Annotated in this window: 92 protein-coding genes and 1 pseudogene; 51 read left to right on the forward strand and 42 right to left on the reverse strand. The window is 55.9% G+C overall.

Annotation, left to right across the window (positions count from 1 at the left end):
* Window positions 1-94 precede the first annotated feature (94 nt).
* The 7 genes from PFRI_RS13640 to PFRI_RS13670 all read right to left on the reverse strand — a co-directional run bounded on the left by PFRI_RS13640 (window position 95) and on the right by PFRI_RS13670 (window position 9,567).
* Window positions 95-1,138, reverse strand: coding sequence for a YheT family hydrolase (locus PFRI_RS13640; RefSeq protein ID WP_111445381.1), 1,044 nt, complete (start codon window positions 1,136-1,138; stop codon window positions 95-97).
* Window positions 1,139-1,186: 48 nt separating this feature from the next.
* Window positions 1,187-1,858, reverse strand: a complete 672-nt coding sequence (locus tag PFRI_RS13645) for a crotonase/enoyl-CoA hydratase family protein (protein ID WP_084649695.1) — start codon at window positions 1,856-1,858, stop codon at window positions 1,187-1,189.
* Window positions 1,859-1,954: 96 nt separating this feature from the next.
* The gene (locus tag PFRI_RS13650; RefSeq protein ID WP_072631263.1) at window positions 1,955-2,245 is read right to left on the reverse strand and encodes an SCP2 sterol-binding domain-containing protein; all 291 of its coding nucleotides are present in this window, start codon (window positions 2,243-2,245) and stop codon (window positions 1,955-1,957) included.
* Between the two features lie 19 nt (window positions 2,246-2,264).
* Complete coding sequence (locus PFRI_RS13655; protein WP_072631341.1) at window positions 2,265-4,193, reverse strand: acyl-CoA synthetase; 1,929 nt, start codon at window positions 4,191-4,193, stop codon at window positions 2,265-2,267.
* 126 nt (window positions 4,194-4,319) lie between these two features.
* A complete protein-coding gene (locus tag PFRI_RS13660; RefSeq protein ID WP_072631264.1) occupies window positions 4,320-6,527 on the reverse strand; it encodes a 3-hydroxyacyl-CoA dehydrogenase NAD-binding domain-containing protein in 2,208 nt (735 codons plus the stop codon).
* Between the two features lie 12 nt (window positions 6,528-6,539).
* Window positions 6,540-7,754, reverse strand: a complete 1,215-nt coding sequence (locus tag PFRI_RS13665; protein WP_072631265.1) for an acetyl-CoA C-acetyltransferase — start codon at window positions 7,752-7,754, stop codon at window positions 6,540-6,542.
* A gap of 34 nt (window positions 7,755-7,788) precedes the next feature.
* On the reverse strand, window positions 7,789-9,567 hold the full coding sequence (locus tag PFRI_RS13670) for an acyl-CoA dehydrogenase C-terminal domain-containing protein (RefSeq protein WP_072631266.1): 1,779 nt from the start codon (window positions 9,565-9,567) through the stop codon (window positions 7,789-7,791).
* Between the two features lie 144 nt (window positions 9,568-9,711).
* On the opposite strand from PFRI_RS13670, the gene PFRI_RS13675 reads away from it, so the two are divergent.
* From PFRI_RS13675 to PFRI_RS13730, 12 genes are all read left to right on the forward strand, one after another.
* Entirely contained in the window at window positions 9,712-10,710 is a 999-nt protein-coding gene (locus tag PFRI_RS13675; RefSeq protein WP_072631267.1) for a phosphotransferase family protein, read from the forward strand.
* Between the two features lie 3 nt (window positions 10,711-10,713).
* Entirely contained in the window at window positions 10,714-11,955 is a 1,242-nt protein-coding gene (locus tag PFRI_RS13680) for an acyl-CoA dehydrogenase family protein (protein ID WP_072631268.1), read from the forward strand.
* The gene (locus PFRI_RS13685; RefSeq protein WP_072631269.1) at window positions 11,952-12,692 is read left to right on the forward strand and encodes an SDR family NAD(P)-dependent oxidoreductase; all 741 of its coding nucleotides are present in this window, start codon (window positions 11,952-11,954) and stop codon (window positions 12,690-12,692) included. The genes PFRI_RS13680 and PFRI_RS13685 overlap by 4 nt, the downstream gene beginning before the upstream one ends.
* 4 nt (window positions 12,693-12,696) lie before the next feature.
* Window positions 12,697-14,451 (forward strand): arylsulfatase, encoded by a 1,755-nt coding sequence (locus PFRI_RS13690; RefSeq protein ID WP_084649696.1) that lies wholly within the window; start codon window positions 12,697-12,699, stop codon window positions 14,449-14,451.
* A 57-nt stretch (window positions 14,452-14,508) separates the two neighbouring features.
* Window positions 14,509-15,330, forward strand: a complete 822-nt coding sequence (locus PFRI_RS13695) for a type 1 glutamine amidotransferase domain-containing protein (protein WP_072631270.1) — start codon at window positions 14,509-14,511, stop codon at window positions 15,328-15,330.
* Window positions 15,331-15,471: 141 nt separating this feature from the next.
* The gene (locus PFRI_RS13700) at window positions 15,472-16,464 is read left to right on the forward strand and encodes an NADP-dependent oxidoreductase (protein WP_072631271.1); all 993 of its coding nucleotides are present in this window, start codon (window positions 15,472-15,474) and stop codon (window positions 16,462-16,464) included.
* 4 nt (window positions 16,465-16,468) lie between these two features.
* Window positions 16,469-17,164 (forward strand): hypothetical protein, encoded by a 696-nt coding sequence (locus tag PFRI_RS13705; protein ID WP_072631272.1) that lies wholly within the window; start codon window positions 16,469-16,471, stop codon window positions 17,162-17,164.
* Window positions 17,165-17,175: 11 nt separating this feature from the next.
* On the forward strand, window positions 17,176-18,078 hold the full coding sequence (locus tag PFRI_RS13710; protein WP_072631273.1) for a haloalkane dehalogenase: 903 nt from the start codon (window positions 17,176-17,178) through the stop codon (window positions 18,076-18,078).
* Between the two features lie 10 nt (window positions 18,079-18,088).
* On the forward strand, window positions 18,089-19,171 hold the full coding sequence (locus PFRI_RS13715; RefSeq protein WP_072631274.1) for an MBL fold metallo-hydrolase: 1,083 nt from the start codon (window positions 18,089-18,091) through the stop codon (window positions 19,169-19,171).
* A gap of 20 nt (window positions 19,172-19,191) precedes the next feature.
* Window positions 19,192-20,277: a DUF2855 family protein gene (locus PFRI_RS13720; protein ID WP_072631275.1), complete on the forward strand. Its 1,086-nt coding sequence runs from the start codon at window positions 19,192-19,194 to the stop codon at window positions 20,275-20,277.
* Between the two features lie 106 nt (window positions 20,278-20,383).
* Window positions 20,384-21,664, forward strand: coding sequence for a spinster family MFS transporter (locus tag PFRI_RS13725; RefSeq protein ID WP_072631276.1), 1,281 nt, complete (start codon window positions 20,384-20,386; stop codon window positions 21,662-21,664).
* Between the two features lie 18 nt (window positions 21,665-21,682).
* Entirely contained in the window at window positions 21,683-22,075 is a 393-nt protein-coding gene (locus PFRI_RS13730) for a hypothetical protein (RefSeq protein WP_072631277.1), read from the forward strand.
* Here the strand turns inward: PFRI_RS13730 and PFRI_RS13735 are convergent.
* The 4 genes from PFRI_RS13735 to PFRI_RS13750 are packed head-to-tail and all read right to left on the reverse strand — an operon-like array spanning window position 22,067 to window position 25,789.
* Entirely contained in the window at window positions 22,067-22,492 is a 426-nt protein-coding gene (locus PFRI_RS13735; RefSeq protein ID WP_072631278.1) for a hypothetical protein, read from the reverse strand. The genes PFRI_RS13730 and PFRI_RS13735 overlap by 9 nt on opposite strands.
* Before the next feature lie 13 nt (window positions 22,493-22,505).
* Window positions 22,506-22,967, reverse strand: a complete 462-nt coding sequence (locus tag PFRI_RS13740) for a hypothetical protein (protein WP_111445382.1) — start codon at window positions 22,965-22,967, stop codon at window positions 22,506-22,508.
* A complete protein-coding gene (locus PFRI_RS21165) occupies window positions 22,964-24,124 on the reverse strand; it encodes a glutathione S-transferase family protein (RefSeq protein WP_072631279.1) in 1,161 nt (386 codons plus the stop codon). Before PFRI_RS21165 ends, PFRI_RS13740 begins: the two co-directional genes overlap by 4 nt.
* Window positions 24,125-24,145: 21 nt before the next feature.
* Window positions 24,146-25,789 (reverse strand): sulfatase-like hydrolase/transferase, encoded by a 1,644-nt coding sequence (locus PFRI_RS13750; RefSeq protein WP_072631280.1) that lies wholly within the window; start codon window positions 25,787-25,789, stop codon window positions 24,146-24,148.
* 114 nt (window positions 25,790-25,903) lie between these two features.
* Between PFRI_RS13750 and PFRI_RS13755 the strand changes: the two genes are divergently transcribed.
* On the forward strand, window positions 25,904-27,013 hold the full coding sequence (locus tag PFRI_RS13755) for a glutathione S-transferase family protein (RefSeq protein WP_211317761.1): 1,110 nt from the start codon (window positions 25,904-25,906) through the stop codon (window positions 27,011-27,013).
* On the opposite strand, the gene PFRI_RS13760 is transcribed toward PFRI_RS13755, so the two are convergent.
* Together PFRI_RS13760 and PFRI_RS13765 are read right to left on the reverse strand one after the other, a co-directional pair.
* Window positions 27,010-27,897: an SUMF1/EgtB/PvdO family nonheme iron enzyme gene (locus PFRI_RS13760; RefSeq protein WP_084649699.1), complete on the reverse strand. Its 888-nt coding sequence runs from the start codon at window positions 27,895-27,897 to the stop codon at window positions 27,010-27,012. The genes PFRI_RS13755 and PFRI_RS13760 overlap by 4 nt on opposite strands.
* A gap of 4 nt (window positions 27,898-27,901) precedes the next feature.
* Window positions 27,902-28,507, reverse strand: a complete 606-nt coding sequence (locus PFRI_RS13765; RefSeq protein ID WP_084649700.1) for a TetR/AcrR family transcriptional regulator — start codon at window positions 28,505-28,507, stop codon at window positions 27,902-27,904.
* A 230-nt stretch (window positions 28,508-28,737) separates the two neighbouring features.
* On the opposite strand from PFRI_RS13765, the gene PFRI_RS13770 reads away from it, so the two are divergent.
* The 3 genes from PFRI_RS13770 to PFRI_RS13780 are packed head-to-tail and all read left to right on the forward strand — an operon-like array spanning window position 28,738 to window position 31,143.
* Window positions 28,738-29,019, forward strand: a complete 282-nt coding sequence (locus PFRI_RS13770; protein WP_072631281.1) for a hypothetical protein — start codon at window positions 28,738-28,740, stop codon at window positions 29,017-29,019.
* A gap of 46 nt (window positions 29,020-29,065) precedes the next feature.
* Entirely contained in the window at window positions 29,066-30,316 is a 1,251-nt protein-coding gene (locus tag PFRI_RS13775; RefSeq protein WP_072631282.1) for a DsbA family protein, read from the forward strand.
* A 41-nt stretch (window positions 30,317-30,357) separates the two neighbouring features.
* Complete coding sequence (locus PFRI_RS13780) at window positions 30,358-31,143, forward strand: enoyl-CoA hydratase/isomerase family protein (protein ID WP_072631283.1); 786 nt, start codon at window positions 30,358-30,360, stop codon at window positions 31,141-31,143.
* Between the two features lie 320 nt (window positions 31,144-31,463).
* Here PFRI_RS13780 and PFRI_RS13785 read toward each other — a convergent pair whose 3' ends face one another.
* The 8 genes from PFRI_RS13785 to PFRI_RS13825 form a co-directional block, all read right to left on the reverse strand.
* The gene (locus PFRI_RS13785; protein WP_072631284.1) at window positions 31,464-31,772 is read right to left on the reverse strand and encodes a helix-turn-helix domain-containing transcriptional regulator; all 309 of its coding nucleotides are present in this window, start codon (window positions 31,770-31,772) and stop codon (window positions 31,464-31,466) included.
* Between the two features lies 1 nt (window position 31,773).
* Window positions 31,774-31,968 carry a type II toxin-antitoxin system RelE/ParE family toxin gene (locus PFRI_RS21530; protein WP_211317762.1) on the reverse strand — a complete coding sequence of 65 codons (195 nt, stop codon included), beginning with the start codon at window positions 31,966-31,968 and terminating at the stop codon, window positions 31,774-31,776.
* A 175-nt stretch (window positions 31,969-32,143) separates the two neighbouring features.
* Complete coding sequence (locus PFRI_RS13795) at window positions 32,144-33,703, reverse strand: relaxase/mobilization nuclease domain-containing protein (RefSeq protein ID WP_072631285.1); 1,560 nt, start codon at window positions 33,701-33,703, stop codon at window positions 32,144-32,146.
* Complete coding sequence (locus PFRI_RS21695; RefSeq protein ID WP_245812391.1) at window positions 33,700-34,170, reverse strand: plasmid mobilization protein; 471 nt, start codon at window positions 34,168-34,170, stop codon at window positions 33,700-33,702. The genes PFRI_RS13795 and PFRI_RS21695 overlap by 4 nt, the downstream gene beginning before the upstream one ends.
* On the reverse strand, window positions 34,167-35,039 hold the full coding sequence (locus PFRI_RS21700; protein WP_245812394.1) for a helix-turn-helix domain-containing protein: 873 nt from the start codon (window positions 35,037-35,039) through the stop codon (window positions 34,167-34,169). Before PFRI_RS21700 ends, PFRI_RS21695 begins: the two co-directional genes overlap by 4 nt.
* Before the next feature lie 143 nt (window positions 35,040-35,182).
* Window positions 35,183-35,578: a WYL domain-containing protein gene (locus PFRI_RS13815; protein ID WP_072631286.1), complete on the reverse strand. Its 396-nt coding sequence runs from the start codon at window positions 35,576-35,578 to the stop codon at window positions 35,183-35,185.
* Window positions 35,568-36,302, reverse strand: coding sequence for an RlmE family RNA methyltransferase (locus PFRI_RS13820; protein WP_072631287.1), 735 nt, complete (start codon window positions 36,300-36,302; stop codon window positions 35,568-35,570). Before PFRI_RS13820 ends, PFRI_RS13815 begins: the two co-directional genes overlap by 11 nt.
* A 65-nt stretch (window positions 36,303-36,367) precedes the next feature.
* Window positions 36,368-37,504, reverse strand: a complete 1,137-nt coding sequence (locus tag PFRI_RS13825; RefSeq protein ID WP_072631349.1) for a Ppx/GppA phosphatase family protein — start codon at window positions 37,502-37,504, stop codon at window positions 36,368-36,370.
* 264 nt (window positions 37,505-37,768) lie between these two features.
* Between PFRI_RS13825 and PFRI_RS13830 the strand changes: the two genes are divergently transcribed.
* From PFRI_RS13830 to PFRI_RS21170, 4 genes are read left to right on the forward strand one after another with little or no spacing between them, the layout of a single operon-like run.
* Window positions 37,769-38,065, forward strand: coding sequence for a virulence factor (locus tag PFRI_RS13830; RefSeq protein ID WP_072631288.1), 297 nt, complete (start codon window positions 37,769-37,771; stop codon window positions 38,063-38,065).
* 39 nt (window positions 38,066-38,104) lie between these two features.
* Window positions 38,105-39,034, forward strand: coding sequence for a methylenetetrahydrofolate reductase (locus tag PFRI_RS13835; protein WP_072631350.1), 930 nt, complete (start codon window positions 38,105-38,107; stop codon window positions 39,032-39,034).
* A gap of 12 nt (window positions 39,035-39,046) precedes the next feature.
* Complete coding sequence (locus PFRI_RS13840; protein WP_072631289.1) at window positions 39,047-40,126, forward strand: methyltetrahydrofolate cobalamin methyltransferase; 1,080 nt, start codon at window positions 39,047-39,049, stop codon at window positions 40,124-40,126.
* A 35-nt stretch (window positions 40,127-40,161) separates the two neighbouring features.
* Window positions 40,162-40,392, forward strand: a complete 231-nt coding sequence (locus tag PFRI_RS21170; protein WP_072631290.1) for a hypothetical protein — start codon at window positions 40,162-40,164, stop codon at window positions 40,390-40,392.
* Window positions 40,393-40,446: 54 nt separating this feature from the next.
* Here the strand turns inward: PFRI_RS21170 and PFRI_RS13850 are convergent, their stop codons facing one another.
* The 5 genes from PFRI_RS13850 to PFRI_RS13870 all read right to left on the reverse strand — a co-directional run bounded on the left by PFRI_RS13850 (window position 40,447) and on the right by PFRI_RS13870 (window position 46,743).
* The gene (locus tag PFRI_RS13850) at window positions 40,447-41,535 is read right to left on the reverse strand and encodes an ABC transporter ATP-binding protein (protein WP_072631291.1); all 1,089 of its coding nucleotides are present in this window, start codon (window positions 41,533-41,535) and stop codon (window positions 40,447-40,449) included.
* A gap of 12 nt (window positions 41,536-41,547) precedes the next feature.
* The gene (locus PFRI_RS13855; protein ID WP_072631292.1) at window positions 41,548-43,200 is read right to left on the reverse strand and encodes an alpha-amylase family glycosyl hydrolase; all 1,653 of its coding nucleotides are present in this window, start codon (window positions 43,198-43,200) and stop codon (window positions 41,548-41,550) included.
* Between the two features lie 21 nt (window positions 43,201-43,221).
* Window positions 43,222-44,370: a carbohydrate ABC transporter permease gene (locus tag PFRI_RS13860; RefSeq protein ID WP_072631293.1), complete on the reverse strand. Its 1,149-nt coding sequence runs from the start codon at window positions 44,368-44,370 to the stop codon at window positions 43,222-43,224.
* Complete coding sequence (locus PFRI_RS13865; protein WP_072631294.1) at window positions 44,370-45,389, reverse strand: carbohydrate ABC transporter permease; 1,020 nt, start codon at window positions 45,387-45,389, stop codon at window positions 44,370-44,372. The genes PFRI_RS13860 and PFRI_RS13865 overlap by 1 nt, the downstream gene beginning before the upstream one ends.
* A 67-nt stretch (window positions 45,390-45,456) precedes the next feature.
* Entirely contained in the window at window positions 45,457-46,743 is a 1,287-nt protein-coding gene (locus tag PFRI_RS13870) for an ABC transporter substrate-binding protein (RefSeq protein ID WP_072631295.1), read from the reverse strand.
* 255 nt (window positions 46,744-46,998) lie between these two features.
* On the opposite strand from PFRI_RS13870, the gene PFRI_RS13875 reads away from it, so the two are divergent.
* From PFRI_RS13875 to PFRI_RS13905, 7 genes are all read left to right on the forward strand, one after another.
* The gene (locus PFRI_RS13875) at window positions 46,999-48,024 is read left to right on the forward strand and encodes a substrate-binding domain-containing protein (RefSeq protein WP_072631296.1); all 1,026 of its coding nucleotides are present in this window, start codon (window positions 46,999-47,001) and stop codon (window positions 48,022-48,024) included.
* 3 nt (window positions 48,025-48,027) lie between these two features.
* Window positions 48,028-49,359 carry a GH1 family beta-glucosidase gene (locus PFRI_RS13880; RefSeq protein ID WP_072631297.1) on the forward strand — a complete coding sequence of 444 codons (1,332 nt, stop codon included), beginning with the start codon at window positions 48,028-48,030 and terminating at the stop codon, window positions 49,357-49,359.
* Between the two features lie 23 nt (window positions 49,360-49,382).
* On the forward strand, window positions 49,383-50,336 hold the full coding sequence (locus PFRI_RS13885; protein ID WP_072631298.1) for a glucokinase: 954 nt from the start codon (window positions 49,383-49,385) through the stop codon (window positions 50,334-50,336).
* A gap of 62 nt (window positions 50,337-50,398) precedes the next feature.
* Window positions 50,399-50,893, forward strand: coding sequence for an SspB family protein (locus PFRI_RS13890; RefSeq protein ID WP_072631299.1), 495 nt, complete (start codon window positions 50,399-50,401; stop codon window positions 50,891-50,893).
* A gap of 106 nt (window positions 50,894-50,999) precedes the next feature.
* A complete protein-coding gene (gene fumC, locus PFRI_RS13895) occupies window positions 51,000-52,391 on the forward strand; it encodes a class II fumarate hydratase (RefSeq protein WP_072631300.1) in 1,392 nt (463 codons plus the stop codon).
* On the forward strand, window positions 52,391-52,570 hold the full coding sequence (locus PFRI_RS13900) for a DUF4169 family protein (RefSeq protein WP_072631301.1): 180 nt from the start codon (window positions 52,391-52,393) through the stop codon (window positions 52,568-52,570). Before fumC ends, PFRI_RS13900 begins: the two co-directional genes overlap by 1 nt.
* 238 nt (window positions 52,571-52,808) lie before the next feature.
* Window positions 52,809-53,027: a ribbon-helix-helix domain-containing protein gene (locus PFRI_RS13905; RefSeq protein ID WP_072631302.1), complete on the forward strand. Its 219-nt coding sequence runs from the start codon at window positions 52,809-52,811 to the stop codon at window positions 53,025-53,027.
* 318 nt (window positions 53,028-53,345) lie between these two features.
* Here PFRI_RS13905 and PFRI_RS13915 read toward each other — a convergent pair whose 3' ends face one another.
* From PFRI_RS13915 to PFRI_RS13925, 3 genes are read right to left on the reverse strand one after another with little or no spacing between them, the layout of a single operon-like run.
* On the reverse strand, window positions 53,346-54,653 hold the full coding sequence (locus PFRI_RS13915) for a cytochrome P450 (protein WP_072631304.1): 1,308 nt from the start codon (window positions 54,651-54,653) through the stop codon (window positions 53,346-53,348).
* A gap of 51 nt (window positions 54,654-54,704) precedes the next feature.
* On the reverse strand, window positions 54,705-55,928 hold the full coding sequence (locus tag PFRI_RS13920) for a hypothetical protein (RefSeq protein ID WP_072631305.1): 1,224 nt from the start codon (window positions 55,926-55,928) through the stop codon (window positions 54,705-54,707).
* Window positions 55,929-55,987: 59 nt separating this feature from the next.
* Window positions 55,988-56,740, reverse strand: a complete 753-nt coding sequence (locus PFRI_RS13925) for a cytochrome c biogenesis CcdA family protein (protein ID WP_072631306.1) — start codon at window positions 56,738-56,740, stop codon at window positions 55,988-55,990.
* 73 nt (window positions 56,741-56,813) lie between these two features.
* Here PFRI_RS13925 and PFRI_RS13930 point away from each other — a divergent pair, with 73 nt between their 5' ends.
* On the forward strand, window positions 56,814-57,047 hold the full coding sequence (locus PFRI_RS13930) for a sulfurtransferase TusA family protein (protein ID WP_072631307.1): 234 nt from the start codon (window positions 56,814-56,816) through the stop codon (window positions 57,045-57,047).
* A gap of 61 nt (window positions 57,048-57,108) precedes the next feature.
* Here PFRI_RS13930 and PFRI_RS13935 read toward each other — a convergent pair whose 3' ends face one another.
* Window positions 57,109-59,892 (reverse strand): Rne/Rng family ribonuclease, encoded by a 2,784-nt coding sequence (locus tag PFRI_RS13935; protein WP_072631308.1) that lies wholly within the window; start codon window positions 59,890-59,892, stop codon window positions 57,109-57,111.
* A gap of 747 nt (window positions 59,893-60,639) precedes the next feature.
* Between PFRI_RS13935 and PFRI_RS13940 the strand changes: the two genes are divergently transcribed.
* Window positions 60,640-60,978, forward strand: coding sequence for a TfoX/Sxy family DNA transformation protein (locus tag PFRI_RS13940; protein ID WP_072631309.1), 339 nt, complete (start codon window positions 60,640-60,642; stop codon window positions 60,976-60,978).
* A gap of 3 nt (window positions 60,979-60,981) precedes the next feature.
* Here the strand turns inward: PFRI_RS13940 and ndk are convergent, their stop codons facing one another.
* Window positions 60,982-61,404: a nucleoside-diphosphate kinase gene (gene ndk, locus PFRI_RS13945; protein ID WP_072631310.1), complete on the reverse strand. Its 423-nt coding sequence runs from the start codon at window positions 61,402-61,404 to the stop codon at window positions 60,982-60,984.
* 158 nt (window positions 61,405-61,562) lie between these two features.
* Here ndk and PFRI_RS13950 point away from each other — a divergent pair, with 158 nt between their 5' ends.
* From PFRI_RS13950 to PFRI_RS13965, 4 genes are read left to right on the forward strand one after another with little or no spacing between them, the layout of a single operon-like run.
* Entirely contained in the window at window positions 61,563-61,964 is a 402-nt protein-coding gene (locus PFRI_RS13950) for a DUF6157 family protein (protein WP_072631311.1), read from the forward strand.
* Window positions 61,965-62,007: 43 nt separating this feature from the next.
* Entirely contained in the window at window positions 62,008-63,873 is a 1,866-nt protein-coding gene (locus PFRI_RS13955; RefSeq protein ID WP_072631312.1) for an ABC-F family ATP-binding cassette domain-containing protein, read from the forward strand.
* The gene (locus PFRI_RS13960) at window positions 63,870-64,505 is read left to right on the forward strand and encodes a MarC family protein (RefSeq protein WP_072631313.1); all 636 of its coding nucleotides are present in this window, start codon (window positions 63,870-63,872) and stop codon (window positions 64,503-64,505) included. Before PFRI_RS13955 ends, PFRI_RS13960 begins: the two co-directional genes overlap by 4 nt.
* An 18-nt stretch (window positions 64,506-64,523) precedes the next feature.
* On the forward strand, window positions 64,524-65,114 hold the full coding sequence (locus tag PFRI_RS13965) for a retropepsin-like aspartic protease family protein (protein ID WP_072631314.1): 591 nt from the start codon (window positions 64,524-64,526) through the stop codon (window positions 65,112-65,114).
* 78 nt (window positions 65,115-65,192) lie between these two features.
* Here the strand turns inward: PFRI_RS13965 and PFRI_RS13970 are convergent, their stop codons facing one another.
* Window positions 65,193-65,654 (reverse strand): DNA polymerase III subunit chi, encoded by a 462-nt coding sequence (locus tag PFRI_RS13970; RefSeq protein ID WP_072631315.1) that lies wholly within the window; start codon window positions 65,652-65,654, stop codon window positions 65,193-65,195.
* A 1-nt stretch (window position 65,655) separates the two neighbouring features.
* Window positions 65,656-67,125: a leucyl aminopeptidase gene (locus tag PFRI_RS13975; RefSeq protein ID WP_072631316.1), complete on the reverse strand. Its 1,470-nt coding sequence runs from the start codon at window positions 67,123-67,125 to the stop codon at window positions 65,656-65,658.
* A 131-nt stretch (window positions 67,126-67,256) separates the two neighbouring features.
* Between PFRI_RS13975 and lptF the strand changes: the two genes are divergently transcribed.
* The 6 genes from lptF to rsmA are packed head-to-tail and all read left to right on the forward strand — an operon-like array spanning window position 67,257 to window position 74,670.
* Window positions 67,257-68,390, forward strand: a complete 1,134-nt coding sequence (gene lptF / locus PFRI_RS13980) for an LPS export ABC transporter permease LptF (RefSeq protein WP_072631317.1) — start codon at window positions 67,257-67,259, stop codon at window positions 68,388-68,390.
* The gene (gene lptG / locus PFRI_RS13985; RefSeq protein ID WP_072631318.1) at window positions 68,387-69,484 is read left to right on the forward strand and encodes an LPS export ABC transporter permease LptG; all 1,098 of its coding nucleotides are present in this window, start codon (window positions 68,387-68,389) and stop codon (window positions 69,482-69,484) included. Before lptF ends, lptG begins: the two co-directional genes overlap by 4 nt.
* Window positions 69,481-71,610, forward strand: coding sequence for an LPS-assembly protein LptD (locus PFRI_RS13990; protein ID WP_072631319.1), 2,130 nt, complete (start codon window positions 69,481-69,483; stop codon window positions 71,608-71,610). The genes lptG and PFRI_RS13990 overlap by 4 nt, the downstream gene beginning before the upstream one ends.
* Window positions 71,598-72,866 carry a peptidylprolyl isomerase gene (locus PFRI_RS13995; RefSeq protein WP_245812396.1) on the forward strand — a complete coding sequence of 423 codons (1,269 nt, stop codon included), beginning with the start codon at window positions 71,598-71,600 and terminating at the stop codon, window positions 72,864-72,866. The genes PFRI_RS13990 and PFRI_RS13995 overlap by 13 nt, the downstream gene beginning before the upstream one ends.
* Before the next feature lie 2 nt (window positions 72,867-72,868).
* Window positions 72,869-73,831: a 4-hydroxythreonine-4-phosphate dehydrogenase PdxA gene (gene pdxA / locus PFRI_RS14000; RefSeq protein WP_072631320.1), complete on the forward strand. Its 963-nt coding sequence runs from the start codon at window positions 72,869-72,871 to the stop codon at window positions 73,829-73,831.
* A complete protein-coding gene (gene rsmA / locus PFRI_RS14005; protein WP_072631321.1) occupies window positions 73,828-74,670 on the forward strand; it encodes a 16S rRNA (adenine(1518)-N(6)/adenine(1519)-N(6))-dimethyltransferase RsmA in 843 nt (280 codons plus the stop codon). Before pdxA ends, rsmA begins: the two co-directional genes overlap by 4 nt.
* A 10-nt stretch (window positions 74,671-74,680) precedes the next feature.
* Here rsmA and PFRI_RS14010 read toward each other — a convergent pair whose 3' ends face one another.
* From PFRI_RS14010 to PFRI_RS14045, 7 genes are all read right to left on the reverse strand, one after another.
* Window positions 74,681-75,289 (reverse strand): DUF4167 domain-containing protein, encoded by a 609-nt coding sequence (locus PFRI_RS14010; RefSeq protein ID WP_072631322.1) that lies wholly within the window; start codon window positions 75,287-75,289, stop codon window positions 74,681-74,683.
* 215 nt (window positions 75,290-75,504) lie between these two features.
* A complete protein-coding gene (gene prmC, locus PFRI_RS14015) occupies window positions 75,505-76,344 on the reverse strand; it encodes a peptide chain release factor N(5)-glutamine methyltransferase (protein WP_072631323.1) in 840 nt (279 codons plus the stop codon).
* Entirely contained in the window at window positions 76,341-77,396 is a 1,056-nt protein-coding gene (gene prfA / locus PFRI_RS14020; RefSeq protein WP_072631324.1) for a peptide chain release factor 1, read from the reverse strand. The genes prmC and prfA overlap by 4 nt, the downstream gene beginning before the upstream one ends.
* A gap of 292 nt (window positions 77,397-77,688) precedes the next feature.
* Window positions 77,689-78,069, reverse strand: a complete 381-nt coding sequence (locus tag PFRI_RS14030) for a DUF1499 domain-containing protein (RefSeq protein WP_072631325.1) — start codon at window positions 78,067-78,069, stop codon at window positions 77,689-77,691.
* A gap of 45 nt (window positions 78,070-78,114) precedes the next feature.
* On the reverse strand, window positions 78,115-79,056 hold the full coding sequence (gene speB / locus PFRI_RS14035; RefSeq protein ID WP_072631326.1) for an agmatinase: 942 nt from the start codon (window positions 79,054-79,056) through the stop codon (window positions 78,115-78,117).
* Window positions 79,053-80,024 (reverse strand): agmatinase, encoded by a 972-nt coding sequence (gene speB / locus PFRI_RS14040; protein ID WP_072631327.1) that lies wholly within the window; start codon window positions 80,022-80,024, stop codon window positions 79,053-79,055. The genes speB (PFRI_RS14035) and speB (PFRI_RS14040) overlap by 4 nt, the downstream gene beginning before the upstream one ends.
* The gene (locus tag PFRI_RS14045) at window positions 80,025-81,197 is read right to left on the reverse strand and encodes a M20 aminoacylase family protein (RefSeq protein WP_072631328.1); all 1,173 of its coding nucleotides are present in this window, start codon (window positions 81,195-81,197) and stop codon (window positions 80,025-80,027) included.
* Between the two features lie 63 nt (window positions 81,198-81,260).
* Here PFRI_RS14045 and mazG point away from each other — a divergent pair, with 63 nt between their 5' ends.
* The 5 genes from mazG (at window position 81,261) to PFRI_RS14070 (ending at window position 86,092) form a co-directional block, all read left to right on the forward strand.
* Entirely contained in the window at window positions 81,261-82,079 is an 819-nt protein-coding gene (gene mazG, locus PFRI_RS14050) for a nucleoside triphosphate pyrophosphohydrolase (protein ID WP_072631329.1), read from the forward strand.
* A 79-nt stretch (window positions 82,080-82,158) separates the two neighbouring features.
* Window positions 82,159-83,163, forward strand: coding sequence for a Fe(3+) ABC transporter substrate-binding protein (locus tag PFRI_RS14055; protein WP_072631330.1), 1,005 nt, complete (start codon window positions 82,159-82,161; stop codon window positions 83,161-83,163).
* 116 nt (window positions 83,164-83,279) lie between these two features.
* Window positions 83,280-84,221 carry a nucleoside hydrolase gene (locus tag PFRI_RS14060; RefSeq protein ID WP_072631353.1) on the forward strand — a complete coding sequence of 314 codons (942 nt, stop codon included), beginning with the start codon at window positions 83,280-83,282 and terminating at the stop codon, window positions 84,219-84,221.
* The gene (locus tag PFRI_RS14065) at window positions 84,218-84,667 is read left to right on the forward strand and encodes a GNAT family N-acetyltransferase (RefSeq protein ID WP_072631331.1); all 450 of its coding nucleotides are present in this window, start codon (window positions 84,218-84,220) and stop codon (window positions 84,665-84,667) included. Before PFRI_RS14060 ends, PFRI_RS14065 begins: the two co-directional genes overlap by 4 nt.
* A gap of 12 nt (window positions 84,668-84,679) precedes the next feature.
* Window positions 84,680-86,092, forward strand: coding sequence for a protein adenylyltransferase SelO (locus PFRI_RS14070; RefSeq protein WP_072631332.1), 1,413 nt, complete (start codon window positions 84,680-84,682; stop codon window positions 86,090-86,092).
* On the opposite strand, the gene PFRI_RS14075 is transcribed toward PFRI_RS14070, so the two are convergent.
* On the reverse strand, window positions 86,089-86,979 hold the full coding sequence (locus PFRI_RS14075) for a DMT family transporter (RefSeq protein WP_072631333.1): 891 nt from the start codon (window positions 86,977-86,979) through the stop codon (window positions 86,089-86,091). The two genes, PFRI_RS14070 and PFRI_RS14075, sit on opposite strands and share 4 nt — an antisense overlap.
* A gap of 121 nt (window positions 86,980-87,100) precedes the next feature.
* On the opposite strand from PFRI_RS14075, the pseudogene PFRI_RS14080 reads away from it, so the two are divergent.
* The 3 genes and pseudogenes from PFRI_RS14080 to PFRI_RS14090 all read left to right on the forward strand — a co-directional run bounded on the left by PFRI_RS14080 (window position 87,101) and on the right by PFRI_RS14090 (window position 89,782).
* Window positions 87,101-88,351 (forward strand): annotated as a pseudogene (locus PFRI_RS14080) (cation:proton antiporter).
* A gap of 45 nt (window positions 88,352-88,396) precedes the next feature.
* Window positions 88,397-89,227 (forward strand): tellurite resistance TerB family protein, encoded by an 831-nt coding sequence (locus PFRI_RS14085; protein ID WP_072631334.1) that lies wholly within the window; start codon window positions 88,397-88,399, stop codon window positions 89,225-89,227.
* 120 nt (window positions 89,228-89,347) lie between these two features.
* Window positions 89,348-89,782 (forward strand): BLUF domain-containing protein, encoded by a 435-nt coding sequence (locus tag PFRI_RS14090; protein ID WP_072631335.1) that lies wholly within the window; start codon window positions 89,348-89,350, stop codon window positions 89,780-89,782.
* A gap of 31 nt (window positions 89,783-89,813) precedes the next feature.
* Here the strand turns inward: PFRI_RS14090 and PFRI_RS14095 are convergent, their stop codons facing one another.
* The gene (locus tag PFRI_RS14095; RefSeq protein WP_072631354.1) at window positions 89,814-91,163 is read right to left on the reverse strand and encodes a DEAD/DEAH box helicase; all 1,350 of its coding nucleotides are present in this window, start codon (window positions 91,161-91,163) and stop codon (window positions 89,814-89,816) included.
* A 195-nt stretch (window positions 91,164-91,358) separates the two neighbouring features.
* Between PFRI_RS14095 and PFRI_RS14100 the strand changes: the two genes are divergently transcribed.
* From PFRI_RS14100 to PFRI_RS14115, 4 genes are all read left to right on the forward strand, one after another.
* Window positions 91,359-91,781: a Fur family transcriptional regulator gene (locus PFRI_RS14100; RefSeq protein WP_072631355.1), complete on the forward strand. Its 423-nt coding sequence runs from the start codon at window positions 91,359-91,361 to the stop codon at window positions 91,779-91,781.
* 3 nt (window positions 91,782-91,784) lie between these two features.
* Window positions 91,785-92,657 (forward strand): DMT family transporter, encoded by an 873-nt coding sequence (locus PFRI_RS14105; RefSeq protein WP_072631336.1) that lies wholly within the window; start codon window positions 91,785-91,787, stop codon window positions 92,655-92,657.
* Window positions 92,658-92,738: 81 nt separating this feature from the next.
* Window positions 92,739-94,016, forward strand: coding sequence for a phosphopyruvate hydratase (gene eno, locus PFRI_RS14110; RefSeq protein WP_072631337.1), 1,278 nt, complete (start codon window positions 92,739-92,741; stop codon window positions 94,014-94,016).
* Complete coding sequence (locus PFRI_RS14115) at window positions 94,013-94,432, forward strand: cupin domain-containing protein (RefSeq protein WP_072631338.1); 420 nt, start codon at window positions 94,013-94,015, stop codon at window positions 94,430-94,432. Before eno ends, PFRI_RS14115 begins: the two co-directional genes overlap by 4 nt.
* Window positions 94,433-94,710: the final 278 nt, after the last annotated feature.

The raw sequence follows: 94,710 nt of genomic DNA on the forward strand, positions 1-94,710 counted from the left end.
TCAGACAATTTCCGCGTCATAACCCATGAAAAAATTCGGGTTTTGGGGTAGCAGCGGTATACTTATAAAAAAAACCAATGTATCGAGGGTAAGTTCACCCGCCAATTTCGCCCAACGTATGGGTCAGGACATCCAGGAAGAACGGGCGTGGCCGTCCACGGAAATGAAACCCCACATGGCCTCCATATGGGGTCAGGAGTACGCGAAAATTCGAGCGGCCAAATTCGTCAAGACGGCGGTAAGGATCGCTGGTGATCCAGGGATCGTTTTCGGCGTGAAGCATCACAACCGGAACCTTGACGTGTTGTAACCTCGGGAACGGGGAAGCCCGCCGGTAATAGTCCGCAGCATTTGCGTACCCGTGACGGGGGGCGGTGAAAAGCTCATCGTATTCAAGCAATGAACGGGGGCGCGGCAGCGGGTTTTCATCGAGCAGCCTGCCAGACGCGCGCAGTTTTCGTTCTAATCCCATCAGCGTGCCAAGCAATGCCTTTTGATAAATCAGGTTACGGCGCCGATTCATCCGGGAGGACGAGGCGATCAGGTCCAGCGGGGCCGATACCGTCATGGCGCCGCAAATCCGCAGATCACGCCCAAGCTCGGCCAACATATTCAGAAGGATTGTACCGCCCATTGAAAACCCGCACAGGAAGATGCCCTGTCCGGTCAGCCCATCGGGCAGGGTATCGAGAACGTCGATGATCTCGGCGGTGCCAGCGCACTGATAAGTGACCGAGCAGCTTGCCAAAGACGACCCCGCCCCGCGGTGGTTCAGCCGCAGAACCCGCCTGCCCTGCTCTACCAGATGCCGCGCGCTTTCCTTGATGTAGATGCTATCTTCACAACCGGCGACACCATGCAGCAGGATCACCAGCGGACCGCCTTTGCCAGGATCGTGCAGGGTGCCCGTCATGATATCCCCCGAGCCATCGCGCAGTGGGAATTGCATCGGCGTCTCGATGCCCGGAATGGGCCGGTCGCGATAAGTGATACGGTGCGCCACGGTTTGCAAATCACCGCCCAGCCAGGGCGCACGTTCACGGCAGTGAAGGGTCTGGATGCGGAGATCCTCCAGCCATGCCTCGTCAAACATCAAAGGGCCGTCCTGCGAGGAATTGAAATTTACGTTCTTGATCATTTTTGTCACGCGCGGCCTGTTGTTTGCCCAACCTCAACCGCGTAGCCATTAGATATCGAAACTCGCAAGGAAATCTCGCATTTGCTGCGTGGGCGTGGCCCGGACCGCTATCTTGTTCTTGCCGAACACTGCAGGCATCGTGGCAAGCCCCCGTGCCACCTCAAGCGCCCTTGCGCGGACCTCCTCCTGCGGCAGCACTTCGTCGAGAATGCCTGCCTTGCACGCCATATCCGGGTCGAGTTCTTCCGACAGGATCGCCACCCGCGTCATGTAGCCTGGCGTGATCCTCGATTGCGCCAAAGCAATCAGAAACGGCCCCAAGTCCATGCCAAGCCGGCTCTCGGGCAAGCTAAACTTGAACTCCCCCGCCGCACAGATTCGGAAATCGCTGACCATCAGCAAAAACGCACCCATGCCAATACCATGGCCCGAACAGGCGGTGACAACAGGTCGGGGAAATTCAAACAGCCTCAGAAGCATTTCGAACCCGCTGCGCACAAGCGAAAATGTCGCCTCGGGCCCTTTCTGGAACTCTTTCAGATCGAACCCTGCCGAAAACGTGCCTGCGCGCCCTTCCAGAACGATGGCCTTGGCCTTGTCGGCGTCGGCCCGGTCCAGACAATTGTTCATTGCCGCAACGAAGGCAGGGCCAACGACGTTGCGCTTGCCATCGTCGATGGCCAATATGGCAATGCCGCCTTCGAGACTATAAGAAATCATAATTCACACATCTTTGTTCTGGTTTACGGTCGGATCCAGTCCGGCCTGGACGCACGGTCGCAAATTCCGGTTGCAAGGTGTTCACGACGGCCGGAACTACCCCAGGATACTGCCCAGCTTCATCGCCAGACCCATGTCACCATCGATGGTAATTTTACCCGTCATGAATGCCGAGGTGGAATCGAGCGAGCCATCCATGATGCCCTGAAAGGTTTCGGCGTCTGCCGTCACCGTCAGGTCGGCCTCTTCATCCGAGGCCCGCGCACCGGTTCCATCAATCACCACGGCGCCTTCACCTTCGATGCTGAATTTCACGGTTTCACTCAGGCCGGAGGCCTTTGCTTTGGCATCCAAAGCCTCGACAGCTGCTGCAATCATATCGCTCATGGTATGTTTCCTTTCAGAGTTAGTTGGTCGTTTCCCAATCCCAATGCGGGATGAAATCACCCAGAACATCATTGACCTGCGCGTCCGACACCCCATCGCGGACGCCCGACAGATAGGCGGTCATGCCTTTGTTCTTGACATCAATGACCTGCGCCACTTTTAGACCCAACCCTGCATCGGCCAGCGCATGGTCGAACACATGGTTAATCGACTGCTTGCGCAGATCGGGCTTGAAAACCTTGCCCACCGCAGTCTTGGGCAGCTCGGGCAGGATGATGATACGTTTCGGCACAGCGCCCTTTTCCGGCACATGCTTCCGGGCGAAATCCATGATCTCGGCCTCGGATGCCGTGCCACCAGGGGCCAACTCGACATAGGCCACAGGCAATTCGCCCGCCACGGCGTCGGGCTCGCCTATGGCACCGACAAACGTCACATCGGGATGATGCACCAAAGCTTCTTCGATTTCGGCTGGGTCGATATTGTGGCCGCCGCGGATAATGAGATCCTTCTTACGCCCGGTGATCCACAGATAGTCATCCTCGTCGAGATAGCCCAGGTCGCCGGTCCGCAGATAGGTTTTGCCGTTCTCAACCGCATAAAGCCCCTTGTTCCGGCTATCGTCGGTATAGGTGTGCCCCTCAACGACGCCCGGCCCATAAATGCAGATCTCGCCGATTTCATTCGGTCCACAGTGCTTTTCGATGTTCCCATCATCGTCGCATTCGAAAATACGCGCCCCGGAATAAGGTGTCGGAATGCCAACCGATCCCACCTTGCGCGGACCATTGGGTGGGTTCGAGGTGACGAGACAGGTCGCCTCGGTCATGCCATAGCCTTCAAGGATCGACACGCCCAGCTTTTGTTCGAACTCCTCAAACAACTTTTTCGGAAATGGCGAGGAACCGCTGCAAGCATATCGCAGCGAGGAAACATCGGCATTCACGGGGTAATTGAGCAGCATCGCCGCCGCCGTGGGCACCGTCACGATGATCGAGATTTTCCAGTGCTCGATCAGTTTCCAGAAATTTTCCCACACGCCATCGCCACGATACCCCGCGGGCGTTGTCTGCACCATATGCGCGCCGGACATGATCGCGCCCATCCAGATCGGATAGACCGCCATGACATGAAAGAGCGGCAGCGGGCACAGCACCACGTCATCAGGCGTGAACAAGTTTTCAGCATTGGCCCATGCATTGAACATAGCACCTGACATGCGGTGCTGTGCCAGTTTCGGCGTTCCAGTGGTTCCGCCTGTGTGGAACATCCCGCAGATCCGATCTTCGCCCGTTTCCTCGAATGTCAGCCGGTCCATGGGCTGTTCGGCCAATGCCTTGTGGAAATCCAGCACCCGCGCCTTGCGCGGCACCGTCATCTTGGGGCGGATCATCGGTACGATCAGCTTTTTCAACCCGCTCAGATGCGGCAGCATGTCGATCTCTACGATGGTTTCGACATTGGGCGCCAGCGCCGCCGCCAGCGCCGCCTTTTCTGCCAGATCGACCTTGGGGAAGCTCTTGATCGTGACCAGAACCTTGGCGCCGCTTTCGCGCAGGATCGCGGCAATGATCTCGGGCTCCAGCAGCGGGTTGATCGGGTTGGCCTTGCCGGCGGTCATGGCGCCTGTCACGGTGATCACCGCTTCGTTGAGGCCTGGCAACAGATAGGCGACCGCGTCATCCTCGCCCACACCAAGCGAGCGAAACAGGTTCGCGGCCTGCGTCACCTTTGCAAGCATTTCGCGCCAGCTCAGCGTCTGCGCCTTGCTGCCCGGTTCCGAGAACATCTGAAACGAACTTGCCGGCCGGTCAGGGTGCTTCTCGGCCGTAAGCTTCAAGAGCCCATAGACCGAGTTCGCTGGAAACCGGTCCTCGAGCGTACTTTCGTTTTCCATCCGTTGGTAGTCGGCCAAAATCTCGGCCGCGGTTTCGAATTGTTGTCTCATTTTGTCCTCCCCAGGCACTTTTGTCATAAGCTGCGCCATTTCCCGCCAGAACAAGAAATGGCGCGACCTATGCCAACAGTTTTCTCTCCGATCGCCGAACCCCGGCGTGGTTTCACTGCTTCAAGCTCAGGCCGCCGCCTTCGATTGTGAACCGAAACGCGCGTAGAACCCGTCCCCCGCTGCCGCGATATCGCGCAGCAGCTTGGGCGGCTCGAACGTTGCCCCGTGTTTCGTGGCCAGCTCTTCGCCCAAACGCACTGCTTCGCCCGCGCCAAGGATATCGAGATACGAGAATGGCCCGCCCGACCAGGGCATGAAGCCCCAGCCCAGTATGGCACCGACATCGCCCTCGCGAATGTCCAGAAGCACGTCATCTTCCAACGCGCGCACCGCCTCGAAACTCTGGCTCAACGCAAGGCGGTTGATCACCTCCTGCACATCGGGCTGATCTTCCGCCCGCGGGAATTTCTCCGACAACCCGCGCCAGATGCCCTGCCGTTTGCCGGCCTCGTCATAGTCGTAGTAGCCAGCATTGGTCTTCTTGCCATAACGCCCGGCCTCATAAAGGTATTCGACCACCTCTTCTGTGCCCGTGGGCTGATAGGCATCCGCCATCGCTGCCTGCGTGGCCTTGCCGATCCGATACGCCAGATCAATCGCGGTCTCATCGCCCAATTGCAGCGGCCCCAGCGGCATGCCCATCTGCTTCGCCGCGTTTTCGATCAGCACCGGGTTCACCCCTTCGCGCAGCATCCGCAGCCCTTCGTTCATGTAGGGCACGATGCAGCGGTTGGCGTAAAAGAAACGCGCGTCGTTCACCACGATGGGCGTCTTACGGATCTGGCGCACGAAATCGAGCGCCTTGGCCACTGCCTCGTTCCCGGTGTCGCCGCCCTTGATGATCTCGACCAGCGCCATCTTTTCGACGGGCGAAAAGAAATGGATGCCAATGAAGCGGCCTGCATCGCGGCTCGCCTTGGCAAGATCGGTGATCGGCAGGGTCGAGGTGTTGGTGGCCAATATCACACCCTCTCCCAGCTGCGCTTCGGCCAGTTTGGTCACATCTGCCTTCACGCCGACATCTTCGAACACGGCTTCGACCACCAGATCGCAGCCCTTGAGCGCGGCGTAGTCAGCGGTTGCGGTGATCCGGTCCAACACTGCGGCCTTCTTTTCATCCGTGCTGCGCCCACGGGCGACAGCCTTGTCCAGAATCGCCTCGGAATAGGCCTTGCCCTTGTCGACGGCCTCCTGGCTTTGGTCGATCAAAACCACTTCGATCCCCGCCTTGGCCGAAACATGGGCAATCCCCGCGCCCATCAGGCCTGCGCCCAGAACGCCCAGCTTTTGCACCCGCATATCCGGCACGCCAGCGGGGCGGTTCGCGCCTTTTTCCAGCGCCTGTTTGTTAATGAACAGCGATTTGATCATCGCTGCCGAGGACGGATCCATCATGACCGAGGTCATCCAGCGCGCCTCAATCTCAAGTGCTGCGTCAAACGGCACCAGCGAGGCCTCGTACATCACCGCCAGCAACGCCTTGGGAGCCGGGTAGGCGCCCTTGGTCTGGCCGTGCAGCATGGCCGCGGCGCCGACATAGTTCATCATCCCGGCAGGATGATAGGCATGTCCGCCGGGCAGCTTGAATCCCTTTTTGTCCCAAGGCTTGACGATATCGGCATCGCTCGCACCCCGCACCCAGTCCTTGGCGCGCGAAATCAGATCATCGGCAGGCACTACCTCATCAAGATAGCCCGCTTTTGCCGCCTTGTCGGCAGACAGCATCTTGCCCTGGCTCAGCAGTTGCATGGCATTCACCATGCCGACCTTATGCAGCATCCGAACGGTGCCACCACCACCGGGGAAAATGCCCACAAGGATCTCGGGCAGGCCGAATTGCGGCCCCGGGCGATCCGACGCAAAGACCCGGTGACAGGCCAGCGCCACTTCGATACCGATCCCGGCGGCTGTGCCGGGCAAGGCGGCGGCGATGGGCTTGCCGCCTTTCAGGGTTTTCGGGTCCATACCGCCGCGCTCGATCTTGCGCAGGATGCGGTGGCCATGCATCACATTGTCGAAAATCGCCTGCGCGGGGTTGTCCCGTGCGCTGACCCGCGCCGCGCCCAGTTCCTTCAGATCCATGCCCCCGGCAAAATCGGGCTTGGCCGAGGTGATCACCGCGCCCTTGATATTGTCGTCACCCAGCACCGTGTCGATATGCGCGTCCAGCTCGGCAAGCCCTTGCGACGACATCACGTTCATTGCCTTCTCGGGCACGTTCCAGGTGATGGTGGCGATGCCGTCTTCGTCTACGTTCAAATGAAATTCAGCCATTCTTCCAATCCCTTACACGCGTTCCAGAATGGTGGCCGAGCCCATGCCCGCAGCCACGCAAAGCGTTGCCAGACCCGTTTCCTTGTCGGCCCGCTCCATCTCGTCCAACAGATGCGAGATCAGCATGGCGCCGGTCGCCCCAAGCGGGTGGCCCATGGCGATGGCGCCGCCATTCACGTTGACCTTTTCGTGATCCACATCAAACGCTTGCATGAAGCGCAGCACCACGGCGGCGAAGGCCTCGTTCACCTCGAAGAGGTCGATGTCCCCGATCTCCATGGCGCTCTCGCGCAGGATCTTTTCGGTCACCGGCACCGGACCGGTCAGGTTGATGGTCGGATCGGTGCCGATCTTGGCCATGGATTTGATCCGCGCGCGCGGGGTCAAACCATTGCGCTCGCCGAACTCCTTCGAGCCGATCAGCACCGCCGCCGAACCGTCGACGATACCCGACGAATTGCCCGCATGGTGCACGTGGTTGATCCGCTCCAGATGCGGGTATTTCAGCAAGGCCACGGCATCGAAGCCCGGCATCACCTCGCCCTGCTCCTTGAAGGCAGGTTTCAACGCGCCCAGCGACTGCATGTCGGTGCCCCGGCGCAGATATTCATCGTGATCGAGAATGGTCAGCCCGTTGCGGTCCTTCACCGGCGCGACGGAGCGCTTAAAACGGTTCTCGTCCCAGGCTTGAGCCGCGCGGCGCTGGCTTTCCACTGCGTAGGCGTCGCATTCGTCACGGGTAAATCCGTATTCTGTGGCGATGATGTCGGCGGAAATGCCCTGTGGCACGAAATAGCTTTTCATCGCCAGGGTCGGGTCGGCGGCAATCGCGCCGCCGTCCGAACCCATCGGCACCCGGCCCATCATTTCGACCCCGCCCGAGATATAGGCAGACCCGACCCCGGCCTTGACCTGCGCCGCGCCCAGATTCACCGCCTCAAGCCCCGAAGCGCAGAAGCGGTTGATCGAAATGCCGGGGAGCTGTTCACCCAGATCCGAATTCAACACCGCGCTGCGCGCTAGGCAGGCGCCCTGTTCGCCCACCTGCGTGACATTGCCCCAGATCACATCCTCGACCTGGGTGGGATCAAGATCGTTGCGTTCCTTGATCGTGTTCAACATCTCAGAGGACAGGTGCAGCGCCGTCACCTGGTGCAGGCTACCATCTTTGCGCCCCTTGCCGCGCGGGCTGCGGATTGCGTCATAGATATAGGCGTCTTGGGTCATTCGTGGTCCCTTTCTTGAAATCTTTCGTGCCAGCTCAGAAAGCTGCGGCATCCGGCGCCATCACCGTTTCCGGCCCGGCCTGAATGCGTTTGAGATGCATCCGAGTCATCGGCAGATGTCGGTTGAAATAGTGACGAACGGTCAAAAGCTTCTGGGTGTAGAAACCCGCATCAGCGGTCCCGGCATCCAGCGCAGATTGCGCAGCCTCAGCGCTTTGCGCCAGCATGTAGCCCATGGTCAGATGGCCCATCAGATGCAGGAAATCTGTCGACCCGGCCAACGCGGCGTTCGGGTCTTTCATGCCGTTTTGCATCATGTATTGGGCAGCGCTTTGGAAATCTCCCAGTGCTGCCATAAGCGGTTTACCCACCATGTCGGTCAGAGCTTCATTCTGGATCAGACGGTCAGCCAGCTCCTTGATCATAATGCCATAGGCCATGGTGTGCTTGCCGCCATCAGCACCAAGTTTGCGAGCGACGAGGTCCAGTGCCTGCACGCCGTTTGCACCTTCGTACATCTTTGCGATCCGCACATCCCGCACGAACTGTGACATGCCCCATTCTTCGATGTATCCATGCCCGCCCAGAACCTGCTGTGCATCGGTGGCGGCCTCATATCCCTTGTCGCTAGAAAAGGCCTTGAACACGGGCGTCACAAGCGACAGCAGACCTTGCGCATCTGCATCATCGGTGCGCGACATCCGATCGGCCTGCATGGTGCACCAATAGGCAAAGACCCGGGCTCCTTCGATGAAGCTGCGCTGATCCATCAGGGTGCGCCGGATATCGGGGTGCACGATGATCGGGTCGGCCGGTCCATCGGGGTTCGCGGGCCCGGTAACGGCCCGCATCTGCAGACGTTCGCGGGCATAGGCCACCGCATTCTGATACGCCGCCTCGGCGATGCAATACCCCTGTGCGCCGGTGCCAATCCGCGCCTCGTTTACCAATGTGAACATCGCACTCATACCCTTGTTGGGTTGGCCCAGAAGATAGCCGGTGGCGCCTTCAAAGTTCATTTCACAAGTGGCATTGCCGTGGATGCCCATCTTGGTTTCCAACCGGCCTGCGCGCACGGCGTTGCGCTCACCAAGGCTGCCATCGTCATTCACCAGGTATTTGGGCACGATGAACAGGGACACACCCTTGATCCCCTCGGGGCCGCCGGGAATTTTCGCCAGCACAAGGTGGATGATGTTGTCGCCCATCTCGTGATCACCTGCCGAGATGAAGATCTTGGTGCCGGTAAGCTTGTAGCTGCCATCGTCCTGCGGCTCAGCGCTGGTCCGCATCAGCCCCAGATCGGTACCGCAATTGGACTCGGTCAGGTTCATGGTGCCGAACCACTCAAGGTTCGCCATCTTGGGCAGATAGGTCTGCTTTTGCGTCTCTGTCCCATGCGCAAAGATGGTGTTCCAGGCACCGTGCGTCAGCCCGCCATACATCACCATCGCGTGGCTCGCCGAGGAAAAGCATTCGCCCGCCGCCATGTGCATCAATTTGGGCAAGCCTTGCCCGCCATAGTCCACATCAAGATCAAGCGATGTCCACCCGCCTTCGCGCAAAACATTGATTGCTTCGGGAAAACCGTTTGGCACCTGCACCTTGCCGTCCACAAGGCTGGTGCCCTCCTGATCGCCCACTCGGTTCAAGGGAGCCAGCACGTTCGAAGCGATCTTGCCGGCCTCTTCGAGGACCGGACCCGTCAGGTCGGGGGTCAGGTCTTCGTAGCCCGGAATGTCTGCCTGCGAGACTTTGAGAACCTCGTGCAGAACGAAATCAATATCCCTGAGCGGCGCTGTGTAAGTCGGCATTCTTGCCATTCCTCCATGACGATTCTCAATGTTTTGTCATATCATATGTAAATAGTTCTTGAGATACATGGCAAGGCTCAATATGCTGACGGTCGAATGACGCAGCGGCAGTTTCAATGCCGATAGTAGAAGAGCAAACCGCCAATGGATGCAGAAACGGCCACCAAGGCTCTGAGGCTGGCAACAGACAGCAGCGAGACGGTTTCAGCGGTCGCTCCCCTGTCTGGTGGTGTGTCGAACCTGACATACCTTCTGACGCTGGATGCGGGCGCGCGGCTGGTCATGCGCACGCCACCGCCCGGGCAGCGGTCGGGGAATGCCCATAACATGATCCGCGAGGCCCGTGTACTCGAAGCGGTGCATCCGCTGTTCCCTGAAGCGCCCGCTATTGTCGGTTACAGCGAAGACCCCTCCGCCACCGGCGATCAGTTCATGATCATGGCCCAAATCGACGGGCGCACCCTGCCCCCGGGCAGCCTATTCGAGGTAAGCCCCGAACAGGCCCGCACCCTGTGCGAAAACTTCGTGGATGGCTTGGCCCGGCTGCACGAGGCCGGCCTTACCGACGCCGTGCAGGCAGCGTTTGGCGACCCGCAGGGTTTTGTTGCACGACAGGTGGCCGGATGGTCCCGGCGCTACGAAAAAATCGGGCTAGAAAACCCGCGCAGCGCCTTGCGTGAGTGGCTGCTGGCAAACATCCCGCTTGATCCGGACCGCGCCTCAATTCTGCATAATGACTACAAGTTCGACAATATGGTGCTGGACCGGGACGATCTGACCCGGATCATTGGAGTGCTCGACTGGGAACTCTCGGGCCTCGGAGATGCGTTCATGGATCTGGGCAATGCGCTGGCCTATTGGGTCGAGGCCGGCGATCCGCATGCATTGCAGAGCTTTAAGCGCGGCCCGACGAATCTGCCCGGCATGATGACCCGCGACGAGATCATCGATGCCTATAGCACAGCGAGAGGATTCGACCGCCCCGCAAACATGAATTTCTATCAGTCGATGGGCCTCTTCCGTCTCGCCGTCATCGCATTGCAGGTGCACGTGCGTATGGCCAGCGGTGCAGACAAGGACGGCCCATTCCTTGATGCGGCGCTGGCCCTGCTGGATCGTGCCGAAGAATTTGCAGGAGTATAGACCATGGATTTTGCGCCTTCTGCAAAAGCACAGGATTTCGCACAACGCCTGACCGCCTTCATGGAAGAAAATGTCTATCCGGCGGAACAGGTTTACCACGACCAGCACGTCCAGCTTGGTGACAGATGGGCCGTGCCGCCGATCATCGAAGAGCTCAAGGAAAAGGCCCGCTCGGCCGGGCTTTGGAACCTGTTCTTGACCGATGAACGTTTCGGCGCAGGGTTGTCTGTTCTTGAATACGCTCCTTTGGCGGAAATCACGGGCCGCTGCCATATCGCACCGGAAGTGTTCAATTGCGCTGCCCCTGACAGCGGCAACATGGAAACGTTGTCGCTTTACGGCACGCCACAACAGCAGGACCAATGGCTGCGGCCTTTACTGGATGGCAAGATTCGCTCGGCGTTCTTGATGACCGAGCCTCAGGTCGCATCGAGTGATGCCACGAATATCGAATGCCAAATTCGACGCGACGGTGACGAATACGTGATCAACGGACGCAAGTGGTGGTCTTCTGGTGCGGGCGATCCGCGCTGCGCGATCTTTATCGTTATGGGCAAGACCGACCTCGATGCCGCAGCTCACGCACAACAAAGCATGGTGCTTGTTCCCGCCGATACGCCCGGCGTGACGATCGAGCGTCACCTGCCTGTCTTTGGCTATGACGACGCGCCGCACGGACATATGGAAGTGTCCCTGAAAGATGTCCGCGTCCCGGCCACGAACATCCTGCTGGGTGAAGGCCGCGGCTTTGAGATTGCTCAGGGCCGATTGGGACCAGGGCGCATTCACCACTGCATGCGTTCGATCGGGGCCGCCGAACGGGCGCTGGAAATGATGACCGAAAGGCTGCTTAGCCGCGAGGTTTTCGGCAAGGCCATCGGCATGCATTCGGTCTGGGAAGAGCGCGTCGCCAATGCACGGCTTGATATAGAAATGACCCGGCTCATCTGCCTGAAGGCGGCCTGGATGATGGGCACGGTTGGCAACAAGGCGGCGAAGGACGAGATCGCCATGATCAAGATCGCGGCGCCGTCGATGGCGCTTCGGGTGATCGACGACGCGATCCAGTCCTTCGGCGGCGCGGGCGTGTCTGATGATACGCCACTGGCCCAGATGTGGGCTGGCCAGCGCTCGTTGCGTCTGGCCGATGGCCCGGACGAAGTGCATCGCCGCGCGGTGGCGCGATCCGAATTCAAACGCGCCGCCGGGCGTTTGGGGATCAATATCAGGGAGATCAGGAAATGAGCGCAAAGAACGTTCTCGTAACAGGGGCATCGTCAGGATTGGGCGACCAGTTCTGCCGCACACTGGCGGCAAATGGCTATACCGTCATTGCAGCCGCCCGCCGCAAGGACAGACTGGAGAGCTTGTACAATGACATCTCAGAAGCCGGCGGCGTGGCGCATCCTCTCGCGATGGATGTCTCGGATGTGGAAAACTTTGCCATCGCATTGGACGAAGCCGAAGCGATGGCCGGACCGATCACCTGCCTGATCAACAACGCCGGCACCTCGGTCAGCAAATTCGCCACCGACATGACGCCCGAGGATTTCGATGCCGTTATGGGGCTCAATCTTCGGGGCCCCTACTTCTTGTCTACCGAGCTGGCCCGACGCTGGATCGCGCGCGACACAGGCGGCCGGATCGTCAACATCGGCTCACTTTCCGACAGTCGCGCGATGCCGGGCCACACGGTCTATGGCACGTCAAAGGCGGCGATTGCACGACTGACCCAGCAGATGGCGCGGGAATGGATCAACAAGGGCATCAACGTCAATGCGCTGGCGCCGGGATACATCCGCACCGAACTGAACGCGCCCTATTTCGACAGCCCAAATGGGCAAGCCGTCATCGCGCAATTCCCGCGCCGACGGGTGGGGGAACCAGCGGATCTGGACAAGGCCATCCTGTATCTGTGTGACCCCGACCAGCGTTTCCTGACTGGTCAGGTTCTGCATCTGGACGATGGACAAGGATTGTAAACCGATGAAATTTGCGCTCGCTACTGCTCTTGCAATCGCCACGGCCATCCCTGCGATGGCACAAGACGCCGCCCGTCCAAACATCCTGCTGGTTTTGTTGGACGACGCAGGCTTCATGGATTTTGGTGCCTATGGTGGTGATGCTTCCACGCCCAATATCGACGCGCTGGCGGATCGCGGCGCGATATTTTCTAGGTTTTATACGTCGCCGCAATGCGGCCCGAGCCGGGCGATGCTGATGACCGGACGCGACAATCACGAGGTCGGGCTGGGCTCGATCCCCGAAACGCTCAGCCCGGAAATGCGCCAATACCCGGGCTATTCGATGCGTTGGGAAGACGGTTTGCCGACCATCGCCTCACGCCTGAAAGAAGAAGGGTACCAGACCTTCATTTCGGGCAAGTGGGGAATCGGCGATATCGGGCAGAACCTGCCACACCGTTTCGGCTTTAACCGCTCTTTCGTGATCGACGCCACCGGGGGCAGCAATTACGATCACACGCCTTATCTGCCACTTTCTGATACCACAAATTGGTATGAGGATGGCAAACCAATTACCCTGCCTGAGGGGTTCTATTCCTCAGAGGGCATCGTCGACCGGATGATCAATTATCTCGACGAGGCCGACCCGCAAAAACCGTTCTTCAGCTTCTTGTCTTTCCAAGCGATCCACTTCCCGATTCAGGTCGCGCCCGAGTACCGCGACCGCTATGACGGGCGTTTTGATGAAGGCTGGGACGAGATGCGTAAGCAGCGACTGGAACGTGCTGTCGACCTGGGCCTGGTGCCCGATGGCACCGAATTGGCCCCCCTGCCCGCTTCGTCGCGCGACTGGGAGAACCTGAGCCCCGCGGACCAGAGCTATTGGGCGCGGTCCATGCAGGTCAATGCCGGCATGCTGGAAGCCGCCGATCACCATTTGGGCCGCCTGTTGGCGCATCTCGAGGCGCAGGGCAAGCTCGACAACACTTTTGTTATCGTGACCTCGGACAACGGTCCGGAATCCATCGGGATCGGCAATGCACCCGGCGCAGAAGGCGTGGCGCAGCGCTGGTGGATGCGGCAGACCGGGTGGAACCGGGACTTCGAGACTTTGGGGGAGCGTAACACCATGACCTTTATCGGCGAGGAATGGGCCTCGGTCTCCGCCGCGCCGTTCGCACTGTTCAAATTCACCGCGACCGAGGGCGGGTTGCGCGTGCCGCTGGTCATTTCCGGTCCAAACCTGCCTGACAGCGACGTGATAGATGGCCGGGCCCATGTCACCGATCTGGTGCCGACCATGCTGGATTTTGCCGGCCTTGATCCTGTGACCCCCGACATACGTGGCCGCAGCCTGTTGCCAATGCTCAGTGGCGCGCGCGCGGCGGTTTACGGCGACGACGAGGCGGTTGGCTTCGAGGTCAGTGGCAACGCGGCACTCTATCGTGGCAACTGGAAAATCTCGCGGATTCCGACACCGCTGGGTGATGGCAAATGGCATATGTATGACCTCGCGACCGATCCGGGCGAGACCACGGACCTTGCGAGCGCCCGCCCCGAGCTGTTTCAGGACATGCTGAACGAATATCTCAGCTATGCCGACGAGGTTGGCGTGGTGCCGGTGTCTGCGGACTATAACCCGTTCAAGCAGGTTGGGAAAAACGTGGTCCGCAAAAAGGCGCGCGAACACTGGCCTGGACTGCTTGTTGCCGGGCTGGTCACGCTCACGTTCCTGTTCGTTTCCTTCCGCTGGTTCAGGCGCCGGTTGCGCCCTTGATCGGCCCCTACCTTTGCACTATATGACATACGAACTGCCAACTTAAGGAGGCCTTCCATGTTCTGGCTGAAAATCATCCTCATCGCTATTCCCATTCTCGCTATCGTAGTCTATTTCGGCCTGCCACGCGCCCTGTCCGCAATGGGCCTGCATCCCCACTATGACATCCCCGAGTTTGATCTGGCCGGCAAGCGCGCCCTTGTCATCACCACCAGCCATGACACGCTGGGAGAAACCGGTAAGGCGACCGGCGTCTTCGGCTCGGAAATGAGCGTACCCTACTACGCTTTCCTTGATGCCGGTATGGAGGTCGACATCGCCTCGATCAAAGGCGGCGAGATCCCGGTTGAGCCGCGCTCGATGAGTTGGCCCATGGGAACCGACGCAGATTACCGGTTCAAGAAAGACACCGTTGCGATGGCCAAACTGACGAACTCGATCTCCGTGGCCGATGTCGACATCAGCAAGTACGACGCGATCTTCCTGTCGGGCGGCTGGGGTGCTGCTTATGACTTTGCCCAATCCAAGGACCTGGCCGCGCTGGTAACAGCGGCAAATGCCGATGGCGATGTGATCGGATCGGTCTGTCACGGGGCACTGGGGCTGGTGAACGCAAAAGACACCGACGGAACGCCGCTGCTCGAAGGACGCACCGTGACCGGCGTGACCGATAACCAGATCAACCAATTGGGCATTTCGATGACCCCAAAACACCCCGAAACCGAACTGCGGGCAGCCAAGGCTAATTTCGAGGCCAACACCGCCTTTCGCGACATGTTCGCCACCCATGTGACCGTGGACGGCAACCTTGTCACCGGCCAGAACCAGAACAGCGGCGCCGAAGCCGCCCATCGGATGCTGGAGATTCTGGCCAAGTAAAATGACAGAATTGGGCGGTCAACGGATATGCTGACCGCCCTCCCCATGGGCTCGCTTTTGAATAAACGCCGCGTCGGACTTGCCACGCTCAGTTGATTATATTAGCATATTATGTGTCAATATAAATCACTGGAATCACGTATGACCAATCCTATCCAGATTCGCTTTGCCGGCCCGGCCCCAACCGACCACGAGTTGTGGCGCATTACCCGTGACCCGGCACCGCAGTTGCAGGACGGAGAGGTCCAACTGAAACTCAGCCATGTTTCGGTTGACCCGGCCATGCGCGGCTGGATCACGAACAAGCGCAGCTATATCGAGCCGGTTCAACCCGGCGAGATCATGCGCGCCTTTGGTGTGGGCGAGGTTGTCGCCTCGAAGGCAGAAGGGTTTGCGCCCGGCGATTGGGTCACCGGATTCACCGGGTTGGCGAGCGCGTGTGTTCTACCTTCGAAATTCATCCGCAAGATCGACATCTCTCTGGCCGAGCCCAAGGACTATCTTTCGGGCCTCGGCATGACCGGCTATACCGCCTATTTCGGCATCACCGATATCGGGCAGCCCAAGACAGGTGAAACCGTGGTGATCTCGGCCGCCGCCGGGGCGGTGGGCTCAATCGCCTGTCAGGTTGCCAAGAACCTAGGCGCGCGGGTCATCGGCATTGCCGGAGGCCCCGAAAAATGCGCTTGGCTTCGTGATGAGCTTAAAATCGACGGCGTGATCGACTACAAGAACGAAAGCATCCGCGAAGGGCTGGAGCGCGAAACTCCGGACGGGATCGACGTCTATTACGACAATGTCGGGGGCGAGGTTCTGGACGAGGTGCTGGCGCGCATCAACCGTCGTGCGCGGCTGGTGATCTGCGGTGCCATTTCGCAATATGGCGACATGTTCAACATGAAAGGGCCATCAAATTACATGGCATTGATCACCCATTCGGCCCGCATGCAGGGCTTTACCATGCGCGATTACATGCGCCGGGTGCCCGAGGCGTTCATGCAGCTTCTGAAATGGAAACACCAAGGCAAACTGACCTATCGCGAACACATGCTGGAGGGTCTCGAAAACTTTCCGCAAGCCTTCGAGATGCTGTTCCGCGGCGAAAACACCGGCAAATTGCTGATCAAGGTATAGAGCGATGACAAATCTTCCCCCGCAGTTCTGGATCGGCGTGCCTGCCGTTGCGATTGCTCTGGCGGCACTAGCGGTCGCCCCTTGCTGGGCCTGGCCTTGGATCGGCGCGGCGGCGCTTTATACCCTTTTCCTTAGCCACTATCAGAATTGGCGCGGCCCCCTGACACAAGCAGAGATCGACCGCTTTTTACAGGCTACTCAGCATGAAACGAACATCGAAGACTTTCGCGCCTTTCTCGAAGCCGACGACGGGCGCGAGTTCTTCATGCAGAACCTTGTAAAGTTTGCCGATAGCAAGGTGGCACATCCCGAAACCGGCGCACCCACCGCCCCACACAAGCTGGTCGAGAGCTATTCGAAACCGTTCATCAAAGGGCTGATCCTGCGCGGCGGGCACCCCGTGTTGCTGTTGCAGCGAAATGGCAGTGACCTCGACAGTTGGGGTCCAACCTCTGAGACCGGCGTGAACTGGGGAATCAGCAACGTCATGCGCTATCGCAGTCGCCGCGACCTGGTGGAATTGGCCAGCAACACTGACTTTGACGATATCCACCGGTTCAAACGCGAAGCCATTGTCGAGACCATCAGCTATCCCACCAAAATGTTGATGGCAGGCTTTGCCGGGCCGCGCGCGCTCGTGGCGCTGATCCTGTCCCTTGGCGCGGCGCTCACCAATATCGCCATTCTGGCGCTATATTGAGGAGCCCCACCATGGAGATTCTGCGATCACCCGACGACCGGTTCCGCGACCTGCCCGATTTTGCCTTTGAGCCGCATTACACCACCATCACGGATACCGATGGCATCGATATTCGCATTCATCATATCGAGGCAGGCCCAAAGGATGGCACGCCGATCCTGCTCATGCATGGCAACCCGACATGGTCCTATCTCTACCGCCATATGATCAACCCGCTGGCAGAGGCAGGGCACCGGGTCATCGCTGTCGATCTGGTGGGCTGCGGGCGCTCGGACAAGCCATCGCGCAAATCCGACTATTCGCTGGCGCGCCATTACGATTGGATGACGCGATGGCTGCAGGCGATGGATCTGCAAGGCATAACGCTCTTCTGTCAGGACTGGGGCGGGACCATCGGTCTTTACATGGTCGCGCAGATGCCCGACCGCTTTACCCGCGTCGTGGCGTCGAATACCGGTCTGCCCACCGGCTCCGGTTCCACACGGTTCTTCCGCATGTGGCGCCGCGCCATGCGCTTTGCGCCCCGGTTTCCCTGGTTCATGGTGCAAAACGGTACAGAACGCACAATGTCGAAAGCGGAAATGGCGGCTTATCGCGCGCCTTTCCCGACAAGGCGCTTTGAAGCGGGTCTCTTGAAATTCCCCTCGCTCATCGCGGTCGAGCCGGACGTGCCGGGGGTCGAATTGAACCGGGCCGCATGGGAAAAGCTGAAGACATTCGACAAACCTTTCCTGCTCCTCTTCGGCCGGCAGGACGTGGTCGCCCGCGGCTGGTTCAGGACCGGGCGCGACATTATTCCCGGAGCCAAAGGACAGGATCACGACATCCTCGACCCGGCAGGGCATTTCATCCAGGAAGACCAGCCCGACGAACTGGTCAAACGTATCCTGACCTTCATTGAGAAAACCAGCTGAGGTCGCTTGCATGTCCAGAAAACTGCAAATCCTGCTCGGCGTAATGGCCGTCGTTGTCCTTGCCGTCATCGGGCTGAAAGCCGGGCAGATACACATCTCCAAGGCGGTGATGACGCGTATTGCCAACCAGAACGCGGGTGTTGATCGCGCGGCGTCCCTGCCCGACGGGCTGCATGTCTTTATCTGCGATGCAGGCTCTCCGATGCCCGACCCGCTGCGTGCAGGCCCCTGCACCGGGATCGTCGCCGGGAGCCATGTTTTTGTCGTAGACACCGGCGCGGGCAGCATCGGAAATCTGGGGCGGATGGGCTTTCCCATGGGAAGGGTCGAGGCAGCTCTTCTGACACATCTGCATTCCGATCATGTCGACGGGCTGGGTGAGTTCCTGCTGCAAAGCTGGATCAACGGCAGCCGCAAGACCCCGACCCCGGTTTGGGGACCGGAGGGCGTTAGCGAAGTCGTGGATGGTTTCAACGCCGCCTACCGGATCGACAGCACCTACAGGCTGGCCCATCACGGTGCGGACATCGCCGACCTTGCAGGCTTTGGCGCCACTGCGCGCACCCTTACTGTGGGCGAACAACCGGTCGTCATCCATGAAGTCCCCGATCTGACCATCACCGCCGTATCGGTCGCCCATCACCCGGCCGACCCGGCGCTTGGCTTTCGCATTGACTACAAGGATCGCTTGGTCACCATTTCGGGCGATACCATCTATCATCCGGAACTTGTGCGGATGGCAAAAGGCACGGACCTGCTGTTGCACGATGCACTGAATGTCGAGATGGTCGAGATCCTGCGCGCACCGCTCAAGAAACGCGGGCTGGCGCATCTCGACAAGGTGTTGTTCGACATCCAGGACTATCACGCCAGCCCGGTCGATGCGGCCCGCGCCGCGCAGGATGCAGGTGCTGACGCCTTGGTATTGCACCACATCGTACCGCCCTTGCCGTCCCGGCAGCTTTACCCGCTGTTTCTGAAAGGCACCCGCGACGCCTACGACGGCGAGATCACCGTGGCCGAGGACGGCCAGATCATCAGCCTGCCCGCCGGGACAGATGACATCACCCATATCAACGGTTTCGGGTTCTGACCCGACAAGAGGAATTGACCATGACCGAAATAACCGAGCTTTGGACCAACCGCGCCGATCTGCGCGAGACCAAGACCGTCACCCGCTCCGCCCCCGAACTGCGAGAGGGTGAAGTTCTGATGAAAATCGAGAAAGTCGGCCTGACCGCCAATAACGTAAGCTATGCCGTGACCGGCGACTCGATTGGGTACTGGGGCTATTTTCCCGCCGATGAGACCTGGGGCAAGGTGCCGGCATGGGGATTTGCCCATGTGGTCGATAGCAACTGTGCCGAGATCGAATCCGGTGAACGGGTCTGGGGCTTCTTCCCGCTGGCCAGCCATGTGGTGCTGCGCCCAGGCAAGGTAAAGCCCGCTCGCTTTGTTGACACGGCCGAGCATCGTGCGGCGCTGCCGCCGATGTATAACGGATACATGCGTACCGGGCCGGAGCCTGAAATCCTGAGCCAATTCGAAGACGAACGTTGCATCCTCTTCCCGCTCTTCGCCACGTCCTACATTCTTTATGATTTCCTGATCGACAATGACTTTTTCGGCGCCGATCAGGTGCTGATCGGCTCGGCTTCGTCCAAGACTGGTTTTGGTCTTGCGCATTTGTTGTTCAATGACAAATCGCTGGACAAACGCGTTGTCGGGCTCACATCGACGGGCAATGCCGTTTTTTGCGAAAAGCTCGGATGTTTTGACGAGATCACGGTCTACGGCACGGAAAACGAACTGGATCCGTCTACCAAGTCGGTCTTTGTCGATATGTCCGGTGACAGGCCACTGACCGTGCGTATTCACGAGCATTTCACCGACAACCTTCTGGCCACCTGGGTGGTCGGTGCCACCCATTGGGAGGATGGAGGCAAACCGCCCGCGGGCCTGCCCGGCGCAAAACCCACTTTCTTCTTTGCCCCCACCCATATGGGCAAGCGCGACAAGGAATGGGGGCCGGGCAAGTTCTGGGAAAAGGCCTTTACCGCCAGTATCGAGGTGACGCAGGACACTGCCTCGACACTGGTTATCGTAGCGCAGAGTGGCGCGGACGCGGCCGCCGCGTCCTGGCTTGGGCTTTTGGACAACAAGGTGCCCGGCAGCACCGGCCTGATTGTCAGCATCTGAAAGGTCCACAGAGGCAGTGACGGCGGCATCGCTTCTGAATTATTTTGACATATAATATGTCACTTAATACATTCTCTGAAACCACACAGGGTTCAGGGAGGGACAAATGACAACAGTCGAACCATCGGCACCAGGCGGCGTCCGGCCGCTTGCCGGACATCGCAGTGCGCTGATCTTGCTCTTGTTGGCATACACACTGTCAATCACTGACCGGATGATCCTGTCGGTGCTGTTTACCCCGATCAAGGCGGAGTTCGGCCTTTCTGACACCCAGCTTGGCCTTTTAGGCGGGCTGGCGTTTGCAATCTTTTATGCCACGCTGGGCATCCCGGTGGCGCGGCTGGCCGACCGGGGCAATCGCAAGCTGATCATCGTCATTTCGCTCTTGGTCTTTTCGGTCTTTACCGTGCTCTGCGGTTTTGCCGTCGGGCTGGTCACGCTGATCCTGTTCCGCATCGGCGTCGGCATCGGCGAGGCCGGCGTGAACCCCTCCAGCCAATCGATCGTGGCGGATTACTACCCTGCCGAGAAACGCTCGTCAGCCATGGCGATCCTGATGCTGGGTGCCAATATTGGCATGATCTTCGGCTTTATCGTCGGAGGCGCCATCAGCGAACACTATGGCTGGCGCGCCGCCCTGATGGCTGTGGGCGCTCCGGGGGTCCTGTTGACTTTCTTTGTCATGGCCTTCCTGAAGGAACCGCCCCGCGGCACCTTCGAGAACGAAGCACCCGCCGCGCCGACGCCGGTGCGCGACACATTCTCGCGCCTGTGGCAGACCCCGGCGATCCGATATCTGGCCGTCGCCATCACCTTGCAATCCATGCTGGGTTACGGGCTGGCACAATGGCTGCCCTCGTTCTTCATGCGCACCCATGGCATCGCTGAAACCCAGGCCGGCGCGATCATGGGGCTGGTACTCGGTGTTGCGGGTATCCTTGGGGCGATCACCGGCGGCAAGCTTTGCGACCGGGCCACACGGAACGGCACCCACGAAATTCCGCGTCTTCTGGGCAAAGTGACACTGATCGCGGTGCCGATTCTGGCCGTCGCCTTTCAGGTGCCGCACCTCGTTGCGTCGTTGCCGCTGTTCTTTATCCCAATCTTCCTGATCAACTTCTACCTCGGGCCGTCTCTGGGGCTGGTGCAGACTCTATCTCCGGTGCGAATGCGCGCGGTCAGTGCAGCGCTGGTGATGCTGTCAATGAACCTGATTGGCCTTGGCCTTGGCCCGGTACTTATCGGCGCAACAAGCGATCTTCTGGAACCCGCCTTTCCTGGGCAAGGTCTGGCCATTGCGTTGTCGATTGCAGCGCTCATTGGGCTGGTTAGCGCGCACTTCTTCAAACGCTCGGCAAATGCTATGGCCGAGGCAAAGTCGAATTGAACGAAACGAGAGGTTGATATGAAAACACTGAAAGATCTGGGTCTTTCCCTGTTGAACGCAACGCTGATGCTGGTGATCATTTTTGTCGTGCTGTCCCTCATACTGGTGTCTCGCGTGTCGACCCTAGCCGAAAGTGCAGGCGACGCCGCCCGCGCGGCCCTGAACGCCCCCTCGGCGCGCATCGAACAGATGACCGAGACTTTGTCCGAGATCGGATCGGATCCGGGTCTTTCGCAAATCGACGGCAACCGGATCGACGCTTTGACAGCCGAAGTGCAGGCTCTGAACGCTCAATTGTCCGGCATTCGCGGAAATCTCAGCGAGATACCTGTGGATCAAATTGCCATGCGTCTTCGCGAAGAGATCGGCCAGGCCTTGACCTCCGGCGCCACTTCGCTGCGTTCAGAGTGACAGCAGTAGGAACAGCAGGTTCGCAGGCACCAGTGCCAAGGTGATATAGGCCTCGGGCGGGCGATATCCGCCGGATTTCGATCCGATCCACATGCTCCAAAGGTGCAGGGAGCGCTCGATCACCAGAAGCGCCAACACAAGCGACACCAAGGCCTGATAGCGCCAGACCACCGCCGCCATCGCAAGGCCCCAGACGATCTGGGTCGCTCCGGCCCAAGCAAACAGGTGAAAGATCAGCCGTTGATGCCGTTCCAGCCGCAGCCCGGCGATGGACTGCGCACCTCCATCGCGTAGGAAATAGTGGATGCAGCCCGGTCCGATGGTCAGCACCGCCATAAGCCCAAGATACCAAACCGATAGGATCGATCCGTCATAGCCCGCATTGCTGGACGCTGGGAAAAGATTTGCGAAGTCCATACGTTACCTGTTGTCAGTTAGATTTCCGTGGGATCAGGCACAGCACCAGCATCACCGCTGCAAGAGCCATCAACGGCAAGTTGCCCACCGCACCGGGCGCAGTGCCAGCAGTCTCGACCGGCTTGAAACCTCCGATCAACATCCGGACGGCGTACTCAGCGATCATCAGCAAATAGAACAGCGGGATGAGCGACCGATAGCGGATCGCGGCCATCAGATAGAGCAGCCCGATGACAAGTTGCGACAATCCCCACAGCGCAAAAATCCCGATCACCGTGGCCGCAGCCCCCGCCGGATAACTGTCCAGCGGGATTGTCGCGATGCTTTGTGCCCCGCCATCCGGCGCCGTCAGGTGATGCCAACTGCGCCACAGCGTCAGCACCGTGAGAGCATAAAAGACCCATAACGCTATGGGTTGCCCCGGAAAGTTGTTATCAAAAACACTGGGGAAAAGGCGGTTCAAAACCTGCGTCACGCGCGCTCCTGTTCGGCTGCGGCCTCAATGGGTTCCCATGTCTCCAAATGGTCGCGCCGCCCGACCCGACGTGGCAAGCGCAGATCCAGGAACGGGCTGAGCGCGGTTCGATCGAAAAGACGCCGCACGACCTGTTGCGCCCCTTCCGGTGCCTGGTCAAAGGAATCGGTCAAGCGTTGCGACAAAAAATGCCGATAGGCCTTGACCGGCACCGGCATCGCGGCCCCGCGCAGTTCGAATTGCGTCATTCCGATGACCCGGTGGCCTTCGATCACCTCGTTGGGCTGTTTCGCCAGCCACTGGTCGCAATACGCATGATGGGCAGCGTATTCAGCGGCGTACTCCTCGGCCACATAGTCCAGCAGAGACACCAGCGTTTCCGGCGGTTTTTCAAGATCAACCATGCCGTCGCCCCAAGCCTGCGAAACCGCGTCTTCGATATCCTCGAACGCGTTCATCCGCTCGGTCCAGTCAAACACAAAAGGCGCGCGCTCCTGCATCAGCGCAAGCGGCAGCCGGTCCCGCCCCAAGTGGGCGAACAGCGGGCCAAACAGCGCATAATCCGCGATCGTCGGCCGTGCGCCCAGCACGTAGGGCATCACAGCCAAATGCGCGTTCAGACGGTCCAGAAAATCCAGATAGGCTGCTTCGATCGCCGCCGCATTTTCAGCATTTGCCCCGATCATCGCGGTCCATTTGCGCAAGAACCCCGACAGCTTGTCGAAATCCGCGTCCAGTCCCGCGTCGTCTTTGTTCATCGCAAGGGCTTCGCGGAAAATATGGCGGACAAAAGGGGTTTGTTCGGGCAGGTTCCAGCGATAATGCATCGCCGGACGCATCAGGCCTTCGTTGCCGAACAGGTCGAACAGCCGCGCCACCACGTTCAGCGCGGGGTCGTCGGGGTAGACCGGGAACCGGCCCAGGCCCGAGGCCTCGAAATGATCGATGATCCGAGCACCGTCCTGCAGGAGCGTACCATCCGCCAGTTCCACCACAGGCACGATGCGCCGCCCGATTGCAGGGTAGATTACTTTTAGAGCCCGCTCTGACCCCGGCGCGCGCTCCGTGAAGGGGATGCGCTGATGGCGCAGATAGGACCGCACCCGCGCGCTGTAAAGCGACAGCTTGCCGCCGTAGAGAACAACCTGTTCCTTCATGTCAGTTCACCTTTCGAGTGATCAATTGGGCCAGTAAACAAAGGCATCCCCCGCGACCATTTCTTCGGCCAGATGCTTGTCAATGGCCAGCGGGGCCGCAACGACCGACTGCGCCAGAGGTTGCGAACCCTCCCAATGCGCCTCGATCAGCGCGGTCAGTTCAGCCACCTTTTCCGGCTCTTCATCGATCAGGTTGGTTTGCTCGGTCGGGTCGTCATTCAGATTGAACAGCCAGCCTTGATCGAAGCTCGGGTTGAGCTGCAATTTCCAGCCCCCCGCCTGCACCACCCGATAATCCGCGGTGCCCCAATGTATCGCGTCATCCGGCCGTGCCAGCCGGTCCGCCCCGGTCCAAAGCGGCGTCATGTCGTGCCCATTGATATCGCGATCCTTTGGCAGCGCCCCGCCCCCGGCGGACACCAGCGTCGGCATCAAGTCAAGATGCGTCACCGGCGTGTCGATTTTTGTACCCGGAGCGATCTTGCCTGGCCATGTCACCGACATCGGGATTTTCAGCCCGCCTTCGAAAAACGTATTTTTCCAACCGCGATAAGGCGCATTGACCCCATCAATACCAATATAATCCGCCGCGCCATTGTCGCTGGACAGAACCACGATCGTATTGTCGGCAATCCCTTCCGCCTCAAGCTTGTCCATGATGCGACCCACCGAACGATCAAGCGAGTGCATCATCCCCGCATAGACCCGTTTGCGGTGGGGTTGGGTATCGCCAACCGCTTCGTAATCCTCTTTCGTGGCCTGCAAAGGCGTGTGCGCGCCCCAGTGCGCCAGATAAAGGAAAAACGGCCGACCCGCGTTGGCCTCAATGGCGCGCACGGCATGATCAGTAAAATAGTCCGTCAGATAGCCCTTGGGCGCGAACCAGTCGCCACCCCCCTGCATCACCGCATATTGCACCCGCGCCCACAGAAACTTGTCGATGGGCGAAAAGTGCAGTTTGGCATTGACCACGTTCGGATCGTCGACTGGTAGGAAAAGCCCGCTGGCCATCATCAGATCTTCATCAAAGCCCTGGTCTTTGGGCCACATGCCTTCCGCCCGACCCAGATGCCATTTGCCGATATGCATGGTGTGATAGCCAGTATCGCGCAAGACCTCGGCCACGGTGATCTCCGATCCTGGCAGGCCGCGAGAGTTGAATTTTGGATTGGCCGCGTCGGCAGCTTTGTCATAGATGTATTCGGGCCGTCCCATGGGGTTGTAGTTGCCGATCATGGCGATCATCCGGCCCATGCCATCGGGCGTGGGCGTCGCGTCATAGCCCGTGCTGGATGCATCGCGCCCGGTCAGGATCGCCGCCCGTGATGGCGCACAGTTGGCGTGCCCGGCATAGGCATTGGTGAAAATCGCGCCCTTGGCTGCCAGTCGGGCAATATTGGGCGTCGGGGTGATACCCTCGCCAAAGCCGCTAAGGTCATTGATGCCAACATCATCCAGCAGAATGAACACGATGTTGGGTCTATCGGCGGGCAAGGATTCGGTTTTCTCGGGCCCTTTTTCCCAAGTGATTGGACGGTTGGGCCCCGTCTCAGGGAGATCCCGGTTGGCAACGACATAAAGCAGGATATCCATCCGCTTTGCATATCCAACAACACCCGCCACAAGTATCAACGCCACCGCGCCGAGAATAATCTTTTTCCACATTGGCCTTGTCCTCCCTGACCGGCGCAATTTATTTTGTCATATCTAATGTCAATTTATCGTGGAAGATGAAAAGCGCAAGTCCGGTGTCGCTGCGTAATTCCGCAGGTTACTTGCATGTCACCCATTGCATCGCAGCGCGCGATCTGCTTTTTTGACATATTGTATGCCGATATGCGGGAGGGCGAAATGTCTGGATCACCGAAACCCATCGAATTTCTTGGTGCACCGGCCTCGCCGTATACACGGAAAATGCTGGCCTATCTGCGCTATCGCGGAATCCCTTATCGCTTTCATATCAGTATGCATGACAGCCTGAAGGGTTATCCGCAGCCAAAGCCCGCGCTCTTTCCCACTTTCTACCTGCCGGACGAAGCGGGCGAACTGCAGGCGGTGACCGACAGCACGCCCCTTATCCGCCGGTTCGAAGGCGAATACCAAGGGCGACCCGCGCTGCCCGATGATCCCGTCACCCGGTTCCTTCAGGACATTGTCGAGGATTACGCCGATGAATGGCTGACCAAGATAATGTTCCACTATCGCTGGGCGGTGCCGGAAAACGCCGATCATGTCGCGCCGCTGCTGGTCTACTGGATGATGCCACAGGCGGCAAAAGGCCCGGCCAATGACCTTGCCGAAAACTTTGCCGCGCGTCAGGCCGGACGCCTTGGCGTCGTCGGTTCGAACGACGCAACCGCTGCAACCATCGAAGCCAGCTATAGACGTGTTCTAGCGTGCCTCGACGATCTGATCGCAACCCGCCCGTTCCTGTTTGGCACCCGCCCCTCGGCCGCTGATTTCGCCATTTATGGCCAGTTCACCCAGCTTCTTGGCATCGAACCGACCTCTGCCGCGATCGCGCGTGAAAGTGCGCCGCGCCTTCTGGCGTGGATTGATCATCTGGAAGACGCCACCGGTTACGCCGCTCATGATGACGGCTGGCTGTCGCGCGACGAGGCCGCCACCACCCTGCGCCCGCTATTCGCAGAGATTGGCCGAACCTATGCGCCTTACATGCAGGCCAATGCGGCCGCCCATGCGGCGAGTGAAAAACAGGTCACGTTAGAGATCGACGGAGCGCCCTGGACACAAGCCACGTTCCCCTATCAGGCCAAATGCCTACGGGTGTTGCGCGACAGCTTCGCCGCGCTTTCGACGCAAGACCAGACCGCAGTGCGCGATGCATTCGACGGCACCGGCTGCGAAGTGTTAACGACACCCCCCTAAGCCGGATCCTTCACAATGCGAAACCCGGTATGCGCGGTTGAAAAGTCGGGTTCAAGGCTTTCACGGGCCGCAGTGCGATAACGGCGGCAATAGTTCGAACCGCACAGATAAGACCCGCCTTTGATGGTGAACTGCGGACTACCGTCGCCAAACGGCGTTTCAGTCCACTCCCAGACATTGCCGATCATGTCATGGGCGCCGATCAGGTTGGCCCGGTAGCATCCCACCGGGGCGGTGCCCGCGAACCCATCCTCGGCCGTATTCAGCACAGGGAAAACGCCGTTCCAAGTATTGGCCCGGATCTCGCCATTGGGGCCGCGAAGGCCGGATTCCGGATCGTCGGGGTCAAAAAGGCCAAGGCTCGCGGCATATTCCCACTCAATCTCATTGGGCAATCTTCCCCCGCCCCATGCCGCATAGGCGCGTGCATCCGTGAGGCTGACATGCACCACTGGGTGGCGGCCCAGCCCGGCAATATCCGACCCTGCCCCGGCTGGCGTGCGCCAGGTCGCGCCTTTGTCCAGCTTCCACCAGGACAGCAGGTCGGACGGCGTGTCGGTCTCGACAAAACCTGCCGAACCGCCGTTTCGCTCGGCCTCGGTGACATAGCCGGTGGCGGCCACAAATGCGGCGAACTGGTCATTCGTCACCTCGGTGACGGACAGCAAGAACGGCGAGACATGCAGCTTTATAGGCCCGCCCTCTTCGGGATAGATCGCGTCGGCACCCTTGACGAACCCGCCGCCCGGCACCTGCACGAACCCGCCAATGTCAGCGTCGGGCAGAACACAGCTTCGTCCCGGCCCATCCCCGCCCGGCCACCAGAGGAACGCGCACGCCAGACCAAGAGCCGCCAGACCGGACAGCAAAACCAGCCAGCGCATCTCGCTACTCGGCCCTGGCAATCAAAGCATCGACAGTGCGGCGCACGACTGCTTCGGCGGCATTGGGGGACAGCTCCTGATCCATCCGCAGGTTGAGCCAGCACCCAACCCCCGTCACCTCGTTCAACGCCCGGAAAAGCACCTCGTCACCTCTAATGCTGTCTGGCAGCACGGACCGAAGGCCGGCGCGCTCAAGCTCAAGAACCTGCTGGTACTCCTCCAACAGGAACTTGGACCGGAACCGGCTCAGCGATGCAGACATGCGGATTGGCAGGATGTCTTCCCAGACCGCGACGCGGCGCGCGATATTCTCGTCCAGCTGACCCCGCCAGTCGGTTGCCGTGTAAGGCTGCAGGAACCGAGGCAGCACTTCTTTCTGCACATCGCCCGCGATTTCGCGCAGCAGGCTTTCCATGTCATCGATATGGCGAAACACTGTGCGCATGCTCAGGCCCGAATGCTCTGAGATATCGATGGCCCGCGGGGAATAGATACCGGCGCGGATCAAAGTGAGGATCGATGTCTTGATCTTGTCCCGGCTGCGCGCACTGCGTTGCTTACGACCGTCTGTTTTTTCTTTTTTTGCAACGGGTTCCGCCTTGACTGCCACTGCTGCATTCCTTTCAGGTCAACCATTCCCAACAACCTATTTGAATGGCTTCCAAAATGCCAGCACTTAGAAAAACGACCGCGCCAGTCCGGTTGAGCGCTTTGATTGTAACGCCCTTAGGCACTTTGTTGACACATATAATGACATTACTTTAGACATTTCGCAAGAGACGGAAGATCGCCGAAAGACCAATACTAAACGGCGTCCTTCAAATCGACAGGAGGTCACCGATGAAAACAGTCACAATCTTCGCATTCGCGTTAGCAATCAGCGCAACAGGCGCACAGGCCGGATGGAACGAGGCCGATGCCTGCGCTGCCGGGCTATCCGGCGACAGCAAGTTGATCTACAACAGGGTCAAACCGAAAATCGTGGTTGGCGACAAGTCAGGCAACGAGGCGCGGATCAAATCAACCGTCAAAGACATGGTGTCCAAAGACGAAGTTGCCTTTATCGGGGTAAGGGGTAAAGCCAAACAGGCCGTGGCGTGCCTGCAAAAGGTGAATTCCTGAATCCTGGAAACCATGCGCCGGGTCGGACCTGGAAAGATAGGTATTCATGTCCTTTGACAGCTTGATCAAATCGCGCATCATTGCCCATATCACGGGCGAACCACGGCAATTGCGAAAACGGGCCGCTTTCGAGCGGCAGCGCCTGCGCCGAGATGCAGCGCATGTCGTCGACTATTTCCATGACGTCTCTGATCCATACTCTCATCTGACAGCACAGATCCTGCGCCGGCTTCAGGATCGTTATGAGATCGAGCTTCGCCCCCACCTGATCTCCGCGCCGCCAGACTGGGCCGCGCCGGACCGGACGGCGCTGGAAAGTTATGCAAGGCTGGATGCCGCGCGGCTGGCCGCAAAGGCAGGGCTTGCCCTTCCCGCCACGCCGATCCCGCCAACAACCGAAAGGCTGGACCATGCCCGCGCCCTTGTGGCCGCTGCCTTGCCTCGGCCCGATTTCGCTCAGACCGCGATCGCCGTCGGCAGCGCCCTGTGGCAGGGCGAGGCTTTGCCGGACGCCTCTGTGACAAAACCGGCCACAGGGATGGCACAAGGCGACGCGCGGCTGGAACAGCTGGGGCACTATCTTGGTGCAACCTTCCACTATGGCGGCGAATGGTACTGGGGCATTGACCGGCTGCATTACCTGGAAGCCCGATTGCGCGGGCGAGGCGTGGCCAAACCGGACGCGCTAGCAGACCCAATATACGCCCCACCCGCACCCGATGCGACGTCCCCTGCCCTGCCGGGCACGGTGATCGAACTTTTCGCCTCTTTTCGCAGCCCCTATTCCTATCTCGCCTTTGACCGCGCCCGCGACATTGCCCAGTCCCGTGGCGTAGAACTTCGCTTCCGCCCGGTCCTGCCAATGGTCATGCGTGGCCTGCCTGTACCCCGGGCAAAACGGTTCTACATCATGCATGACGTCGCCCGCGAAGCCCGACGGCTGGGTATCCCGTTTGGCCATGTCTGTGACCCGCTTGGAAAGGCGGTCGAGCGCGGCTATGCGCTGATCGGATACGCACGCGAGGCCGGGCGACTGGACGATTATGCCTCAAGCTTTCTGCGTGGCGTCTGGGCCGACGGGATCGACGCCAAAACAAACCGCGGCCTTGCCCGGATTGTCGAACGGGCCGGGCTGGATTGGGACAAGGCAAAACCGCACCTTCAAAGCGACACCTGGCGCGCGGAAGTCGAAGAAAACCGGCGTATCCTGACCGCACTGGGCCTGTGGGGCGTGCCTAGTTTCCGCTGCGGCGACACCGTATTCTGGGGCCAGGACAGGCTCTGGTTGCTCGCTTGAAGCCGGCACTGTCCCGCAAGGAAAACGACTAGGAAACGACATTGAGCGCTGTATTGCTGAGCATAAAAAACCATGTCGCCACATTGTCCAACAATGACGCGCCCTATAACCGCATGACCCTTGAATACATGGACGAGCTTGAGCGTCTGGTCCCGGAACTGGGCGCTGACAACTCTGTTCGCGCGCTTGTGTTTACATCAGCGGGCGAAGACCACTTTTCAGTTGGCATGAATCTGAAGCAGATTCCCGAGGGTATCGAACGCAAGGGATCATTGGAGGCGGTTCTGGACCAACGCCTGCGGGTCCTCGATCTCATCGAGAACCTGGGCAAACCCAGCATAGCAACATTGTTTGGTTATTGTCTGGGGGGCGGGCTTGAACTACCGCTGGCCTGTCATTTCCGGCTCGCAGCAGATGAAGGCGCTCAGATCGGTTTGCCGGAGATGGACCTCGGTACGGTCCCCGCTTGGGGCGGCTCTGGCCGCCTGCCGAGGGTGGCTGGCCGCGATGTTGCGCTCGATATGATCCTTCGGGGACGAAAAATTTCCGGAGAAGAAGCCCTGAAGTTTGGGTTGGTCATGGAAACGTGCCCGGTCACCGAGATCAAGGCACGGGCACAGGCTCTAGGAGAGGAACTTGCAAAGCAGCCGCGTCTTGCTGTGAAAGGCGTGCTCGACACCATCGTTGGCTTTGAGGCGAAAAGCTTGCGGCAGTCAATTCTTGATGAACGGGCAGCGGTGCTGCTCACGGGTAACACAGCAGATTCCCAAGAGGGCATGCTGGCGTTTCTCGAAAAACGGGAGCCTGTCTTTAACAAGGATGACTGACTTGCCTGCGTCTCGCCCATTCACGCGCTATGCGGCGAAAGTGTTGTTTGGATGAGGCCGTCAAAACCGGCCGGCAACGACCGCTTCTGCGACTTGGGCTGCGTTGCAGCGTAGAGCTCACTGCATATGCAAAGTAATGCTGCGTGAGCAGTAGCTGCGCGTGCACAAGTCCGGAAAGTCCCGCGTTGTGTCAGTTCAGGAAGAGCGCAGCGAATATCCGGTTTTTCTCGTTCGCAAAAGGCTTCAGCTTTCGAAGCCGATTGCGTGGCTATTTCTCGCACAAATGGTCAGTGTAAAAATCGCGCGTGTAACTGATTGCTTTAGGTCAACAAAAAGGACACGCCTTCGCGCTTTTTCAACCGTGACACCATCGCCAGCAGATTGTCCGCGCGCGGGTTGCCTTTGGCGCTAAGCATCCGCATCAGGCTCTTGGGATCCTTGTCCATATCTCGCGCCAAGGCCTGGAACCCAACCGTGGCGTTAACGTAGTCGCGCAGCAGCACCTTGCCGGTCTCCAGATCGTCGCTGAGCATCGCTTCAATGGCTTCGCGGAACAGGCCCGCGCGGAATTCAGGATCGCGCTCAGCGCGTGCTTTGATCGTGTCTTTGAAGTCTTTCGTCAGTGGCATGTCAGTCGCCTTTCTCTTTGCGGGACTTGTAGTCGTCCCAATATGCTTTGGCCTGCTCGATATCTTTCGACTGGCGCTTTTTTGTGCCGCCACATAGCAGGATCACAAGCGTATCGCCGTCCTTACCAAAATAGACGCGGTATCCCGGACCAAAGGTGATGCGCCGCTCTGACACGCCTTGCCCGACTGGCTTCACGTCGCCCAGATTGCCCGTCTCGATCCGTGCGCACCCTCAATGCTGCCGCCGTATCCAGACCATTGAACCAATCTTCGAACGGCGTTTTCCCCACCTCTGTGACATAGACTACAAGCTTATTCATTGCGGCCATTGGTGACACATACGTTACCATTTTTCAATCAATTTTGCCCCCTCAATGCGTCATCCCCCGGTCCATCTCGACCTCACGCTCTTCTAACTCCGTCTCAACTTCTCTTCGGCGGCTTTCACTAATTTCAAGCTGGTCTCGAGTTGCGTGCGCAGCCTCCCGTAGCTCTGCCCCTCGCTCAACAAGCCGTTCAACGCAGCTACGGACGCCGTTTGCGATTGAATGAGCGCTGACACGCAGGCGGCCAATCCATCCATCTGACTCTGCATCCTCGTCGTCGAGCGTGCCTCTAACCCGCTCAATTCCTTTGCTGAGACCTCGCAGGCCGTCACCAACCGCTCGACGCAGGCGAGCAAGTCGCGTTCCAAGGCTGTCAGGGGTGTCGTCATCTAATCCTCGGCGATCTTGATGCAGGTCACTGACCTGCCGCCCAGCGTGCAGGTCCTCAGCCGCGTCTTGGTCGGGTCCAGCACCAGTCATGTCCCGTCTTCCCTGTCGATCCGTGTCAGGCCCAGTTCCGTCAGTTCCGAGCGCGTCAGCTGGACCGTCCAAAGCCAGCTCGCGACCATCATCAAGGCGATCCCCGTCACGATGATCCCCGTGATGATCCAAGGTGAGAACGTCATCCAATTCTTGATCAGTTCGATCCGTTCCTTGAACAAGTTCCTGTTGTGAAACAGAAAGTGCGCCGTATCGTTCTTCATTGTAGTCTGCGCGTCGTCCAACATGGTCTGCGAGGTCTGCACGAAGGCGCTCATGTGAGAGGCCATCAAGTCTTCTTGTTCGGTTTGCATCTGCGCCAGTTTCATACTCAACCGCGATTTCTGCGTGTCGGATTGGGGACCAGTTTTCATGAGTGAGAACGCCTTCAAGTTTGAACGGTTTTGAGAATTCAGAATCGCGGACACTGATTGATTTTGCCGCTTGGCGCGTGACCTCGAAGCCTGTGTCCTCGAAGAAGGCGACCATGGATGCGCGGTCGGTGATCAGGCCCACTTCAATCTGGTCATAAAGCGCAGAAACGATGACCTTACGGGCTTCGGCGCGGTCGGCACTCTCGCGCACCAGTTTGAAGTCTCGGGCAAGGTCAGGTTCCATTGGGTCGGCCCAACCATGGGACTTGTTCAATACGTCGCGCAATGTGCTGAACGCGGCTTCATGCCCCGGCGGTGCGATGTTCAACGCCCTACCCGTCGCCAGCTCCAATCGCGGCGTGCAGAAATGCAGCTCAACATTGCCTTCGTGCATATGACGCACCCACAGGCAGTCGTATTGATCCGCCTCAAGCCCCGCAAAGGCCAGAGCCTCAAATAGCTCAATGGCCTCTTGCTGGGCGTCCTCGCTGGGCTGGTCGCTGTCCGCGAAGCTGATCACGCCAGCGGTGTAGCTCCGCTTGTTCGCGCTTGCGTCGATCAAATCCCGCGTCCGGTCGGGATTGCCGTGCAGCACTTCGGGCAGTGGGTCGCGGATTTTGATCTGCGGCTGGCCGTAATCATCGCGGATCAAATTGCGGTTTTCGTCGTAGGCCAAAACCTCACGGGCTGTCAGGTAGTCAACAGGGGCCGCGCCGCCACCCGTGCCAGACGAAAAGAACGAGATGATCATTGCGGGCCATCGCTGTGCTGGCCAATGATCTGCGCAAGCTGGCGCTCAATCACGACAAGGCGCACGCTGACCTTGAGGGCTTCGATGTGGCTTGCGCGACCAGATTTGACGGCCCCGTTTATCCATCGCGCCAGTTGGTTGAGGTTGCCGCGAACGCGGGCAACGGCCAACGTCAGCGACGGGTCAACACGCGGCACGGGCTTGCGCCGCCGCGCTTGGACCAGTCCCAAAGCCTCACGCATTAGCGTGGCATTGGGCAGTCCAGCGGCGTCCGCCTTGGCGACGAGCGCAGCCTTCTCCGCAACGGTGCATCGAAAGATCACAGTCTCGGAAAGGCCCTCCTTGACGTGCTCCTCGCGCGTCTGGTTGGGGTTTGAAGGGGAGGCATGCCGCCCCTCACAAGTCCCGCCGATGTAATCGGTGGGTAACCTTGCTGTTTGCTCTGTCGTCGGGTCGGGTGCGGTCATGTTCTGAGGCCAGCGGCTTGAATTTGCGCCTGTGTCACCAGCTTTGCGGCAAGCAATGCCGTCACCTGCGGGGCCGTGATGTGCTTGCACATCGGGCTTTTGTCACTGATCCAGAAGGCCAGCCGCGCATGGTGATCTGCGCTTGCAGCTCGCGCTTCCTCTCGCTTGGCGTGGATGTCCTCTATGTATCCTTGCCAGCGCCGTGACTGAAACCAGTTGTCGGAAAAGCAGACCTTGGAGCGGGTAAACCCTGCGCTGTCGGTGGCGTAGGCTTCGACCGCCTGAAGCAAGTCCCCCGGCGCGAACCCTTCCTTCATGGCCTCTTCGATTTGGGCAAGGCAAGCCACTTTGCCACGTAATCGGTCGGGCGGATACGCCGCTAAAACCTTCTCAACCTCCCCCGCCTCGCGCTTGCGCGAAGGAGGTTCTTTTGTAGGTTCAATGGTAAGGTTCGTGTCTCGTTTTGAGACTACCCCCGTCTCACCCTTGAGACTTTTCCCCGGCATTTTTGAGACGTTTCCCCCCGTCTCATTTTGAGACGTTTCCCCATTGGAGTCACTCGCGCCACCCTTCGGGCAGGCGCTTGGACCAAGCGTGATATCGAGGTGCAGTTCATACTGGTTGGAGCCGCGCCCGCCGTCGCCATCCCCACGGGCATGACGCGTGACAAGGCCGCATTCCTCCAAGGTTGTCATGTGTCGAAACAGGGTCGCGCGGCCCATCTCGCACTCGTCCGCCAACCGCTGTGCGCTTGGATTGCACTGGCCAGTTTCTTTGTTGTGAAAGTCCGCCAGTTGGATAAGCACAATCTTGGCGGCTGGTTTAAGGCCTTTGACGTTCGCGGCCCAGATCAATGCCATCCCGCTCATGGCTTAGAACCACAAACCGTTTGCGAAAAAAGGTTCGTCATGTGCCAAATTATCGTAATAAAATCAAAGGCCGCGTTTTTGCAGTTCGTCAGCCTAACTTGTTGCTTTCGTGATTTTGTGCTCTGCCTGCCGGGCCTACCAGATTACTCGCAAATATTCTCTTTGATAAAACAGTTCGAGCCGATGCAACCGTCCCAGCCTGCGTCTTTTGCTGCCTGAGATTTTTCGCCAAATGTAGAACCGATCAATTTGACCGATTTGATCTTTTCAAACTTAAAGATGCGTTTAGCCTCAAAATCACGCCCTTTGGTGCAACCTCGAAATTGCCAGCCATGCATATAAAGACTGCCATTGTTGCCGATTGCGACCTGGTGCACGTCGATAAGGCGCGGCTCGCAACCTTTTGAGGCATCTTTGTCGTAAACCATTTCGATGGTGCGATTGTTTGTTGCCGCCTCGCAAAGCTCAGCTTCGAACTGGCTTTGTGCTTGCGCGGCCAAGGGGATCGTCGCCAAAAACATCAACAGCTTACTCTTCATCACTGCCACGCCCTTTAAATCCTGTTGCAACAACAAACTTCTCAGAACTGTCAGAGCGCGAACTTGGCGGTTTCATATGCGCAACTTTGGTGAAGTTTTGCTTGAGAACTTTCTGCAATTCCCCTTCTGCACCACCGGCAAGGACTTTCGCAACAAAGGTGCCACCTTCGGCCAGAACATCAAATGCGAAATACGCGGCCGCTTCGCAAAGATGCATGATGCGCAAGTGATCTGTTTGCTTATGACCTGATGAAGACGCTGCCATGTCGGACATGACCACATCCGCCTGCCCACCAAGCCAGCCTTTGACCAAATCATCCGCGCCTTCGTCGAGAAAATCGAGGACATGGAATTCGGCGCCAGCCATTGTTTCAACCTCTTGGATATCAATTCCAAGGATCGTGCCTTGCGCTTTGCCGCGACGATCGCCGAGTGCGTTGATCCGTGGCACGGCCACTTGGCACCAACCACCTGGCGCACAGCCAAGGTCCACGACACGCGCACCGGGCACCAGAAAGCGATATTTGTCGTCCACTTCCATGATCTTGAACGCTGCGCGGCCACGGTAGCCTTCTGCTTTGGCGCGTTTGACGTATGGATCGTTGAGCTGGCGCTGTAGCCAAAGCGTGGAGGACATGCGCCGTCCGCGCGCGCTTTTGACTTTGACGGTCAAATCGCGTTGGCCTCGGCCGGAATTGTTTTTGCCCGTTGGGGTCTTCGCCATGATCTCTACTCTTTCAAACGTCTGACTGACGCGGGATTCGATTTTTCTAGAAAAATCGCGCCCCCTTAATACACGCCGTCTTCCAAAACACCATCCGCGCTCATTTGCGCATAGAGCAAACCTTCGCGCAGCCCCCTGTCTGCAACAGAGAGTTGATCGGTTGGCCAACACCGCAAAAGCGCTTGCAAGATTGCAGCCCCCGACATGATCAGCGCCTGACGGTCTTGTCCGATCCTTGGATCACGGCGCCGTCCTGTTGGGCCAAGCTTGAGATACATGCGGATCACCTTGTCGATTTCATCCGAACTCATGCGAAGCCCATCAACCTTATTGCGGTCATAGCGTTTTAGCCCAAGATGTGAGGCTGCGACAGTTGTCACTGTGCCGGACGTTCCAACGATCTGAAAACCAGCCCTTGTTTGCTCGTCTTTGTAGGGCGCAAACTCAGACAAATGCTCTTCGAAATACCAACTCATAAGCGCGAAACGTGCAGCGTCATCCTCGACATCATCAAAGTGATCCCGCAGGGTCGCGACACCTAAGGGGACGGAGATCCAATCAACGACCTTCGCTGCGGCATGCTTGTTGTTCGCGTTATGAAATCCCGCATGCAACCGCATGATTGCTTTGGGTCTCTCTTGCGACGGAACAGCGCACAGATCGATCCAGACCAATTCGGTCGATCCCCCCCCGATATCGACAACAAGCAGTTGTTCGGTCTCTTTCGACACAAGCGGCGCGCATGAAATAACGGCTAAACGCGCTTCTTCTTCGGGTTTGATGATATCGAGCGTCAGCCCCGTTTCACGCGTGATCTGGCGCATAAAACCCGCACCATTGCCGGCACGACGACAGGCTTCTGTCGCAACAAGACGCATGTGTTTGACTTTGTGACGCTTCAGTTTCTGCTGACAAATACGCAAAGCTTGAATCGTGCGCGCCATGGACGCACGGCTTAGCTTGCCTGTGCTCTCAAGACCCGCGCCAAGTTGGACGGATTTCGAAAAGCTATCTATCACATGAAACTGACTGCCCTTGGGTTGAGCAATCAGCATGCGACAACTGTTCGTACCCAAATCCAACGCAGCATAAAGCGCGTCAGAAACGGGCGGTTTGGGCGCAGGGCTCTCTACCGTCTTGGGGCCATCAAAAGGGCCATTCTTCGGGAGCGCGCCCGCACCTTTGGGACGCTTGGGCGCCATTGTACGCCCTCCGATGTATCGTGTTACCTTGAGACTACGCCCGCTTTCCAATCCTCGCAAGGGGCTTGTGCCGCGCGCTGCCTTCATAAACTCCATGAATATTTTGAGCACGCTCAGCTCTTGTGAGAGATGCTGCATCGCGGCTAGGTTCATGCTGGCGCTAAGCGTCGCTGTGGTGCGACGTTTTGTCGATAACAAACCCCGAAGCGGCTCGATGGTGCAGTACGAGGGGACAACAATGCGAAGCTCCATAAGGAATCAGCGATGCCAGATGTAACAGTGGTCTATTGGCGCGATATCCCCGCTCAGGTGATTGTCGGAAAAGGGCGTCGTGGCTCGAAACGTCAGCTCGAAGAGCGCTTTGAGCAAGCGATTGATCGCGCAGCCATGAAGGTGAACGCCAAAGACGCGGATGCCTATTTGGCAGAGTGGCGCAAGGCTGCGCCCTACCCGATGGAGGGTGAACCCGACGCAATCGTTGAAGCCGAAGCGCTTCGCATTGAAGCGGAATATAACAACGAGCGTTTGAAAGCGCTGATTGCAAAGGATGGCTGGGCGTAAGCGCTCGGCATCGTTTTGATGGGTTTGGGAGACACGATCATGGCCTTGTTGAATTTCAAAAAGAAAGCCGCGCCAGCGGACGTAAGTAACAGCGCCGAGGTAGAGGCGTTTTTGCAAGGCTACTCTATCGAAGTGATGCCGCGCACCGCTGAAAAGATCGAAGATTTCAGCGCACTTTTGCCTACTGGAACACGGGTATATGTCGCTCACATCGAGGGCACGCCCATCGAGGACATGGTCGCCACAGCGGCACGCATCAAAGCTGAGGGCTATGATGTCATGCCCCACTTCCCAGCACGCATCATCAAAGATGAAGCGACTTTGGCCGATTGGATTGCACGCTACCAAGGCGAAGCAGATGTGAACCAAGCTCTTTTGTTGGCAGGCGGCGTGACCACACCGCACGGCGCGTTCGATAGCTCCATGCAGTTGATGGAAACAGGTCTGTTCGACAAAGCTGGCTTCAAACGTTTGCACGTTGCGGGCCATCCTGAGGGCAATAAGGACATTGATCCAAACGGCTCTGACGCAAACGTCATGGAAGCGCTGCGCTGGAAGCAGGCTTTCAATGAGCGCACCGATGCAGAGATGGCGCTTGCCACTCAGTTCGCCTTTGAAGCGGGTCCAATCATTGAGTGGGCCGATGCGATCAAAGAGGCTGGCATCGATATCCCGATCCACATCGGTATTGCGGGTCCTGCGAAACTACAAACGCTCATCAAGTTCGCGATTGCTTGTGGCGTTGGCCCTTCCTTGAAGGTTCTGCAAAAGCGCGCAATGGATGTGACTAAACTGCTGCTGCCTTACGAGCCGACAGAGGTTCTCGCGCAACTCGCAGCGCACAAGGCCACAAACCCTGAGTTCAACATCGAAAAAGTCCATTTCTTCCCTCTTGGCGGTATAAAAACCAACGCCAACTGGGCTATCGAAAATGGCGGCGCTTCCGGCCGCCCAGCAAACGTTTCCTAAGGATCGACAGACATGACGCGCACAGTAATTGAGTCTAAAACGAAAACGGCCATCATGGGGTTCGATCAGCCGTTCTGCGTGATCGGTGAGCGGATCAACCCCACTGGCCGCAAGATCCTGAACGAAGAGTTAGAGCGCGGCGATTTCTCCCGCGTTGAGGCGGATGCCATTGCGCAGGTCGCGGCGGGTGCAAATATTCTCGACATCAACTCTGGTGCGGTGTTCTCTGGTCTCATGGCAGAAGACCCGCGTTATGCGGACAACAATTTTGTTGAGCCAACGTTGATGCGTCAGCTGATCGAAGTCGTGCAAAAAGTCACCGATTGTCCGCTCTGTATCGACAGCTCTGTCCCAGGCGCGTTGGAGCAAGGTTTGGCCGCTGCTGAAGGTCGTCCTTTGCTGAACTCCGTTACAGGCGAAGAAGAGCGTCTTGAGCTCGTCTTGCCATTGGTCAAGAAATACAACGTTCCAGTTGTTGCGATTTCCAACGATGACACTGGCATTTCCGAAGATCCCGATGTGCGTTTTGCGGTTGCTAAGAAGATCGTCGAACGTGCTGCTGATTTCGGTATTCCAGCGCATGATATCGTAGTTGACCCGCTTGTCATGCCGATTGGTGCGATGGGCACGGCGGGTTTGCAGGTCTTCACGCTTGTGCGTCGTTTGCGCGAAGAATTGGGTGTGAATACGACTTGCGGCGCGTCCAACATTTCCTTTGGCCTGCCCAATCGTCACGGCATCAACAACGCGTTTTTACCTATGGCTATGGCGGCAGGCATGACCTCTGCGATTATGAACCCTGTTGCGTTGGCAACGGGCCCGACCAAGATCGCTGAAAAGCGTGCTGAAGTTGCCGCAGCTGGCATCATTATACCTGAAGGCATGGATGATGAGGCGTTCTGTCAGATGTTTGGGATCGGCTCAACCAAACCGCGTTCCGGTAAGGAAATGGAGGCCATTCGCGCGGCCAACTTCCTAACAAACAACGACGAAGGTGGTGGTGAATGGATCAAAGCCAACAAAGTTGCGCCTAAAGCGGGCCAAGAAGGTCGTGGTCGTGCAGGTCGCACAGGTGGGCGCCGCCGCGCTTAACACATATTTTACGATGATGAGAGAGGGTGTTGCCTATGGACGGCAGCACCCTCTCTCATAAACCCAAAGACTGGCTAAAAGCTGTATTCGCTGCAAAGTCAGTTCAGAATGGTAGCGTAATCCGGCGCAAGACGCTTTGGGTCGATCAAGAGATTGGCCGCGCAAGGTTTGAAAACGAAGTCAGGCGGTGCGGTTTTCGGCTTTTGGAAACGCGTAACCATCTGATCGTCATTTGTAATTCTGAACCAGTTCATTTGGTCATTTAAGGAATCAAATTTTCTAGAAAATTTGTGTGCACGATTTTTCTAGAAAAATCGATGTCACGCGTAATGTAGTGACATTCCATCTTTGAAAATCTGCACTTTTTCAGGTACAGCACTCAATGCAACAGTCTTACCACGGACGTCTTTATGTGTCCCCGGTAACTTGCCAATCACAGCATTTTCAATGCCGTCACTTTCAAAATAGAGCAATGTGACTTCTCCGAGAGCTTCGACAAAATCGACCTTACCCTGAAAAATGAAATCACCGCTCGCTTCGACCAAATCTTCCGGCCGCACACCGATATTTACCTGGGCACCCATATCACCCGCAACGCTTGGCGCGTTCGAGAGCGCAACACCACCGCCGTCCAAGGCGACTTTTGTCACAGCACCTGTTTCTACAATTTTTCCCGGCATCAGGTTCATCGCAGGCGAGCCGATAAACTGCGCGACAAACTCATTCTCGGGCCGCTCGTATAATTCCAGAGGCGTGCCGACTTGAGCAATCCCTTTGTTCGCCAAGACCACAATCCGTGTCGCAAGCGTCATCGCCTCAACCTGATCGTGCGTGACATAAATCATCGTGCTGTCTGGCATCTGCTCTTTCAAGCGCGCAATCTCGATCCGCGTGGCGACACGCAAGGCGGCGTCCAGGTTTGAGAGTGGTTCGTCAAACAAATAGACCTTGGGATCACGCACAATAGAGCGGCCAATCGCGACGCGCTGACGCTGACCACCTGAGAGCGCTTTAGGCAAGCGATCAAGGTAATCCGTCAGTTGCAACTTATCCGCTGCGGCCGTGATCGCTTCATCAATTTCAGCGGGCGTTTTCTTGGCCAATTTCAGAGCAAACGCCATGTTGTCGCGCACCGTCATATGCGGATAAAGCGCGTAGCTTTGGAAGACCATCGCGACACCGCGCTGGCTGGGGGGGACGTTGTTGACCACCTGCCCTTCGATCTCCAGTGTGCCGCCGGTGATCTTCTCCAAGCCTGCGATCATGCGCAAAAGCGTGGACTTGCCACAGCCGGAAGGGCCAACAAAAACAATGAGTTCGCCTGTTTCAATCTCAAGGTTGATGTCTTTCAAAACATCTACCGTGCCGCCATATGTCTTCGCCACGCCCGTAAGTTTAAGATCAGCCATGATCCGTTTCTCCTAGTTTGCGCGGCGCAGCACGGCCACGCCCCATGGTTTTAAAGTGACTGTCATGCCGTCAAGCTGCGCGCCGCTAAGTGGTCCTGCGACATCTGCGTAGGTGCCATCAAGCGTGAAGGTCTTCACATCCTCTGACAGATTGACGGCGCATGTGAGTTGCAACGCATCCGAGCTGCGCTCGAATATCACAACGTCGTTTTGTGCGCGCACAACGCCTTGATCCCCTTTGATCAAAACATCATGTTCTGCGCGGAAAGCTAACGCGCGACGATAGAAATGCAGCATCGCATCCGGATCGCTTTCTTGCGCACCAACCGATTTCATTAGGTGTTCAGAAGACACCGGAAGCCAAGGTTTGGCCGATGAAAATCCGCCCGCTTCATTCGAGGGTTCCCAGAGCATGGGTGTACGGCATCCGTCACGCCCTTTAAATTCGGGCCAAAATTCGATGCCGTAAGGGTCTTGTAAGTCTTCGAAAGCCACGTCCGCTTCTGGAAGCGCTAATTCTTCGCCTTGGTACAAACACACTGAACCGCGCAGTAATAAGAGCAACATAAGGTACGCTTTTTGTGCATCAGCACTGAGGTCCCAGCGTGTAGTGTGGCGGATCACGTCATGGTTGGACAAAGCCCAACAGGCCCAGCCATCGCTTGCGACGCGATCAAAGCGTTCAAACACTTGTGCTACACGTGCGGCACTCAGAGGGGATTTCTCAAGAAATTCAAACGCATAGCACATATGCGCGCCTGTCTCGCCCTTGGTGTACTCTCCCAGTAATTCAAGTCCGAACTGAGCATCGCCCACCTCGCCCACGGCGGCGGCACCGGGGTATTCATCGAGCAAACCACGGAAACGCGCTAAAAACGCGAGGTTCTCTGGCTGGTTCTTGGAATACACATGACGTTGGTGATTATAAGGGTTCACCGATGGTGCGATGGTCGCATTACGCTCTGTAACTGGCAGCGCGGGGTTATCGCGCAGCTCTTTATCCGCGAAGTAGAAGTTGATCGTATCAAGGCGGAAGCCATCTACGCCGCGCTCTAGCCAGAATCGCGTCGCATCGAGCAAAGCGTCCTGAACCGCTGGAGTATGGAAATTTAGATCAGGCTGTGATGTGAGGAAGTTGTGCAGATAATATTGCTCACGCCGCCCATCCCATTGCCACGCAGAGCCACCAAAGATCGACAGCCAGTTGTTTGGCGGCGTGCCATCTGGCTTAGGGTCGCTCCAAACATACCAATCCGACTTTGCGTTGTCGCGCGAGATACGGCTTTGTGCGAACCAAGGGTGCTGATCAGAGGTATGCGACAGCACAAGATCGATCATAACTTTTAGACCCAACTCATGGGCGCGCGAGATCAGGGCGTCAAAATCCGCCAATGTGCCAAACATCGGGTCCACATCGCAGTAATCGCTGACGTCATAGCCGAAATCTTTCATCGGGGATGTAAAGAACGGCGAAATCCAAATTGCATCAACCCCGAGCGAAGCCACGTGATACAAGCGGCGTGTGATACCCGCGAGATCGCCAGTGCCATTGCCTGTGCTGTCTTGATAGCTGCGCGGGTAAATCTGATAGATCACCGCACCGCGCCACCAATCTGGGTTGCTCGCCTTGTCAGCATGGCTGAGTGTTTGTGTAAGAGCGTTCATAATCTTAACAGTCCATAGAGTTTACTTAACGGAGCCAGCGAGCAGCCCACGTACGAGATATTTTTGCATTGCGAAGAAGACCAAGAGTGGCACAGATATCGATACGAAGGCAGAGGTCGCCAAGATCTCCCAGTTGCCACCGCGTGTGCCTAAGAGTTCAACGATTTGTTTGGTCATAACAGTGGTTTCACCCGTGGCGTCGATCAAGAACACGAGGCTGACGAGCAGGTCGTTCCATGTCCAAAGGAATTGGAAGATTGCAAAGGACGCGAGTGCTGGAAAGCTGAGCGGCAGGATGATCTTGGTAAAGATCTGAAACTCAGTGGCACCGTCGACGCGCGCGTTTTCAATGATATCGCGCGGTAGACCGACCATGTAATTTCGCAGCAAATAGATCGCGAGCGGTAATCCGAACCCTGTATGAGCCAGCCAAACCCCCAGATAGCCTTTGCCGATGCCGATGCCGAGGTGCAGGCGTAGCAAAGGGATTAGTGCCAATTGCAACGGCACGACCAAGAGCGCGACAATGAATGCAATTAAAAGAGCCCTGCCCGGAAAATCCATCCACGCCAACGCATAGGCCGCAAAGGCCGCGATCAGGATCGGGATGATCGTTGCAGGGATTGTGACGGTCAGCGTATTAAAGAACGCTTTGGTCATATTGTCGGTGGCGTCACCCGTGATCAGGACGTTCTTGTAATTTGCCCAAGTGAATTCAGGCGGCGTTTCGGCGGTCACAAAAATGCGGGAACCGCGTGACCCTTCGAACGGCTCTGCGTTTTCCATACGGTAGCTGCCATCGGCCTGCACCGTCACGGTGCCGCCTTTGCGCAATTCTGCCGTGTCGCCCGCGTTAAAGTCAGCAATCGCGCGGCTTGAAATGCCCCAAACGCTGATTGTCGCGTCTTTGCCTTCTTCAAACAGTTTGCCTTCGATGACGTATAAGCCATCAATCTGCGCCTGCGTTTCAGGTGCGTCCGTGCGTAGGGTCAGGTTTTGCTCTGACGGGAACATGGATTTCCACCAGCCAGACGTGGCGATCTGATCGGCGGTTCTAAACGAAGACACCAGCAAGCCAACCGTCGGGAACAACCACAAAGCGACCAAAGCCACAACTGAGAGATGAACCGCCCATGTGAGCGAGGATTTCGTGCCAGCAATGTTATCCATTACTTCATCTCCTTACGCGCATTATAGACGTTCCACACAAGGATCGGCGTGACCAGCAACATGATCACCATGGCAGCGGCCGACCCGACACCCCAATCATTGGCGCGGAACAGTTTGTCGTACATATAATTAGCCAAAACCTGCGTTTCCCATTGTCCGTTGGTCATCGCAAACACGATGTCGAAGACTTTGAGAACAACGATGGTGATCGTCGTCCAGACCACGACAATTGTTCCCATGATCTGGGGTATCTTGATCTTGAAGAAAATCTGGAACGGGTTGGCACCGTCTACAATCGCCGCCTCCACGGTCTCTTCTGGAATGCCGCGCAAAGCTGCGGATAGGATCACCATGGCAAAACCTGTTTGGATCCAAACCAGAACAATCATCAGCATGAAACTGTTCCAGAATGGCACTGTCAGCCATTGTTGCGGCTCGTTTCCAGAGAACCAAACATAGATCGCATTGAGGATGCCGATCTGCTCTGTCCCCGGTGGACGCGCGTCGTAAACGAGCTTCCAAATCACTGCGGCACCAACGAAAGAGATTGCCATGGGCATAAAGATCAAGGATTTCGCTATGCTACCCCAACCGATCCGGTCAGTGAGTTGCGCAGCGAGCAAGCCAAATGCGGTGGACAAGGCAGGCACCACAATCAGCCACATCATATTGTTGCCAAGCGCTTCCCAGAATTTATCCTCAGCCATCATCTGCGCGTAATTGGCAAAGCCGACAAAATCGTAAGTGGTGGAGCCATCGGATTGCGTCACGCGCTCTGTCAGGGACAAGCGGATCGTCTCGACCACAGGGTACGCAAGATAAACAGACAGCGCGAAAAGCGCAGGAAATAAAAAGAGCCAAGGGCGCACGATGTTGGCGCGATTGATGTTACGCCCTGCATTCGGGCCACGTGGCGGATAGATGAAATTATCAAGGGCAATATTGGAGAGCCAGAAATAGCCGACGCAGCCGCCGACACCCATGATGATGGTCACAAGACCTAATAGTGCTGGATGCATTGCCGTTCTCCCCCCAAAGAAAAAGCCTGCCCGTAGCGTAACGGACAGGCCAATGTTGTGTAAGTGATTACTTCAAAGCGTCCCAGCTTTCCTGAATGCCAGCTGCAACTTCAGCCGCATCTTTGCCACCTGCATAGTCAACCATGCCGGTCCAGAAAGAGCCCGCGCCAACGCCGCCTGGCATCAGGTCGGAACCGTCAAAGCGGAAGGTCGTCGCACCAAGCAAGATTTCGTTCATCTTACGTGTCGCGTCATCCGGGAAGACAGAGGCATCAACACCTTTGTGGGGTGTCAAGAAACCGCCGTTCTTCATCCATGCCTCATGGGCCTCTGGTGTCTTCAAGAAGGCGATCAGCTCGTGTGCTGCGTCGCTTTCGTTGGTGATTGACCAAAGTGTGCCCGCACCAAGAACCGGATTGCCCAACTCTTTTTCCGCATAGGCTGGGAAGTAAAAGAAATCCACGTCTTCGCCAACAGATGTGCCCTCAGGGAAGAAGGCCGGAATGAAGCTCGCCTGACGGTGCATGTAGCACTGTGGGGGGCTTGCGAACATGCCCTTAGGGCTGTCACGGAAGTCTGTAGAGGCAACTGCGCCTGCACCACCAGCAACGTAAGCGTCGTTACGGGCGAATGCGCCGAACTCTTCGATGGCTGCAATGACTTTAGGATCCGTGAACTTCAGATCGTTTGCGACCCAAGCGTCGTAATCTGCTGGCGATTGTGTGCGCAACATCATGTCTTCAACCCAGTCCGTCGCTGGCCAACCTGTCGCGCCACCGCTACCCAGACCGATGCACCAAGGTGTGCCGCCGTCTGCAACGATTTGATCTGTCAGCGCTTTCAGTTCTTCCATAGAGTTTGGAATGTCATAGCCTGCATCTTCAAAGTTCTCAGGGATGTACCAAACCAAAGACTTCACATCGACGCGGAAGAACATGCCGTAAAGGCTATCTGTACCATCCGCACCTGCGTAAGTACCCAGATCAACCCAAGATTGCCCTGCTGCGTAGTTTTCTTTGATCCATGGACCCATGTCGTCCTTGAGCGGTGTCAAGAAACCACGTGCCGCCATGTCGGATGCGAGACCCGGCTGCGGGAAGACCGCGATGTTTGGCGCGGAACCCGCTTCGGCATCAACCAAGATCTGCTGCTCAAAGCTGTCAGAGCCAACGTAGCGCACGTCCGCGCCTGTTTTCTCAGCGAATACAGACAGCACTTCTTCAACAATTGTCTGCTCTGGGCCAAGCCACGTACCAAAGACCGTAACCTGTTCACCCGCGAGGTGACCGTCAGCGTGTGCAAGACCAGCGGTCAATGCAAGAGCTGCAGTGCCCGCATAAAAATAGTTCTTCATGAATGTTCTCCCAAACAAACGTCCGCTTTCTTTGCGAACCTTTCATCCTGCGCCCAAAGCGCTTTGATGAGCCGTAGGATTGCGAAAAAAGTATCAGAGTCAACCTAAACCTTGCGCTCTTTGCTTTGTTTTACTTCGTATCGTCACAACACCGATTGAAAAATTGACCTTTGACGTTCAGGCCTCTTCATGTCTATCAAAGATAAATTGAAAGCGCTTTGGGTGTAAAAAGTGCCGTAAGGTTAGGAAACACAGGTGAATTTGAAAGAGCTCTCTGAGATCTTAGGATTGTCGCAAACAACTGTAAGCCGTGCTTTGAACGGTTATCCTGAGGTGTCAGAGGCCACGCGCCTGCGTGTTCAACAAATTGCACGTGAAAACAATTACAGTCCGAATGCACGTGCGCGCGGGCTTGCGACAGGACGTGCAAGCGCGATTGGCCATGTGATTCCAATTGGTCTTCGTCATGAAATGGTAAATCCGATCTTTGGCGACTTCATCTCTGGCGTCGGTGAAGTCTATGCCCGCGAAGGATTCGATCTGATCATGTCTGTGGTGTCGGGCGATGAAGAGATGAACGCCTATCGCAACCTAAGCGCGCGCAGTTCTGTGGACGGGGTCGTACTACATGCCCCTTTGATGAACGACCCACGCATCCCATTGTTGCGCGACCTTGAGATGCCTTTTGTGGTGCACGGTCGTGCCTCTAACGAGGAACATCCCTACGCATGGCTTGACGTGAACAACACGTCCGCCTTTCGCCGCGCAACGGATTTTTTGTTGGACCTTGGGCACACGCGGATCGCTTTGATCAACGGGCTCGAGACGATGGATTTCGCCTATCGGCGCCGCGAAGGCTATGTGAGTGCACTTAGCGAACGCGGCATAACCTTTGATCCGAGCTTGATGCGCGCAGATGAGATGACCGAGGATTTTGGCTATCATAGCGCCAAAGAGATGCTTGCGCGCGATGTGGCTCCTTCTGCTTTTCTTTCCGCATCGATGATCTGTGCCTTCGGCATTCGTCGCGCGATCGAAGAACGTGGCCTGAAAATGGGGGCTGACGTATCGGTTGTCACGTTTGACGATGACCTCAGCTACCTCGCCAATGGCCAAAACGTTCCGATTTTCACTGCCTGTCGCTCATCCGTGCGCACAGCGGGCGTACGTTTGGCAGAAATGCTTTTGCGACAGATTAATATCCCGGATGCCCCGCATGAGACCGAGCTTTTAGAGGCAGAACTGATCGCAGGGCAATCAACCGGCCCTTATAAGGATTAAGACATGGATAAATTCAGCCTTGGCCGCTCCAATTTTCCGGATGGTTTTATGTTTGGCACTGCCACCTCTTCTTATCAGATCGAAGGGCATGGGTTTGGGGGTGCCGGACGCACGCACTGGGATGATTTCGCGGCAACGCCCGGAAATGTGGTGCGCGCGGAACATGGACAGCGGGCTTGCGATCACTATCACCGTTATGAAGAAGACCTCGATCTTATCGCCGCAGCTGGCCTTGATGCCTATCGGTTCTCGATCTCTTGGGCACGTGTGATGCGCGAAGGACGCGGTGCAGTGAATGCGGAGGGGCTTGATTTCTACGACCGCCTCACCGACGCAATGTTAGAGCGCGGCTTGAAGCCTTGCGCGACGCTTTACCACTGGGAACTCCCCTCGCCGCTGGCTGACATGGGTGGTTGGCGAAATGGCGATATCGCGAACTGGTTTGGCGACTACACCGACGTTGTTATGGGCAAGCTTGGCGATCGCATGCATTCTGTGGCGCCGATCAATGAACCATGGTGCGTGGGTTGGTTGTCGCACTTCCTTGGCCATCACGCCCCCGGTTTGCGCGATATTCGTGCGACGGCACGTGCGATGCATCATGTGCTGTTGTCTCACGGCACCGCGATTGAGCGTATGCGCGCTTTGGGGATGAGCAACCTTGGTGGTGTGTTCAACTTTGAATACCCGCATCCAGTCGATGACACGCCCGAAGCGATTGAAGCCGCCGCGCTCTATGACGAGTACTACAATCACTTCTTTCTGAGTGGTATTTTCAAAGGCACCTACCCTGCGCGTGTTCTGCAAGCTTTTGAGCCGCATCTACCTGAAGGCTGGCAAGATGATTTCAAAACCATCCAAGCCCCTATCGATTGGGTCGGACTGAACTATTACACCTGCAAACGCATTGCACCCAATGGTGGTGCATGGCCGTCCCATGATGAAGTAGACGGTCCTTTGCCGAAAACTCAAATGGGGTGGGAAATCTATCCCGATGGGCTGCATCACTTCCTAAGGCGCACAAAAGAGATGTACTCGAGGGATATACCGCTCATCGTGACCGAGAACGGCTTAGCGAATGCGGATGTGCTGAAAGACGGTGCTGTAAATGATCCGGAACGCATCTCATACGTCGATCAACATCTGCACGCTGTGCAACGCGCTATCGCGGATGGCGCCCCTGTTGAGGGTTACTTTCTATGGTCGCTCATGGACAATTATGAATGGGCACTCGGCTATGAGAAACGCTTTGGCGCAGTGCATGTGGACTTTGACACGCTGGTACGCACACCAAAATCATCCTACTATGCCCTCCAAGACGCCTTGCGCCGCTAGCGCAAACATTTATTGAGCACCCTATGACATCAAATGCCCCTCTCATCCTTGCCGCAGACATTGGCGGCACGAATACGCGCGTTGCTTTGTTAGACGGAACAGTTTTGCGCGCGCAGACGGTGACGAGGTATCAAAACGCGAAGTCCAGCGGGCTTGAGGATATCCTACGCCATTACATGGACGCTCAAAGGGCCACGCCTGATGCGGTTAGTCTCGCGCTTGCCGGTCCTATTGAGGACGGCTCGGGACGGCTTACCAATCTGGATTGGGCGATTGACGCAGATAGTGCCAGCGCGGCCACTGGCGGTGCGATGGGTGTTTTACTCAACGACCTACAAGCCCAGGGACATGCCCTGCCCTTTCTTGCTCCTGATGCTCTGAAGAGCGTCCAAAGGAGCGATGAAGCCTCAAAAGACGCGCCTTGTCTAATGATCGGGATAGGCACTGGCCTGAATGTCGCCCCAGTCCACCGCATTGGCACACACACCTATGTACCCGCTGCTGAAGCAGGTCACATCAGTTTTTCCGCGCGCGACGCAGCACTTGGTGCGTTTGAGGATGATCTTGAAGCGCGTCTTGGCCATGTGGCGGCCGAAGACATCATGTCGGGTCGCGGCCTAGAGCGCGCGTATCGCCATGTGACGGGACAAGACCTGCCCGCCTCGGATGTTATGGCACTTTGCGGAAATGGCGATCAGAACGCAGATACTGCCGCGGGCCTTCTTATCCGTGCGCTGGGCCATTTCGCTGGTGATATGGCATTGGCGCATCTCCCCCTTGGTGGCATTTATCTGGTCGGCGGCGTCGCACGTGCGCTGCTGCCCTATATGGATCAGCACGGCTTTCGCACCTGCTTTGCCGACAAGGGCCGTTTTTCAGGATTTATGGCGCAGTTTTCGATTTCTGTGGTCGATGATGACTATGCAGCCCTCGTCGGTGCCGCCTCTTATGCGCAAGAGTGTCTCGGCGCGACGTAACAGCCCTTTTGGTTTGCTGCGAAACTGCCTATGCTTCGCCTAAGGTAATGCTGGGGGCAACCATGTCAGATTCGATTGATTACGGACATCTCATGCACAACGCGATGCGTGGACTGATCAAGACCGTGCTCGAGGACGTCAGAGACAATGGCCTCCCGGGGGAACATCACTTCTTTATAACCTTTGACACTAGCCACCCTGATGTCGCCATCGCGGATTGGCTGCGTGAACGCTACCCGTCTGAAATGACTGTGGTGGTGCAGCATTGGTTCGACAATCTCGATATCCGCGACGATGGATTCTCGATCACGTTAAACTTTGGCGACGCACCCGAACCGCTCAATATACCGTTTGATGCTTTGCGCACGTTTGTTGACCCTTCCGTTGAGTTTGGTCTGCGCTTTGAAGCAGAAGACGATGATGAAGACGAACATGGCCTTCATTCTGTCGACAGCGATGCGCGCGAAGAAGCGCAGCCTGTCACGAGCACGCAAGAGCCAAAAGAAAAGCCGAAAAAGGACGCTGATGTCGTCTCTTTGGATTCATTTCGCAAGTAAGCGGCTTGTTTTTACGTTTCTCTAATTGCATCAGCGGTAGGTTTTCGCCTAAACGGCATGCAATTGTATACCACACATCCCCCTGATCCACGCACAGGAGACGAACATGTCCAACACGCGCACAGAAACAGACAGCTTTGGCCCTCTAGAAGTTCCTTCTGACAAGTATTGGGGCGCGCAAACGCAGCGCTCTTTGATGAACTTCCCGATCGGTTGGGAAAAGCAACCCGTCGCCATCGTGCGCGCGCTGGGCGTGATCAAAAAAGCCTGCGCGATGGCCAACAAAGCCTCTGGCGATCTCGACCCGAAATTGGCAGATGCAATCATCGAAGCGGCTGGCGAAGTGATTGAAGGCAAGTTTGACGACAACTTCCCGCTGGTCGTATGGCAGACAGGTTCTGGCACGCAATCCAACATGAATTCCAATGAGGTCATCGCCAACCGCGCGATTGAAATTCTCGGCGGCGTGATCGGCTCCAAAGACCCCGTGCACCCCAATGATCACTGCAACATGGGGCAGTCCTCAAATGACACCTTCCCCACGGCGATGCACATTGCGTCTGCCATGATGGTGCGCGACACGCTTTTGCCTGGCTTGCAGCAGTTGCTGGCAGGCCTGGACGCGAAAGCGGAAGAGTTCAAAGACATCATCAAAATCGGACGGACGCACACGCAAGACGCGACGCCGCTGACGCTTGGACAGGAATTTTCTGGCTACGCGCATCAAATCCGCCAAGGCATCGCGCGCATTGAAGCAACAATGCCGGGTATCTATGAACTGGCCCAAGGCGGCACCGCAGTGGGCACAGGTCTCAACACCAAGCACGGTTGGAGTGAAACCGTCGCGGCGCATATGGCTGATATCACTGGCCTGCCCTTCGTCACCGCGCCCAACAAGTTCGAAGCGCTGGCAGCACATGACGCCATGGTCTTCACCTCTGGCGCCATCGCGAGTGTTGCTGGTGCATGCTACAAAATCGCCAATGACATGCGTTTCTTAGGCTCCGGTCCGCGTTCTGGCCTTGGTGAGTTGATCCTGCCCGAAAATGAGCCGGGATCGTCGATCATGCCCGGCAAAGTGAATCCGACGCAAGCAGAAGCGCTGACGCAGGTCGCAGCACATGTCATGGGCAACGACACTGCGATCAAATTTGCAGGCTCGCAAGGTCACTTTGAGCTTAATGTATATAACCCGATGATGAGCTATAACCTGTTGCAGAGCATGCAGCTTTTGGGCGATGCGACTGCCAGCTTTACAGAGCGCATGCTCAATGGCACGAAAGCAAATGAGCCCCGCATCGACAAACTGATGAAAGAAAGCTTGATGCTAGTCACTGCTTTGGCACCCACAATCGGGTATGACAACGCGACCAAGGTTGCCAAGACCGCCCATAAGAACGGCACGACCTTGAAAGAAGAAGCCATTGCGATGGGTTTTGTGGACGCTGAAACGTTTGAACGCGTTGTGCGCCCCGAAGACATGATCGGCCCGAAGTAATGGGCAAGCCGGTCAATCTTAACCGGTTCAAAAAGCAAAAAGCGCGGGCTGAAGACAAAGCCCGCGCAAATCACAACGCGGCCGCATATGGCTTGAGCAAAGCACAGCGGGATTTGGCAGAAGCCAAAGAGGAACAAAAGCGCCGTTTGCTTGATGGCACGAAGCGCGATGATGTCTAAATAAGATCATCATCAAATTATCGCCGTATTTGGCATGCATAACACCTCGAATCTTATTGGTCTGAGTGGTCAAAATGTCCGAAGCCGAACGAAATAACGAAATCCCGCGCGCCCAGCTGATGGCGATCAGACAAGCGCGTCGTTATCTCAAGGGCAACGATGGCACGCTTGCGCGCATTCTAAATGCATATAAAAGCGCAAGCGAAAATGGCACTCAACTTGGATTCTTACCGGAAAGATGATGCAGCGCCCTCAAAAACGCTCCCTTACTTTAAAAGGTCACCGCACGTCAGTGTCCTTAGAGGACGCGTTTTGGGATGCGTTTCGTGATATTGCGCACAAAAAAGGGCGTGCTATCAACGATTTAGCAGCTGAAATTGATTCTATTCGCGGTACTGATTGTGGTCTTGCGTCAGCGATCCGTCTATATGTTTTAAAGCATAGCAAGCCCCAGTGACGTTTACTGGCTGTTAAGAATATCGCGCTTAAGCTACGCAGATGTATACCCACCCTTTGCCCCTTTCACCTGAGCTTTGGATCCGCACTCTTTTCGCATCCAAAGCAGCAATAGATGGTGGTGTGGTTCGGCGAAAATCGTCTGATATGGCGCGTATTGTTGGACGCGAACGGTTTCTCGTTGAAATTGAACGTAGAGGATTTCAAGAGATAGAGAATTGCGGGCAAATCATTGTTGTCTGCAACACGGATCCAATTCGGATTCTACGCTGAAAGTCTTTGCAAAAAGACTAACCAAGGCCTTTTGCAAAAGGCCTTTTTACCGCGCGTCCAATTTTAAATATATTCCATCTTTCGAACGTACGGTCAGATGCGCGACAGGTTCTGGTGCGGGGCGATCCGTCAAGGAAACCCGGTAATTTTTCAAAATCATAGAGAGCAGCAAAACCCCTTCGATCAAAGCAAACCCCGCTCCTGGGCACACGCGGCTGCCCGCAGAAAACGGAACATAAGCATCTCGCATGCAGGTTTTGCCATTTTCCGTACCCCAACGATCCGGATCGAACCCATCAGGATTGTCCCACAGCCGCTCATGTCGATGCAAATGCCACGCGCTTACAACAACTTGGCTTCCAGTTCTGACTTCGCGCTTACGAAACTCTTCAGGGCATGTGTTCTGACGCACCATCATCGGCACAGGCGGATACAAACGCAGCGCTTCTCGAAACACATCGCGGCTGATGCGCAGCTTGGAAATGGCAGAAAACTCCTCCACAAGCCCGGCTTTTGCTTCCGCTGCGACCTTGTCCTGCCACTCAGGGAACATAGCCATCAAATACAAAGCCCACGCCAAAGCGGAAGCGCTTGTTTCGTGTCCCGCAAGGAAAAAGATCGACACTTGATCGACCATTTCTTCTGCAGTGAACTTTTCGCCCGACAAAGGATCTGCCGTCGTCATGATCTTGGTTGCAAGATCGTCAGGTGCTGTACCCGCTTCAATCTGGGCATGACGGTCCGTCGTTAACTGGGTGATCGCTGCACGAATTTTCGCCGCTGATCTGCGCGTAGCAGAGCGAAAGAAACGCGGCATCCAGCGCGGCAAGGGCAGAACCGCCGCAAGGTTCAACAAAGGTTGCGAGCGTTGATAGCGATGAAACTCACGGAACATTTCTGCGGCGATCTCATTCTCGATTGGGATCGAAAACAACGTGCGAAAGATCACATCGGCCGTTGCGTGGCTTGTGTGTTGTTCAACTTCGATCTCTTGCCCGACACTTGCCTCAAGGCGTTTCACAGCCCCTTCAGCAGCAGCCCACATGGACGGAAATGTTTCGCGCAAACGCCCGCCCTCAAAGGCTGGATCAATAATGCGGCGTTGGCGCTTCCATACCTCACCATTGGTCAGGAACACACCGTCCCCCAACAAAGGCCGTAACCCTTCACTCACACGCCCGCTTTTTGGGAAATCATCAGGGCGCTCTTTTAGGACAAGCTTTACCAACTCGGGTTGATTGATCAGATAAGAACTAAAAAAAGGCGTGCGAAACTCGGCCATCCATGCGCGGTAGAGCCGTGCGGGTTGCGCGGACAGAATGTCTTTGCGAAACAGCTTGGCGTATTGGCGCAAGCTGACTTTTTCCGAGCGTGCCTTTGGTTTGGGGGGGGAGGATTGGCGCGTTCATGGGCCAACACGCGTGTAGCGGTTTACAGGCGTTTCTATCCGGCTTTTTGAAGCAGGACGCCCTTTATAACGCTCGATCAGCGTCTTGGGGCCTGCCGTTATCTGGAAATAGTCGTAGTCTTTTGGGCGATCAAACGCACAAAGATATTGAAAATGTAGCCTGAAAAAGCGCCGTTTGAGGGCATTCCAGCGCTCTGGGCTTAGGGTCTGCGTAAAAGCCGCCGAGAACACCAAAGGCTGAGATTTGTCCGCAGGGGCGACCCCGCTCACGTTCACCGGATCACACAGCGCAAATGCGCACCCGTCACCGGGAGCCGTCACGTCGACCCAAAAAGGCGAATTTTGCACAGCTAGAAACGCAAGGTCGGCGCGGAGACGCCAAGCATCTGGCAAAAAAGAGACCATCGGCACGACCTGACCAAGTGTCAAAAAACTTAAAGTTGGGCCGTCTTCTCGTAAGCGCCCTGACCGGATCACGTCGGCCAAAACTGAGACACCCAAATGCGCGCCTGACGAGTGACCGACAATCAACACCTCATCGACATCAGCATCCAAAGCGTCAGAAATTCGCGCAACAAATTCTGACATTCGGCCCTCTAACTCAGGAGGGTTTGCACCATTTGTGTGCGCCGAGTAAGCATAATCATGCATCAAATAATATGCGAAAAACTTGTTATCCTTGCGCCTGAACCATTCCAACACCCCGTAAGCCGCACACGCGCCGAGGCCCCAACCGACAATCGTACCGATAAAACCAAGCCCGAACATCTGGAAAAGCTGTGCAATACCATAAGCGACCAGCCATGCTAGAAACGCCTGCAACAGCAAGAATCCAACGGGATAGAACGCAGCGATCACTGGCCCTTTGCGCAAGCGCATCAAGCGCCATAAAGCACCGGACCCGATATATGTCCAAGCCGTGCGCGCCATGACACCGTAGGTGGCAGCGATTCCCATGTTCATACTGGTTTTCACAAGGTCCGCCCAATAGAGCACTTCGACTTCGCTCTCGACGCTCATACCCTCAATCGTAGCACTCACGTGCCAGCCGTATGGACCCTTGCCTTGCTTGGGTTTCAAACCAATCTCATAACTGGAAATTTCAGCCTGTAGCGCGCTTTCTTTGCGGTAGAGTTCGCGGTAGCGACGCGGATGAAACGGATCATAGCCGGGGATATAAAACACCCGCCGCTTCGTCACCGATTTGTCCTGATCACTCATACCGCACGCACCTTTTTGCCTAGCATCAGCGTAGCGGCGCTATTTGGCAAGAGTATGGCTTAACCTAGCGTTGCAAGTGCTGGAAATGTCTCAAGCAGCCAGAACGCAAAGAGCGAGAATGCACCTGTAATCATCGCGAGCCCTACGGCGATCAAAAGCACGCCTGAGACTTTCTCGATCATGCCCATATGGCGTTTTAACACTGTCATCACACCCATCGCGCGATCGATGAAAAACGCCGCCAACAAAAATGGAATACCAAGCCCTAACGCGTATACGCCAAGCAGTGTTGTGCCACGTGCAACGTCCGCTTCTGACGCGGCCAATGACAGGATCGCGCCAAGTTGTGGGCCGATACATGGCGTCCAGCCGAACGCAAAAGCAAGTCCAAGGACATAGGCACCAAACGCACTGCCACCACGATCACCTGCATCCAGACGCGCTTCGCGATCCAGAAATCCGATGCGAAAAACTCCAAGGAAATGCAGACCGAAGATGATGATCACGACCCCTGCGATTTGGCCAAAGAGAACTTGGTTTTGTAAAAAGAAAGCTCCGAACACTGACGCTGTGAAACCAAGCAACAAAAAGATCGTCGAAAGCCCCATGACGAAAAAGATCGCAGCAATGCCCGTTTGGCGCCGCGCCGCGCGTGTACCTTGCATTTCTGGCAGTGAGACGCCGCTCATAAAGGCCAGATACGGCGGAACAATCGGCAGCACGCATGGGCTGAGGAACGAAATGACCCCAGCCAGCAAGGCCACGATCATGGCAGGTGCAAGACCTGCGGATATAATGTCGATTCCAAACATGCGCCCACTTAGCCTGAGCAATGTGGCGATGCAAAGTCACAAGCACGTGGACAGAATGTAACATCACGCCTAAATGATCGGTATGAAACACACACTTGATGCCACCGACCTGCTCTGCCCTTTGCCTGTGTTGAAAGCGCGTAAGCGTTTGCAGCCCTTGAACGCAGGAGATCTGCTTGAAATGCGTGCGAATGATCCTGCGGCGATTGTCGATGTCCCACATTTTTGTGCTGAGGCAGGACATGCGTTGATCGAAACCCGTGAAGACGGTGACGTACAAATCTACCTGATCCGCAAAAACGGTTGATCAAATGAAAAACGCCGCATCACAGGATACGGCGTTTCTCTAATTTAGGCTTTGAGCTAGCCTACTTACCCAGTGACCACCAACCGCGCCGCTTAGGCTTGCTCGGCTCGACAGAGGCAAGCACTTCCGGCTCACTTTTAGGTTCTGGTGCCGGCTCTGGCTGTGGTTCAGGTGTCGGCTCTGGTTGAACCTCGACTTGAGGTTCTGGCGTTGCGTCCACAACAGGTGCAGGCTCGGCTACAGTTTCTACAACCACAGGCGCTTCTTGCGCCACAGCCTCTAAAGGTGCTTCCTCAACAGCGACCGCCTTGGGCTTGCGCGCACGTGGTTTGCGCTTTGGCTTTTCAGGCACAGCTTCCGCTTCGACGTCAGCCGCAGGCGTTTCTGCGACAGCTTGCGTCTCGCTCACCTCTGCTGGTGCGTCTGCATCCGCAATCTCATCGGTCTTAGGCTTAGCGCGGCTGCGCGAACGTCGGACGCGCTTGGGCTTTTCGCTCGCTTCGACATCTGCATCAGGCGCATCGGTCTCAGCAGGCGCCGCGTCCGCAGTCACTTCAGCAGGAACCTCACCAGCCTCATCCGAGGCTGCGCCTTCTTCGTCTTGCTGTGCATCTGCACCGCCATTGTTGTTCTTCTTACCGCCCCGACGACGACGGCGACGACGCTTCTTGGGTTTGTCTTCCCCTTCAGCCTCAGCCGCGCTTGGCGCAGTGCTTTCGCTTACGGGCGCTTCATCCTCTTCAACAATTGCCTCGTCTTCGTCGATTTGATCCATGATGGATGTATCAACTGAAACAACATGCGCAGATGGCTCAGGCACAACACGCGTTGCGGTCTTGAATTTCTCTAGCGCGAAATCCGGGCTGACGAGATGCACATCCGCCTCGATCCGCACGGACAGACCGTAACGCAGTTCGATTTGCGCGATATGCTCACGCTTTTGGTTCATCAGGTAGTTGGCGATTGGCACAGGTGCGCGCACGAGAACTTCACGGGAACGACGGCGCACGCCCTCTTCCTCGATCTGGCGCAAAATGCTGAGCGCCATGTTATCATCAGAGCGGATCAAGCCCGTGCCATGGCACGATGGGCATGGCGCAGTCGTGGCTTCGATCATGCCAGGACGCAGACGCTGACGCGACATTTCCATCAAGCCAAAACCAGAGATACGACCCACTTGGATACGCGCACGATCAGACTTTAACTTGTCCTTCATCATCTTTTCGACGGCCGCGTTGTTCTTGCGCTCGTCCATGTCGATGAAATCGATAACGATCAAGCCCGCAAGGTCACGTAGACGCAACTGTCGCGCAACCTCTTCGGCGGCCTCAAGGTTGGTCTTGGTCGCGGTCTGCTCGATCGAGCCTTCTTTGGTGGCGCGACCCGAGTTCACGTCGATCGCAACAAGCGCTTCTGTCACGCCAATCACGATGTAGCCACCGGACTTCAACTGAACCGTTGGGTTAAACATCCCGGCCAAGTAGCTTTCAACTTGGTAGCGCGCGAAGAGCGGCATGGACTCAGCGTAAAGCTTCACGTTCTTGGCATGCGATGGCATGATCATCTTCATGAAGTCTTTCGCGGTACGATACCCACGTTCGCCCTCTACAAACACTTCGTCGATGTCGCGGTTATACAAGTCGCGGATCGAGCGTTTGATCAGATCACCTTCCTCATAAATCTTCGCAGGTGCGATAGATTTGAGGGTCAGCTCGCGGATTTGCTCCCACAGGCGTTGAAGGTATTCATAATCACGTTTGATTTCTGTTTTGGTACGCTTTGCTCCAGCGGTACGCACGATCAAGCCAGCACCCTGAGGCACTTCAATTTCGTTCGCTATCTCTTTGAGTTTCTTACGATCTATGGCGTTGGTGATCTTGCGAGAAATGCCACCACCGCGTGCAGTGTTGGGCATCAAAACACAGTAACGGCCAGCCAATGACAGATACGTTGTCAGAGCTGCGCCTTTGTTGCCGCGCTCTTCTTTAACGACCTGAACCAAAAGGATCTGGCGTACTTTTACAACTTCTTGGATCTTATAGCGACGTGGACGTGGCTTGCGCGGAGGGCGAATGTCCTCAACGTCATCGTCATCCGCAACAGATTCGATGTTCTCGTCGCGCTGTGACGCTTTCTTGGCTTTGCGCGCGTGATCGTCTTCAATCTCGTCGTCGTCGCTCTCAGAAGCGGCGTCTACTTCTTCGGCAGGAACCTCTGCGTCGGCGTCAACTTCGGGGGCAGCTTCATCTTCAAATGTTGTTTCTTCAACAACAACTGCATCTTCAATCTCGCCCGCAATAGGCGTTTCGACAGGTGTTTCCGCGACCGTTTCCATCGGGGACGAACCCTCTGGGGTGTTGTCAGTCCCGTCATCACCCAAATCTATCGTCTCCATCCCTGCGATATCGCTGGACGGTGCATTTTCAGGCGTCTCTACTTCCTTGCTGACGATTGCATCATCGTTTGATGCATCCGCAGCTTTGGTGGACGAGCGCCGACGCGAACGGCGTGGCTTGGGTTTGTCTTGCTCTTCATCTCGCGCGCGCTGGCTTTCAGCATAAGCGCGTTCTTCCTCCATCAAGGCCTCACGGTCCGCGACGGGGATCTGATAATAATCAGGATGAATCTCGGAGAATGCGAGGAAACCGTGACGGTTCCCACCATAATCTACAAAGGCCGCTTGAAGCGACGGCTCAACGCGCGTTACTTTTGCGAGATAGATGTTGCCAGCAAGCTGGCGTTTGTTTTCAGACTCAAAGTCAAATTCCTCAACTTTGTTTCCGTCGACCACCACAACACGGGTTTCTTCCGCGTGGGTGGCATCGATAAGCATTTTCTTAGCCATGGTATCCGTTTGCGCCCGGCGCAACGTGTCGCGGCAACCAGATCACTCACATGATCAGGTGGTCCGTTTGTATGAAGTCTGGGGCGTCTATTTGAGGCGATGGTGCGCGCATGGCGGCAGAGCCCTTGCGGGGCTCCTGCTCTTATACTCATGTCCTGCGCGCGCTTCATCGCGTTTCTTCTCCGACACGTCGCACTGGCTTCAGTGGCGTGCCCGTTAAAATGCTGCTTTCTATGACAAAAACAGCGTGTCGTATGGCCAACTCAGAATCTATTTGAATAAGATCACCAAATGGGCCGTATCGGTCTGCGTCCTATCGCTTTGGCATTTTGCCGTGCGGGACGCAGCGAAACTCTCCCGATCCATGTTTGCGTGCGCAACCACCGACCGTGCTTCCTACATAGGGTCTAAAGGGATAGTTTCGCAATGGGTAATCGCGGCGGCGAGCAAGATTTACGCTGGGATCACGGCAAAAGCGCCAAACGCCGCGAGAGGCAACCAGACACCACCCATTAGACACATTTTCGGCAAGCCCACGCCCTACATAACGCGCAACGCTTAACCCAACGGCACGTATCAAGCGTTGAAAGGACATAAAATGACGTCTTCAAACACACAGGCCCCCGTCACAAAGGGGGCATCGTCGCAAACGAATGCTCCGCAAACCAGCAAGCCAAAAGAACAAACGACAGTATTCACCGATTTCGCCAGTATCTGAGCCGTCCATTTTCAGGTATCAAGATCAGCATGAGTGATCCTGTTTCTTCGATTCCCAATCTAGGCCCAGCAAGCGACATTAGTTTTACGAAGGCTGGCATAACAAGTGCTGATCAAGTCCGCGCGCTTGGTGCACAAGCGTGCTACAGCAAGCTGATCAAAGCTGGCACAAAGCCTCATTTCATTGGCTTTTATGCGCTTGCCATGGGGCTTCAAGGCCGCCCATGGAATGATTGCCAAGGTGCTGAAAAAGCCGCTCTGCGCGCAACTTTTGACAAAATCAAAGCGGATGCCAAAGGCACAAAAGAAAAGGGCCGCTCCGATCTCGAAGCAGCCCTGGACTTAATTGGTGTGATCGAAAAGCGTTAGAGCTTAGCCAACCAGTTCTAGACCAGAGAAGAAGAACGCGATTTCTTCTGCTGCTGTCTCAGGAGCGTCGGAACCGTGTACAGAGTTTTCGCCGACTGATTCTGCGAACTCAGCGCGGATTGTGCCCGCTGCCGCGTCGCTTGGGTTCGTTGCGCCCATAACTTCGCGGTTTTTCGCGATTGCGCCTTCACCTTCCAGAACCTGAACGACAACTGGCTCAGAGATCATGAATTCACACAGTTCGCCAAAGAACGGACGCTCGGAGTGAACACCGTAAAACGCTTGCGCTTGAGCAAGTGTCATTTGGATGCGCTTGGAGGCGACAACGCGCAGACCCGCGTCTTCGAATTTCGCAACGATTTTGCCTGTAAGGTTACGGCGTGTTGCATCAGGCTTGATGATAGAAAATGTGCGTTCAAGAGCCATGGGAGACTTCCTTTTTATTAGAGACGCACCGCGACTGTGCGGTGAACGCCTGTGAATTCTGTGGCGCGCTTAGCATGGGGTTTGTGAGTTGAAAAGCATCCTGTTGACTTATTCACCCTTTGTGAGAACGTAGTGAGAACAAACAGGAGCGGACGATCATGCACAGCACCAACTACACCGACGTTCTTATTTTGCCTTCTGAGGATTGTCGCACCCGTGTTGCGACGGTTCCTGACAAAGCGGGTTCTGTCGCGCAAATGCTCTATGAACGCATCGCTGATGCGCCCTACACTTTAGAAAGTGATGATTTGCTCAGCACAGTCGCCGCCCTGCGCAAGGATATCCCGATTGATGAGCATGCCTTGTTTCGTGCGGAGTTCTTTTCAAAGGGGCAAGCGTGCCTGCGTGCGTCGCCCTTGGTGAAATCCTTTGGTTGGGCAGTTCACCACAATAGCGATGCAAAAATTGCGCTGATTGATCCCGCAAGTGCACGTTTTGCAGAGCTGAGCCATGACGCGTCAATCAAGCAAGTCACAGGCATGCGCAACAAACGTGCATAAAACACCGCTAGCGCCGCGCGATTGCCTCTGTTAGAGGCTCGCCATGCTTAAGATATCAGACATAACATACTCCGTCGCGGGCCGCACTTTGGTCGAAAACGCATCCGTCACAATCCCGACAGGCCACAAGGTTGGCCTTGTGGGGCGCAATGGCTCGGGCAAGACCACATTATTCAAGATCATTCGTAAAGAAATGGTGCTTGATACGGGTTCCGTGAGCATGCCCCAAGGTTGGAAAATTGGCGGTGTGAGCCAAGAGGTTCCGGGCAACGAAGTGTCCTTGATCGACACAGTCCTGCGCGCCGATACAGAGCGTGAAGCGCTTATGGCCGAAGCTGAAACCGCCACGGACCCGACACGAATTTCCGAGATTCAAACCCGCCTGACCGATATCGATGCATGGTCTGCCGAAGCGCGCGCCGCAACGATCCTCAAAGGTCTTGGTTTTACCCATAACGAACAACTCCAACCCTGTTCAGCCTTTTCCGGCGGTTGGCGTATGCGCGTCGCTCTGGCGGCAGTTCTTTTCTCTGAGCCTGATTTGTTGCTGCTCGACGAGCCGACAAACTATCTCGATCTTGAGGGCGCGCTTTGGCTCGAGGCCTACCTCGTCAAATACCCGCACACAGTTTTGATTGTTTCACACGACCGTGAGCTGTTGAACCGCTCCGTTGGCGGCATTTTGCACCTCGAGGACAAAGGCCTTATTTACTACACAGGCACCTACGACATGTTCGCCAAACAGCGCGCGCAAAAACGTGCTTTGCAAGCCTCTGCGGCAAAGAAGCAAGACGCTAAACGTGAGCATTTACAAGCCTTTGTGGACCGCTTTAAAGCCAAAGCCTCAAAAGCAAAGCAAGCGCAATCGCGCGTCAAAGCACTAGAAAAGATGGAAACCATTCGCGCGCCAGAGGATGTCGCACGCACTGTGTTTACCTTCCCCAAGCCTGAAGAACTCTCGCCGCCCATTATCGCGACCGAAAAAGCCTCTGTCGGGTATGGAGAGACGATCATCCTGCGGGATTTGAACCTGCGCATCGACCAAGATGACCGCATCGCTTTGCTGGGACGCAACGGCGAGGGTAAATCGACGCTTTCTAAAATGCTCTCGGATCGTCTTAAGATCGCGAGCGGATCGATGGTAACATCGAACAAGTTGCGCATTGGTTTCTTTGCGCAGCATCAGGTGGAAGAACTCTACGTTGACGAAACGCCGCTAGAGCACCTTTTGCGCGAACGCCCTGCAGAGGGCCAAGCGAAACTGCGTGCGCGACTTGCAGGTTTCGGGCTTGGCGCGGATCAGGCTGATACAGCAGTCGGCAGGCTATCTGGTGGGCAGAAAGCGCGTTTGTCGCTCTTGCTCGCCACACTCCCTGCCCCGCATTTGTTGATCCTCGACGAGCCGACCAACCACCTTGACATTGAATCTCGCGAAGCCCTTGTGGACGCTTTAACGGCCTACTCTGGTGCGGTCATTCTGGTCAGCCACGACATGCATTTGCTGTCGATGGTTGCTGACCGTTTGTGGCTGGTGAAAGACGGTCATGTCTCTGTCTATGAAGAGGATTTGCAAGCTTATCGCAAAATGCTTTTGAGCAACGACAAGCCTGCGAAGAAAGACAAAGACGCGAAAAAAGCGGAAAAGCCTAAGGTTAAACGCCCGTCGCAAGATCAGATCAAAGCGCTGCGCGCGGATGTGCGCAAGTGCGAAGAGCGTATGTCCAAAATCGACGAGATGCGCGATAAATTGGCGAAAAAGCTCGCGGATCCAGTGCTGTACGAAGAAGCACGCAAAGGCGAACTTGAGACGTGGAACAAGAAGTACGCCGAAGTCATGGAGGCTCATGGCCGCGCTGAAACCATGTGGATGACGGCGCTTGAAAAGCTTGAGGCGGCCAACGCGTCGTGATCGACACGGCGTTTTTCATAACGTCTTTCGTGACGCTGTTCGTGATCATTGACCCTATCGGTCTGACGCCTTTGTTCGTTGCATTGACGCAAGGCATGACCGTCAAGCAACGTCGTGCAATCGCGATACGCGCGACTTTGACCTCTGCGGGAATTCTTGCGCTGTTTGCTATCTTTGGCGAAGCATTGCTAGGATTTATCGGTATTTCCATGGCGGCGTTCAAGATTGCGGGCGGTATTTTGTTGCTGCTCACAGCTCTTGATATGTTGTTTCAACGCCGCTCCAAACGGCGTGAGGATACGGCGGAAGAAGACGACGATCTGGATGATCCGTCTGTGTTTCCTTTGGCAATCCCACTTATTGCTGGACCCGGCTCGATTGCGACAGTGATCTTGCTTGCTGGCACACAACCCGGGTTTACGGGGCTTGGCCTATCGCTGGCTGTTATGGTTTTGGTTTTGATCGTGACCTTCATTTTCTTTGAGGCCGCTACGCCCTTGGAACGCTTGCTAGGCAAAACAGGCATAAACGTCGTCTCGCGTTTGCTAGGTATGTTGTTGGCCGCATTAGCGGTGCAATTTATGCTAAATGGCCTGCAAGACTTTGGTCTTTTGGAAAACGTTCCTAGATAGAGTGAAAGGAGGCCCGATATGGCGCAACTTTCCGGCGATGATTTTGGCAATTTGATTTATCTCGTGCTGCTTGGCGGTGTGATTGCCTTTTGGTTTTTCACGTCCTCACGCGGTTCGATGAACAAAGTTCTGCAACAAATGTCTGTCTGGGCACTGATTTTTATTGGTGTCATTGCGGCCTATGGCATGTGGGGCGATATCCGCCAAACTGTCGTTCCGCAGCAAAGCGTCATCAGCGGCGGCGAACGCATCGAGCTGCCGCGCGCGCGTGATGGGCATTATTATGCAACGGCGATGGTGAACGATGTGCCGATCCGCTTTGTTGTTGATACTGGCGCGACAGGTGTCGTCTTGCGCAAAGCGGACGCGTTTGCAGCGGGGATTGATCCTGATGAGTTGGCTTTTGTGAGAGAGGCCATGACGGCCAACGGGTCTGTGCGCATCGCTTCGGTGCGAACCGATAGTTTCGGTTTCGCAGGGGCAGAACTACCGCGGTTTCGGGTAGATGTGAACGAAGGCCAGATGTCGCAATCCCTTATGGGGATGAGCTATTTGCAGACATTCGAGAGGATCGAGATTTCGGGCGGTACATTAGTACTGGTGCGGTAGCGTTGTTTGCACCTGAGGGAGCCTCCGGCGGGGATATTTTTAAAGAGAGGAAGCGCGCGGGTTAACCTTAATGACAGGTTATTCCTTTTTCGCCTTCATCTGCCAATTGCCGCTTTCTTCTGACCAATATTGCGCAGTGCAGCCTGCATCAGTCAGCATTTTCCACTGCGCGCGTGCCGTTTGCAGGGCAACGTCGTCATTACCATCGAAAAGGATACAAGTACGCTCATAGGTTTTGACTTGTTCAGGGCTTATGTCCGCGCCATCGATACACATGGCGCATGCGGCATCGTTCGCAGTGGCATGTGTGTCGCTCAGTAAGATCGGCTGCGCGGAATCGTGCGCCGTTCCTGTTACGCCGTGCGCGAGAAAATCTGTTTTTCTGCCGTTCCAAAGTGCGTGATCTAGCGCTTCTAATCGCGCCGAGCTACGGCCCACAACCACACAGCGCCACCCTGCCCCGAGCGCTTTGCCAAGCAGCAAAGGCAGCGTGGTTTCCAGCGGATTGCGTGTGAGGTGGTAGAAGTAGGCCGCCCCCATATCAGCTCTCAAACATATCCGAGACAAGGCGGTTTAACGCCATAACGCCCCAGCCTGTCGCACCTGTCGGGGCCAAAGTGGATTCAGATTTCAGCGAGGCCACACCCGCGATATCAAGGTGGACCCAGGGCGTGTCTTCCTTCACAAAACGTTGCAAGAATTGCGCGGCGGAGACAGAACCAGCAGCGCGGCCACCAATGTTCTTCATATCTGCGATACGCGATTTCAAAAGGTCATCGTAAGCTTGGCCCAGTGGCATACGCCACGCACCTTCACCCTCGGTTTGCGCGGCTTTGAGGAACGCATTGCATAGGTCATCATTGTTAGAGAAAACGCCCGCATTTTCATGCCCTAAACCTACGACAATTGCCCCCGTGAGCGTGGCGAGATCAATCATACCAACAGGCGCAAAGCGGTCCTGCGCGTACCACATCACGTCACACAGAACGAGGCGGCCCTCCGCGTCGGTATTGATAACTTCAACCGTGTCGCCCTTCATTGACGTGACCACATCACCGGGGCGTACAGCGTTGCCGGAGGGCATGTTTTCCACAAGCCCGACAAGACCGACAACATTCGCCTTTGCACCGCGCAGCGCAAGCGAGCGCATCACGCCAGAAACGACGCCCGCGCCGCCCATGTCCATGGTCATGTCTTCCATGCCGGCACCAGGTTTGAGCGAAATACCGCCTGTGTCGAACACCACCCCTTTGCCAACCAGTGCAAGCGGCTTGGCGTCTTTCTCGCCGCCCTTCCACTGCATGACAACGACTTTGGAGGGGCTGTCAGAGCCTTGACCCACACACAGCAGCGTGCCCATGCCAAGCTTTTCCAGCTCAGCTTCTTCGAGCACCTCAACTTCAAGCCCGAGGCTTTCCATCTCTTCGAGGCGATCCGCGAACTCTGTGGTCGTCAAAACATTTGCGGGTTCATTCACCAAGTCGCGAGTCATATGCGCGCCTTCAGCGATAGCAAGAAGCGGTTTCACCTCGACCTCTACTTCTTCGGGCTTGGCACACATAACGCTCAGAGTGCGCGATTTATCGTCTGTGTTCGTCTTGTGCGGGTTGAATTCATAAGCGCGCATCGCAGCCCCGAGCACAATTTGCGCTGTTTTCGCGTTGCTTCCCGCAATCAAGAGCGCAGCGCCCTCGCCCATAATCTTGCCAAGTGCGGCACCCGCCTTGCGCGCATCCAAAGCGCTGGGTCGGCGATCCAAGACCAGCACATCTACCGCATGCGCCGCCATTCCCGCGGGAAAGTTGAGCGTGATTACTGCGCCCGCTTTGGCATCCTCTAGCTTGCCCGCCTCAACAAGCCGCGCCAAGGCGCCTTTGCTCAATCGATTGATACGACGCGCGCCGGCATCAAGTTTACCATCACTCGCAACCACAACCGCGATACGACCTTCAAAACCGGCAAGAGCATCAAGATCGACGGCGGTAAACGAAGTGGCAATGAGATTAGGCATGAGAGAGCGTTCCTTTTTGCAAATTTAGCCTAGGGATAGCGAGGTTCGCGAGGCTTTGCCAGATAGCAGTTTTCCACAGGGTAAAAATAGGTTACAGATTGGAAAAAAGCAGCAGGCAAACGGGGGCAGTTTTGGCAAGATTTGACAGATACGTCCTGTCGCAACTTTTTGTGCTGTTCGGCTTTTTCTCGCTCGTGCTGGTTTCTGTTTACTGGATCAACCGCGCGGTGATCTTGTTTGACCGCCTGATTGCGGATGGGCAACCTGCTTCTGTATTTTTGGAATTCACGGCCCTTAGCCTGCCAAATGTCGTGCGTATGGTTCTGCCTATGTCCGCGTTTGCGGCCTCTGTTTATGTGACCAACCGCCTTGCGTCCGAAAGTGAGTTGGTGGTCATGCAAGCGACTGGTTATTCGCCATGGCGTTTGGCGCGGCCTGTGGTGATCTTTGGCTTGATTGTCGGCACGTTTATGATGGTTTTAACGCAATATTTGGTGCCAACATCGCTTGAGCAGCTTCGGTTTCGTGAGAACGAAATCAGCGGCACTTTGTCTGCGAAACTGTTGCGCGAAGGGGAGTTTATGAACCCCTCTGAGGGCGTGACATTCTACATTCGTGAAATCACGCCAGAGGGTGTGCTGAAAGATGTCTTTCTAAGTGATCGCCGAAACGCGGACCGTGCGACGACCTATTCGTCTGTGGATGGCTTTCTGGTGAACGAGCCAACAGGGCCAAAGCTCGTTGTGGTAAACGGAATTGCGCAAGCCTTGAACACAGAGACACGCAAACTGACAAAGACCAAATTTACCGATTTCGCTTATAACATTTCTGATCTGATTGATGCGCCGGGCGCGTTGTTTAAACCACTTGATCAGCGTTCAACAGCAGAGCTGTACTTCGCAACCGATCTCGTCAGCAAAGCGACAGCGCAGACACCTGGTCGCATCTTGGAAGAAGTGCACGGGCGCTTTAATCAACCTATTCTCTGTGTTGTTGCCGCCTTAATCGGCTTTTCTACCCTATTGGTCGGCGGGTTCTCGCGGTTTGGGGTTGGTCGGCAGATCATTGGCGCGATTTTGCTGCTAGTGCTGGTGAAACTGGTTGAGAGCATCGTGACCGATCCTATACGTGCGAACGCCAACCTTTGGCCTTTAGTTTATGCGCAAAGTGTCTTTGGACTTGGCGTTTCGATTTTGATGCTGCGTTTGGCTGCGCGACCTAGACGGCGTCGCAAGGACGCGTCCTTGAGCGAGGCGCGTGCATGATCCTTCATTTCTATTTTGCACGTCGCTTTATTCGGGTTTTCCTGACGACGCTTTTCATCTTTCTTGCGTTTCTGACGTTAATCGATCTGGTCGAACAGATGCGCCGTTTCAACAGCGATAACGTCAGCTTTACTGATGTCTTCTTTCTAACGCTCCTGAACGCGCCTGCGGGCATCTACCAGATTTTGCCGCTCGTCATGATCTTGTCGTCTGTGTCGCTATTCTTGACCCTTGCGCGCACCTCTGAGTTGGTGGTCACGCGCTCTGCCGGGCGGTCCGCATTTACAACTTTGGCCTCACCCATGTTGGTCTCCGCGATCATTGGTGTGTCCGCGGTGACGTTGTTCAATCCGATTGTTGCTGCAACCAGCAAGCAGTTCATCACGCTCGAACGCGAATATAAGAACCAAGAAACAAGTACAGTTTCAATTGGCCGCGATGGACTTTGGCTGCGCCAAGGGGACGTTGACGGGCAAACCGTGATCCACGCGCGCTCTGCGATTGAGCAGATGACGACCCTCAATGATGTGAGTTTCTTGCAATTTGACACCAACGGGCAACCGCGCTCGCATATCGTTGCCGATCAGGCAACACTGACACAGCGTGGCTGGCAATTGCAAAATGCAAAGCAATGGGCGCTAAATACGACGGACAGCCCCGAAGAAACCGCCCGCATAAATGCGCACCTCCTTGTCCCGACCAGCTTGACCGAAGAGCGTATTCGCGAGAGTTTTTCTGAGCCTTCAGCCATCTCGATTTGGGATATGAACAGCTATATCAATGAACTCGAAGAAGCCGGATTTTCCGCGCGTCGCCACAAAGTCTGGTTTCAGATGGAGCTTGCGCGCCCGCTTTTCTTGATGGCCATGGTCCTTGTCGGCGCAGGGTTCACGATGCGCCACACACGTTTCGGTAAAACAGGTGTTGCGGTGCTTGCTGCTGTGATGCTTGGATTTGGGTTGTATTATGTGCGCAACTTTGCGCAGATTTTGGGAGAGAATGGGCAACTTCCCACGATGATTGCCGCTTGGACACCGCCCGTCGCTTCGATTTTACTTGCGCTCGGCCTGTTGCTGCATATGGAGGACGGATGAGCCGGACTGTCCATATCTTGCGTGTTCTCACAGCAATTGCGTTGATCGCCTTTGCACTTCCAGCGCGTGCGCAGGATGCAGACGCTGCTTTACTTGTTGCCGACAGCGTTTTGATTACCGAAGACGAACGCCTTGTGGCAACGGGCAACGTGGAAGCCTTTTATGATGGTATTCGCCTTTTTACCGATGAAATCATCTACGATCAAAAACGAGATGAGTTGATCATCAAAGGCGCTATTCGCCTCTCGCAAGAGAATGGTGACGTGATCATCGCGGACAGCGCTGATCTTGATAGCAAGCTAGAGAACGGCATTCTGCGCGGTGCGCGCTATGTTTTGAACCAAGAATTGCAAATCCTGTCTGCGCAAACAGATCGCGTAGAGGGTCGTTATACGGTGCTGCGCAAAGTCGTTGCGACGTCTTGCCAAATTTGCGGCAATGGCGCGCCGATCTGGCAAATCCGTGCAGACCGTGCGATTCATGACCGCGAAGAAAAGCAAATTTACTTTCGGCGTGCCCAATTCAGATTGCTTGGTGTGCCTGTCCTTTATCTCCCCACCATGCGTATCCCTGACCCTTCGCTAAAACGTTCGACAGGTTTTTTGGTGCCAAGGTTTTTTTCTGATTCAGAACTCGGGTTCGGGATCAAGCTGCCCTATTTCATCACACTGGGTGAACATGCAGATGTAACTCTGACCCCTTTTGTAACTCCTGTTACGCGCACGTTAGAGCTGCGGTTGCGCAAAATGATCCGGCGTGGATATGTCGAACTGAACGGCGCGATTTCAAAAGACTCGTTGCTTCCAGACTCCCCGCGTCACTACCTTACCGGGTTTGGCGCGTTTGACCTGGGCCAGTCGTTTGTTCTTAGCTTTGACGTCGAAACGGCCTCTGACAGCGGGTATCGGTCTAACTATGGTTATTCCGGCCGTGATCGTTTGGGGTCTGGCATCACGCTCACACGGGTCAAACGCGATGTGTTCTTTCAAGCGGAACTGCTGAATTTCGAAACGCTGCGTGACAATGAGAGCAATGATACTCAACCCACAGTGACCGGTAACGTCACATATGAGCGTCGCTATCAACTTCCCAGCATCGGTGGCGAATTGCGCGCAACGCTTGGCGTGCATGGGCACAAACGGGTGTCATTGGATGATGTGACAGGTCGCGATATGGCGCGGGTCAACCTTGATCTGTCTTGGCAAGATGAATGGACCGTTGGCAACGGTTTGCGCTTTGGTCTGGTGACTTCGCTCGGGTTGGACAGTTACGGGGTTCAACAAGACAGCACCGCTTTGGGACGCACAAACAATGTCACGCCTGCTATAGCTGCAACATTGCGCTATCCGCTGATGAATGTCGGGCAAGACGGCGCGCGATACCTGATCGAACCGATTGCACAGATCGCTTGGTCTGGCGGATCTCCTTCGGTTTCGCCAAATGATGAAAGCGTCAGTTCAGAGTTTGATGAAAGCAATCTGCTGTCCTTGTCGCGCTTTCCTGTGAAAGATCGTCGCGAGACAGGTACAATCGGCGCTTTAGGTTTCCGTATGGCGCGGCTTGATACTCAAAGCTGGTCTGCGGGTTTGACTGTCGGGCAAGTGTTTCGCGAAACGGCTGATCCGTCTTTTTCCGACAGCTCTGGCTTGCAAGGTTTGACCTCGGACACGTTGTTGGCTCTTAATTATACATCAAACTGGGGCGGCTCGTTCATGGCGCGTGGATTGTTCGAAGCGGATTTCGAGCCGGTTAAGACCGAAGCCCGCATCGCTTATCGCCGCAATAAGGTGACACTTGCTGGCACATATGTGCAGATTAACGCCGACGCGGCGGAAAATCGCACGGCTTCGGTCGCAGAGTGGTCGCTGGGTGGAACGTATAAGATCAATCGCCACTGGACGGCGCAGGCGAATGCCCAGTATGATTTACTTACGGATCGTATGGCGAAAACCGGTGGTAAAGTCACCTATGAGAATGAATGCGTCTCTATTGGCTTGGGTGCCACACGTAGCTTCGCAAGATCAACAACGCTGGTGCCAGCCACGACTTACGAGCTGGCCGTCTCGCTTCGCGGGTTTAGCACAGGAGGCAGCGGCAAAGCAGCGCGCCGCACATGCAGGAAATAAAAGATATGGTTCACACTGATTTCTCTATCACACGTCGTATGAAAAGCGGTTTTGTCGCTCTCACATGTGCCGCGCTCCTCGCGCTCAGCGCGCCTCAAGTTGCCAATGCGCAAAGCATGTTCGCCACTGCAATCAAAGTAAACGATAGCTCTATCACCAACTTTGAAATTGCTGAGCGCACGCGCTTTCTAGGACTGTTGCGCGCGCCCGGAGATCACAAGAACCTTGCTCGCGAACAACTGATCGAAGATCGCCTCAAATTGGGTGCGGCACGCTCTGTCGGAATTGTTCCATCTAGCGAAGAAATTGAAGCCGGCATGGATGAATTTGCCGGTCGCGTGAATTTGACCCGCGCCGAATTTATTCAAGCATTGAATGCTGGCGGCGTCTCTGAGGATGCGTTTCGCGCGTTTGTGCAGTCCGGCCTTGCATGGCGCCAATTGGTGCAAGCGAAGTTCGCCAGCCGCATCAACGTTAGCGAAGACGACATTGATCGCAGCGTCGCATCTTCCGGCTCAGGCGCAGGTATTCGCGTGCTTTTGTCCGAAATCATCATGCCAGCGCCACCACCTCAAGCTGCGGCCGTGCAAGAACGCGCTGAACGCATCTCACAAATTACCAGTGTCTCGGCCTTTGCAGCTGAAGCACGGCGTTACTCTGCCTCCGCCTCCAAAGCGCGCAGCGGACGGTTGGAGTGGTTGCCAATCACACAATTGCCAGCACCTTTGCGTCCTATTTTGCTCGGTCTCGCACCGGGTGAAGTGACAGCCCCGATCCCGCTACAGAATGCAGTGGCCTTGTTCCAATTGCGCGATATCGAGGAAACCCAAGGGGGCGATCCGAAATACGCGGCGATTGAATACGCGGCTTACTATATCGCAGGTGGACGCACCGAGGCGGGCCTCGCCACAGCGCGCAAGATTGAAAGCCGCATTGATCGCTGTGACGATCTTTATGGCATTGCCAAAGGCCAAGATCCAAGCGTGCTAGATCGTGGAGCCAAAGCACCTGCAGACATTCCAGCGGACATAGCAATTGAATTGGCAAAGATGGACCCAGGTGAAACATCCACCACACTTACACGTGCGAACGGCCAGACGTTGGTTCTGTTGATGCTATGTGGCCGCACGCCAGAGCTTGAGGAAGAAGTGGACCGCGCAGAGTTGTCTTTGGGCCTGCAAAACCAGCGACTTGCGTCCTATTCCAACGGTTATCTTGAGCAACTGCGCGCCGATGCGCGCATTGTTGAGAAGTAAGCGTGAAACGCCCAATTGCGTTGAGCTGCGGTGAACCTGCGGGGATCGGTCCCGAAATTGCGGTGAAGGCGTGGGATGCCTTGCGTGCTGAGTTGCCGTTCTTTTGGATTGGCGATCCTGCGCATTTGCCAGCAGGTGCCGCATATGAGTTGATATCATCGCCCAGTGATGCACACCGTGTAAGCGGATCTGCCATGCCCGTACTACAGCAGTCTTTTGCAGGTTCTGCCCAAAAAGGCGAAGCTGATAGCGCGAATGCGCAAGGGGTGATCGACGCCATCGAGACGGGTGTGCTATTGGTGAAATCTGGTGCAGCCGCCGCACTTTGCACGGCCCCCATTCATAAGAAAGCGCTGCAAGATGGCGCTGCCTTCGCCTACCCAGGACACACGGAATTCTTGGCGGCTCTTGATGACAAAGAAGACGTCGTGATGATGCTCGCCTCTGAGCAACTTCGCGTGGTGCCTGCAACAATTCACATTCCTTTGAAGGATGTTCCAAACGCTTTGACGCCGCAATGCCTAGAGAGCACGCTCCGGATCACCCGTGCGGCCCTTCAAACACAGTTCGGAATTTCACAGCCGACCATCGCTGTTGCGGGCCTAAACCCACATGCGGGCGAAGGCGGAAAAATGGGTCATGAAGACGATGAAGTGATCGCGCCCGTGCTAGAGAAACTCCGCGCCGAAGGCTTTATCCTAAACGGCCCCCTGCCCGCAGACACGATGTTTCACGCCGGCGCGCGCGCAGGTTATGATGCGGCCGTGTGCATGTATCACGACCAAGCGCTGATCCCAATCAAAACGCTGGATTTTGACAAAGGGGTGAATGTGACCTTGGGTTTAAGCTTCATCAGAACATCACCTGATCACGGCACTGCGTTTGACATCGCAGGCCAAGGAATCGCCAACCCAACCAGCCTTATCGAAGCGCTGCGTATGGCTGCTAGGATGAGTGACACATGACAACGCCTGATCCACTACCACCGCTACGCGATGTCATTGAACGTCACGATCTGCGCGCGCGTAAATCGCTCGGCCAGAACTTTCTGCTCGACCTTAATCTGACCGCCAAAATTGCGCGTCAGGCAGGTGACTTGAGCGCTTGTGATGTGCTTGAAATTGGACCTGGTCCCGGCGGGCTTACCCGTGGGTTGTTAAGCGAAGGGGCGCGCAAGGTTCTCGCCATCGAGAAAGACGCACGGTGTTTGCCTGCGTTGCAAGAAATTGCGGATGCATATCCCAACCGCTTGCACGTGATCGAAGGCGATGCGCTCAATATTGATCCGCTTGCACATTTGACGCCCCCTATTCGTGTGGCTTCTAACCTGCCCTACAATGTCGGAACGGAACTGTTGATCCGCTGGTTAACACCCAAACAATGGCCGCCCTTTTGGCAAAGCCTTACGCTGATGTTCCAACGCGAAGTTGCCCAACGCATTACTGCCGATGTGGGTGACAAAGCTTATGGCCGCCTCGCGATCCTGTCGCAATGGCGTTGCGATGCGCGGATCGTTGTGAGCTTGCCGCCCGAAGCGTTCAGTCCGCCGCCAAAAGTCTCTAGCGCCGTGGTGCATCTCAGCATGCTGCCCGAGCCACGTTTTCCTGCGGATTTCAAAACATTAGAGCGCGTTGTCGCCGCCGCGTTCAATCAAAGACGCAAAATGTTGCGGTCCTCTTTGAAGTCTGTCTCGCCCGAGATTGAAGATATGTTGCACGCCGCGGGCATCAAGCCAACCGAGCGCGCAGAGCAAGTGTCTTTGGAAGAGTTCTGTGCCCTCGCGCGCGAAGTCGCGAAGGCTTAATCTCTAACAGTTACTCAGCTGCGTCAGATGCAGATTCTACCGGAGCAGATGGTGTTTCAGACGCAGGCGCGTCGTTGTCTGCGGCAGACTTGCGAGGACTACGTGGTTTGCGCGGTGTGCGCGCACGGCGTGGCTTGCTCTCAGGTGTTTCCACCAAACCTGTTTCCTCAACGCTAACAGGCTCTACAACATCGGGCTGATCGCCTGAACCTGCAGAATTATCAGCCACAACGGGTTGCTGCTGTTCTTGCTCTGTGCGTTCTGCATCGCGTGTCGCACGTTCTGCATCGCGCTCGGCGCGCTCGCGGTCTCGCTCTGCTTGGCGTTCACGGTTTTCGCGCTCTTGTTGTTCGCGGCGCTCATCAATTTCTTTCTGAGCCGCACTCAACATCCGCAAATAATGCTCGGCGTGCTGCGAAAAATTCTCTGTAGCCACACGATCGCCCGACAACTGTGCATCGCGCGCAAGTTGCTGGTACTTATCGATGATCTGCTGCGGCGTGCCGCGTACTTTGCCCTCAGGACCGCTGCTATCAAAAACGCGGTTAGGGATATTGCCGCCACCCGGTTGGGGGCGGTTGCGGTTGTTCTTACGCGAACGTGGTTTTGATGATCTCATCTAGCTTCAATCCAGCATATCAATGTCACTGTGATCCACCACTTGCGCTAAAGTTAGGCGCGAGAAACAAGATCACTATTTGTGGCTTGGTGCCAAGGGGAACGAGCAGACCTGTTCTCCCGTGTAGCACCTCTCATAAAGCACTTCATTCACGTTGCTGCAACATGATTCCGTCTAACTGTTAAAAAACCGCGATAAATTTGCCCAATAGCGCGTTATTGCGTGCTCCAAACACCTTTTACAACGCGGTCTCGTCCTGCCATATCGGGCAAACATTTAATTTGTATGAATCCGGCTGAGTTGAAAAGCGCTTGAACTGCACTTCCTTGGGTATGACCAATCTCGACCATCAGATGCCCATCCGTTTTCAAATGCAGCCCTACGTGCTGTGTCAATGTGCGGTAAGCTGACAAGCCATCCGCCTCATCCGTGAGCGCAAGACGAGGATCAAACGTGCGCACCTCAAAATCCAGATCGTCCCATTCATCCAGCGCTATGTAAGGCGGGTTGGACAAGATCAGATCAAACTGTCCGTTTACGGCTTCAAACCAATCTGATTTGAGCAAGGTCACCTTGTCCGCAACGCCTAGTGCGTTTTTGTTATGCTTCGCGACGGCGAGCGCCTTTTCAGAAATGTCTGTACAAACGACCTCGGCGTTTGGCCATTCTGCGGCCAAGGTAAGTCCGATGATTCCTGTGCCTGTTCCCAAATCAAGAACCCTTGATTGCGCGCCAAGATCCAAAGCAGCGGCGATCAGCGTTTCCGTATCAGGACGCGGATCGAGCACATCAAGATCCACCGCAAACTCGCGCCCCCAAAAACTACGCTTTTGAATGATCTTTGACACGGGCGTGCACAGCATGCGCGCATCCACCAGGAGCGAGATATGTTTCACCATGTCGTCGCTCAACTCATCATGCATATGCAGCGTCATACGAGACGGTGAAACACCCATCGCATGTGCTGCCAGAATACGAATGTCGCGCATTGTATCATCGCTTGGCACGCGGCTTAGACGATCGCGTAAATCAGGCAGCCATTCTTGTAGCGTCACCCGTTCATTTCCGCCAATTTCGTTGCTTGATCATCTGCCGTCAGCGCGTCGATGATCTCATCGAGTTCGCCCTGCATCACTTGATCCAGCTTATAAAGCGTAAGGTTGATGCGGTGATCGCTCATGCGCCCTTGCGGGAAATTATAGGTGCGAATCCGCTCGGATCTATCGCCAGACCCCACTTGAGATTTACGATCTGCCGAGCGTTCATCATCAATACGTTGACGCTCTGCATCATAGAGCCGCGTGCGCAAAACCTGCATTGCAATTTCGCGGTTACGGTGTTGGGACTTTTCGGCGCTTACCACAATAATCCCCGTCGGGAGGTGCGTGATGCGCACTGCGGAGTCGGTGGTGTTCACGTGCTGCCCACCTGCCCCGGACGCGCGCATTGTGTCGATGCGGATGTCGTTTGGCGCGATGACCAGATCAACCTCTTGCGCTTCGGGAAGCACTGCGACAGTCGCAGCAGAGGTGTGAATGCGTCCCCCACTTTCAGTTGTTGGAACACGTTGTACACGGTGCACGCCGGATTCGTATTTGAGACGCGCAAAGACGTTTTCGCCTTTGATGTGACCTGTGACTTCTTTGATACCGCCAAGCTCTGTCAGTTGTTCTTCGATGATCTCAAACTTCCAGCCACGCGCCTCTGAATAGCGCTGATACATGCGCAACAAATCCGCGGCAAAAAGGGCTGCTTCGTCTCCCCCTGTCCCGGGGCGAATTTCAATCATTGCGGGGCGCGCATCGGCCTCATCCTTGGGCAATAGCGCCAGTTGAAGAGCAATTTCCGCCTCTGGCAGCGCTTCTTTCAAAGCCGGTAATTCTTCCTCGGCCAACTCTTTCATATCCGGATCTGCCAGCATCGAGGTCGCTTCCTCGATATCGGCCAAAAGTTGCCTGTAGGCTGCGACTTGCTCGACGACCGGCTTCAATTCGGAATATTCCCGAGCTAAATCAGCTATTTCGCCGCCATCAGCGCCGCCTGCCATCTTCGCTTCGAGAAACTCGAAACGTTGGGTGATCTGCATGAGGCGGTCCATTGGAACCATTGCGGCGTCTCCAGCTTGCGCACGGCTTGCGTGCTTTTTCGCTTATGGTATACTTTTCATCATGAGAAAAGTCCTGACCTTGATCGCATTTATGCTTCCTGTCGGCTCTTTTGCAGATGTCACCAGTCCTAGCGGGAAAACCGTCGAGTGTTATTGCACCGACAAAGGCGGCTTGCGTATTGAATTGGGTCAAATGACCTGCCTACAGGTGGATGGGCGCATGTTTATGGCGCAGTGCCAAATGAGCCTGAATTCGCCAATGTGGCGCGAAGTTGCGCCTGGGTGTTTATCTTCAGAGCTTGGAAATCCAGCCCTCTATTCGCTTCCGGTTGACGGACAGGTCTGATTTGCCAAAGCGCAACCGCCCGTAAATCGCAAGCAATTCACCGCGGCGTTGAACCGTTGTGTAATCAGGAAACCCGACGACACGCGTGCGCGAAATATAGGTGATGCGCCCTTCTTCGATGCTACCTGCAAGCACGCGACTGCCGCTTTCGCGAATGACGCGGTCCAAATCAGCAAGATCTGCTTCAATGATGCGCAAAGCCCCACCTGCGAAATCGGCATCGTGGACGCCCTCAACGGCTTTGTGCCATCGATCTGCATCACTTGGTGCAAATTGCACATAGGCGACAAATGCCACGATCAGTCCTAAAAAGAATAGCGTCCACATATGATGTCCCTTGTCTATCATCGACAGTTTGAATTTTTTTCGTGCTTAGCGATAGGCGACACCGGGCAGCACACAGAGTAGTTCATAGGCCAGATTTGCAGCAGTCAACGCTGTGTTACCGGAGGTATCATACGGCGGGCTGACTTCAACCAAGTCGCAACCAACAATATTGAGGCCACGCAACCCTCGTATAAGCTCCATTGCTTGCATAGACGTTAACCCGCCAATTTCAGGCGTGCCCGTACCCGGTGCATAGGCTGGATCAAGACTATCGATGTCATAGCTGATATAAACCGGCGCATCGCCAATTTTCTTTTTTATCTCAGCAGCTAACGGCGCAAGGCTCTTGTGCCAAAGGTCAGGTGCCAAATATTGATTAAAGCCCCATCCCGCCGCTTCTGTAAAATCTTCAGCACTATATCCTGTTCCACGCAAACCGATTTGAAACACCTTATCAGCTTGCAAACAACCATCCTCAAATGCGCGCCTGAACACTGTTCCGTGGGTCTCGCGCTCGCCAAACATATGTTCGTTCACATCCGCATGTGCATCCACGTGTATTAACGCAACGGGGCCATGCTTTTTTGCGATGCTGCGTAAGATCGGTAACGTCAAAGAGTGATCACCGCCAAGCGCAAAAGGAATTGTATCTGACTTCGAGAGCTCATCGTAATACGCTGAAATAACGGACAAACTCTTTTCCAAAGAGAACGTATTAATCGGCACATCGCCAATATCCCCGACGTTCAAACTGTCAAATGGAGCCGCACCCGTTTGAAGGTTGTAAGGGCGGATCATCGCACTTTGTTCACGGATTTGTTTCGGTCCAAAACGTGTGCCAGAGCGCCAACTTGTTCCAATATCCATAGGAATGCCAAGGATCGAGACATCCAATCCCTCGGGCCCATCATGCGCAGGCAAGCGCATAAAGGTTTGTGGACCAGAAAACCGTGCAAGTTCATTTCCTCCAAGAGGTTGGTTTGTCATTGCCCTTTCCTCAAGTGATTCCAACCCCATAGAGACATAAGTTCAACCGCCACATGCGCCCCGGCAATCGCTGTTGCGCCCGTTGTATCGAACGGCGGTGAAACTTCTACAATGTCCCCGCCAACCATATTGATGCCTGCCAAATCTTGCAAGATTGCGGCAGCTTGCCAAGATGCAAGACCTCCCCACACAGGGGTACCAGTCCCGGGTGCAAATGCAGGATCAAGGCAATCAATATCGAACGTCACATAGGTTTGGGTGTCGCCAACGATCTCTTTTACACGCTTTGCAACCGCAGCAGATCCGTTTTCATGCACCCACCGCGCATCTAAGATATTAACACCCATTGTATCCGGATTATCCGTTCGAATTCCGATAGATACAGAGCGCTCTGGATCTATTAACCCAAGCTTAATCGCCTTGTAGAACATCGTTCCATGGTCGATCCGCTCCATATTATCGTCTTGCCACGTGTCCGTGTGGGCATCGAACTGGATTAGGCTGAGTGGACCAAACTTCTCAGCGTATGCTTTTAGGATTGGAAAGCTGATAAAGTGATCACCGCCAAGGCAAATGCTTGCGGCGCCTGCGTCCAGAATACCTTTAATATGCGCGGTTAAAGCAGCGGGAAATTCACTGACCATCGCATAATCAAAGGCCAAATCGCCATAATCGACGATGTTGAGCTCAGAAAGCGGGTCATACCCCCAGCCATAAGGCGCATCAGGCGATTGCAGGCTAGACGCCTCACGGATCGCGCGTGGACCCAGACGTGTGCCGGTGCGGTTGGTTGTTGCCTGATCGAAGGGAATTCCTGTGATGGCTAGGTCAACGCCGCTCAGGTCTTTACTATAGCGACGGCGCAAGAAGGACGTCGCACCACCAAAGGTGTTCTCATTGCTAAGACCACGCAAGCTGTCGCGCGTAAACGCATGATCTACTTGTGTTTTTGCATCCTCTAAGGCCATCTATTGAGCGCCTTCTAAGGGCTGAGATCGCTCTACCAAACGCGCAAAAAAGCTTGCGCCGACGGGTGCTACATCATCGTTGAAATTGTACTCAGGATGATGCAGTCCTGCACTTTCGCCCTGACCAAGGAATAGATAGGCACCGGGACGCTTTTCTAACATATAGGCAAAATCTTCGGCACCCATCTCGCGCCCTGCATCGGCAACGACTTTACCCTCACCTGCGATTTCTACTGCAACATCAGTAGCATGTGCGGCTTCTTTCGCGCAATTTATCGTCGCTGGATAGCCGCGTTCATAGCGAAGTTCAGCCGTGACACCATAAGAGGCTGCTTGCCCCGCGACAATCTCGCCCAGGCGGCGCTCAACCATGTCCTGCACTTTGGGATCAAAGGTGCGCACAGTGCCATTCATATAGGCGTAATCAGGAATAACATTATCAACCGTGCCTGTATGAATTTGCGTCACCGACACAACCAGATCATCCAGCGCATAGTGATTACGCGACACAATCGTCTGGATCGCTTGAGCGATGCCACAGGCCGCAATCACTGGGTCACAGGTTTCATGGGGCATCGCCCCGTGACCACCCACGCCTTTAATATCAATGTGGAACGTATCCACAGCAGCCATGATCGGACCCGGAGTCGTGTAAAATCCACCTGCAACAAAGCCCGGAGCGTTATGAATGCCATAAACCTGCGAAATGTCGAAAGTATCCATAATACCCTCTTTCACCATGACTTCAGCACCGCCGCCATTTTCTTCGGCGGGCTGGAAAATCAACGCAACGCGGCCAGAAAAGTTACGCGTTTCAGCAAGGTAGCGCGCAGCACCTAGCAGCATCGTCGTGTGTCCGTCATGACCGCAGGCGTGCATCTTGCCCTCATGCACAGAGGCATAGTCAAGCCCCGTCGCCTCGATAATAGGTAAACCGTCAAAGTCAGCGCGCAGGCCAATCGTGGGGCCATCGCCCTGCCCGTTGATGATCGCGACGATGCCTGTCTGTGCAATTCCTTCGTGCATTTCATCAACGCCAATCTCTCGCAAACGCTCTGCGATAAACGCAGCCGTTTTCGGGCAATCGAAGGACAATTCAGGGATCGTATGCAAGTGGCGGCGCCACGCGGTCATGTCTTCGGCAAACTCCGCGATGCGGTTCACAATCGGCATAGGATGGACTCCGTTCAGGCTATCGTTAGAAATGCATCTGACAGAAAAGAAAGCGCCAGCGCAATGCCCGATGAGACCTTGATCCATGACCCAAAGGGCGGAATGCCCCGTTTGCTCGAAATTATGCGAGCCTTGCGTGACCCTGAGACCGGATGTCCTTGGGATATTGAACAGGATTTCGCCTCGATCGCGCCCTACACGATTGAGGAAGCCTATGAAGTTGCTGACGCGATAGAGCGCGAAGAATGGGACGAATTGCGCGGCGAATTAGGCGATTTGCTGTTTCAATCGGTGTTTCATGCGCAAATGGCGTCCGAGCGCGGCTTGTTCGATTTTAACGACGTGGCTGATACTATGTCGGACAAGATGGTTGCGCGTCACCCCCATGTGTTTGGCGATCAAAGCAACGCGAAATCGGCCGAGCAACAGACCAAAGATTGGGAAACCATCAAAGCAGCAGAGCGCGCGGGTAAAGCGCAGAAAGGCACGCTGGATGGGGTGGCAGTCGGATTGCCTGCTTTGTTGCGGGCGAAAAAGTTGCAGAAACGCGCGGCTCGGGTTGGCTTTGACTGGCCTTCAACAGATGAAGTTCTGGATAAGATTGTTGAAGAAGCGGGCGAATTGGTCGAGGCGCGTGATGAGCTAAGCCAAGCTGAGGTAGAAGAAGAGTTCGGCGATCTGCTCTTTGTGATGGTCAATCTAGGGCGTCACTTGGGCATCGAATCCGAGACGGCCCTTCGCGCGGCCAATGCAAAGTTTACGCGGCGCTTTGAGAGCATCGAGCGCGCGCTTGCTACGCAAGGCAAGACACCAGAGCAATCCAATCTCGAAGAAATGGACGCGCTCTGGGACGCTGCAAAACGCGCAGAGAAAAATACCTGATTGTTTTATTCAGGTATTGACCTGAGTGTTTTTGTCGGAATAAAAGAATGCATCGAAATCAACCCTGGAGGACCGCACAATGCGCCGCACTCTCACGACACTAATCGCCGCAAGCACACTTGCTGCACCTGCTTTCGCTGATGAAGTGAACATTTATTCTTATCGCCAACCAGAACTGATCAAACCGCTGACCGATGCATTTACGGCGCAAACCGGCGTTAAAGTAAATGTTGCGTTCCTTGCCAAAGGCATGATCGAGCGTCTCGCGGCCGAGGGTGATCGCTCCCCTGCGGATTTGGTGTTTACGGTTGATATCGCACGCCTATCGGCTGTGGTTGAGGGTGGTTTTACAGCCCCTGTTGAAAGCGTCGTGCTGGACGCGAATGTGCCAGAAAACCTGCGTGATCCAGACAGGCACTGGTTTGGCCTCACAACGCGTGCGCGGATCATTTACGCCTCCAAAGAGCGTGTCGCAGATGGTGAAGTTACAACTTACGAAGATCTAGCCAGCCCCAAATGGGAAGGCCGTATTTGCACACGTTCAGGCACAAACGCCTATAACGTGGCGCTGACCTCTGCCGTAATTGAACATAAAGGAATGGAGGGTGCAAAAACGTGGCTGCAAGGCGTGAAAAACAACCTCGCGCGCAAACCCCAAGGCAATGATCGCGCACAGGTCAAAGCGATCTGGTCAGGTCAGTGCGATATCTCTGTCGGAAACACATATTACATGGGGCAAATGCTTGCCGATGAAGAGCAACAAGAATGGGCAGATAGTGTGCGCATCGTTTTCCCAACGTTCGAGGATGGCGGCACGCATGTGAATGTCTCTGGCGTGGCGCTGATCAAGTCTGCTCCCAATAAAAACAATGCAATCAAGATGATGGAGTTTTTGACCTCCCCAAAAGCGCAGGAAATCTACGCGGCTGCAAACTTTGAATACCCCATCGCGCCGGGCACACAAGCAGACCCGTTGGTGCAAAGCTGGGGCACGTTCACCGCAGATAATGTGAACCTGATGACGCTCGCGGCCAACCGCCCCGCGGCGTTGAAGTTGATCGAAGAAGTTGATTTCGACGGCTAAGCCTACATTCAAATAACAAGCGAAGGCCCGCCACCGTGCGGGCTTTTGTGCGTCTGCCCCATGGACAAGCCTCGCAGGCTGGCACAGATTGCGCACACGCGAACAGGAGCCCCGTTTTGACAGCACGAGACATCATCATCGACACAGACCCCGGACAAGACGATGCGGCCGCGATCTTGCTCGCGCTTGGCAGTCCTGACGAGATCAACGTCCTTGGAATCACGGCCGTCGCGGGCAATGTCCCCCTGCCATTGACGCAGAAAAATACACGTATTGTCTGCGAGTTGGCGGGCAAAGTTGATGTCCCTGTCTTCGCAGGATGCGAAGCGCCCATAGCGCGCAAGCTGATCACGGCCGAGCATGTCCACGGCACCACTGGACTTGACGGTCCGACATTACCGGACCCGACGATGCCTTTGCAAAAACAGCATGGCGTTGATTTCATTGTTGAAACCTTGCGAGAGCGTCCCAGCGGTTCCGTCACGCTTTGCCCGCTTGGACCGCTCACCAACATCGCCACAGCGCTTCAGCGCGCTCCTGATATCTCGGAACGCATTCAAGAGATCGTTCTGATGGGGGGGGCCTATTTCGAGGTTGGTAACATCACCCCTGCTGCAGAGTTCAACATTTACGTCGATCCAGAAGCTGCTGAAATTGTTTTTAAATCAGGTATTAAGATCACAGTGATGCCACTCGATGTGACGCACAAAGTACTCGTCACACCTGATCGCGTCCAAGCCTTGCGCGACTGCAAAACCAAAGTGTGCGACGCGATGGCAGAGATGGTCGATTTTTTCGAGCGGTTCGACACGGATAAATACGGCTCTGCTGGTGCACCTTTGCACGACCCTTGCGTGACCGCTTATTTGATCAAGCCCGAACTCTTCTCGGGTCGCTACATCAACGTAGAAATCGAAACGCAGTCAGAACTGACTTTGGGAATGACGGTTGCGGATTGGTGGGGCGTGTCGGCACGCGAGCCCAACGCCATGTTCATGGGCGACGTGGATGCGCAAGGCTTCTTTGATTTGCTGACAGAGCGTTTGGCACGGTTATGAGCGCAGCACTACATCTTGCAAAGACCGATGATCTGGAGCGGCTCATGGGGCTTGTTTCGGCATTTCACGCAGAGACTGACTTTGAGAGCACCCCAGAGCATCGCGAAGCCGCCTTGCAGCCCTTGCTTGAGGGCTCTTCACACGGTGCAATCTACCTGATCGGCCCTGCCCGGGTGCCAATTGGTTACATCGTGATTACTTTTGGGTGGTCCGTCGAATTTGGTGGCTTGGACGGGTTCATAGACGAGATTTACATACGCTCAGGCGTGCGAGGGCGCGGCGTCGGCGCTGAGGTGATCACCTCACTTGTGGCCATGCTCAAATCCGTTGGTATGAAAGCGCTGCACCTAGAAGTCGAACCAGAGAACGAGCGCGCCCTACGACTTTACAAACGCTGTCATTTCAAGCCACGCAATGGCTATCAAATGATGTCGCGTATCCTTTGAAGGATCACACTGATGCAAACGAAAATCCCGTTCGATAATAGCTTTGCCACGCTTGGCACTGACTTTTTCACCCATCAAATGCCCGAGGCGGCGCCGACCCCCGAGCTGATCGCGTATAATGACGCACTCGGGTCAGAACTTGGGATTACACAGGGCGATGACCTTGGTGCTATTTTCGGCGGCGCGCATCTTCCTGAAGGAGCAGAACCGCTGGCGCAGCTTTATGCAGGTCATCAGTTTGGCAACTACAATCCGCAGCTTGGCGATGGTCGCGCGGTGTTGCTTGGAGAAGTCATTGATAGCAAAGGCAATCGCCGCGACATTCAGCTAAAAGGATCAGGGCGCACGCCCTATTCGCGCGGCGGTGACGGCAAAGCGTGGCTCGGCCCTGTGTTGCGTGAATACGTTGTGTCAGAAGCGATGCGCGCGCTTGGTATCCCCACAACGCGCGCTTTAGCGGCCGTTAGAACCGGCGAGCAGGTCTACCGCGAGGCGATGCTGCCCGGTGCGATTGTCACGCGGGTCGCGGCGTCGCATATTCGTGTCGGCACGTTTCAGGTCTTCGCGGCACGTCAGCAAATCGACAAGTTGCAACAGCTGTGTGAGTACACCATCGCGCGCCACTACCCAGATGCGAATGGCCCCGAAGGGCTGTTGCAAGCCGCGATGGACGCGCAGGCGAAATTGATCCCCGCTTGGATGGGTGTCGGCTTTATTCACGGGGTGATGAACACCGACAATTGCCAGATCGCAGGTGAAACGATTGACTACGGTCCTTGCGCGTTCATGGATGGTTTTGCGTCTGATCGTGTCTTCAGCTCAATTGATCGCATGGGGCGGTATAGCTATGAAAACCAGCCTGATATCGCGATTTGGAACATGGCGCAGCTCGCGACGTCTCTGGTGCCGCTCATGCCTGACGCCGACGCCGCGATTGAGCGGTTCACCGCGATGTTGCATGTGATGAAGGACCACTTGCGCGCCGAATGGCTGGCGGTGTTTGCCGAAAAGATCGGCATCGCGAATACGCGTGTCGAGGACGCTGAATTGATCACTGATCTGCTCGATATGATGGAGAAAGGTGGCTCTGATTTCACCAATACCTTCAGCGCACTAACACGTGGCAGTGCGATTGATGAAATCACGGATCGCGACGCGTATCAGGCGTGGCACGAAAAGTGGCAGGACCGTCTCAAAGATGAAAGTGCGTCAGAGGCGTTAATGGCATCGCGCAACCCTCTGATCATCCCGCGCAATCACCGCATTGAACAGATGATCACCGCTGCGGTTGAAGGCAATTTCGCACCGTTTCATCGTTTGAACAAAGTATTGAGCACGCCGTTTGAACATGGCGATGACACAGATGATCTAAAGCGCCCACCACACACGCATGAGATTGTGCCCGCGACGTTCTGCGGGACTTAGGCGGTCTTTTTGGGTCTGCGAGAAATCAGCACCAGACCGATGCACACAAGGACCAACGCCCCAACCGTTTGCGCATGGATCTCTTCGCCCAAAATCCACCAACCAAAGAACACGCTGAGCACGGGCGACAGGAACGAAAACGATGCAATGTCAGATGCGGGATAGATCTTCATCAGGGCGAACCACAAAAGAAAGCCGAAGATCACCATCACAATGGATTGGAACATCAAAGCGGCGCCGTGGATCATTTGGAAATCGCGGATCAGTGGCCCAAAAAGCGGACTGAGGATCAAAAGGACTACGCCCGAAATGGCGAGCTGACAACCGAGTTGCAACTCTGCGGGTGCTTCGCTGACGGGTGTCAGGCGTACAGCCAGCGCGATCCCTGCCCAACCGAGCGCTGCGATCAGGGCGAGCACATCACCGAGCAAGCTGGCTTCCCCGGTAGAGCGATCAAGGAAGGCCCAAGCCACGCCGCAAATCGCAATTAAAAAACCAACGAGGCGAATACCGCTCAAACGCTCCCCCGGAAGTAAGAAATGCGCAATGATGCCGAGCCAGATTGGCATGGTGTAGAAAATGACGCTCGCGCGGCTGACCGTGGTGATGTCGAGTGCAAGGAACAGGCAGAGGAATTCGAACGTAAAGAGAAAGCCGATCAGCACGCCGCCCCAAAGCTGGCCGCGAGTCATATAAATCGGCACGCCGCGCAGCTTGATCCAGATGAACAGCGCAACCAAACCGATCAAAGATCGCAATGCTGCGGAGAATATCGGCTGTATCCCCTCAATCGTGATCTTGATCACAATCTGGTTGAACGCAAAAAGCGTGGCGAAGCCGAGCATCGCGCTGACGCCAATGAGATCTAATCTGTCTTTGCGTTCCATCCCCTTGGCAGACCTTATGGGGCGCGTCGGGTCAAGGGCGCTTTTGGTGTTTGGTGCTTTTCATCTGATGCCCGCCCCCTTAGTTTGCTTCAACTGTTGTCTTATAAAAGTGTGCGCTCTCATGAATTTCCTGCAAATCACTTCTCTTCTCATTGTGCTCGCGGGGGCATTCGGAGCGTTGAATTAACTGTTCCTGAAACTCCCGAGTGCAATTGGCATTCTTGTCGTGTCTCTGCTTGCCTCTTTGGTGATCTTGCTCGTTGATCTTGTGGCACCCGCACTTGGCATTGCAGATGTGGTGCGTGACACGGTGACGGGCATCGATTTCTCGGAGGCTTTGCTCGAAGGCATGTTGGGCCTATTGCTCTTTGCTGGCGCATTGCATGTGAAGCTGAGCGACTTGAAAAAAGAATGGCGTCTTGTGTTTCTCATGGCGACGATTGGCATCGCGCTTTCGACCGCCGTTGTGGGTTTCGGCTTTTCGTGGCTCACTGGTATGCCGCTTATCGTGGCGTTGGTCTTTGGCGCGTTGATTTCCCCGACGGATCCAGTCGCGGTTCTGGGCGTGTTGCGCGAAGCAGACTTGCCCAAATCACTTGAGACCAAAATCGCGGGTGAATCGTTGCTCAATGATGGCGTTGGCTATGTGGTTTTCCTTGTCCTTGTTGGCATCGCTTTTCCGCACGGAGACGATCATCATGGCAGTGGCGCTATGGATGCCGTCAAACTGTTCTTCCAAGAAGCCGTTGGCGGCGCAGTCCTTGGCATCGTTCTAGGCTGGCTCACGTTCCGCCTGATGCGCCGCATTGATGACTATTCGCTCGAGGTTCTGTTAACCCTCGGCCTCGCCTTTGGTGGCTACGAATTGGCGGTTTACCTGCATGTGTCCGCACCGATCATGGCGGTGTGTGCTGGGCTCTTGATTGGCGATATCGGCACGAAAGAGGGTATGACGCAGCAAACCCGTGACTATGTAGATGCCTTTTGGAAACTGATCGACGAAATCCTAAATGCGGTACTGTTCTTGCTCATCGGCTTTGAAGTCTTCGCGATTGCATTTGACGCCAGCTTCCTGATCACAGGGATCATGGCCATCGCATTGGCACTCGTGGCGCGTCTTGCGGCTGTTGCGATTCCCGTATTGATGCTCAAACCGTTCCGTGAGTTCAGCGCAGGCGTCATTCCGATTATGACATGGGGCGGCCTCAAAGGCGGGATTTCCGTCGCACTCGCGCTGTCCTTGCCTGAGGGGGAATGGAAGCCGCTAATTCTCACTGCGACATACATTGTGGTGATCTTCTCAATCATTGTACAAGGTCTCAGCGTCGCGCGCCTCGCCAATCGCTTTGGCAGCGCACCGGATTTGGTCTAACGACACATCTAACAGAGCATATTGCTCGCATTTAGGAGAATACATATGAGCCTCATGGGAACACTGGCGAAAGTCGCTATTGGTTACGCAACTGCGCGCGGCGTAGATAAAATGGCGGGCGGCGGTGGCCTTGGTGCGCTTTTGGGCGGTCAACAAGCTGAGGCAGGTGCTGCTGCGTCCAACCCGATGGCGGACATGATGCAATCCATGATGGGTGGCGGTGCTGAGGGCGGCGCGAGCAATCCAATGGCTGACATGATGAGCAAAATGACAGGCGGCGGCGCAGCTGGCGGCGGCATGGACCTACAGGGCATGCTCGGTGGGCTCATGGGCGGTAGCGCAGATGCAGGCGCGGACAAAGGCGGCTTGCTATCGTCCCTCACCGGTGGCGGCGAAGGCAGCGGTGCAGGTGCAGGCGTCGGACTTGCGGGTATCTTTGCAGCGCTTGGCGGCGCAGCCGCGGTTGGTGGCAAGGGTATGGGCGACATGCTGGACGGCTTTGGCAAAGCAGCCCCTGCGGCCCCCGAAGCCGAAGCAAGTGCGGGCTTGATGTTGCGTGCAATGATCCAAGCAGCGAAATGCGATGGCGACATTGATGATGCCGAGCGCGCGAAAATCTTAGAAACCGTTGGCGATGATGCGGACGCCGAGGATATTGCGTTCGTTCAAGCACAACTGGCGGCACCTGTTGATGTTGAAGCGCTCGCCGCGGACACGCCTGATGCGCAGAAATTCCAACTCTACGCGATGTCGATGATGTCGATCCGCGTCGATACACCGGCAGAGAAAGCCTATATGAGCGCCCTCGCCGATGCGCTGGGAATTGACGCGCAAACCGCGCAAATGCTCAACATGCAGATGGGCGTGAACGCTTAAACGAGCGTCTCTTATTTTGCTAAATTTCTAGGCGCTTTGGTCCTTTGGCCAGAGCGTCTTTTTACGTTATGATAACGCTTATGCGCGAGACCTGATCTGAACTTAAAAGGTCGGATCGATATGGACATCAGTTTTGTGCTTTATCGCAGCAAAGCGAAACGTCACCTACGGGGACGCGTGGTCAGTGAAATTGTTAGGGTTAGCTTGCTGAACAACCAGCGCGACGGCTTAACCGGCTTTTTGCACACCGACAAAGATCATTTCTTGCAATATCTTGAAGGTCCAAAAGAGCCCTTGATGCACCGTTTATCCATCATCCAACGCGATCCGAAACACCACAATTTGATCATCCTAGCGGATGGCATTTTGGATGAACGGTTGTTTCCCGATTGGGACATGGGCCAGATCGAGATGCTGCGCCCCGGGTTTGGATGTGGCTCGGTTCACATGGGATGGATGCGGCCTGATCCGAATGTCGACGTCCTACCGCTTTTGACCGCGTTTGCCGCTCATGCGTTAAAAGGAGAAAAGGTCACGATCACCGCAGTGACGTGACCCTTTACTGTAATGTAAAAGTGCTCAGTGGTTAGCTTGCGGGTTTAGCGCCGCCACCGCCGCCTCCGCCACTGCGACGTCTGCGACCACCACCTGGCTTACCGCCGCCACCGCCGGGCTTGCCGCCACCAGCGCCGCCACCGGGCTTGCCGCCGCCACCTGGACGACCACGACCACCGCCACCTTTGCCACGACCACCGCCGCCACCACCCATGCCAGAACGGCTCTTGGCGGAAGGACCATCGAAATCAACCCACGCCGTGCCAGAGGCAACGGGGATAGAAATCTTCATCGTCTTTTCGATGTCTTTCAACAAATCCATTTCATCAGGCGCACAGAATGCAATCGCGGCACCATCTTTGCCAGCACGTGCAGTCCGGCCAATACGGTGCACATAGGCGTCCGGGACATTGGGCAACTCGTAGTTATAAACGTGGCGCACATCGGGAATATCGAGACCGCGCGCCGCAACGTCTGTTGCCACGAGCACTTTCATATCGCCCTTTTTAAACGCCGCCAAAGCGCGCTCGCGCTGACCTTGGCTTTTGTTGCCATGAATAGAGGTCGCAGCGAACCCGCGCGCCACCAGCTGTTTCATCAGTTTTTCACAACCGTGCTTCGTGCGTCCGAAAACCAGTGCGCGCTCTTCTTTGTGCTCACCCAGTAATTCGATCAGCAAGGATTGCTTTTCGGTCTTGGCAATGAAGTGCACAACCTGCGTAACCTTATCGGCCGCTTTGCCGGGGGGCGATACTTGGATGCGCTTGGGGCTTTTGAGATAGGTATTCGCAATCTCGTTCATCAGCTTCGGCATGGTCGCCGAAAACAGCATGGTCTGGCGCTGCTCTGGCAAATGCGTCGCGATCTGGCGCAGCGCGTGGATAAAGCCCATGTCGAGCATTTGATCCGCCTCATCGAGCACCAAGAAATGCGACTCTTTAAGCGTGAGCGCGCGGCGATCCATCAGGTCGATCAAACGGCCGGGCGTCGCGACAAGAATGTCGATGCCGTTCTCCAAACGCTTGGATTGCACGTTGATCGATTGACCACCCACAACCAGCGCAACCTTGATCGGTGTGCCTTTGGTATAGTCTTTGAGGTTCTCAACGATCTGGCTTGCCAATTCGCGCGTCGGCGCAAGAATAAGGGCGCGCACGGTCTTTGGCGACGGGCGACCGGGGTTTTCGCTCAACAAAGTGATCAATGGGAGACCAAAGGCCGCCGTTTTGCCTGTGCCCGTCTGAGCAAGGCCAAGAACGTCATGGCCATTCAACGCTTCTGGGATGGCGCGGGCTTGGATCGGGGTCGGTGTGGTTAGGCCCAGTTCGCTCAAACGTTCTATAAGACGCTTGGGCAGGCCCATGGTTTCAAATTCACTCAACAGATAATGTCCTTTAGGGGTAGTTTGTGCAGCGCAGCCCATGCTTGGGCGCGTTTTGCAGTGTTTGAGCAGCACATGGCCCCTTTGATGCGTCAAGTCAACCGCATCGGCGCGAATGCGCGACGCGCTGCCCCTTTTCCCTCGCGTTCGGGTAGGCTATGGACGATTCAGCACAGGATAATGCGGAGCCGCGATATGGCTGACACGACAATCATAGAGCGCTGCGAAGCCAAGGGGCTGCGCATGACAGGCCCACGACGCACCATCGCGGCCGTTCTGCAAGCAAGCGACGACCACCCCGATGTGGAAGAGCTATACGCGCGCGCCTCAGCCGTGGACGCGCAGATTTCGATCGCGACGGTCTACCGCACCGTGAAACTGTTCGAAGAAGCGGGTATTCTGGACAAGCTTGAATTCGGTGACGGACGTGCACGCTATGAAGATGCAGAGCGTGATCACCATGATCACCTTATCGATATGAATTCCGGCGAAGTCATCGAATTCGTAGACCCCGAGATCGAAGAACTGCAAGAACGCATCGCCGCGCGTCTTGGCTATACGCTCAAAGGTCACAAGCTCGAACTCTACGGCGTTCCAATCAAGTCGAAAACAACCTAGCGCGTGGGAAACACCCGCGCGGCCCTTTTGATGGTTCTCGCCATGGCTGGCTTTGCCTTGGGCGATGCTTTTGTAAAGCTTTCAGCGGGTGCCATGTCGATTGCACAAGTGCTGATCTTTATGTCCGTGCCCGGCGTGATCATCTTTGCCATATTGGCTAAACGCAGCGGACAAGACGTTTTCTCGCGCCAGTTCTTTGACAAAACGGTTCTCATGCGCAACTCGGTCGAGGCGTTTACAGCCATTTGCATGGTCAGCGCACTTTCCCTTGCGCCGCTCTCTTTGGTCATTTCAATCATCCAAGCTGTGCCCTTGTTTGTTACACTCGGCGCCGCGCTGATCCTCAAGGAAAAAGTTGGCCCACGTCGTTGGATCGCGCTGATCGCTGGGTTCTTTGGTGTGATGTTGATGCTACGCCCTGACGCGAGCGGCATTTCATTTGGCGCTTTGCTCGCGCTCTTTGCGGCGGTTGGTCTATCAACCCGCGACTTGCTCACCCGCGTGATGCCTGCGCGCATCGGAACGCTGCAAATGGCCACTTGGGGCACAGCTGCGCTGATCCCTGCGGGCTTTCTGATGCTGCCCTTCACTGGTCCGCATGGCATGCCAAGCCTGTCTGCTTGGGGCATTGTGCTCTGTGCGTCACTGGTAAATGCGGTGGGTTACTATTCGATCACTGCTGCGATGCGCCTTGGCGAAGTGTCCTTTGTCACGCCGTTTCGTTACACACGGTTGGTTTTTGCTCTCATCATCGCCGCGCTGTTTTTCGCAGAGCAAGCGGATTCGCTGACCTTGCTTGGTGCTTTCATCGTCATTGGCTCAGGCCTGTTCGTTATGTGGCGCGAGCGAAAACTTTCTGTTAGCGGTAACAATTAGTGCGCTAACAGGGTTCCCCCCATGCCAAGTGCAGTGTAATCAGGCGCTAAATCGCAACTTGATCACAAGGATATAACCGCCATGAGCGCTATCATCGACATCCACGCCCGCGAAATTCTCGACAGCCGGGGCAACCCAACGGTTGAGGTCGATGTGATCCTTGAAGACGGCACAATGGGCCGCGCGGCGGTTCCCTCTGGTGCCTCTACGGGTGCGCATGAAGCGGTTGAAAAACGTGACGGCGACAAGTCGCGCTACATGGGCAAAGGTGTTCTAGAAGCTGTTGCTGCGGTAAACGGTGAGATCGCAGAAGAGTTGATCGGCATGGATGCGACCGAGCAAGAGATGATCGACGCGATGATGATCGAGCTTGATGGCACACCCAACAAAGCACGTCTTGGAGCCAATGCGATCCTTGGTGTGTCTTTGGCTGTGGCCAAAGCCGCCGCTGATTTTTGCGCCCAGCCTTTGTTCCGCTATGTTGGCGGCACCTCTGCGCGCACGCTTCCTGTTCCGATGATGAACATCATCAATGGCGGCGAACACGCTGATAACCCTATCGATATTCAAGAATTCATGATCATGCCGGTCTCTGCGGCCAACATTCGTGAAGCAGTGCGCATGGGCTCTGAAATCTTTCATACGCTGAAGAAAGAACTCACCGCTGCGGGCCTTTCCACGGGGATCGGCGATGAAGGTGGCTTTGCGCCCAACATCGGATCCACCCGTGAAGCGCTTGATTTCATTATGAACTCTATCGCGAAAGCTGGTTACAAAGCGGGCGACGACGTCTACCTCGCGCTCGATTGTGCGGCGTCCGAATATTACAAAGACGGCAAATATGAGTATTCTGGCGAAGGCAAATCTCTTACGAGCGCCGAGAATGCTGCCTACCTCGAAGCATTGGTGAACGACTACCCGATCATCTCAATTGAAGACGGCATGCACGAGGACGATTGGGACGGTTGGAAAGCCCTCAACGATCTGATCGGTGATCGCATCCAGCTGGTTGGCGATGATTTGTTCGTGACCAACCCAGAGCGTTTGGCGATGGGCATCGAGCGTGGAAGCGCCAACTCCATGCTGGTAAAAGTCAATCAAATCGGTACGTTGTCGGAAACCCTTAAAGCAGTCGACATGGCGCACCGCGCGCGTTTCACGAACGTGATGAGCCACCGTTCCGGCGAAACCGAAGACGCGACAATCGCGGACCTCGCCGTTGCCACAAACTGCGGTCAGATCAAAACCGGCTCTCTCGCGCGCTCTGACAGACTGGCGAAATACAACCAGTTGATCCGCATCGAAGAGATGCTTGGCGAAACAGCGCGCTACGCAGGCCGCTCAGTTCTCAAATCATGAACGCCGATCAAATCATCAAGCACCTAGATCTCCAGCCGCACCCTGAGGGCGGCTGGTATCGCCAAACCCACATCGACAACGCTCAACCGCGAGCGAATGGCACCTGCATCTATTTTCTGTTGAAAGAAGGTGAAAGCAGCCATTGGCATAAGGTCGATGCGACAGAAATCTGGCATTACTACGCGGGTGCGCCGCTGATCCTGTCGCTCGCAGAAACAGACCAAGGGCCCGCCACTGAACACTTGCTCACGCCTGATTTGAGCAAAGGCGCGCCGCAACTCATCGTTCCCATAAATCATTGGCAAAAGGCACGCAGCACCGGTGCATTTACCTTGGTTGGGTGCACAGTTTCGCCAGGGTTTCGTTTCGAAGGCTTCACTCTGGCAGCGCCAGACTTCGACATTCCAACCCTTTAGACTTCATCTTTCAAGATAAACTTCGGGGGAGTCGATCTATGATCGACGGGGGCTGGCCCCGTAAGAAGTCCTGAAACCAAATGAACCTATCTGAAAAAGAGCACACGAAACCCCTTTTTTTCTTGCTCAATTTGAGCGGTTCCGTGCTTTTCCTCATACGCCAAACAAACACCGTGTGTGGTTTTTTGGTGGTTTTTAACCGAGGGGAATTTAATGCTATACCGCTGCTACCCCAAAACCCGAATTTTTTCATGGGTTATGACGCGGAAATTGTCTGA

Source organism: Planktotalea frisia, from assembly GCF_001890925.1.
Classification (GTDB): domain Bacteria; phylum Pseudomonadota; class Alphaproteobacteria; order Rhodobacterales; family Rhodobacteraceae; genus Planktotalea; species Planktotalea frisia.

Excerpts from the sequence above, each read along its gene's own strand:
- PFRI_RS13640 (WP_111445381.1), bottom strand. The coding sequence starts at position 1,138 with ATGATCAAGAACGTAAATTTCAATTCCTCGCAGGACGGCCCTTTGATG.
- PFRI_RS13645 (WP_084649695.1), bottom strand. The coding sequence starts at position 1,858 with ATGATTTCTTATAGTCTCGAAGGCGGCATTGCCATATTGGCCATCGAC.
- PFRI_RS13650 (WP_072631263.1), bottom strand. The coding sequence starts at position 2,245 with ATGAGCGATATGATTGCAGCAGCTGTCGAGGCTTTGGATGCCAAAGCA.
- PFRI_RS13655 (WP_072631341.1), bottom strand. The coding sequence starts at position 4,193 with ATGAGACAACAATTCGAAACCGCGGCCGAGATTTTGGCCGACTACCAA.
- PFRI_RS13660 (WP_072631264.1), bottom strand. The coding sequence starts at position 6,527 with ATGGCTGAATTTCATTTGAACGTAGACGAAGACGGCATCGCCACCATC.
- PFRI_RS13665 (WP_072631265.1), bottom strand. The coding sequence starts at position 7,754 with ATGACCCAAGACGCCTATATCTATGACGCAATCCGCAGCCCGCGCGGC.
- PFRI_RS13670 (WP_072631266.1), bottom strand. The coding sequence starts at position 9,567 with ATGCCGACTTACACAGCGCCGCTCAGGGATATTGATTTCGTTCTGCAC.
- PFRI_RS13675 (WP_072631267.1), top strand. The coding sequence starts at position 9,712 with ATGGATGCAGAAACGGCCACCAAGGCTCTGAGGCTGGCAACAGACAGC.
- PFRI_RS13680 (WP_072631268.1), top strand. The coding sequence starts at position 10,714 with ATGGATTTTGCGCCTTCTGCAAAAGCACAGGATTTCGCACAACGCCTG.
- PFRI_RS13685 (WP_072631269.1), top strand. The coding sequence starts at position 11,952 with ATGAGCGCAAAGAACGTTCTCGTAACAGGGGCATCGTCAGGATTGGGC.
- PFRI_RS13690 (WP_084649696.1), top strand. The coding sequence starts at position 12,697 with ATGAAATTTGCGCTCGCTACTGCTCTTGCAATCGCCACGGCCATCCCT.
- PFRI_RS13695 (WP_072631270.1), top strand. The coding sequence starts at position 14,509 with ATGTTCTGGCTGAAAATCATCCTCATCGCTATTCCCATTCTCGCTATC.
- PFRI_RS13700 (WP_072631271.1), top strand. The coding sequence starts at position 15,472 with ATGACCAATCCTATCCAGATTCGCTTTGCCGGCCCGGCCCCAACCGAC.
- PFRI_RS13705 (WP_072631272.1), top strand. The coding sequence starts at position 16,469 with ATGACAAATCTTCCCCCGCAGTTCTGGATCGGCGTGCCTGCCGTTGCG.
- PFRI_RS13710 (WP_072631273.1), top strand. The coding sequence starts at position 17,176 with ATGGAGATTCTGCGATCACCCGACGACCGGTTCCGCGACCTGCCCGAT.
- PFRI_RS13715 (WP_072631274.1), top strand. The coding sequence starts at position 18,089 with ATGTCCAGAAAACTGCAAATCCTGCTCGGCGTAATGGCCGTCGTTGTC.
- PFRI_RS13720 (WP_072631275.1), top strand. The coding sequence starts at position 19,192 with ATGACCGAAATAACCGAGCTTTGGACCAACCGCGCCGATCTGCGCGAG.
- PFRI_RS13725 (WP_072631276.1), top strand. The coding sequence starts at position 20,384 with ATGACAACAGTCGAACCATCGGCACCAGGCGGCGTCCGGCCGCTTGCC.
- PFRI_RS13730 (WP_072631277.1), top strand. The coding sequence starts at position 21,683 with ATGAAAACACTGAAAGATCTGGGTCTTTCCCTGTTGAACGCAACGCTG.
- PFRI_RS13735 (WP_072631278.1), bottom strand. The coding sequence starts at position 22,492 with ATGGACTTCGCAAATCTTTTCCCAGCGTCCAGCAATGCGGGCTATGAC.
- PFRI_RS21165 (WP_072631279.1), bottom strand. The coding sequence starts at position 24,124 with ATGAAGGAACAGGTTGTTCTCTACGGCGGCAAGCTGTCGCTTTACAGC.
- PFRI_RS13750 (WP_072631280.1), bottom strand. The coding sequence starts at position 25,789 with ATGTGGAAAAAGATTATTCTCGGCGCGGTGGCGTTGATACTTGTGGCG.
- PFRI_RS13755 (WP_211317761.1), top strand. The coding sequence starts at position 25,904 with ATGTCACCCATTGCATCGCAGCGCGCGATCTGCTTTTTTGACATATTG.
- PFRI_RS13760 (WP_084649699.1), bottom strand. The coding sequence starts at position 27,897 with ATGCGCTGGCTGGTTTTGCTGTCCGGTCTGGCGGCTCTTGGTCTGGCG.
- PFRI_RS13770 (WP_072631281.1), top strand. The coding sequence starts at position 28,738 with ATGAAAACAGTCACAATCTTCGCATTCGCGTTAGCAATCAGCGCAACA.
- PFRI_RS13775 (WP_072631282.1), top strand. The coding sequence starts at position 29,066 with ATGTCCTTTGACAGCTTGATCAAATCGCGCATCATTGCCCATATCACG.
- PFRI_RS13785 (WP_072631284.1), bottom strand. The coding sequence starts at position 31,772 with ATGCCACTGACGAAAGACTTCAAAGACACGATCAAAGCACGCGCTGAG.
- PFRI_RS13795 (WP_072631285.1), bottom strand. The coding sequence starts at position 33,703 with ATGATCATCTCGTTCTTTTCGTCTGGCACGGGTGGCGGCGCGGCCCCT.
- PFRI_RS21695 (WP_245812391.1), bottom strand. The coding sequence starts at position 34,170 with ATGACCGCACCCGACCCGACGACAGAGCAAACAGCAAGGTTACCCACC.
- PFRI_RS21700 (WP_245812394.1), bottom strand. The coding sequence starts at position 35,039 with ATGAGCGGGATGGCATTGATCTGGGCCGCGAACGTCAAAGGCCTTAAA.
- PFRI_RS13815 (WP_072631286.1), bottom strand. The coding sequence starts at position 35,578 with ATGAAGAGTAAGCTGTTGATGTTTTTGGCGACGATCCCCTTGGCCGCG.
- PFRI_RS13820 (WP_072631287.1), bottom strand. The coding sequence starts at position 36,302 with ATGGCGAAGACCCCAACGGGCAAAAACAATTCCGGCCGAGGCCAACGC.
- PFRI_RS13825 (WP_072631349.1), bottom strand. The coding sequence starts at position 37,504 with ATGGCGCCCAAGCGTCCCAAAGGTGCGGGCGCGCTCCCGAAGAATGGC.
- PFRI_RS13830 (WP_072631288.1), top strand. The coding sequence starts at position 37,769 with ATGCCAGATGTAACAGTGGTCTATTGGCGCGATATCCCCGCTCAGGTG.
- PFRI_RS13835 (WP_072631350.1), top strand. The coding sequence starts at position 38,105 with ATGGCCTTGTTGAATTTCAAAAAGAAAGCCGCGCCAGCGGACGTAAGT.
- PFRI_RS13840 (WP_072631289.1), top strand. The coding sequence starts at position 39,047 with ATGACGCGCACAGTAATTGAGTCTAAAACGAAAACGGCCATCATGGGG.
- PFRI_RS21170 (WP_072631290.1), top strand. The coding sequence starts at position 40,162 with ATGGACGGCAGCACCCTCTCTCATAAACCCAAAGACTGGCTAAAAGCT.
- PFRI_RS13850 (WP_072631291.1), bottom strand. The coding sequence starts at position 41,535 with ATGGCTGATCTTAAACTTACGGGCGTGGCGAAGACATATGGCGGCACG.
- PFRI_RS13855 (WP_072631292.1), bottom strand. The coding sequence starts at position 43,200 with ATGAACGCTCTTACACAAACACTCAGCCATGCTGACAAGGCGAGCAAC.
- PFRI_RS13860 (WP_072631293.1), bottom strand. The coding sequence starts at position 44,370 with ATGGATAACATTGCTGGCACGAAATCCTCGCTCACATGGGCGGTTCAT.
- PFRI_RS13865 (WP_072631294.1), bottom strand. The coding sequence starts at position 45,389 with ATGCATCCAGCACTATTAGGTCTTGTGACCATCATCATGGGTGTCGGC.
- PFRI_RS13870 (WP_072631295.1), bottom strand. The coding sequence starts at position 46,743 with ATGAAGAACTATTTTTATGCGGGCACTGCAGCTCTTGCATTGACCGCT.
- PFRI_RS13880 (WP_072631297.1), top strand. The coding sequence starts at position 48,028 with ATGGATAAATTCAGCCTTGGCCGCTCCAATTTTCCGGATGGTTTTATG.
- PFRI_RS13885 (WP_072631298.1), top strand. The coding sequence starts at position 49,383 with ATGACATCAAATGCCCCTCTCATCCTTGCCGCAGACATTGGCGGCACG.
- PFRI_RS13890 (WP_072631299.1), top strand. The coding sequence starts at position 50,399 with ATGTCAGATTCGATTGATTACGGACATCTCATGCACAACGCGATGCGT.
- fumC (WP_072631300.1), top strand. The coding sequence starts at position 51,000 with ATGTCCAACACGCGCACAGAAACAGACAGCTTTGGCCCTCTAGAAGTT.
- PFRI_RS13900 (WP_072631301.1), top strand. The coding sequence starts at position 52,391 with ATGGGCAAGCCGGTCAATCTTAACCGGTTCAAAAAGCAAAAAGCGCGG.
- PFRI_RS13905 (WP_072631302.1), top strand. The coding sequence starts at position 52,809 with ATGATGCAGCGCCCTCAAAAACGCTCCCTTACTTTAAAAGGTCACCGC.
- PFRI_RS13920 (WP_072631305.1), bottom strand. The coding sequence starts at position 55,928 with ATGAGTGATCAGGACAAATCGGTGACGAAGCGGCGGGTGTTTTATATC.
- PFRI_RS13925 (WP_072631306.1), bottom strand. The coding sequence starts at position 56,740 with ATGTTTGGAATCGACATTATATCCGCAGGTCTTGCACCTGCCATGATC.
- PFRI_RS13930 (WP_072631307.1), top strand. The coding sequence starts at position 56,814 with ATGATCGGTATGAAACACACACTTGATGCCACCGACCTGCTCTGCCCT.
- PFRI_RS13935 (WP_072631308.1), bottom strand. The coding sequence starts at position 59,892 with ATGGCTAAGAAAATGCTTATCGATGCCACCCACGCGGAAGAAACCCGT.
- PFRI_RS13940 (WP_072631309.1), top strand. The coding sequence starts at position 60,640 with ATGAGTGATCCTGTTTCTTCGATTCCCAATCTAGGCCCAGCAAGCGAC.
- ndk (WP_072631310.1), bottom strand. The coding sequence starts at position 61,404 with ATGGCTCTTGAACGCACATTTTCTATCATCAAGCCTGATGCAACACGC.
- PFRI_RS13950 (WP_072631311.1), top strand. The coding sequence starts at position 61,563 with ATGCACAGCACCAACTACACCGACGTTCTTATTTTGCCTTCTGAGGAT.
- PFRI_RS13955 (WP_072631312.1), top strand. The coding sequence starts at position 62,008 with ATGCTTAAGATATCAGACATAACATACTCCGTCGCGGGCCGCACTTTG.
- PFRI_RS13965 (WP_072631314.1), top strand. The coding sequence starts at position 64,524 with ATGGCGCAACTTTCCGGCGATGATTTTGGCAATTTGATTTATCTCGTG.
- PFRI_RS13970 (WP_072631315.1), bottom strand. The coding sequence starts at position 65,654 with ATGGGGGCGGCCTACTTCTACCACCTCACACGCAATCCGCTGGAAACC.
- PFRI_RS13975 (WP_072631316.1), bottom strand. The coding sequence starts at position 67,125 with ATGCCTAATCTCATTGCCACTTCGTTTACCGCCGTCGATCTTGATGCT.
- lptG (WP_072631318.1), top strand. The coding sequence starts at position 68,387 with ATGATCCTTCATTTCTATTTTGCACGTCGCTTTATTCGGGTTTTCCTG.
- PFRI_RS13990 (WP_072631319.1), top strand. The coding sequence starts at position 69,481 with ATGAGCCGGACTGTCCATATCTTGCGTGTTCTCACAGCAATTGCGTTG.
- PFRI_RS13995 (WP_245812396.1), top strand. The coding sequence starts at position 71,598 with ATGCAGGAAATAAAAGATATGGTTCACACTGATTTCTCTATCACACGT.
- rsmA (WP_072631321.1), top strand. The coding sequence starts at position 73,828 with ATGACAACGCCTGATCCACTACCACCGCTACGCGATGTCATTGAACGT.
- PFRI_RS14010 (WP_072631322.1), bottom strand. The coding sequence starts at position 75,289 with ATGAGATCATCAAAACCACGTTCGCGTAAGAACAACCGCAACCGCCCC.
- prfA (WP_072631324.1), bottom strand. The coding sequence starts at position 77,396 with ATGGTTCCAATGGACCGCCTCATGCAGATCACCCAACGTTTCGAGTTT.
- PFRI_RS14030 (WP_072631325.1), bottom strand. The coding sequence starts at position 78,069 with ATGTGGACGCTATTCTTTTTAGGACTGATCGTGGCATTTGTCGCCTAT.
- speB (WP_072631326.1), bottom strand. The coding sequence starts at position 79,056 with ATGACAAACCAACCTCTTGGAGGAAATGAACTTGCACGGTTTTCTGGT.
- speB (WP_072631327.1), bottom strand. The coding sequence starts at position 80,024 with ATGGCCTTAGAGGATGCAAAAACACAAGTAGATCATGCGTTTACGCGC.
- PFRI_RS14045 (WP_072631328.1), bottom strand. The coding sequence starts at position 81,197 with ATGCCGATTGTGAACCGCATCGCGGAGTTTGCCGAAGACATGACCGCG.
- mazG (WP_072631329.1), top strand. The coding sequence starts at position 81,261 with ATGCCCGATGAGACCTTGATCCATGACCCAAAGGGCGGAATGCCCCGT.
- PFRI_RS14055 (WP_072631330.1), top strand. The coding sequence starts at position 82,159 with ATGCGCCGCACTCTCACGACACTAATCGCCGCAAGCACACTTGCTGCA.
- PFRI_RS14065 (WP_072631331.1), top strand. The coding sequence starts at position 84,218 with ATGAGCGCAGCACTACATCTTGCAAAGACCGATGATCTGGAGCGGCTC.
- PFRI_RS14070 (WP_072631332.1), top strand. The coding sequence starts at position 84,680 with ATGCAAACGAAAATCCCGTTCGATAATAGCTTTGCCACGCTTGGCACT.
- PFRI_RS14075 (WP_072631333.1), bottom strand. The coding sequence starts at position 86,979 with ATGGAACGCAAAGACAGATTAGATCTCATTGGCGTCAGCGCGATGCTC.
- PFRI_RS14085 (WP_072631334.1), top strand. The coding sequence starts at position 88,397 with ATGAGCCTCATGGGAACACTGGCGAAAGTCGCTATTGGTTACGCAACT.
- PFRI_RS14090 (WP_072631335.1), top strand. The coding sequence starts at position 89,348 with ATGGACATCAGTTTTGTGCTTTATCGCAGCAAAGCGAAACGTCACCTA.
- PFRI_RS14100 (WP_072631355.1), top strand. The coding sequence starts at position 91,359 with ATGGCTGACACGACAATCATAGAGCGCTGCGAAGCCAAGGGGCTGCGC.
- eno (WP_072631337.1), top strand. The coding sequence starts at position 92,739 with ATGAGCGCTATCATCGACATCCACGCCCGCGAAATTCTCGACAGCCGG.
- PFRI_RS14115 (WP_072631338.1), top strand. The coding sequence starts at position 94,013 with ATGAACGCCGATCAAATCATCAAGCACCTAGATCTCCAGCCGCACCCT.